Here is a 115,343-nt window from a genome sequence, read left to right as displayed (position 1 = left end):
TGGTGGAAGGTGTCGTGGACAAGGCTGAAACGATGCGCCATGTCGAGTTCGCGGATCGCGTCGACGGCCACCTGCTTGGTACGCAGCGATGAAGTCGGGAACCCCAGCGGCTCGACGAAGCCCTGCAGATCGTAGCGTCCGAGAATGGGGGCCAGGGCCGCCAGCGCGTCCTTGAGTCCGGCACGTTTTTCGGACTCGGATGCGCCGTGATCGGCATCGACCAGCGGGCAGAGCACCAGGCCGCGTCCGCCGCAGGCCTCGACCAGCTGGGCCAGGTTCTCGGCCTGCTCTTTACGCTCGTCATTCCAGATGTTGAACGGATAGAGCGCATTGATGCTGAGGATCTCGATTCCACGCTCGTGCGCCAGATGGCGGGCCTCACGGGCCTGGTCGAGCGTCCGGACGCTGTTGTCGCCGACATCGTTGCGCAACTCGACCGCGCTCAGACCCAATCGGGCGGCGCCGTCGATCAGTTCTCTCACGCTCAGGCGTGGGCAGATCATGTGGTTCAAGGCGAAGCGTGGGGCTTTCTGGGACATGGTCGTTCTCTCTTGATCGTCGAGCGGAGGCGCGGCATCGGCCATGCCGAGGCAGGCCCTTGCGATGAAACGAGGCTAGAACAAGCGTTCTATCAAATCAATATTTGGAAAATTTCGTCGCGATGTGCGCTTTCTACGCTAGCTGGCAGTAAAATCTTTTAATAAACAATCAGGTATATGTCGCTTTCGATGTCATGGACTGGCTACAGATGCGCGGGGAAGCGGTTTTCTGCGACCAAAGACGTAAGAGCGCGGTGGCCATTCCTGCCGAGGGGAAGGCGGCGGAAATGGGGGCACGGTCGCGTTGATGTCGCGCGGGTGCCGTTTCTGTATCATTTAAATTTTTTGTTCTATACTTTGGTATGTGTGGAATTTTTGTTCCATTGCACCTAGGCTGTCACTCATCCAGGCCACATCGGCGCAGCGAACTCGGAGATCAGGCCTCAATGAATCAATTACCGCAGGATTTTGCCGAACTCGAAGCTCGTATCACGGCCGAGTACGCGGCCCTGAGCCGGCGTCTGCAGCAGACGGCGCGCTTTCTGCTCGATCATCCCCAGGAAGTGGCCTTCGCCACCGTCGCCAAGCTGGCCGAACGCGCCGGTGTGACGCCCTCGACATTGATCCGCTTTGCCAACAGCTTCGGCTTCAAGGGCTTCTCGGAAATGCAGCAGCTGTTCCGGACCCGGCTGGTCGACGAGCTGCCCAATTATGCCGAGCGCATTCGGGCGGTGCGCACCGCGACCGGCGAGACCCCCGACAGCACCCAGCTTCTCTGGGAGTTTTCCGAGGCCAACCGCGAAGTGCTCGAGGCGCTGCCGAGTCGTATCGATCCGCACGACCTGGAGCGGGCGCTGGACGTGCTCGAGCGCGCCGAGATCGTCCATGTCTTGGGTGCGCGGCGCAGCTTCGTGGTGGCCAGCTACTTTTCGTATGCCCTGCATCACATCGACAAGCGGGCTTTCCTGGTCGACGGCCTGGGTGGCATGCATGGCGAGCAGACGAAGGCCATCGGTAGCCGGGATGCCATGCTCGTGGTGAGTTACTCGCCCTACGCCCAGGAAACCCAGGATGCCGCGACCGAGGCCAGGGAGCGGGGCATTCCCATGGTGGTGATCACCGACTCCAGCCTGAGCCCGCTGGCACGACTGGCCGATGTCAGCCTGGTGGTGCACGAGGCGGAAGTGAAGAGTTTTCGTGGCCTGACAGCCTCCTTGTGTCTGGCACAGACGCTGGCGATTGCCCTGGGCGTACGCCAGGACAAGGCCAGCGAGTCTGCACAGGATGAGGCGAAGGCCAAGCGGTGAACCCCGACGTTCACGGATCATGCAAATGAACGAACCTGACTGAAGACGAGGAGGGCAGCGCTAATGACTTCGCTTCTGGTACGCCCCCAGCAGCCCGATGAACATGGCAAGGTACTCGAGGTCACGCCTGAAACGGCTGGCTGGAAGCATGTCGGTTTTCGCGTGCACAGGCTCGAGAAAGGGCAACGTTTCGAATCCCACACCGGCTCTCGCGAACACTGTCTGGTCCTGCTCACGGGGCGGGCCAATGTCGCCAGTGGCGAGCAGCACTGGCAAGACATCGGCGAGCGCATGGACGTGTTCGAGAAGATTCCTCCCTATTCGGTCTACCTGCCCGACGGAGTGAGCTACAGCCTCGAAGCATTGACCGACCTGGAAGTGGCGGTCTGCAGCGCCCCGGGGCATGGCAATCACGAGGCGCGGCTGATCGGCCCCGACGACGTCAAGCGGGCGACACGGGGGAGCGGCAGCAACACTCGTCACATCCAGGACATCCTGCCCGAGACCGAGCCTGCCGACAGCCTGCTGGTGGTCGAGGTCTATACGCCGTCCGGCAACTGGTCGAGCTATCCGCCTCACAAGCACGACGTCGATGACCTGCCGTACGAGTCGATTCTCGAAGAGACCTACTATCATCGCCTGAACCCGTCTCAGGGCTTCGCGTTCCAGCGGGTCTACACCGACGACCGCTCTCTGGATGAGGCCATGGCGGTGGAGAACGGCGACTGTGTCATGGTGCCACGCGGCTATCATCCAGCCGGGGTGCCACATGGGTACGAGCTCTACTATCTCAACGTGATGGCCGGGCCGAAGCGAGAATGGAAGTTTCGCAACGATCCCGCTCATGAGTGGATTCTAACTAGTTGATAGTAAGTGTTTTTATAGCAGAGTTCGATAGGCCCGCAGAGTTGGTTGAACGACACATCTTCCCCGCTTCGGCGGGGTTTTTTGTTGGCGAGATCTGGATGCTGTTGGAATGCACGTTCCACATATACCAAAGTATAGAATGATTTTTTTGTAAAAATTTCAAATAGAATCTAAATTCTAAATGCTGCGCCCGAAGTTCCAGGGCGCGTCTTGCAACAGACGGGCCGCAATGGCCACGACGCCTAACAAACAGAACAAGATGTCTAAAGGAGTACCTCACATGAAACGCCTATTGCTGGGAGCCGCCCTGTTCGCCGCCTGCTCGACCTCCGCGCTGGCGGCAAACATCGGCGTCTCCGTCGCCTACTTCGACGACAATTTCCTCACCACGATGCGTAACGCCATGCAGGCCACCGCCGACGAGGAGGGCCAGGATATCCAGTTCCTCGATGCCCAGGGCGATATCGGCCGCCAGCTGAGCCAGGTCCAGAGCCTCGCGGCACAAGGGGTCGACGCGATAATCGTCAATCCGGTCGATACCGCGGCGACGCAGATGATGACGGCGGCGGCCATCACGGCAGAGATCCCGCTGGTCTACGTCAATCGTCAGCCGGAAGGCAAGGATCTCGAAAGAGAGGATGTCGCCTTCGTGGGCTCCGATCAGAAGCTGGCCGGGACGCTGCAGATGGAGGAACTGGCCAGGCAGCTCGATGGCAAGGGCAACGTGGCCATTATGCTGGGCGAGCTAGCCTCAGGCGCCACTCACAAGCGCACCGAAGGGGTCAAGGAAGTCGCGGCCAAGTATCCCGACATCCGGATCATCGAAGAGCAGCCGGCCGACTATCAGCGTACCAAGGCCATCAACCTGATGAACAACTGGATCGTGGGCGGTCAGGACATAGACGCTATTGCCGCCAACAACGACGAGATGGCGCTTGGCGCGCTGATTGCCATGCGGCAATCCGGCATTCCCGACGATTCCATCGTGGTCGGCGGGATCGACGCGACACGCGATGCGCTGGAAGCCATGCAGCGTGGCGAGCTCGACGTCACGGTCTTTCAGGACGCCCAGGGACAGGGCGGCGGAGCGGTCGAGACCGCTATCGACATGATCGAGGGCAAGCCCGTGGAAAAGATCAAGATGGTGCCCTTCAAGCTGGTTACCAGGGACAACCTCGACGATTTCCTCAACTGATGGCATGGGGCTGGCGGGCATCCGCCAGTCCGGAGAGAGCGAATAGAGGACGCCGACCATGGTCGCAACGACTGCATCCGCACCGCATATCCAGGCTTCCACGCCATTCCTGCTCGAAGTCGCCAATGCCCGCAAGACCTTTCCCGGCGTCGTCGCCCTGGACAACGTCCAGCTACGCGTCCGCGCCGGGACGGTGCACGCCCTGATGGGCGAGAACGGGGCCGGCAAGTCGACGCTGATGAAGATCATCGCCGGGGTCTACATGCCCGACGATGGCGAGGTGCGCCTGCACGGGCGGCCTCTGCAACTCACTGGCCCCCTGGACGCACTCGAGGCCGGCATCGCCATGATTCATCAGGAGCTCAACCTGATGCCGTACATGACCATCGCCGAGAATATCTGGATTCGCCGCGAGCCGCTCAACGCGCTGGGGTTCGTCGATCACGCGGCGTTGGCCGACAGGACCCAGGCCCTGTTCGATCGACTGGGGATCGAACTGGATCCCGAGCTGGAAGTGCGCCACCTATCGATCGCCGGCCGGCAGATGGTCGAGATCGCCAAGGCCGTCTCGTACGAGTCGGAAGTGCTGATCATGGACGAGCCGACCTCGGCACTGACCGATCGCGAAGTCGAACACCTGTCCCGGATCATCAACGACCTGCGTGACCAGGGAAAGGGCATCATCTACATCACCCACAAGATGGACGAGGTCTTCGAGATCGCCGACGACATCTCGGTGTTCCGCGATGGCCAGTTCATCCACGAGGCCCCGGCCAGTGAGCTGGATGCCAACGAGATCATCCGCTTGATGGTGGGCCGTGAGGTGACCCAGCTGTTTCCCAAGGAAACGGTGCCGATCGGCGATGTCGTGCTGGCGGTGAAGGACCTGGGGCTGGAGGGAGTCTTCGAGGGGGTCAGCTTTGATGTGCACGCCGGGGAAATCCTGGGGATTGCCGGCCTGGTGGGGTCGGGGCGGACCAACGTGGCCGAGACGCTGTTCGGCGTGACGCCGGCCACGGCCGGCTCGGTCGCCATCGATGGCCAGGAGATCCTGATCAAGTCGCCGCACCAGGCGATGCTGCATGGCCTGGCGCTGCTGACCGAGGACCGCAAGGAAACCGGCCTGTTTCTGAGCCTGTCCGTGCTGGAGAACATGGAGATCGCCGTGCTGCGCGACGGCTACACCCATGGCAGCTTCGTGGCCCAGCACCGGCTTGACCAGCAGTGCGAGCGGATGAAGCAGGTACTGGATGTCAGGACTCCGGATCTGGAAGAGCGCATCGGCAATCTCTCAGGCGGCAATCAGCAGAAGGTGCTGATCGGGCGCTGGCTGATGACCAAGCCCCGCATCCTGATCCTGGACGAACCCACGCGGGGCATCGACGTCGGCGCCAAGGCCGAGATCCATCGCCTGATTTCCGAGCTCGCCGGCGAAGGCGTGGCCGTGATCATGATCTCCTCCGAGTTGCCCGAGGTGCTCGGCATGAGCGATCGCATCATGGTCATGCACCAGGGCCAGGTCACCGGTTTCCTCGACCGTGGCGACGCCAATCAGGTCAGCGTCATGCAACTAGCTTCCGCCCCGGCAACACATGCCTGAGGTCCGCATGGCTAGGACCATGCATAGCGACAAAAGGATAAACAACATGACTACTGCAACCGACAACAGCCAGCAGGCGCCGATCGCCTCCAAGCAACGCCGGAAAAGAAAGGTGCCGACCGAAGTCAGCATCCTCGCCGTGCTCATCGGTATCGGACTGCTTTTCGAAGTGATCGGCTGGGTCGTGCGTGGCGACTCGTTCCTGATGAACCCCCAGCGCTTGCTGATCATGATCCTGCAGATGTCGATCATCGGCATCATCGCCATCGGCGTCACGCAGGTCATCATCACCGGGGGCATAGACCTGTCGTCGGGGTCGGTGCTGGCATTGACCGCCATGGTCACGGCCAGTCTCGCCCAATCCTCCGATTACGCCCGGGCGGTCTATCCCGCGCTCACCGACCTGCCCTGGATCGTACCGCTGGTGGCCGGGCTACTGGTGGGCGCCTTGGCGGGAATCATCAACGGCTCGCTGGTCGCCTTCGCGGTGATACCTCCCTTCATCGCGACACTGGGGATGATGGTGTCCGCTCGCGGGCTCGCGCGTGCCTATACCGATGGCCAGCCAGTCAGCCTGTTGACCGAGGAGTTCACCTGGATCGGCTCCGGCGCCAATCCGGTGATCATCTTCCTCGGTGTCGCCGTCATCTTCCACATTGCCCTGAAGTACACCCGCTACGGCAAGTACACCTATGCCATAGGCGCCAACCCCCAGGCGGCCCGCGTTTCGGGCATCAACGTGCGGCGTCACCTGGTCAAGGTCTACGCCATCGCCGGCCTGCTTGCCGGGCTTGCCGGGGTCGTCGCTTCCGCCCGCGCCGGCACTGGCCAGGCAGGGATGGGCCTGATGTACGAGCTGGATGCCATCGCCGCCGCCGTCATCGGGGGCACCAGCCTGGCCGGCGGGGTCGGGCGGGTCACCGGCACGGTCATCGGTGCCCTGATCCTGGGGGTCATGCTCAGTGGCTTCACGTTCCTCGGTGTGGACGCGTATTACCAGGATATCGTCAAGGGAATGATCATCGTGACCGCCGTCATCGTCGACCAATACCGTCAGCGCAGGCGCAAGTTGTCCTGACGTTCGAACGTTCCTTCGTGGGGCGACGCCGCTTGTTGAACCGGCGAGGCCGAGAGGACCCGGCCTGGTGCCGCCCAAGCAGATGGTGAGCACGGCCAACCGGTGTATCTCCACGTTGCTTGATCGCTATTGAGCCGATCCCGCTTGACTCTCAGTGTCCAAACGAATGGCAGCTCCAGGAATACTCGATATGACCTCGACGCTCAACATTGGGCTGATCGGCAGTGGTTTCATGGGCCAGGCTCATGCCGATGCCTACCATCGTACCCGTATGCTCTACCGCGACCTGCCGTTGAACCCGCGGCTCTACGCCATAGCCGACCAGGGCGAGGAGGCGGCCGAGGTCGCTCGGGATCGCTTCGGTTTTACCAGGGGCTATGGTGACTGGCGCGAACTGGTGGCCGATCCCGAGGTGGATGTGGTGGACATCACCTCACCCAATGCGCTGCACTATGAAATGGCCCTGGCCGCCATCGACGCCGGCAAGCACGTCTACTGTGAGAAGCCGCTCGCCATGAACGACGATCAGGCGCGCGAGATGCAGGAGGCGGCCGAGCGCGCCGGGGTCAAGACCATGGTGGCCTTCAACAATATCAAGACGCCGGCGGCGCTACTGGCCAAGCAGCTCATTGACTCCGGCGAGATCGGCCGACCGATTCGTTTTCGCGGCACCTTCGATCAGGGCTTCTTCAACGATCCGGACCTGGCCTGGTCATGGCGTTGTTCCCGTCAGGGTGCTGGCACCGGCGCCCTGGGCGACCTGGGTGCGCACGTAATCAGCGTCGCCCAGTTCCTGATGGGGGACTTCCGTCAGGTCAACTGCCAGGCGCAGACCCAGATCACCGAGCGCCCGGTGCCCGCCAGCGACGCCGGCTATGCCAGCCGGGTCGAAAAGGGCGCCGAGATGCGCCGTGTCGAGAACGACGACCAGACCCAGGCGTTGGTCCAGTTCGACTCCGGCGCCGCCGGGGTGATAGAGAGTTCGCGGCTCGCCGCCGGGCGGGTCTTCGGCATCTATTGGGAGGTCTCGGGCACCGAGGGCACACTGTACATGGACGGCGAGCGCTTCAACGAGTTGCAGGTCTTTCGCTTCAGTGACGACAAGCGAGATCGTGGTTTCAAGACCCTGCTGGCCGGCTCCCAAGTGCCCCAGTACGGCGCCTTTTTCGGCTTCGATTTCGCCGGAGGCGGTCTGGGCTTCTTCGACGTCAAGGTGATCGAGATCCATGACCTCATCCAAGGTATAGCGGGGCCGCGCGGCTGCTACCCTGACTTCGCCTTCGGCCACGCCAACCAGCGCATCATCACCGCCATGGACGAGTCTGCCAACAGCGGGCGGTGGGTCGAGGTCTGAGCATCCGACAAGAGCACCGGAATCCGCTATGACGAGATCGGCAATGTCAGCATGAAAGATCCGTATCGGTATGGTAGGCGGCGGCCTCGGCGCAGGCACTGGAAAGCAAGGAGCCCGTCAAGATCGTCTATTGAAACAACAGACTCCGAGTGAGCCACTCGGGTATGGGCCATAGAGTGACTCCAGACTTGCCGAGACTGCTGCCAGGCGCCGCTACGCGTCCCGTCCCGGCACGCGGCGGGCGGGCTGCTGCTGGGTGATGCAGTGGATGTTGCCGCCGCCGAGCAGGATCTCGCGAGCGTCGACGCCGACCACCCGGCGGGTTGGAAACAGGCCTTCGAGGATGGCCCGGGCGTCCTCGTCGTGGTCGGGATCGAGCCTGGGCATCACCACCACCGAGTTGCCGATGTAGAAGTTGACGTAGGAACCGGCCATGCGGTCGCCGGGCTGGCGCGGGCGCGAACTGCTCAGCCGGTCGACGCCGCTGGCCTCGGACTCGGCGATGGTCAGCGGTCCGGGCATCGGCAGCTTGTGCACGGTCAGCCGCCGTCCCCTGGTGTCGCGGGCGGCCTCGAGGACCGCCAGGGCCTCGCGGGAGATGGCGTGCTGCGGGTCGCTCGGATCGTCGGTCCAGGTCAGCGCCACCTCGCCGGGGGCGACGAAGCAGCACAGGTTGTCGACGTGGCCATCGGTCTCGTCGAGATGGCAGCCGCGCGGCAGCCAGATCACCCGGGTCACCCCCAGGTAGTCGCCCAGCAGGCGCTCGAGCTCGGCCTTGCTCAGGTCGGGGTTGCGGTTGGGGTTGAGCAGGCACTCCTCGGTGGTGATCAGCGTGCCCTCACCATCGACATGGATCGCCCCGCCCTCCACGACCAGGGGGGTGATGAAGCGCTCGGCGCCGAGCATCTCGGCTATCTTCAGACGAATGCGACGATCCTTGTCCCAGGGAAAGTAGAGCCCACCGTTGAGCCCGCCCCAGGCATTGAATTCCCAGTCGACCATCGCCAGCCGGCCGTCCGGATGGGTCAGGAAGGTCGGCCCGACGTCGCGCATCCAGGCATCGTTGCTCGACAGTTCGACCACGCGGATGTGCGCCGGCAACTGGTTGCGGGCGTTCTCGTACTGGTCGTCGTTGACGCCGACGAACACCGTCTCGCTCTCGGCGATCGCCCGGGCGACGGCGACGAACGCCGCCTGGGCCGGCTTGGCGCCGTAGCGCCAGTTGTCGGGGCGCTGCGGCCAGAGCATCCAGCAGGCATCGTGCGCGGCGAACTCGGCGGGCATCGAAAAGCCCAGCTCGGCGGGGGTGGCGGGCCGGCCGTCGGTGGCGGAGGGGATGGCTTGCCGGGTGCTCATGGAAGTCCTCTAGAAGGGTGGTGGCTCGTCGTCGGTCTGCCTGGCCGAAGCCCCGGGGGCTAGGCTAGGCTGGTGGGATCATGCACAGCGATCCATGGAGGTGATCATGAAGTTAACCGTTGACGGCATCGAGGACCAGCAGCCGATCCCCGAGACCTTTGCCTTCGGCGTACCCGGCGACGGCGAGCCGATGACCCTGGGGCCGAATCGCAACCCGGCGCTGCACTGGACCGAGATCCCGCAGGGCACGCGCAGTTTTGCGGTGATCGTCTGCGACCCCGACGTGCCGGGCGATCCCTCGGACGTCAACCAGCAGGGCAAGAGCCTGCCGGTGAGCATGCCGCGCGTCGATTTCTACCACTGGGTACTGGTCAATGTGCCCGCGGACGTCCACCGCATAGACGAGGGCGCGGCCTCGGATGGCGTGACGCCCAAGGGCAAGCAGCCCGGCCAGGGCGAGCTGGGCCTGGCGGGCATCAACACCTTTACCGGCTTTCTCGCCGGCGATCCCGACATGGGTGGCACCTACGGCGGCTACGACGGCCCCTGCCCGCCGTGGAACGACGAACTGCCGCATCGCTACCGTTTCACCGTCTACGCGCTCGATGTCGAGAAGCTCGACATGCGCGGCGAGTTCACTGGCGACGAGGCGCTGGGTGCCATGCAGGGGCATATCCTGGGCCAGGCCACCGTGACCGGTACCTATACGCTCAACCCCGACCTGCGTTGAGGCTGTCCGGGGCGGCCGAACCGGTCTGGCCGAACCGATCTGGCCGAACCGGTCCGGTCGAACCGGATTGTCGCTGGCGCGGCCGGCTTGTACCATGGATGAATAACCAGTTATCCGTGGTAGCGCATGGCCCGCCAGATCCTCGACGATCCCTTCTACTATCTCGTCAACTTCCAGACCGTGCTCGCCTGGCTGGACGCGCGCTACGGCGACTTGCTGAGCGACGACGAGCGCGCCTTCATCGATGCCTTCGGCGAGTTGCCGCGTCCCTCGCAGGCGCTGCTGGTGCGCATGATCATGCGCAAGGGCGCGCTGTTTCGGCGTTCCAAGTTGCAGTACCCGGAAATCGCCGAGGAGATCCCCGCGGCGCAGCGCTGCGAGGGTGAACCGCTGGCCCCGGCGCTGGCGCCGTTGATCGCCCGGGGCTGGGTCGACCCGGCGCCGACGCTGACCCTCGAGGCGCTCTTCGCACTGCTCACCAAGGTCGAAGTGCAGCGCCTGTTCGGCGAGCGCCTGGCCGCGCTCGGCCTGCGCCAGGCCAGCAAGCGCGCCTGGCTGGCGGCGCTGGACGAGGACGACGAGCCGCCGCGCACCCTCGCCGAGTGGGGCCGCGACGACGAGACCATCCTGGCGCTTGGGGTCGACGCGCTGTGCGAGCGCCTGCGGCTGATGTTCTTCGGCAACCTGCACCAGGGCTGGAGCGAGTTCGTGCTCGCCGACCTGGGCATGGCGCGCTACGAGCGTGTCGCCTTCTCCAGCGGGTCGCGGGCCTTCGCCTCGCGTGACGAGCTGGAAAGTTACCTGCATCTGCACCGCTGCCGTGAACGCCTGGCCGACGACGAGCCGGTGAGCGCGATCGATGCCGACGTGCCCCGCGAGGCCCATGCCAACCCCTGGCTCGAGGCGCGCCGCGCCAAGCTGCTGTACCGGCTGGCCCAGCACAGCGAACGCCAGGGCGAGCTGGGCGCGGCCCACGACCTCTACGCACGCTCCACGCATCCCGGTGCTCGCGGTCGGCGGCTGCGCATGCTCGAACGTCTCGAGCGCTTCGGCGAGGCGCTGGAGCTGGCGCGCGCGGCCGAGCGCGAGCCGGAAAGCGACGCCGAGCGTCAGCAGCTCGTGCGGGTGATGCCGCGCCTGCATCGGCGGCTGGGCCTGCCGCGTCCGGCGGCGGCTGCCTCGCCCGAGACCGAGCGGTTCGATCTCGAGCTGCCGTTCGCCGGCCTGTCGGTGGAGCGCACGGTACAGCATCACCTCGGTGTCCCTGAAGCGCCGGTGCACTATGTCGAGAACACCCTGATCGGCGGCCTGTTCGGGCTGCTCTGCTGGGAGGCGATCTTCGCGCCGCTGCCCGGGGCGTTCTTCAACCCCTTCCAGCGTGGCCCGGCGGATCTCGCCCGGAGCGACTTCCACGCGCGCCGCCGCGAGCTGTTCGACGGCTGCCTGGCGAGCCTGGAGAGCGACGCCTACCAGGAGCTGATCCGCCGCACCTACGTCGAGAAGCAGGGCATCCAGTCGCCCTTCGTCAGTTGGGAATGCCTGCCCGAGTCGCTGCTCGAACAGGCGCTTGCCTGCCTGCCGGCCGCGCATCTGCGGCTGTGTTTCGAGCGGCTGCTGGCGGACATCCCCGCCAACCGCGCCGGACTGCCGGACCTGATCCAGCTGTGGCCGGGCCAGCGCCGCTACCGGATGATCGAGGTCAAGGGCCCGGGCGATCGCCTGCAGGACAACCAGCGCCGCTGGCTTGCGTTCTTCGAGCGCCACGCCATGCCGGTCGGCGTCTGTCATGTGCGCTGGGCGCCGGGCGGGGCGCGCGCTTGAGCTACTGTGTGGCGGTGCGGGCGCTGTGCGAATTCACCTCACGCGGCGGCGATCTCGACCTGCGCTTCACGCCATCGCCGACCGCCCAGGAGGGGATCGCCGGTCACGCGCTGGTCGCCGGGCGGCGCGGCGCCGGCTACGAGCGCGAGATCGCGCTTGCCGGCGAGTACGCCGCACTCGCGGTGCGCGGGCGCGCCGACGGCTATGACGCGGCGCGCAACCGGCTCGAGGAGATCAAGACCTTTCGCGGCGACCTGGCGCTGATGCCCGACAACCACCGGCGTCTGCACTGGGCGCAGGTCAAGGTCTACGGCGCCCTGCTGTGCCGGGCGCGGGAACTCGCCGAGGTGCGCCTGGCGCTGGTCTATCTCGACGTGGTCAGCCAGCGCGAGACGTTGATCGAGGAGACCTTCGACGCCGCGACGCTCGAGGCATTCTTCGTGGAGCAGTGCCGGCACTTCCTGGCCTGGGCCGAGCAGGAGCTGGCCCACCGGCAGCGCCGCGACGAAGCGCTCGAGGCGCTGCGCTTCCCGCATGCCGGGTTCCGTCCCGCCCAGCGCGAACTGGCCGAATCGGTCTACAAGGCGGCAGGTACCGGGCGCTGCCTGATGCTGCAGGCGCCCACCGGCATCGGCAAGACGCTGGGCACGCTGTTCCCGACGTTGAAGGCGATGCCGCGCCAGCGTCTCGACCGGCTGTTCTTCCTGGCCGCCAAGACCCCGGGCCGGCGGCTGGCGCTCGACGCGCTGGCCACGCTGGCGCCCGCGGAGGACGATGCCGCCCGGGGAGACGCCGCGCCGACGCCGCTGCGCATCCTCGAGCTTACCGCCCGCGACAAGGCCTGCGAGCACCCGGACAAGGCCTGTCACGGTGATTCCTGCCCGCTGGCCAGCGGTTTCTACGACCGCCTGGCCGAGGCCCGGGCGGCGGCGGTGCGTCACGGCCGGCTCGAACGTGCGGCGCTGCGCGAGATCGCGCTGGCGCACGGTGTGTGTCCCTATTACCTGGGCCAGGAGCTGGCGCGCTGGTGCGACGTGGTGGTGGGCGACTACAACTACTACTTCGACCTGCACGCCATGCTCTACGCGTTGACGGTCGAGAACCAGTGGCGCGTCGCGCTGCTGGTCGACGAGGCCCACAACCTGGTCGAGCGCGGGCGCGGCATGTACACCGCCGAACTCGATCAGGGCGCGTTGCGGGCACTCAAGCGCAGCGCCCCGGCGGCATTGAAGAAGCCGCTCGAACGCGTCGAACGGCAGTGGCGCGCGCTCAACGGCGAGGCGGGCGATGCCGCCGGCGACGACGATTACCAGGTTCTCGACGGCCCGCCGCAGCGTCTGCTGGGTGCCCTGCAAGGGCTGACCGCGGCGATCGGCGACTACCACAGCGAGCATCCCTTCGCGCTGGACAGCGACCTGCAGCGCTTCTACCTGGATACCCTGCACCTGGCGCGGCTGGCCGAGCTGTTCGACGATCATTCGCTGTTCGACGCGACGCTGAGGGACGGGCGGCGCGGCGCGCGGCTCTCGCGGCTGTGCTGTCGCAACGTGGTCCCGGCGGGCTTTCTCGCCCCGCGCTTCGCCGCCGCGCACAGCGCGGTGCTGTTTTCGGCGACCCTCGGCCCGGCCGACTATTACCGCAACCTGCTGGGCCTGCCGGACGCCACGCCCTGGCTCGAGTCGGCCTCGCCATTCTCGGCCGAGCAGTTGGACGTGCATCGGGTGCGCACGATCTCCACCCGCTACGCCGACCGGCCCGCGTCGCTGATGCCGATCGCCGCCCTGATGGCCGAGCAGTACCGCCGCCACCCGGGCAATTACCTGGCCTTCTTCAGCAGCTACGCCTACCTCGACCAGGTCGCCGAGCGTTTCGCCGCCGAGTTTCCGTCGATTCCGCTGTGGCGGCAGTCGCGGCGCATGGACGAGGCCGAGCGCCAGGCGTTTCTCGAGCGTTTCGCCGCGGATGGACGAGGGATCGGCTTCGCGGTGCTCGGCGGGGCGTTCGGCGAGGGCATCGACCTGGCCGGCGAACGGCTCGTCGGCGCCTTCGTCGCCACGCTGGGACTGCCGCAGGTCAATCCGGTCACCGAGCAGTTTCGCCGGCGCCTCGAGACGCAATTCGGGCGCGGCTACGATTACGCCTACCTGTTTCCCGGCCTGCAGAAGGTGGTTCAGGCCGCCGGCCGGGTGATCCGCTCCCCCGAGGACCGTGGCAGCGTGCATTTGATCGACGACCGCTTCGGCGAGCCGCGGGTGGCGCGGTTGCTGCCCGCCTGGTGGAACCTCGCCGGCGATGGCCGCTGAAACGGCGCTTGACCACGATGACCCGCGGTTATCGCGGTTGTATCTGACGGGGCGCCGGGGACAAGCCGAAAGAGAAGGTCCGATGCCATGGCCGGAAAGCGCTCCTTTCCATTCCGGCATTTCCGCCATCCATGGTGGTCAGATGGCCTCGGTAGCGTACAGGGGCCTATTCACGGCGTCTTCTCGCTTGCTTGTTGCCGGATCAGCCCCTGACGGCGATCGCCTGGCCTCGATGTCGCTTTATCCCGAGGCGGGCCTTCCCTACAATCGTTTCTTCCTACCCTGGTTGGCGGAACCGCATCGTATGCTGGGATTTCTGCAAGGCTTGGCCTACGGGCTGTTCGTCACCTGCCTGCCGTGGTTTCTGATCGGCATGGCCAGCCCGCGACTGGCGTTGGCGGAACGCGACCCCAATCGCCTTCAGGTCATCGTGCGCTACTGGCTGCTGGTGCCGTTCGTCGCCTTCGTGCTCTGGCTGACCTCGTTGTGGGGCGGTTTCGATCCGTCGCTTGGCGGCTGGCTGGCGGGGCTGGTGGCGATCGCCGTCGAGCTGCCGATCGAGCGCCGGGCGCGCAACTGGTGGCAGCGCTGGCAGGACCGGCGTCGGGCCCGGCGCCGGGCGGCCGAGGACTCGCGGCAGCGCGCCGAACACCAGCGCGAGGCGCAGGAGCGCGGCGTGCTGAGCCTCGACCCGGAGCATCCGCCCGCCGACGCCGACGAGGTGGTGCGCGCGCTGTGCGCGGCCAAGGGCGAACTGCTGGCGGTCTCGCGGGAAGACGTGGCGGTGCAGGCCGACCGGCTCTACAGTCGCTATCGCCACGTCGAATCGGTTCTCGCGGCGCGTTTCGACAGCGCCGAGCTGGCCTACCAGCGCGCTCACGGCCTGGTCAACGAGGTGTGCCTGGGCGCGGTGGACAATCTGACCCGGATGGCCGCCCAGGCGCGCAGCGTGGCCGGCGTCGACAGCGACTTCGTCCGGCGCCGGCTGGACCGCGAGCGCGGGACCTTGAGCGTGGCCGAACGCCTGGCGCTGAAGCGTCGTCTCGAGCTGGTCGCCGAAACCGAGCGTCATCTGCGCGACCTGTCGGCGCGCAACGAGGCGGCACTCACGGCGCTCGACGACACCGCCGTGGCGCTGGCGCGGGTCGAGACCCAGCGACCGCAGGCCTCGGTGGCCGCCGAGCAGGCACTGGTCGATCTGCGTCGCTTCGCCGAGGGCGCGGCGCGCTACAGCCGCAGTCAGTAGGCGTCATCGGAGTGTCTCAACCGCGAGGAGTCGAGCGATGAACGACAAGCATGAGAGCCGAAACGGACAGGACGACAAACGGCGCCTGGCGTTGCCGGCGGTGGAGGAGCTGGCCGCGGGACTGACGCCCGAGGACACCCGGGATACCGATGACGAGCTGGAGTCGCTGGCCGACGACTTCGTCGACGGTCTGCTGAGGCCGGGCGAGGGGGGTGCCGAGGCGCCGCGCCAGGCGGTCGACGAGATGGGGCTCGAGCTGCAGCGCCAGGCCGCGCATCAGAGCGAGATGCTGCAGACGCCGCTGCGCCGTCTGGCGCGCCACGGCGACGAGGGCGGGCCGGTCGCCGAGTCGCTCGCCAAGCTGCGTTCGCGGATGCAGGATCTCGACCCGCAGCGGCACGCACTGGGCGGCGGCGGGCTCGACCGCGTGCTGGCGCGTCTGCCGGGGGTGGGCAGCCGTCTGCAGCGCTATTTCCAGAAGTTCGAGAACGCTCAGCAGGCGCTCGATGCGATCATCCACGACCTGGAATCCGGGCGCGAGATGCTGCGCCGCGACAACCTCACCCTGGGCGACGACCAGCAGGCGCTGCGCGACATGGCCGGCCAACTGCAGCGGCAGGTGCAACTGGGCCAGTTGATCGACCGGCGGCTGGTCGCCGCCGCCGGGGCGCGCCCCGACGACGATCCCCAGCGTCCGGCCCTCGACCGGCGTACCTTCATCGAGGAGGAGCTGCTGTTTCCGTTGCGCCAGCGCATCGTCGACCTGCAGCAGCAGCTCGCCGTCAGCCAGCAGGGGGTGCTGGCGCTGGAAGTGGTGATCCGCAACAACCGCGAGCTGATGCGCGGCGTCGACCGGGCGATCAACGTCACCGTCTCGGCACTCACCGTGGCGGTGACGGTGGCCATGGCGCTGGCCAATCAGCGACTGGTACTCGATCGCGTCGAGGCGCTCAATCAGTCGACCTCGTCGATGATCGCCGGCACCGCCCGGGCGCTGCGCGAGCAGGGCGTCGAGATCCAGAGCCGCGCGGCCTCGGCGACGCTGGACCGCGAAACCCTCGAGGAGGCGTTCGGAGAGGTCATGGCGGCGCTGGACGACGTCTCGCGCTATCGTCAGGAGGCATTGCCGCGGCTCGACGAGCAGATCGAGCGACTCGACGCACTCTCGCGTCAGGGCAATGCGGCGATCGAGCGGCTCGAGCGCGGCAATCGCCAGCGCACCGACGACAGCCTGTAAACGGGCCTGCAGCGTGTCGGTCGGAGCAGCCCATGGGAGAAAATCGTTTTCGAACACTGTTCCCGATAAGCTGGGCATTATGCCTGAATGAGCAGCCATAACGCCCAGCCAATACTTGGAAATAATTTCAAACTAGCGCTTAAAAGCCTGCCAAGACAAATACTTGGCTCAAGTTGTTGGGTTGAGGTTTTTTCTATATTCTGGCCGGCACATCTCCCGACCGATCGGACCACGAGCATGACAGACGTCAAGAAGCAGGCCGCCCTGGATTACCATTCGCAGCCCTTTCCGGGGAAACTGTCCGTCGAGATCACCAAGCCGACTTCGTCTGCCAAGCACCTGGCGCTGGCCTACAGCCCGGGCGTGGCCGAACCCTGCCGCGAGATCGCCAGGGACCCCGAGAACGCCTACCTGTATACCGGCAAGGGCAACCTGGTGGCGGTGATCTCCGACGGCAGCGCGATTCTCGGGCTGGGCAATCTCGGCCCGCTGGCCAGCAAGCCGGTCATGGAGGGCAAGGGGGTCCTGTTCAAGCGCTTCGCCGGTATCAACTCGGTGGATATCGAAGTCGACGCCGAGAGCCCGCAGGCCTTCATCGATACCGTCTCGCGCATCGCCAGTACCTGGGGTGGCATCAATCTCGAGGACATCAAGGCACCCGAGTGCTTCGAGATCGAGCGCACGCTGGTCGAGCGGTGCGATATTCCGGTCTTCCACGACGACCAGCACGGCACCGCCATCGTCACCGCCGCCGGCATGCTCAATGCGCTGGAGATCGCCGGAAAGCCGATCGGCGAGGCGCGCATCGTCTGCCTGGGGGCCGGCTCGGCGGCTATCGCCTGCATGCAGCTGCTGGTCTCCTGCGGCGCGCGGACCGAGAACATCTACATGCTCGACCGCAAGGGGGTGATCCACAGCGGGCGCAGCGATCTCAACGAGTACAAGGCGATGTTCGCCACCGAGACCTCGCTGCGGACCCTCGACGAGGCGATCGACGGCGCCGATGTCTTCGTCGGCCTGTCCGGCCCCAATCTGTTGAATGCCGAGCAGCTCGGCAGGATGGCCGCCAGCCCGATCGTGTTCGCCTGTTCCAACCCCGACCCGGAAATTCATCCCGAGCTCGCCCACGAGACCCGCGACGACGTGATCATGGCCACCGGTCGTTCCGATTACCCCAATCAGGTCAACAACGTGCTGGGCTTCCCGTTCATCTTTCGCGGGGCGCTGGACGTGCGCGCCACGCGCATCAACGAGGCGATGAAGCTGGCCGCGGTCCATGCGCTCCGGGATCTGGCCCGCGAGCCCGTTCCGCAGGCGGTGCTCGACGCCTATGAAGTGGATTCACTGGAATATGGTCGCGGCTACATCATCCCCACGCCGATGGATGCACGACTGCTCGATCGGGTGTCCTCGGCGGTGGCGCGGGCGGCGGTCGATTCCGGCGTGGCGCGCCGGCCGTTTCCGGCCCACTACCCGCTGGCCGGTGTCGAGGATGTCTATGGCGGTGTCTGAATCGCCGGGGTCCTGCCTGCCCGATTGAAAGAAGCCGGCCCCGGGGCCGGCTTCTTGCGCTGCGCAGTGCGTTTGCGGCGGGCTACCAGCGGTAGAGCAGCGACGCCGCGGTGGTGCGGTCGGTGTTGGCCTCGGCCCCGTCGGGGGGCTGGGAGTTGTGCTTGATCTCGTGGGACAGGCGCAACGCGAGATGGGCGTTCAACTGCGCGGTTACCGCCGAGAAGGTGCGGGTGGTGACGTTCTGGTGGGTTCCCTCGACCGACAGCTCCTGCTGGAAGTTGGAGCCTTCGCTGAAGTCCCACTGGTAATCCAGCGCGCCGTAACCCACCGCCAGGTCGTTGCCTTCGCCGTTTTCCAGCTCGTCATGGCGATACCCCGGTCCGGCCTCCAGCGACAGCACGTGATCGGGCCCGGCGAGCAGCTGGCGGCCGTAACCGGCGATGGTCGTGAACTGGTAGTCGTAGCCGCTGAAGCGGTCCTTTTCCCAGCGCGTGAAGCCGAACAGATAGTGCGGCCCCTCGAGCTCGTAGCGTTCGCGCCCGCCGAGCAGGTACTGCTCGGCGCTGGTGTTGTCGTTTTCCTCGACCTTGCGCGTCTCGCCGCGCAGGGTGTGGGTCCAGCGTCCGGTCAGCCAGGTCAGGCGCCCCTTGGCGAGCAGCGTCGAGCTATCGGTATTGCCCGACAGGCTGGTGTAGCCGAGCTCGGCCTGGCCGGTGAATTCCGGCGCGTCGTCTTCGGGGGCCGGGGGCGCGTAGAACAGCGAGTCCTGAGCGGGCGACAGGGATGTATACAGCAGGCACAGCACGGCCACTGCGGCGCTCAGGCCCGGCGTCTGGGTTGCTGTGGCGATCAGCCGCGGCATGTTGGGCTCCTGGTTCGTCACGTCGTATCCAAGCCCGCCGGCACGCGGGCGACGGCGGGCACGAGCCGACGACGGAGCGTCGCCGGCAGAGGCGGGCGTGCCTAGAAAATCGCTTCGTAGGTGCCGGTTCCCTGCGAGCCGCTGCTGTCCTCCAGCTCGCTGTCGATGCGTCGCGGCGCGTAGTCGGGGAGATTGCCCTCCCGGAATATCTCCTCGATGCCGCCCGCCTGGTCGTCGTGCAGGCGCCGCCCGGTGTCCGGGTCGATGCGTGCCGTGACGATGCCCTCGGGGCGCTCGGGGGCGACTTCCGGGGTGCCCTCGAGGGCCGGGCGCATGAACAGCTTCCAGATCGGCAGCGCCGCCTGCGAGCCGTATTCACCGGTACTCTCGTTGTTGTCCTTGCCGACCCACACGGTGGCGACCAGCTGGTTGTTGAAGCCCGAGAACCAGGCGTCGCGCTGATCGTTGGTGGTGCCGGTCTTGCCGACGATGTCGCTGCGCTCGAGATCCAGCGCGCCGCGGCCGGTGCCGCGCTCGATGACGTCGCGCATGATGTCGCGCAGGATGTACAGCGCCTGCGGGTCGACCACGCGGGGGGCGACCGGGTAGCGCTTGCCGTCGATACGGGTTTCCTCGACCTCGGTGCTGCAGTCGCGGCAGGCGACCCGGGGCGTGTACTCGAGCAGCGGCTGCTGCTCGCCGGTCTTGTCGATGCGCTGGATGTACCAGGGCGCGACCTTGAAGCCGCCATTGGCGAGGATCGCATAGGCATTGGCCATTTCCAGCGGGCTCAGCGAGGCGCTGCCCAGTGCCAGCGAAAGGCCGTGGGGCAGGCGGCCATCGGCGAAGCCGAAGTTCTCGAGAAAGCGCAGCGCGTTGTCCAGCCCCAGCGTCTGCAGCACGCGGATCGTCACCAGGTTGCGCGACTGGTAGAGCCCCACGCGCAGTCGTGTCGGACCGCGGAACTCGCCTTCGGCGTTCTCGGGGCGCCAGGAGCCGCCCATGTCGCTCATCACCACCGGCGCGTCGTTGACCACCGTGGCGGCGGTCATGTTGCCCTCCTGCAGCGCCGCCAGATAGATGAACGGCTTGAAGATCGAGCCGGCCTGGCGCTGGGCCTGGGTGGCGCGGTTGAAACTGCTGGCCTCGAAGCTGAAGCCGCCCTGTAGCGCGCGGATCGCGCCGGTCTGCGGGTCGAGGGCGACGATCGCGCCCTCGGCGCCGGGCTTCTGCGACAGTCGCCAGCCGTCCTCGGTCTCGAGGATGCGGATCAGCGAGCCGCGCTCGGCGATCGCCGCGGCGTTGGCGGGTACCTCGCCGCGCCATTTGGGGCTCTTGTACTCGCGCGCCCACTTGAGGCCGTCCCAGTCGAGCGTGACCAGTTCGCCATCGTCGGTCAGCACCTGCATCCGGTGCTCGTCGGTGGCGACCACGATGGCCGGCCGCAGCGGGCCGAGATCGGGGGTGCGCTCGAGCACCTTGAGCCAGTTGCTGACGTCGCCGTCGATACCGCTGACCTGGGTCTGGCTGCTCTGGGCGGCCTGGCGCGCGGTCTCGATCACTTCGGGGGATTCGCCGAGTTCCTCCTCAAGACCCGCCTTCTGGGTCTGGTCCTGGGCCTCGACCAGGCTCGGCGGGATGTCGGTCTGTTCGGCGCCGCGCCAGCCGTGGCGCAGGTCGTAGTCGATCAGGCCCTGGATCAGTGCCTGGCGGGCGTCGGTCTGCAGCTGGCTGTCGAGCGTGGTGGTGATCCGGTAGCCGCCGGTATAGGCATCGTCGCCGAAGCGCTCGACGGCGAACTGGCGGGCCATCTCGGAAACGTAGGAGGCCTCGACCTCGACCTGGGTCGTGTGCGGGCGGGCGCTGAGCGGCTGCTTGACGGCCTGGTCGTAGGTGGCCTGGTCGATATAGCCGAGATCGCGCATGCGATAGAGAATCCAGTTGCGGCGGATCAGCGAGCGCTCGGGATTGGCCAGCGGGTTGAGCGCCGAAGGCGCCTTGGGCAGGCCGGCGATCATCGCCTTCTCGGCCAGGGTCAGCTCGGCCAGCGGCTTGTCGTAGTAGGTGGTGGCCGCGGCGGCGATCCCGTAGGCGCGGTTGCCCAGGTAGATCTTGTTGACGTAGAGCTCGAAGATCTCCTGCTTGGAGAGAATCTGCTCCATCTGCAGCGACAGCAGGATCTCGCGGATCTTGCGGGTGAAGGTCCGGTCCAGGGTCAGCAGATAGTTGCGCGCCACCTGCATGGTGATGGTGCTGCCGCCGGACTGGATGTTGCCGCCGCTGGCGATCAGCTCGATCGCGGCCCGCGCCAGGCCCTTGGGGTCGACCCCGGGGTGCTCGAAGAAGCTGGCATCCTCGGCGGCCAGGAAGGCCTGCACCATGTCCTGGGGGATCGTTTCGAAGTCGACCGGCACCCGGCGCTCCTCGCCGAATTCGCCGATCAGCTTGTCGTCCCGGGTATAGATGCGCAACGGGGTCTGCAGTTCGTAGCCCTGGAGTTGACGGACATCGGGCAGGCCGGGGGCGAAATACAGCGCGGCGCCGATGACGGCGAGTACTCCCGCAGCGCTCAGGGATAGCAGCAGCCAAAGGGCCGAAGTCAGCAGGCGTCTAAAAAGCTTCATGAAATGACAGTGTCCGTGGTGTTCGATTGGCGGTCGGGCTGCGAGGAGCGAGGCTATCCATTGAACTGCGCATTATAGGAAGCCGCGATGCCGGTAACCAGCGTTGACGACAAAACGCCGGCTCTCATGTGTAAACGCGGTATACATCAGGTAACCTCACCCCCTCGGGACTGAAGCGTTTGCCGTTTTCGGCCGATACATAACGATAACGCAGTAATGCGAACTGATTGCGCAGGGGTATGCCATTGTTGGGTCTGGGGAAGTCCGGCAAGGGACTGATCGGCATCGATATCACGTCGGCCACCGTCAAGCTGATCGAGCTCAAGCGGGCCGGCCGTGATTATCGGGTCGACAGCTATGCGGTGCGACCGTTGCGCGAAGGGGTGGTCGTCGAACGCCGCATCCGTCGGATGAGCGAAGTCGTCGAGGCCATCCGTCGCGCCGTCGATCAGGCGCGTCCGCACTCCAGACAGGTCGCCGTCGCCGTCCCCGCCAGCGCGGCGATCACCAAGACCCTGACACTGCCCGCCTCGCTGAGCGACGACGAGATCGAGGCACGCATTCAACTCGACTCCGACAAGCACATTCCCTTTCCGTTCAACGAGGTCGCCTTCGATTTTCAGCGCCTGGGGTTGAATGCGCGCTTCGCCGACCAGCAGGACGTCCTGCTGGTGGCATGCCGCCAGCAGGACGTCAGCCAGTTGACCGAGGCGGTGATGCAGGCGGGGCTGGAGCCGGCCGCGGTGGATGTCGAGACCTTCGCCACCGAGCGGGCCTTCGGCGAGCTGCGGCATCAGTTCCCGCACATCGGCGACGATCAGTGCGTGGCACTGGTCGATATCGGCGCCAACATGAACGCCTTCCACGTGCTGCGCGGCGGGCGGATCATCTATAGCCGCGATACGGTGTTCGGCGGCCGTCAGCTGACCGAGGAGATCCGCAGCCGCTACGGGCTGAGCTTCGAGGAGGCCGGTCTGGCCAAGAAGCGCGGCGGCCTGCCGGAGGACTACCAGGACGACGTGCTCGCCCCCTTCCTCGATACGCTGGTCCAGCAGATCGGACGCTCGCTGCAGCTGTATTACACGGCGGGTCGCAATCCCGAGGTCACCCAGTTGATCCTGGCCGGTGGCTCGAGCGTGATTCCCGGGCTCAAGGAGCGCTTGAGCGAGGACAGCGGCCTGGCGATCGAGGTGGCCAATCCCTTCCTGCGCATGGCGATCAACTCGCGCATCGATATCCATACCCTGGCCAGCGACGCCCCGGCGATGCTCACCGCCTGCGGGCTGGCGATGAGGGTGAGCTCATGACCATCGAAATCAACCTGCTGGCCTGGCGCGAGGCGCGCCGCGATCAGCGCAGCAAGCGCTTCCAGCGGGTTCTCGGCCTCTCGGCGCTGGTGGGCATCGGTGCCGGCTGGCTGGTATCGGCCTTCTACCAGCATCAGCTCGACGTCCAGCAGCAGCGCAACCAGTACATCGAGGCGCAGGGCCAGCAACTCGACCGGGACATCAGTACGCTGCGCGAGTTTCGCGAGACCCGCGAGCGGATGCTGACCCAGATCGAGCTGATTCGCGAGCTGCAGTTCAGTCGCCCGCAGACGGTGCGCGTGTTCAACCAGCTGGTGACCAGCCTCGAGGACGGCGTCTACTACACCCGCCTGTCCCGGGAAGGCGAACGACTGCGGCTCGCCGGGCTGGCCGAGACCAACCGTCAGGTCTCCGACCAGATGCGCGCGCTGGCCGCCCGCGAGGCGCTCGGGGTGCCGACGCTGGCGGAAGTCGAGACCACCGACGCCGGACGACGGCGCTTCGACATGACCGTCGATGAGGTGCCTGGCGAGCCGGCCCTGGCCCGGGAGGCGCGGCCATGAGCATGAGCGTCAAGCTGAAGGCCGAGTGGCAGCGCCTGCGCGGCGTCGACTGGCGCGAGCTCGACCTGCGCGAGGCCGGGCGCTGGCCGGTATCGCTGCAGGCGATCTGCTGCGCGCTGGCGCTGACGGTACTCTTCTGGGGTGTTTATCATTTCATCGCCGCGCCCAAGATGGCGCGTTTCGAGCAGGCGCGGGCGCAGGAGCGGACGCTGCTTCAGCAATATGAGAGCAAGGCCTACCAGACCGCCAACCTGCCGGCGATGCGCGGGCAGATGACGACCCTGGAGTCGCGCATGGCCGAGCTGCTGGAGATGCTGCCGACCGGCGCCGAGGTGCCGTCGCTGCTCGACAACATCAGCGATACCGCGCTGCAAAACCAGTTGTCCATCGATTTCATCCGCCTGCGCAGCCCGGTGGTCCAGGCGTTCTACATCGAGCAGCCGTTCGACATTCAGGTGCGCGGCGACTATCACCGCATCGCCGCGTTTCTCTCGGGGGTCGCCGGGTTGCCGCGCATCGTCACCCTGCACGACTTCACCCTGGTGCCGATCGAGGGCCAGGACACCCTGCGGCTGTCGATGCTGGCCAAGACCTACAACCATCGCGAACCGTCGGCCGAGGAGAAGTCGCCATGACGCGCTGGTCGCCACTGCGCTGGGCGCCACCGCGCTGGCCCTGCTGTCTCGCGCTGCTCGCGGTGACGCTGCTGGCCGGTTGCGGCGATGCCCGGCTCGATGCGCTCGACCAGCGCCTGGCGGCGCTGCGCGCCAAGCCCAGCGGCGAGCTCCCGGCGCTGCCCGAGACGCCGGACTATCGGCCGGTCACCTACGATCAGGCGGGTGCGCGCAGCCCGTTCCAGCCGGAGCGGCCGGCCACCGACGATGCCGGCGCCAACGGCAACGACCTTGCGCCGGATAGGAGCCGGCCCCGCGAGGCGCTCGAGCGCTTCGCGCTCGACGCGCTGACGCTGGTCGGCACGCTCGCGGTCGACGGGCGCCATTCGGCGCTGGTTCGCGACCCCGAAGGCAAGGTCCACCGCGTCTACGCGGGGATGCACCTTGGCACCGACTTCGGTCGCATCACCAAGATCACCGATCGCGACATTCATCTGGTGGAGATCGTCTCCAACGGTCAGGGCGGCTGGGTGGAGCGCCGCCGCACGCTTTCGCTCGCTAACAAGGCCGGGACACGGCAGCGGGATTGACCCGCCGGCAAGTCGGTTACAGGGGAACGACATGAGGGGATTGATTGGCACGCTGCTGACGTTGGGGCTGTGTGCGCTGGCCGGGCCGGCGCTGGCCGCGTCGACGCTGACGGCCTTGGATTTCGAGCAGCGCAGCGACGGCGGGCTGGAAGTCATGCTGCGCTTTGCGGATGGGGTACCCGAGGTTCGCGGCTACCGAATCGATTCGCCGCCGCGCCTGGCCATCGATCTGATGGATACCCTCAACGAACTCGACCAGCAGCGCTTCGAGCTGGGCCTCGCCGGGGTTGACAACATCGTGGCCCTGGCGGCGGGCGACCGCACCCGGCTGGTGCTGACGCTCGATCGGGCGCTGCCCTACGCCACCCGAGAGCAGGGCGATACCCTGTTGCTGCGGCTGGGAGAAGGCGTCGACGCTGCGATGCCGAATGCGCAGCGTGCGGGCGAGGCCGACTCCGCGGCATCCCCGGCGCCATCCGCAAGCGTGTCGAACGCGCGGGAGCCGCGGATCACCGATATCGACTTCCGGCGCGGCGACGACGACGCCAGTCGGCTGGTGGTGACCTTCGATCGCGACGGCATCGACGCCCGGGTCAGCGAACGCGGCGGGCGGATCGTCGCGACCCTCGACGATGTCGCACTGCCGGCCGAGTGGAACCAGGTGCTCGACGTCAGCGATTTCGGGACGCCGATGCAGCGTATCGTGCCGCAGGGCGGCGCGGAGGACACCACGCTGGCTATCACCACCCGGGGCGAGTACACGCTGCTGTCGACCCAGAGCGGCCGTCAGCTGGTCGTCGAGGCCAGGCCGGTCAGCCGTGCCGAACAGCGCGAGCGCGAACGCGAGCGTTTCCCCTACACCGGCAAGCGCATCACGCTCAACTTCCAGGACATCCAGGTCCGCGAAGTGCTGTCGATCATCGGCGAGTTCACCGGGCTCAACGTGGTGGCCAGCGACAGCGTGCAGGGCAGCGTGACCCTCAACCTGCAGGACGTGCCCTGGGATCAGGCGCTCGACCTGGTGCTCAAGAGCCATGGCCTGGCCAGCCGCCAGTCGGGCAACGTGCTGGTGGTCGCCCCGGCCGACGAGCTGGCGGCGATGGAGCGCCAGGAACTCGAGGCCCAGGCCCAGCAGCAGGAGCTCGTGCCGCTGACCACCCAGTACATCCAGGTGCGCTACGCCAAGGCCGGCGAGCTGGCCAGCCTGCTGCGTGGCGAGAATGGCCTGGGGCTGCTCTCCGAGCGTGGCCGGGTCAGCGTCGACGCGCGCACCAATACGCTGCTGCTGCAGGAGACCCCCGAGCAGATCGAGGCGATCCGCCGGACGCTGGATCAGCTCGACATCCCGGTGCGCCAGGTGCAGATCGAGGCGCGTATCGTCATCGCCCGCGACAGCGCGACCCAGGAGCTGGGCGTCAACTGGGGGCTGTCGTCGCCGCAGGGCAGCCGTTTCGATCTCGACGGGGCCGCCGACGGCGATGCGTCGACGGTGCCCACCACCGGCAACGACCCGGCCTCCTACGGCGGCGGGCTGGCGGTCGACCTGGGCAACGACGTCAGCCCCGCCTCGGCGTTCAGCTTCGGCTACCTGTCCGGCGACATCCTGCTCGATCTCGAGCTGCGCGCGCTGGAAAGCGAGGGCAAGAGCCAGACCATCTCGCAACCCAAGGTGATCACCGCCAACCAGCAGACCGCGGTCATCAAGCAGGGCCAGGAGATTCCCTACCAGGAGGCCACCTCGAGCGGCGCGACCAACGTCGAGTTCAAGGAGGCGGTGCTGTCGCTGGAGGTCACCCCGCAGATCACTCCCGACGACCGCATCATCATGGACCTGACCATCAACAACGACGACGTGTCCAGCACCCAGTACGAAGGCGCGCCGGCCATCGACACCAACGAGATCCAGACCCAGGTACTGGTCAACAACGGCGAAACGGTGGTGCTGGGCGGTATCCTGACCACCGAACAGCTGCGCAATCTGTTCAAGACGCCCTTCCTCGGCGACCTGCCTTTCCTCGGACATCTATTCCGCTATACCGAGGAGAGCAATGAGAAGGTAGAATTGTTAGTCTTCATTACTCCGAAGATCATCGAGGACAATCTGGCGATCCACTGATGCAGGGTTTTCCCAACATATTCCTGGTCGGCCCCATGGGGGCCGGCAAAAGCACCATCGGCCGCCTCCTGGCGGCCGAGTTGCAGCGCGATTTCCTGGATAGCGATCATGCGATCCAGGCGCGTTGTGGTGCGGATATTCCCTGGATCTTCGACATCGAGGGCGAGGCCGGCTTTCGCGAGCGCGAAGTGGCGATGATCGACGAACTCACCGGGCGCTCCGGCGTGGTGCTGGCGACCGGCGGCGGGGCGGTGATGAACGAGGTCAATCGCCGCGCGTTGCGCGAACGCGGCACGGTGGTCTACCTCTACACCACGGTCGAGCAGCAGTTGCGCCGCACCGCCAAGGACCGCAACCGCCCTTTGCTGCGCAACAAGGATCCCGAGGCGGTATTGCGCGGGCTGTTCGAGTTGCGCGATCCGCTGTACCGCGCCACCGCCGACCTGGTGGTGCGCACCGACCGACGCGGCCCGCGGGCGGTCGTCAACGATATCCTCAAGCGTGTCGAGCGCCTCGTCGACCCGCTGCAAGCCAAGGTGTAGATACCATGTCCGTGCTCGCCGCTCCCGCCATCCGTACCCTGACCGTCGAACTGGGCGAGCGCAGCTACCCGATCCACGTCGGCCCCGGATTGCTCGGCAATCCCGCCCACCTGCGCCCCTACCTGGCCGGCAATCAGGTGATGATCGTCACCAACGAGGCCGTCGCGCCGCTGTATCTCGATGCGCTCGAGCGCGGGCTCGGCGAGGGCCTGACGGTGCGTCAGGTAATCCTGCCCGACGGCGAGCAGACCAAGACGCTGGCCTCGGTGGAGCGTATCTGGGACGCCCTGCTCGAGGCCGGCTTCAATCGTCGCTGCACGCTGATTGCGCTCGGCGGCGGGGTGGTCGGCGACATGACCGGCTACGCCGCGGCCTGTTACCAGCGCGGCGTGGCCTTCATCCAGGTGCCGACCACGCTGCTCGCCCAGGTCGACTCCTCGGTGGGGGGCAAGACCGGCGTCAACCATCCGCGCGGCAAGAACATGATCGGCGCCTTCTGGCAGCCCCGCGCGGTGCTCGTCGACACCGCCACCCTGCACAGCCTGCCGCCGCGCGAACTGTCGGCGGGGCTCGCCGAGGTGATCAAGTACGGGCTGATTCGCGATATCGACTTCCTGGCCTGGCTGGAAGCCCACATGGCCGCGCTGCGCGGACTGGACGACGCCCTGCTCAGCGAGGCGATCCTGCGCAGCTGCGCGACCAAGGCGGCGATCGTCGTCGAGGACGAGACCGAGCAGGGGGTGCGCGCGCTGCTCAACCTGGGGCATACCTTCGGCCATGCCATCGAAACGCACCAGGGCTACGGTGCCTGGCTGCACGGCGAGGCCGTGGCCACTGGCATGGCCATGGCCGCCGCGCTGTCGCGCCGGCTCGGCTGGCTGAGCGCCGCGGATGTCGAGCGCAGCGAGACGCTGCTGCACGCCGCCGGTCTGCCCACCGCCGCGCCGGCGGCGATGAGCGGCGACGACTTCATCGCCCGCATGCGGCTGGACAAGAAGAACCTCGACGAACGGATCCGTCTGGTGCTGTTGAGTGAGCTCGGCGATGCCTGCATCCATGATCGGACCCCGCCGGACGAACTGCGGGCCTTTATCGAGAGTTATCCGCGCGCCTGAAGAATCCACCGACCGGGGCCGGACAGGCCGGCGTCGCAACCCGCCTGGAAAAATCCCGGCGGGTTTTTTGTGTCGGGCTGACGCCGTGAGTCGATTGCCTCTATTCGCATGGCGTATGCAGGATTGGCATGGACCTCATCGTGGTCGATACTGGGGTTGGCCGGCCTTTTTCTGCCGCCGGAGGGTGGTCTGCGCGCTTGCCCGGGGCCATGGATAAGCCATTGAGTGGCTTGGAAATTATCGCTAGATTGGCGGTAAGCGCGCGTTTTTTCGGGGAATTTTCGGGGCCGGTCGGCGAGGGCGGGAATTGCGCCGGAAGGCGAGACTGGCTATTCTGGTCGGCCCTTTGGCACCCGAACACGGCCTGAAAAAGGCCCTAAAAATTATAAAAAACCAATAAATATACCGCTATTTTAATCTGGACACAAGTCCCCCGGATTTCTGTGAGGCACGCCCATGATGAGAGGTCTCCACCAGCCTGGCGAGTTCCGCGATAACTGTGGCTTCGGCCTGATCGCCCATATGCAAGGCCAGGCCAGCCATGACCTGCTGAAAACCGCCATCGAGTCGCTGACCTGCATGACTCACCGTGGCGGGATCGCCGCCGATGGCAAGACCGGCGACGGCTGCGGCCTGCTGTTCACCATGCCCATCGGCTTCATGCGGGCCCTGGCGCGCGACTCGCTGGGTGTCGAACTGGGCGCGCGCTTTGCCGTGGGCTGCATCTTCCTGCCCGACGACGACGCCCGCGAGGCACGTGCCCGCGAGGTGCTCGAAGCCGAACTGACGGCCCGCGGGGTCAGCGTGCGCGGCTGGCGCGACGTGCCGGTCGACCCGAGTGTCTGCGGGCCGATGGCGCTCGAGTGCCTGCCGCGCATCCGGCAGATCTTCGTCGAGCCCAGCGACGATCGCCTCGACCAGGCGTTCAACGTCGATCTGTTCATGGCGCGTCGCCAGGCCGAAGAGAAATTGCGCGACGACGAGGACTTCTATGTCTGCTCGCTGTCGACCAAGGTCGTTTCCTACAAGGGCCTGATGATGCCCGTCGACCTGCCGAACTTCTATCGCGACCTGGGCGACGAGCGTCTCGAGACCTCGATCTGCGTGTTCCACCAGCGCTTCTCGACCAACACCGCGCCGCGCTGGCCGCTCGCCCAGCCGTTCCGCTTTCTCGCCCACAATGGCGAGATCAACACCATCGAGGCCAACCGCGGCTGGGCCAACTCGCGCAAGGAAAACTTCGTCAACGAGCTGCTGCCCGACATCACCGAGCTCGACGAGATCGTCAACACCCACGGCTCCGACTCCTCGAGCATGGACAACATGCTCGAGGTGCTGATGACCGGCGGCATGGATCTGTACAACGCCATCCGCATGATGGTCCCGCCGGCCTGGCAGAACGTCGAGACCATGGACGGCGAGCTGCGTGCCTTCTACGAATACAATTCCATGCACATGGAGCCGTGGGACGGCCCCGCCGGCCTGGTGATGACCGACGGCCGCCACGCGGTGTGCATGCTCGACCGCAACGGCCTGCGCCCGGCGCGCTGGGTGATCACCGACAACGGCTACATCACGCTCTCCTCGGAGATCGGCGTGCACGACTACCAGCCCGAGGAGGTGGTCGCCAAGGGGCGCGTGGGGCCGGGCCAGATCCTGGGTATCGATACCGAGACCGGCGAGGTGCTGCACACCGCCGACGTCGACAATCGCCTCAAGTCGGCCTATCCGTACAAGCGCTGGCTCAAGGATCACGCCCACTACCTGGAGTCGGCGCTCACCGAGCTGGCGCGCTTCCAGCCGTTCGAGCCGGACGCGCTGAGCATCTACCAGAAGATGTTTCAGATCACCAACGAGGAGCGCGAGCAGTTGCTGCGCCCGTTGGCCGAGAGCGGCCAGGAGGCGGTCGGCTCGATGGGCGACGATACGCCGATGGCGGTGCTGTCGCGCCAGGGCCGGCTGCTGACCGACTACTTCCGCCAGAAGTTCGCCCAGGTCACCAACCCGCCGATCGATCCGCTGCGCGAAGCGATCGTGATGTCGCTGGAGACCTGCTGCGGGGCCGAGCTCAACGTCTTCGAGGCGACCCCCGAGCATGCCCACCGGTTGATCCTGACCACCCCGGTGCTCTCGCCGCGCAAGTTCACCGCGCTGGTCACCCAGGACGATCCGGCGTTTCGCAGCCACACCCTGCAGCTTGCCTACGATCCCGAACAGACGGGGCTCAAGCAGGCGCTGCTGGCGCTCTGCGATCGGGCCGAGCAGGCCACCCGCGACGGGGCGGTGATCCTGGTCCTCTCCGACGCCGAACTCGACAAGGGCAAGCTGCCGATCCACGCGGCACTGGCCACCGGTGCGATCCATCATCACCTCGGCCGCCGGGCGCTGCGCCCGCGGATCAACATCGTGGTCGAGACCGGCTATGCCCGCGACGCCCACCAGATGGCGGTGCTGTTCGGTGTCGGCGCGACCGCGGTCTATCCGTACCTGGCCTACCAGGTGATGGCCGACATGCATCGCCGTGGCGAGCTCACCGGCAACCCGGCGGATACCCGCGAGAACTATCGCAAGGGCCTGCAGAAGGGGCTGTTCAAGATCCTCTCGAAGATGGGCATCTCGACACTGGCTTCCTACCGCGGCTCGCAGCTGTTCGAGGCGGTGGGGCTGTCGTCCGAGGTCATGGAGCTGTGCTTCGATGGCATGATGTCGCGCATCGAGGGCACCGGTTTCGCCGAGCTCCAGCTGCAGCAGGAACTGCTGGCCCGCGATGCCTGGATCCCGCGCAAGACCATCCGCCAGGGCGGCCTGATCAAGTACGTGCACCAGCACGAATACCACGCCTACAACCCCGATATCGTCATGTCCCTGCAGGAAGCGGTGCAGCAGGGCGATTACGCCAAGTGGAAGAAGTTCGCCCGCCTGGTCAACGAGCGCCCGGTGGCGACCATCCGCGACCTGCTCGAGCTCAAGCCGGCCCCCGAGCCGCTGCCGCTCGACGAGGTCGAGCCGGTCGAGACGCTGCTGCCGCGCTTCGACAGTGCCGGGATGTCGCTGGGCGCGCTGTCGCCGGAGGCTCACGAAGCGCTCGCCCAGGCCATGAACGAGACCGGCGGGCGCTCCAACTCGGGCGAGGGCGGCGAGGATCCGGCGCGCTACGGCACCATCCGCAGCTCGAAGATCAAGCAGATCGCCTCCGGGCGCTTCGGCGTCACCCCGGCCTACCTGGTCAATGCCGAGGTGCTGCAGATCAAGGTCGCCCAGGGCGCCAAGCCCGGCGAGGGCGGCCAGTTGCCGGGCAGCAAGGTCAACGAGATGATCGGGCGGCTGCGCTACGCGGTGCCCGGGGTGACGCTGATCTCGCCGCCGCCGCACCACGACATCTATTCCATCGAGGATCTGGCCCAGCTGATCTTCGATCTCAAGCAGGTCAATCCGGACGCCCAGGTGTCGGTCAAGCTGGTCTCCGAGCCGGGCATCGGCACCATCGCCACCGGCGTGGCCAAGGCCTACGCCGACCTGATCACCGTGTCGGGCTATGACGGCGGCACCGCGGCCAGCCCGCTGACCTCGATCAAGCACGCCGGCAGCCCCTGGGAGCTGGGCCTGCCCGAGGTCCATCAGGCGCTGCGCATCAACGGCCTGCGCGACAAGATCCGCCTGCAGACCGACGGTGGCCTGAAGACCGGACTCGACGTGGTCAAGGCGGCGATCCTCGGCGCCGAGAGCTTCGGCTTCGGCACCGCGCCGATGGTGGCGCTGGGCTGCAAGTACCTGCGCATCTGCCATCTCAACAACTGCGCCACCGGCGTCGCCACCCAGCATCAGTACCTGCGCGACGAGCATTTCCGCGGCACCGTCGACATGGTCAAGCACTACTTCCGCTTCATCGCCGAGGAGGTGCGCGAGCTGCTGGCACTGCTCGGCGTGCGTCAGCTCACCGAGCTGATCGGGCGTACCGACCTGCTCGCGGTGCTCGAGGGCGAGACGCCCTCCCAGCGCAAGCTCGACCTGAGCCCGCTGCTGACCAACGACTTCGTGCCCGCCGAGGCGCCGCAGTTCTGCCAGGTCAGCCGCAACGTGCCGCACGATCCGGGCGCCAAGAACCAGGAAGTGCTCGACGCGCTGATGCCGGCGATCGAGGCCCGCTCGGGCGGCGAGTTCGCGTTCCGCATCACCAACTGCGACCGCAGCGTGGGCGCGCGGGCTTCGGGCGAGATCGCCAAGCGCTACGGCGAGGAGGGGCTGGAAGAGACCCCGGTGGTGGCCCGCTTCACCGGCGTGGCGGGGCAGAGCTTCGGGGTGTGGAACGCCCGCGGCCTGCACCTCTACCTCGAGGGGGATGCCAACGACTACGTCGGCAAGGGCATGAACGGCGGCAAGGTGGTGATCGTGCCGCCCAGGGCCAGCCGTTTCAAATCCCACCAGACGGCGATCGTCGGCAACACCTGCCTGTACGGCGCCACCGGCGGCAAGCTGTTCGCCGCCGGCACCGCCGGCGAGCGCTTCGCGGTGCGCAACTCCGGCGTCCACGCGGTCGTCGAGGGCGCCGGCGATCACTGCTGCGAATACATGACCGGCGGCCTGGTCGCGGTGCTCGGCGAGACCGGCGTCAACTTCGGCGCGGGCATGACCGGGGGGTTCGCCTTCGTGCTCGACGAGGACCGTACCTTCGTCGACAAGTACAACCATGAACTGGTGGAGATTCATCGCATCAACACCGAGGTCATGGAAGCCTACCGGCGCTACCTGCGGGAGGTGATCGAGGAGTACGTCGCCGAGACCGACTCGTCCCGGGGGCACGAGATTCTCGACGACTTCTCCGAGTTCATCCGTCATTTCTGGCTGGTCAAGCCCAAGGCGGCAAGCCTGGGCGGACTGCTCGCCGAATCCCGCCGGCGGCCCGAGTAAGCAGAGGAGATACGCTCATGGCAAACCGTTTGGACAACGATTTCCAGTTCATAGATGTCGGCCGCCAGGACCCGAGCAAGAAGGACGCGCGCAAGCGGGCCAAGCAGTTCACCGAGATCTACGACCCGTACAAGCCCAGCGAGGCGGCCAGCCAGGCGCACCGCTGCCTGCATTGCGGCAATCCGTACTGCGAATGGAAGTGCCCGGTTCACAACTACATTCCCAACTGGCTGAAGCTGGTCAGCGAGGGCAACATCCTCGAGGCGGCGGAAATGTCGCACCGCACCAACACCCTGCCCGAGGTGTGCGGCCGGGTGTGCCCGCAGGATCGCTTGTGCGAGGGCGACTGCACCCTCAACGACGGCTTCGGCGCGGTGACCATCGGCTCGGTGGAGAAGTACATCACCGATACCGCCTTCGCCATGGGCTGGCGGCCCGACATGTCCAAGGTCGAATGGACCGACAAGCGCGTGGCGGTGATCGGCGCCGGCCCGGCCGGGCTGGGCTGCGCCGACATCCTGGTGCGCAACGGCGTCAAGCCGGTGGTGTTCGACCGCCACCCCGAGATCGGCGGCCTGCTGACCTTCGGCATTCCCGAGTTCAAGCTCGAGAAGAACGTCATGGAGCGGCGTCGCGCGGTGTTCGAGGAGATGGGCATGGAGTTCCGCCTGAACGTCGAGATCGGCCGCGACGTCACCATCGACGAGCTGCTCGACGAGTACGACGCGGTGTTCATGGGCATGGGCACCTACAAGTACATGCAGGGCGGCTTCCCCGGCGAGGACCTGCCCGGGGTGTACAAGGCGCTCGATTACCTGATCGCCAACGTCAACCACTGCCTGGGCTTCGAGAAGGACCCCGCCGACTACGTGTCGATGGAGGGCCGGCGCGTGGTGGTTCTGGGCGGCGGTGACACGGCGATGGACTGCAACCGCACGGCGATCCGCCAGGGCGCGATGGGCGTGACCTGCGCCTACCGGCGCGACGAGGAGAACATGCCCGGTTCCAAGCGCGAGGTGGCCAACGCCCGCGAAGAGGGCGTCGAGTTCCTGTTCAACCGCCAGCCGGTGGCGATCGTCGGCGAGGAGCGGGTCGAAGGCGTCAAGCTGGTGCGCACGCGCCTCGGCGAGCCCGACGAGAAGGGCCGGCGCAGCCCCGAGGTGGTGCCCGGTTCCGAAGAGGTACTGGCGGCGGACGCAGTGGTCATCGCCTTCGGCTTCCAGCCCAGCGAGATCGCCTGGTTCGAGGCGCAGAACATCGCCGTCGACGAGCGCGGCCGGGTGACCGCGCCGGAGCACGGCAGCTTCGCCTTCCAGACCAGCAACGAGAAGATCTTCGCCGGTGGCGACATGGTGCGCGGCTCCGACCTGGTGGTCACCGCGATCCACGAAGGCCGCCAGGCCGGCGAGGGCATCCTCGACTATCTGGGCGTCTGACGACGCCCGCTAGGGGCCACGAGCTGCGGGCCGCGAGCCACGGGCAAGACGCTTTGCGTCAGTCACGGGCTACGAGCCGCGAGCCACGGGCAAGACGCTTCGCGTCAGTCACGAGCTATGAGCCGCGAGCTACGAGCAGGGCGGAGTCATCATCCTGCCGTAGCCCGTAGCCCGTAGCCCGTAGCCCGTAGCCCGTAGCCCGTAGCCCGTAGCCCGTAGCCCGTAGCCCGTAGCCCGTAGCCCGTAGCCCGTAGCCCGTAGCCCAAATTGAGCCGCTGACGGTATTCTGCTACTCTGTCGTCCCATCCGGGCCGCTCCCACCAGGCCTTCTGACCCACGATTCGACAGGTTCTCCATGACACGATATATCTTCGTGACCGGCGGCGTTGTGTCCTCTCTCGGCAAGGGCATCGCGTCGGCCTCGCTGGCGGCAATCCTCGAGGCACGGGGCCTCAAGGTCACCATCCTCAAGCTGGATCCCTACATCAACGTCGATCCGGGCACCATGAGCCCGTTCCAGCACGGCGAGGTGTTCGTCACCGAGGATGGCGCGGAGACCGATCTCGACCTGGGCCACTACGAGCGCTTCATCCGCACCAAGATGACCCAGGACAACAACTTCACCACCGGTCGCGTCTACGAGCAGGTACTGCGCCGCGAGCGCCGCGGCGACTACCTGGGCGGCACCGTGCAGGTGATCCCGCATATCACCGACGAGATCAAGCGCCGCGTCTACGAGGGCGGCAAGGACTGCGACGTCGCGCTGGTGGAGATCGGCGGTACGGTGGGTGACATCGAGTCGCTGCCGTTTCTCGAGTCGATTCGTCAGATCCGCAGCGAGAAGGGCGCCAGCCAGGCGATCTTCATGCACCTGACGCTGGTGCCCTACATCAAGACCGCCGGCGAGACCAAGACCAAGCCGACCCAGCACAGCGTCAAGGAACTGCGCTCGATCGGCATCCAGCCGGACATCCTGATCTGCCGCAGCGAGGTCGAGCTCGAGGAGAGCGAGCGGCGCAAGATCGCGCTGTTCACCAACGTCGAGGAGCGTGCCGTCGTTCCGCTGCAGGACGCCGACACCATCTACCGCATCCCGCTGATGCTCCACGAGCACGGCCTCGACGAGATCGTCTGCGACAAGCTGCGTCTCGAGGCGCCGCCCGCCGACCTGGCCGAGTGGATCCACGTGCTCGACGCCAAGCTCAACCCGCTCAAGTCGATCAACATCGCCATGGTCGGCAAGTACATGGAGCTGCTCGACGCCTACAAGTCGCTCAACGAGGCGCTGATTCACGCCGGCATCCAGACCCGGGTCAAGGTCAACATCGACTACATCGACTCCGAGGACATCGAACGCCACGGCACCGAGCGTCTCGCCGGCAAGGATGCCATTCTGGTGCCGGGCGGCTTCGGCGAGCGCGGCGTGGAGGGCAAGATCGCCACCGCCCGCTACGCCCGCGAGAATAACGTGCCCTATCTGGGTATCTGCCTGGGGATGCAGGTCGCGGTGATCGAGTTCGCCCGCCACATCGCCGGCTGGGACGACGCCAACTCCACCGAGTTCACCCGCGACACCCAGCACCCGGTGGTCGGCCTGATCACCGAATGGCTCAGTCCCGAAGGCCGGATCGAGCTGCGTGACGAGGCCTCCGACCTGGGTGGCACCATGCGTCTGGGCGGCCAGGTGTGTCATCTCAAGGCGGGCTCGAGGGCGCGCGAGGTCTACGGCATGGACGCCATCACCGAGCGCCATCGCCACCGCTTCGAGGTCAACAACCAGTTCGTCGAGGCGCTCGAGGCCGCCGGACTGGTGGTCGCCGGCAAGAGCGTCGACAATTCACTGGTGGAGATGATCGAACTGCCCGACCACCCGTGGTTTCTGGCCTGTCAGTTCCATCCCGAATTCACCTCCACGCCGCGCGACGGTCACCCGCTGTTCACCGGCTTCGTCAATGCCGCGCTGGAGCACAAGGCCGCCCGCCAGCGTACCCAGGTCCCGGGCTGAGGAGTCGTCATGGCCGAGTCACAGAAAACCATAGAGTTTGCCGGCCTGCGGGCCGGCAATTCGTTGCCGCTGATGCTGTTCGGCGGCATGAACGTGCTGGAATCCCGCGAACTGGCCCTAGAGGTGGCCGAGACCTACGTCGAGGTCTGCGCCCGACTGGGCATTCCCTACGTCTTCAAGGCCAGCTTCGACAAGGCCAACCGCAGCTCGATCCACTCGTTTCGCGGCCCGGGCGTCGACAAGGGCATCGAGTGGCTGGCCGAGATCAAGTCGCGCTTCGACGTGCCAGTGATCACCGACGTCCACGAACCCTGGCAGGCTGCGCCGGTGGCCGAGGTCGCCGACATCATCCAGTTGCCGGCTTTTCTGGCGCGTCAGACCGATCTGGTGGTGGCGATGGCCGAAACCGGCGCGGTGATCAACATCAAGAAGCCGCAGTTCCTCGCCCCGCACGAGATGCGCCATATCATCAGCAAGTGCCGGGAGGCCGGCAACGACCGGCTGATCCTCTGCGAGCGCGGCTCGAGCTTCGGCTACAACAACCTGGTGGTCGACATGCTCGGCTTCGGCGACATGAAGCAGACCGGCTACCCGGTGATCTTCGACGTCACCCATTCGCTGCAGCGCCCGGGCGGGCGCGCCGACAGCGCCGACGGGCGCCGCCAGCAGGTCGCCGAGCTGGCCCGCGCCGGGGTCGGCGTGGGCCTGGCCGGGCTGTTCCTCGAGTCTCATCCCGACCCCGACAATGCCAAGTGCGACGGGCCCTGCGCCCTGCCGCTGGACAAGCTGGAACCCTTCCTCGCCCAGCTCAAGGCGCTCGACGAGCTGGTAAAAGGGTTTCCGGCGCTGGAGATTTCCTGATGAGGGTGTTTACAAACTACTGCGCTAGCCCAGGCGGCGTTGAAGTCAGCCTCAAAATGCTCATTTACAGACTCGTAAATTCCGCTTTTTCGGCTGACTTCGCCTTGCCTGACCGTCGCTCGCAACGTTTGTAAACCCCCTCTGAGCGGAGCCGTGAACCTTCACTCAACGCTGACAAAGGACGACTGACGATGAGCAAGATTGTCGAAATCCGCGCCCTCGAGGTGCTCGATTCCCGCGGCAACCCCACCGTACAGGCCGAGGTGACCCTCGACGACGGCGCCAGGGGCGTGGCCTGTGCGCCGAGCGGCGCCTCGACCGGTTCCCGCGAGGCGCTGGAACTGCGCGACGGCGACAAGTCGCGCTATCTGGGCAAGGGCGTGCTCAAGGCGGTCGAGGCGGTCAACGGCCCGATTCGCGATGCGCTCAGGGGCCAGGATGCGCTCGACCAGCGCGCCCTGGACAACGCCATGCTCGAACTCGACGGCACCGACAACAAGGCCAAGCTCGGCGCCAACGCGATCCTCGCCGTGTCGCTGGCGGCGGCCAAGGCGGCGGCGGTCAGCAAGCAGGTGCCGCTGTACGCGCATATCGCCGAACTCTACGGCCAGCCGGACCAATACCTGATGCCGGTGCCGATGATGAACATCCTCAACGGCGGCGAGCATGCCGACAACAACGTCGACATCCAGGAGTTCATGGTCCAGCCGGTAGGCGCGCCGAACTTCCGCGAAGCGCTGCGGGTGGGTGCCGAGATCTTCCATGCCCTGAAGAAGGTGCTCGCCGGGCGCGGGCTGTCCACCTCGGTGGGCGACGAGGGTGGCTTCGCCCCCGATCTCTCCTCCAACGCGGACGCCCTGGCGGCGATCAAGCAGGCGGTCTCCGACGCCGGCTACACGCTCGGCAAGGACGTCACCCTGGCGCTCGACTGCGCCTCCAGCGAGTTCTACCAGGATGGCCAGTACAACCTGGCGGGCGAGGGCAAGTCCTACGATGCCGCCGGCTTCGTCGACTACCTGGCCGAGCTGGTCGATCAGTACCCGATCGTGTCGATCGAGGACGGCATGGACGAGTCCGACTGGGACGGCTGGAAGGCGCTGACCGACAAGCTCGGCGACAAGGTCCAGCTGGTCGGCGACGACCTGTTCGTGACCAACACGCGGATCCTCAAGCGCGGCATCGACGAGCAGATCGGAAACTCGATCCTGATCAAGTTCAACCAGATCGGCTCGCTGTCCGAGACCCTGGACGCGATCAGGATGGCCCAGGACGCCGGCTTCACCGCGGTGATCTCGCACCGCTCGGGCGAGACCGAGGACACCACCATCGCCGACCTGGCCGTGGCTACCTGCGCCGGCCAGATCAAGACCGGCTCGCTGAGCCGCTCGGACCGCGTCGCCAAGTACAACCGCCTGCTGGTGATCGAGCAGGAGCTCGGTGACAAGGCCGCCTACCCGGGGCTCAAGGCCATCAAGGGCCAGCACTGACCGCCCTGGAGTAACGCCTCGAACCAGGCGTCGCCGGGACCGCCCGGCGACGCCTGGACTTTTCATCACCCCCACCTTGCCTGCCTCCCGCCCGGGCCGTCGCTCCGCCGCGTTCGATGTCAGCCAGAGCGACATTTAATGTAGGAAATTGCCTACAAAGCCAGTCCTCGTCGATAGCGCCGTGTTTTTCAATTTATTGTTTTTAAACAATTAAATGGCCAGTGCGCAGGCAGGGCGAGACCCGTTGCCAAGAGAGACCCATTGTCGCTTCGTGGATATCGGGCACAATGACTCCGGGATTTTTGGGAAGCGACTTGTCTAGCTCGACTCCACAGGCAGGATGCCATGGGATGCAGCATCACGGCCCTTCCGGCGGCGCAGGACGCGGTTGCCGGACAAGGAAGTGGCCGAAGGAGAGGGGGCAAGGGACACTGCCCGCAAAACAGGGTATAGAGCGGCGACCTTCGGGTCGCCTTTTTTATGCGCGCCCCTCGGGGCTGCCATTTCGGGGTTCACGGCGGGGCGGCGTGCCAGGCTCGCCTGGCACGTGTCATCGGGTGCGGGTCATCGGCCGCGGGTCGGTCTCAGCGTTCGAGCTGCTCCAGCTTGCCGCTCTTGCCGTCCCACTCCTCGGCGTCCGCCGGCGGGTCCTTCTTCTCCGTGATATTGGGCCAGACCACGGCGAGCTCGGCGTTGAGCTCGAGAAACTGCTTCTGGTCGTCCGGCAGTTCATCCTCGGAATAGATCGCCTCGGCCGGACATTCCGGCTCGCACAGGGCGCAGTCGATGCATTCGTCGGGGTCGATCACCAGAAAGTTCGGCCCTTCATAGAAGCAATCGACGGGGCAGACCTCGACGCAGTCGGTGTATTTGCAACGAATGCAATTTTCGGTGACGACGAATGTCATGGAAACTCCCTCGAGTCATGGTAGCCCGCGGCGCAGTACACTCGATCTCCGGCGGGTGTGTCGGCTGCCGTCACGACAGAAGCGGGCGCACGCTGGCTTTGGCTGGTTATAAACGGCCGGGGTCGTTAGAAGACCCACTTCTAATTGGGCGCTAATTCTAGTGCTGGGCGATAGGCGCCGGCAAGCGGCGCCAAGGAACGTTTGGTCATGGAATCATACCCGCCTGGGCCGCTCGCTGTAGAGGCCGGTCCTCACAGCCGCTCGCGCCAGCGGTACAGCAGATCGAGGGCCTGGCGCGGGCTGAGTTCGTCCAGCGCCAAACCATCGAGTTCCTCGACCAGCGGATGCGGCGTGCTGGCGAACAGATCGGGCTGCGAAGGTGCCGGCTTCGATGCGCCGTCCCCGGCTGCCGACACGCTGCGTTGCCCCTGGTCGATTTCATGCTGCTCGAGACTCGCCAGCTTGTCGCGGGCGCGGGCCACCACCGCCGTGGGCACCCCGGCGAGCTGGGCGACCTGCAGGCCGTAGCTCTGGCTGGCCGGGCCCTCCTCGACCCGGTGCATGAAGACGATACCCTCGCGATGCTCGGTCGCGGTCAGGTGAACGTTGGCGACGCCCTCGAGCTGATCGGCGAGGGCGGTCATCTCGAAGTAGTGCGTGGCGAACAGCGTCAGGGCCCGGGTGGCGGCCAGGTGTTCGGCGCTGGCCCAGGCCAGCGACAGCCCGTCGAAGGTGCTGGTGCCGCGGCCGATCTCGTCCATCAATACCAGGCTCTCGGCGCTGGCGTTGTGCAGGATGTTGGCGGTCTCGGTCATCTCGACCATGAACGTCGAGCGCCCGCCGGCGAGGTCGTCGCTGGAGCCGATGCGCGTGAAGATGCGATCCAGCGGGCCGATCTCGGCGCGGTCGGCGGGCACGAAACTGCCGCTGTGGGCGAGCAGGGCGATCAGCGCCGCCTGGCGCATGTAGGTGGACTTGCCGCCCATGTTGGGGCCGGTGATCACCAGCATGTGGCGGCTCGGGTCGAGTCGCAGGTCGTTGGGCACGAAGGGCGCATCGCTGACGTTTTCCACCACCGGGTGGCGCCCGCCATGGATCGCCAGTCCCGGGCTGTCGGTGAGGTGCGGGCGCACCAGCTCGAGTGCCAGCGCGCGTTCGGCGAAGGCCGTCAGCACGTCGAGCGCGGCGAGCGAGCGGGCGCTGGCCTGCAGTGCGTCGAGCTCGGCGTTGAGGGTGTCGATCAGGCTCTCGTAGAGCAGCTTCTCGCGGGCCAGGGCACGCGACTTGGCGGACAGGGCCTTGTCCTCGAACTCCTTGAGTTCGGGGATGATGAAGCGCTCGGCATTCTTGAGCGTCTGGCGGCGGATGTAGTCGGTGGGCGCCTCGCGGGCCTGGGCGCGGGGAATCTCGATGAAATAGCCATGCACCCGGTTGTAGCCGACCTTGAGCCCGGCCAGCCCGGTGCGCTCGCGCTCGCGCTTCTCGAGATCGACCAGGTAGTCGCCGGCGTTCTCGGCCAGGCCGCGCACCTCGTCGAGCTCGGCATCGAAGCCGTCGGCGATCACCCCGCCGTCGCGGATCACCACCGGCGGGCTTTCGACCAGCGCCCGGGTCAGGGTGTCGGCGAGGTCGGGATAGGGGCGGATATGGCGCTTGAGTGCGTCGAGGGCGGTACCTTCGTCCAGCGGGGCCAGCGTCGCCTGCAGCTCGGGGAGCGCCGCCAGGGCATCGCGCAGGCGCGCCAGGTCGCGGGGGCGGGCGCTGCGCAGGGCGACGCGGGCGAGGATCCGCTCGACGTCGCCGATCGGCTTGAGGATGGCGCGCAGGGCCTCGAAAAGGTCGTCGTGGAGCAGCAGCTGCACCGCGCCCTGGCGCCCGGCGACCTGCTCGCGGTCGCGCAGCGGACGGTTGAGCCAGCGCTTGAGCAGCCGCGAGCCCATCGCCGTGGCGGTGGTGTCGAGCACGCTGGCCAGGGTGTTCTCGCTGCCGCCGCCGAGGTTCACGTCGATCTCCAGGTTGCGGCGGCTGGCGGCGTCGATCACCACCGCGTCGTCGCGATTCTCGACGCCCAGCTGGGTGACGTGGGGCAGCCGCGAGCGCTGGGTGTCGCGGGCGTAGTCGACCAGCACCCCGGCGGCGGTCAGCGCGCACTCCAGATGGGCGCAGCCGAAGCCGCGCAGGTCGGCGACGCCGAACTGGTCGCACAGCAGGCGGTTGGCCGATTCCAGGTCGAACAGCCAGGCGCTCTGGCGCTTGAGTCCGGGGCGCTCGGCGAGCGCCGGCGGCAGGTCCTGGGCGTCGCCGACCAGCAGTTCGGCGGGCTGCAGGCGCTGGATCTCGGCCAGCATGTCCGCTTCGCCATCCACCTCGAGCACGCTGAAGCGGCCGCTGGAAAGCTCCAGCCAGGCCAGCCCCCAGCGCTCGCCCTGGCAGTGCAGGGCGAGCAGCAGGTTGTCGCGCCGGGCGTCGAGCAGCGCCTCGTCGTGCAGCGTCCCGGGGGTGACGATCCGCACTACCTGACGATCCACCGGCCCCTTGCTGGTCGCCGGATCGCCCATCTGCTCGCAGATCGCCACCGACTCGCCGGATCTGACCAGCCGCGCCAGATAGCCTTCGGCGCTGTGGTAGGGCACCCCGGCCATGGGGATCGGCGTGCCGCCCGACTGGCCGCGCGCGGTGAGCGTGATGTCGAGCAGTTGCGCGGCACGCCTGGCGTCGTCGAAGAACAGCTCGTAGAAGTCGCCCATGCGATAGAACAGCAGCACGTCGGGGTGCTCACGCTTGATCTTCAGGTACTGGGCCATCATGGGTGTTTGAGCAGTTGCCTGACTCATGCGAATCCTTTTCGAGCCGAAGGGGCGCCGCAGGCGGGGCTGCAGGCTGATCGCGAGGAGCTATTGTACGCATTTGAGCGGCTAGCGTCAGCGCGTTGTCCCCTACCGAAGTGCCAGGAAAAGCGTGGAAAGAGGACGTTCGAATGGCGCGCGACGCTTAAGAGGGCGTGCGGTGTTCCGCTGAAGGCTGGCCATGCCCGATCGGCGGGCGGGACTGCAAAGCGCCGGACAAGTCACTATCCTAGACTTCCGTACGGGCCGGCGCCCGGCCATCGACTGGAGGATGCCATGACGTTACCCCGCCTTGAGGCACAATCGCTCGAGACGTTGGCCGAGCGGTTGGGGCAGGCATGCCGCCACGCTACGGCGAGCGTCACGGCGGCGGAATCCTGCACCGGCGGCGGCGTGGCCAGCGCCATCACCGATGTCGCCGGCAGTTCGGCGTACTTCGAGACCGGCTACGTGACCTATTCCAACGCCGCCAAGACCCGCCTGCTGGGCGTGCCGGCGGCGCTGATCGAACGTCACGGCGCGGTGAGCCGCGAGACGGTGGAGGCCATGGTCGCCGGCGCCTGCCGGGACAGCGGGGCCACGCTCGGGGTGGCGATCAGCGGCGTCGCCGGGCCGGGGGGCGGAACCCCCGACAAGCCGGTGGGGCTGGTGTGGTTCGCCTGGGGCGACGAGCGCGGCTGCGCCAGCGAGAGTCGGCTGCTCGACGGCGACCGCCGGGCGATTCGCGAACAGGCCGTGCATCTGGCGCTGGCCGGGTTGATCGAACGCCTGGAGGCGGCCGACGGCGACGCCGCGTCGCGCGTCGAGGGATAGGCAGGAGAGGTTTTTTTCGCCATAATACTGTTCAGCCATACAGTAGGCGGCCGGGTATCCAGCCCGGCCGCTACCCGCGTTCACTCAGGAGGCTTCATGGCACAGGACGAGAATCGTTCCAAGGCGCTCAACGCAGCGCTGTCGCAGATCGAGCGTCAATTCGGCAAGGGTACCGTGATGCGCCTGGGCGACACGCCGCGGGTCACCATGCCGTCGGTATCCACCGGCTCGCTGGGGCTGGATATCGCGCTGGGCATCGGCGGTCTGCCGCTGGGGCGGGTGGTCGAGATCTTCGGTCCCGAATCCTCGGGCAAGACCACGCTGACCCTGTCGGTGATCGCCCAGGCGCAGAAGCAGGGCAAGACCTGCGCGTTCGTCGATGCCGAGCACGCGCTCGACCCCAGCTACGCCGAGAAGCTCGGCGTCAACCTCGACGACCTGCTGGTCTCGCAGCCCGACAACGGCGAACAGGCGCTGGAAATCTGCGACATGCTGGTGCGCTCCGGCGGGGTCGACGTGATCGTCATCGACTCGGTTGCGGCGCTGACGCCGCGCGCCGAGATCGAGGGCGAGATGGGCGACTCCCACGTCGGCCTGCAGGCGCGCCTGATGTCCCAGGCGCTGCGCAAGATCACCGGCAACATCAAGAACGCCAACTGCATGGTGGTGTTCATCAACCAGATCCGCATGAAGATCGGCGTGATGTTCGGCAGCCCCGAGACCACCACCGGCGGTAACGCGCTGAAGTTCTACTCCAGCGTTCGCCTGGACATTCGCCGCACCGGCTCGGTCAAGCAGGGCGACGAGGTGACCGGCAACGAGACCCGCGTCAAGGTGGTCAAGAACAAGGTCGCGCCGCCGTTCCGCCAGTCCGAGTTCCAGATCCTCTACGGCAAGGGCATCTACCATGCCGGCGAGGTGGTCGACCTGGGCGTGCAGTGCAAGCTGGTCGACAAGGCCGGTGCCTGGTACAGCTACAAGGGCAACAAGATCGGTCAGGGCAAGGCCAACGCCGCGCAGTATCTCGAGGACAACCCGGCGATCATGGAAGAGATCGAAAGCCAGATTCGCGAACAGCTGCTCCACGTCACCGACGGCAAGGCCAAGGAAGAGCCCGAGGCGCCGCAGGCCGCGGCGGCCGAGGAAGACCAGGACGAACTGCTTTAAAGTGCCGGTGAGCGTGCGACGAGCAGCCGCGTCGGAGCATGTCCGTCATGTCCGGTAGCGAGTCGACCCCCCGAGACGACGCCATTCGCCTGTTGGCGCGCCGCGAATACTCGCGGGCCGAGCTGGCGGGGCGGCTAGCCGCCAGGCATCACGATGCCGAAAGCGTGCAGCAGACGCTGGACGCGCTCGAGGCCGAGGGGCTGCAGTCCGATGCGCGTTTCGCCGAAAGCTTCGTGCGCTCGCGCCTGGCGCGCGGCCAGGGACCGATGAAGGTACGCGCCGGGCTCAACGAGCGGGGAATCGATCGCGAACTGGCCCGCACGGCGCTCGACGAGGCCGGGACGGACTGGCCGGCGCTGGCCTGCGAGGTACTGGCCAAGCGCTTCGACGGGCCGGGCGCCACCCCGCGCGAGCGGGCCCGGCGCGAGCGTTTCCTGGCCGGGCGCGGCTTCGACTTCGAGCAGATGAAATACGCGCTGGCGCATGCCTGGGACGCGCCCGACTGAGACGTCGGCGCCGACCTGCCGGTCCTTTGCCCTTGCTCCCATGGCCTGCCGCGACGCCCTTCCTCCGGGGTTCCTCGCGACCCTCCCTGCCGGAGCCGCCTCGGGCCCCCTCCCTTTAGTCCCACGCTGAACGCGTTATACTAGTGCGCTTGCGACGGCTGCATGTGACGGCTGGATACGTCATTTTTTCGCCATTTTCGACACGCGCCACGACGTTTCGCGAAGACCGCGTCCCTTGAACCAGCCATTCGCAGGGTGGGTCGGTCGTTAGCGCAGCGCTCCAATCACATTGCCACGGGTTTGCCATGAAAAGCGCAGATATCAGACAGGCCTTTCTGACCTTCTTCGAAGAGCAGGGGCATACCATCGTGCCGTCGAGCTCGCTGGTGCCGGACAACGATCCCACCCTGCTGTTCACCAACGCCGGCATGGTCCCGTTCAAGGATGTCTTCCTGGGCCGCGATCCGCGGCCCTACGTGCGTGCGACCTCGGCCCAGCGCTGCGTGCGCGCCGGCGGCAAGCACAACGACCTGGACAACGTCGGCTATACCGCGCGCCATCACACCTTCTTCGAGATGCTCGGCAACTTCAGCTTCGGCGACTACTTCAAGCGCGACGCCATCCGCTTCGCCTGGACGTTTCTGACCGAGCGGCTGGGCCTGCCCGCCGACAAGCTGTGGGTCACCGTCCACGTCAGCGACGACGAAGCCGAAAGGATCTGGAAGGACGAGATCGGCATCGACCCCGAGCGCTTCTCCAGGCTCGACGAGGACAACTTCTGGCAGATGGGCGACACCGGCCCCTGCGGGCCCTCCTCGGAGATCTTCTTCGATCACGGCCCCGAGGTCTGGGGCGGCCCGCCGGGCAGCCCCGAGGAGGACGGCGATCGCTACATCGAGATCTGGAATCTGGTGTTCATGCAGTTCGATCGCGACGCCGGGGGCACGCTTAATCCGCTGCCCAAGCCCTCGATCGACACCGGCATGGGCCTCGAGCGGGTCGCCGCGGTATTGCAGGGCGTTCACTCCAACTACCAGATCGACCTGTTCGAGAACCTGCTCGAGGCCGCCGGCGAGATCATCGGCCACGCCGACCTCGAGGCGCCGTCGCTGCGGGTGATCGCCGATCACATCCGCTCCTGCGCGTTCCTGATCGTCGACGACGTGCTGCCCTCCAACGAAGGCCGCGGCTACGTGCTGCGGCGGATCATCCGCCGGGCGATCCGCCATGGCCACAAGCTGGGCGCCCGCGAAGCGTTCTTCCACAAGCTGGTCGCCGCGCTGGACGCCGAGATGGGCGAGGCCTATCCGGAACTGCGCCAGGCACGTGGGCGGATCGAGAAGGTCCTGCTCAAGGAAGAGGAGCAGTTCGCCCGCACGCTCGACCATGGCATGGGCCTGCTCGAGGACGCCTTGAGCGAACTCGACGGCGAAGTGCTGGCCGGCGAGACGGTATTCAAGCTCTACGACACCTACGGCTTTCCCTTCGACCTCACCGCCGACATCTGCCGCGAGCGCGGCGTGACCCTCGACGAAGCCGGCTTCCAGCGCGAACTCGAGGCGCAGCGCGAGCGCGCCCGGGCGGCCAGCCAGTTCGGCGCCGACTACAGCGCCTCGATCGAGGTCGAGGGCGAGACCGCCTTCACCGGCTACGAGCGGCTCGACGACGAGGCGCGGGTCACTGCGCTGGTCGACGAGGCGGGCAACGCCCTGGCCGCGCTCGAGGCGGGCCAGCGCGGGGTGGTGGTGCTCGATCGCACGCCGTTCTACGGCGAGTCCGGTGGCCAGGTCGGCGACAGCGGCTATCTCGAGGCCGACGGCCTGCGCTTCGAGGTCGACGACACCCAGAAGCAGGCCGGCCACCATCTGCACCACGGTGTGCTGCGCGAAGGTCGCCTGGCGGTGGGCGCGACAGTGGCGCCGCGGGTCGACGCCTCGCTGCGCGCGGCGATCATGCGCAACCACTCGGCGACCCACCTGCTGCACAAGGCGCTCAAGCAGGTGCTCGGCGAGCACGTCCAGCAGAAGGGCTCGCTGGTCACCGCCGAGCGGCTGCGCTTCGACTTCAGCCACTTCGAGGCGATGACCGCCGAGCAGCTCGCCGAGGTCGAGGCGATCGTCAATCGCCAGGTGCTGGCCAACGCCGACACGCGCATCCAGCAGATGACCCTCGACGAGGCCAAGGCCAAGGGCGCGGCGGCGTTGTTCGAGGCCAAGTACAGCGACAGCGTGCGCGTGCTGACCATCGGCGCCGACGACTTCTCCATCGAGCTGTGCGGCGGCACCCACGTGGCCCGCAGCGGCGACATCGGCGCTTTTCACGTGCTGGCCGAAACCGGCATCGCCGCCGGCGTGCGGCGCATCGAGGCGGTGACAGGCGAGGGCGCGCTGGCCTACTTCCGCGAACAGGAAGCCCGGGTCATGCGCCTCGCCGAACGCGTCAAGGCCAAGCCGGAGCAGCTCGAGGAGCGCGTCGAGACGCTGCTCGAGCGCAACCGCACCCTGGAGAAGGAACTCGAGCGGCTCAAGGCCAAGCTGGCCAGCGCGGCGAGCAGCGACATGCTCGCCGAGGCGCGCGAAGTCGCCGGCGTGCGGGTGCTGGCCAAGCAGGTCGAAGGCGTCTCCGGCAAGGAGCTGCGCGGCCTGATGGACCAGCTCAAGAACAAGCTGGGCTCGGGCGTGCTGGTGCTGGGCGCCGCCGATGGCGGCAAGGTCAGCCTGATCGCCGGGGTCACCGACGACCTCACCGGCCGCGTCAGGGCCGGCGAGCTGGTCAACCATGTCGCCGCCCAGGTCGGCGGCAAGGGCGGCGGGCGCGCCGACATGGCCCAGGCCGGCGGCAACGATGCCGCGGCGCTGCCGCAGGCACTGGCCAGCGTTCCGGATTGGCTTGCAGGCCAGCTGGGCTAGAATCGCTCCAGGGCCATGCGGTGCTTCGCCCCGGCCCTTTCGGGCGCCGGCCCTGGAGATGGGAACCTCACATTCACGACACGGATAGACACCATGGCGCTATACGTACAGAAATTCGGCGGTACCTCGGTGGGCTCGGTCGAGCGCATCAAGGCGGTCGCCGATAAAGTCAAACGCTACCGTGACGACGGGCATCAGGTGGTGGTCGTGGTCTCGGCGATGAGTGGCGAAACCAACCGGTTGATCGAGCTTGCCGGCCAGATCAACGACGAGCCGACGCCGCGCGAGATGGACATGCTGGTGTCCACCGGCGAGCAGGTCACCAGCTCGCTGCTGGCCATGGCCCTGCACAAGCTTGGCGTGCCGGCGACGTCCTACACCGGCGGCCAGGTCGGCATCCAGACCGACAGCGCGCATACCAAGGCGCGCATCCAGCGCATCGAGACCGACGAGCTGCGCCAGGACCTCGACGAGGGCCAGGTGGTGGTGGTCGCCGGCTTCCAGGGGATCGACGAAGAGGGCAACATCACCACCCTGGGGCGGGGTGGCTCGGACACCACCGGCGTCGCCCTGGCGGCTGCCCTGGGTGCCGACGAGTGCCAGATCTATACCGACGTCGACGGCGTCTACACCACCGATCCGCGGGTCTGCTCCAAGGCGCGTCGCCTGGAGTCGATCACCGTCGAGGAGATGCTCGAGCTGGCCAGCCTGGGCTCCAAGGTATTGCAGATTCGCGCCGTCGAGTTCGCCGGCAAGTACAACGTGCCGTTGCGCGTGCTCTCGAGTTTCGAGGAGGGCGCCGGCACCCTGATCGTCGCTGATTCAGATCAAGAAGAGGATTCCATGGAAGAGCCGCTGATTTCCGGTATCGCCTTTACCGCCAACGAAGCCAAGCTGACCCTGCTCAACACCCCGGACGTGCCGGGCGTCGCCTCGCGTATCCTGGGGCCGATCGCCGACGCCAACATCGAAGTCGACATGATCGTCCAGAACGTGGCGCCCACCGGCAATTACACCGACTTCACCTTCACCGTGGCCAAGGGCGACTTCAAGCAGACCCAGCGCATTCTCCAGGACGAGGTCATCCCCTCCCTGGGCGAGGGCGAGCTGCGCGCCGACGACAACATCGCCAAGGTCTCGCTGGTCGGGGTCGGCATGCGCTCCCATGCCGGTGTCGCCTCGAAGATGTTCCGCGTGCTGTCCGACGAGAACATCAATATCCGCATGGTCTCCACGTCCGAGATCAAGATCTCCGTGGTGATCGACGAGAAGCACATGGAACTTGCGGTACGCGCCCTGCACAAGGCGTTCGGCCTCGACAAGGACGACATCGAAAGCGAGTGAAGCGACGCGGAACGCGGCTTGCGTTCTACGCTAGTAGGGAGCAAGGAGTCGCAAGCGGGTCCGCACGAGCCTTTCATTCAACGTGGTTATAGGGTTTCATGCTGCGCTGAATTTGGCCTCAGGTGGGCGTATGGCGCATAATCATGCGCCACGCCTTTCCGTTTGGCGTGTGACAGTCGCGCGTATCCCGTTGGAAGAACGTCTGAAAGGAGATCAGTCATGCTCATCCTGACCCGCCGAGTCGGCGAGACCCTCATGATCGGTGACGAGATTACCGTCACCGTTTTGGGTGTCAAAGGTAATCAGGTCCGTATAGGCGTCAATGCGCCCAAGGATGTCGCCGTCCATCGCGAAGAGATTTACCAGCGCATCCAGCGTGAACAGACCGGTAGCGACGACAGCGATTCAGGGACCCGATAGTTGGTCAAGGCATGATCCGGGGAGCATCCTTGGCCCGATTGTCATGACTCGCGTCATTCGTCTGCCAAGCCTGCTCCGGGACGTTTGGGAGCGTTGTTGATCCGGTTCGAGGCAGGCCGTTTGCCGAAAAAACGCCGGCAAGGGTGGACAGGATTCAATAGAAACGGTAACATACGCGCCGTGTTGATGAGGGAGAGGTGGCCGAGTGGCTGAAGGCGCTCCCCTGCTAAGGGAGTATAGGGCTTATACCCCTATCGAGGGTTCGAATCCCTCCCTCTCCGCCATTCGAAGGCACCATCGACACACGCGTGAAGAGGCCGCATAGCCGGTATCGACAAGCGCCCGTAGCTCAGCTGGATAGAGTACCTGACTACGAATCAGGTGGTCGGAGGTTCGAATCCTCCCGGGCGCGCCATCTTTTCGCCGATAGACGTTCTTCGAGCGCGTCTGTCCCGCGTTCGGCATCGAGTCGCCTTGAAGGCGGCGCCGTTCGATGAAGTTGCAAGTTGCACTGACCAGCGCCCGTAGCTCAGCTGGATAGAGTACCTGACTACGAATCAGGTGGTCGGAGGTTCGAATCCTCCCGGGCGCGCCAGATTCCGATCCGCCCTCCCATACATGGTGAGGGCGGATTTTCGTTCGTTGGATGTTCTTTGTCCGGGGTTTCTCGACGAACGATCTCCCCCGCTTTTCGAGGTTTCCTTGACAGCTTCAAGGGTCGCCGCCGACATCGGTGGCGGCCCCGAGCGGTCGTTTCGAGGCGCACTGCCCGGCAGTGCGCCTCTTTTTTTATCCTATAGTCCACCGGTTCATTCCCTTCCCTGGACGGCCGCTCCGGATGGCTGGAGCAGCGTGCCGCCTCGAAGGCTCAGTCGGCGAGCGCCGGGATCGCGGTCGAGGGCGCCAGGCCGCCGGGTTCGGCGTGCAGGCCGGCGAGAAACGGCGTCAGGCGCGTCTCGCGGCGCAGTGCCTGGAAGCGCCGGGCGGCTTCGCCATCGCGGCCGCGCATCTGGTTGAGCCACTGCTTCAGCAGCGCCACCACCACCTTGTCGGGCAGCGTGGCGCGCTGGCGATGGGCATAGGCGTCGAGAATGGCCGCACGGTGGCGCCAGGTCGTCGCCGGCAACTGTTCGCCGCAGCGCTGCCAGTGGCGAATGCGCGCCGGCAGGCCGGGATCGGCAAGCACCGCGCGGCCCAGCATCACGTCCTCGCAGCCCGACAGGCTGCGCGCCTTCCAGTAATCGGCAAGCGTCCAGATATCGCCGTTGGCGATCACCGGGATCGTCAGGTGGTGACGGATGCGCGCGATCCACTCCCAGTGCGCCGGTGGCCGGTAGCCCTCGTTGCGGGTGCGCGCATGGACCACCAGGTGGCGGGCGCCGCCATCCTCGGCGGCCTGGGCGCAGGCCAGCGCAAGGCGCCGGTCGGCGAAGCCCAGGCGAATCTTGGCGGTCACCGGTATCTGATCGCCGACCGCCTCGCTCACCGCCGACACGACACGCTGGACCCGCCGGGGGTCGCGCAGCAGCGAAGCGCCGCCGTCGTGGCGGTTGACGGTCTTGGCCGGGCAGCCGAAATTGAGGTCCAGGCCGATGGCGCCCAGGCGCAGCGCCTGCCGGGCGTTGGCGGCCAGCGCCGCGGGGTCGGAGCCCAGCAACTGCAGGTGCACCGGCACGCCGCTGGGCGTGGTCACCGCGTCCTGAGCCCCTGCCCGACGGGCCTCCGGGTGCAGCTCGAGGCAATGCTTGTAGAACACCCGCGGCGGCAGTCGCGTGTCGACCACCCGCACGAATTCGGTCACCGTCCAGTCGAGGCCCTCTTCCCGGGTCAGCAGGTCGCGGGTGACGGCATCGATGACGCCCTCCATGGGCGCCAGGCCCAGACGTCCTGGATGTAGTAAATTAACCACAAGTAAACCCAACCATGGTGTGATTGCATGGACCTGACGTTCAGGCAGGTTATTGTATCAGTCAGAATGCGGCGCACCGCAGCCGACGCCGCCGGATAAGCGAGAGGATCAACGGATGGACGATCAGCAACTGTTGAACGAGGGTCTCGGCCTGATGGGCTTCGGCATGGGCTTCGTGTTCGTTTTCCTGACGCTGCTGGTGATCGCCACCACGCTGATGTCGCGTGCGGTGACACGCTGGGCGCCGGCGCCGGTGGCCGACGAGGCGCCTTCGCGCCGCCCGCCGGCGGCGGACGACGACGGCGAGCTGATGGCCGTGATCGCCGCCGCCGTGCATCGTCATCGCCGTCGGCATCGGCGCTGAATGCACGGCACGGCCCGCCGCGCCTTTTCCGGACAATGACAAGGGATCGACTCATGACCGACGAACGACGCCCGCTGGGCATTACCGACGTGGTACTGCGCGACGCGCACCAGTCGCTGTTCGCCACCCGCCTGCGCCTGGAGGATATGCTGCCGATCGCCGAGAAGCTCGATCGGGTGGGCTTCTGGTCGCTGGAATCCTGGGGCGGGGCGACCTTCGACGCCTGCATCCGCTATCTCGGCGAGGATCCCTGGGCGCGTATCCGGGCGCTCAAGGAAGCGATGCCCAACACCCCGCAGCAGATGCTGCTGCGTGCCCAGAACCTGCTGGGCTATCGTCACTACGCCGACGACGTGGTGGATCGCTTCGTGGCGCGCGCGCGGGCCAACGGCGTCGACGTGTTCCGGGTGTTCGACGCCATGAACGACCCGCGCAACCTCGAGCGCCCGCTCAAGTCGGTGATCGATCATGGCGGCCACGCCCAGGGCACGCTGTCCTACACGGTCAGCCCGGTGCACACCCTCGAGGGCTGGGTGGAGCTCGCCGAGCGCCTCGCCGAAATGGGCGCTCACTCCATCGCGGTCAAGGACATGGCCGGCCTGTTGACGCCCTATACCGCCTTCGAGCTGGTATCGCGGCTCAAGGCGCAGCTGTCGATTCCCGTCCAGCTGCATTGTCACGCCACCACCGGGCTGTCCACCGCGACCATTCTCAAGGCGGTCGAGGCGGGCATCGACAACGTCGACACGGCGATCTCGTCGATGTCGATGACCTACGGTCACAGCCCCACCGAATCGGTGGTGGCGATCCTCCAGGGAACCGGGCGAGATACCGGGCTCGATCTCGAACTGCTCGAGGATATCGCCGGCTACTTCCGCGAGGTGCGCAAGAAGTACGCCGCCTTCGAGGGCTCGCTGAAGGGCATCGACTCGCGGATCCTGGTCGCCCAGGTGCCGGGGGGCATGCTGACCAACATGGAGGGGCAGCTCAAGGAACAGAACGCCGCCGACAAGCTCGACGAGGTGCTGCTCGAGATCCCCAGGGTGCGCCAGGACCTGGGCTACATCCCGCTGGTCACGCCGACCTCGCAGATCGTCGGCACCCAGGCGGTGATGAACGTGATGATGGGCAGCCGATACAAGTCGATCTCCAAGGAGGTCCAGGCGCTGCTCAAGGGCGAATACGGCAGCGCCCCGGCGGCCTTCGACGAGGCCCTGCAGCGGCGAGTGCTCGATGGCGGCGAGCCGATCACCTGCCGCCCGGCCGATAACCTGGCACCGGAGATGGACCGCTTGACCGACGAGCTGCGCGCCAAGGCCAGGGAGGAGGGCATCCGTCTGGAAGAGGGCGAGCGCGAGATCGACGACGTGCTGACCTACGCGCTGTTCCCGCAGATCGGCCTCAAGTTTCTGCGCAATCGCGACGATCCCGAAGCGTTCGAACCGGCGCCGCAGGCTGCCGACACGCAGCCCTCACCGGCGGACGACGCGCAAGACGCCGACTCCAGGCCCCGCGTGGCGTCGCCGGGCGAGCCCGAAACCTACACCCTCACCGTCAACGGCAAGCAGTACGTGGTCGAGGTCGCCGAGGGCGGCGAGATCGACCGCGTTCAGGCGAGTGACGATGCCACCGGAAGCGCCGCACCGCCTGCCGCGCCGTCCGCCGGCAGCGGGGCCAGCATCGACGCGCCGCTGTCGGGCAACATCTTCAAGGTCAACGTCCAGGCCGGCGATCGCGTCGCCGAGGGCGACGTGGTGATCATCCTCGAGGCGATGAAGATGGAGACCGAGGTGCGCGCCGCCGAGGCCGGCACGGTCTCGGCGGTCAAGGTCAAGGAGGGCGACAGCGTCGCCGCCGGCGACACGCTGATCGAACTCTGAGGACGACCACGCATGGATAGACTACTCAGCCTTTGGCAGGGCTCGGGGCTCTACAACCTGAGCCCGGGCCAGGCGGCGATGATCGGCGTCGGCCTGTTGCTGCTGTTCCTGGCGATCAACAAGAAGTTCGAGCCGCTGCTGCTGGTGCCGATCGGCTTCGGCGGCATCCTCGCCAACATTCCCGAGGCAGGGCTGGCGCTGTCGGCCGCCGAGCAGGCCGTGCACCTGGGCTCGGCGGCGCTGCTGGAGCGTTTCGCCGAGGTCCTGGGCGTCACCCTCGACCCGGCGGCCGGCATCGAGAGCTGGCGCCACGCGCTCGGCGACGCGCTGCACGCCGGCAGCGCACCGCAGGCATTGCGCGCCGCCGACGATCTGGCGGTGGGCGCCGGTTTCAACGATGGCATGCTCTACAGCTTCTACAGCGTGGCGATCGCCTCCGGGGTCGCGCCGCTGGTGATCTTCATGGGCGTCGGCGCGATGACCGACTTCGGCCCGCTGCTGGCCAATCCGCGCACGCTGTTTCTGGGCGCGGCGGCGCAGTTCGGCATCTTCGCCACGCTGCTCGGCGCGGTGGGCATGACGACGCTGGGCTGGATGGATTTCTCGCTCGAGCAGGCCGCGGCGATCGGCATCATCGGCGGCGCCGACGGACCCACCTCGATCTACGTCTCGAGCCTGCTGGCGCCGGAGCTGCTGGGGGCGATCGCCGTGGCGTCGTACTCCTACATGGCGCTGGTGCCGCTGATCCAGCCGCCGATCATGCGCGCCCTGACCACCGCCAGGGAGCGCCGGATCGTCATGACCCAGCTGCGCCCGGTGTCCAGGCTCGAGAAGATCCTCTTTCCGCTGGTGCTGTTGCTGCTGGTGGTGCTGTTCCTGCCCGACGCCGCGCCGCTGCTGGGGATGTTCTGCTTCGGCAACCTGATGCGCGAGAGCGGGGTGGTCGAGCGCCTTTCCGACACCGCGCAGAACGCGCTGATCAACATCACCACCATCTTCCTGGGACTGTCGGTGGGTTCCAAGCTGCAGGCCGACAAGTTCCTGGCGCTGGAGACGCTGGGCATCCTCGGCCTGGGGGTGGTCGCCTTCGGCATCGGTACCGCCTGCGGGGTGCTGATGGCCAAGCTGATGAATGGCGTGAGCAGGATGCCGATCAACCCGTTGATCGGTTCGGCGGGGGTCTCGGCGGTTCCCATGGCGGCGCGGGTGTCGAACAAGGTGGGGCTCGACTACAACCCCCAGAACTTCCTGCTGATGCATGCCATGGGGCCCAACGTCGCCGGGGTGATCGGCTCGGCGGTGGCTGCGGGGGTGATGATCAAGTATCTGGGCTAACGGTCTACTGCGCTCGACGAGGCTGTGTTGAAACGCATCATCAAAATGCTCATTTACACCCCAAGTAAACTGCGCTTTTTCGATGCGTTTCGCCTTGCCTCGTCATCGCTCGTGACGACCGTTCAAGAATCGGTCTTATCAGTCGAGCAGGGCGATGCGGCCCTTGAGTCGGGACTCGAGGGCCGTCAGATCGAGCGGCGCATCGCTCGGCCAGCCGACGTCGAGGGTGACGCCGTCGCCATCGTAGTCGGCGGCCTCGACGGGGATGTCGTGGCTGGTCAGCCAGGCGCGGGCCTCGGCCTCGCCGGCGAAGTCGACCTTGAGGCGTCGGGTGCGGCGTTCGGTGAAGTCGCGCCGTGGCAGGCTCGCAAGCGCCGTCTGCACGGCCTGCGAGTAGGCGCGCACCAGCCCGCCGGTGCCCAGCTTGGTGCCGCCGAAGTAGCGCGTCACCACGCAGCCGATCTGGCCCAGGCCGCTGCCGTCGAGCACCTGGAACATCGGCCGCCCGGCGGTACCGCCGGGCTCGCCGTCGTCGGAGAAGCCGATCGCCGTCTGCTCGCCGGGCGGACCGGCGACGAAGGCGCTGCAGTGGTGGCTGGCATCGGGATGGCGGCTGTGCGCCCGGGCCAGCAGGGCCTCGAACGCGGCGATATCGGGGGCGTGGCAGAGCCAGGCGATGAACCGGCTGCGCTCGATCTCGATCTCGGCCTGGTGGATTTCGCCCTCGCCGAGACGCGGCACCGGGTAGCGCATCAGGCCGCGATACTAGGCTGGCGCATCACGCCCATCACCAGCCCCAGTACCTGCACGTCGTCGTTCTTCAGGTAGATGGGCGGCATGCTGGCGTTGGCCGGTTGCAGGCGTACCCCGGACTTGTCGATGTAGAGCTTCTTCAGGGTGACTTCCTGGTCGTTGATCATCACCACCGCGGTCTCGCCGTTCTCGGCACTCTCCTGACGCTCGATGATGATCACGTCGCCATCGAAGATGTTGCAGTCGATCATCGAATTGCCGCGCACCCGCAGGGCGTAGGTATTGCGGCGCACCATGCGCGAGGGGATCGACACCGTGCTGGTGTCGGGGCAGGCCTCGATCGGCAGGCCGGCGGCGACCTGGCCGAGCAGCGGAATCTCGACCAGGTCGGTCGCGTCGACCGCCTCCCAGGCGCCGTCGTTGAGCGGCAGGTTGGGCTGGCGTTGCAGAAAGTGCGGTGTGGCGTGCTGCATGACCCTCTCCCTCGAGTGCGATGCCGTCGGGGCGAAGGGGGAACCCTCGTCCACGGCAATGCCGCATCATAGCAAGCCCGGCGAGGCGGGCAAATGAACCGCGACCAACGTTGAAGGCGGACGGTCGCGGAGCCCGCCCGAGGCCTGCTGCTGGTCGCGTTTACGCCGAGCGTGTAAAGTCGCCCACGGAGTTGTCAGCCAGGAGACGCCGGTGTCATTTCGCCTCGAGGCTCGCGGTCTGGACTGCGAACGCGACGGCCAGCGCCTGTTCGCAGGCCTCGGGCTGTCCGTCGCGGACGGCGATTGCCTGCTGGTGAGCGGGCCCAACGGCAGCGGCAAGAGCACCCTGCTCAGGATGCTCGCCGGCCAGTTGCCGCCGCAGGCCGGTGAACTCGCCTGGTGCGGGCGGGTACTGCGCCACGGCGCGCGGGCCCTGCGCGCCAACCTGCTCTATATGGGCCATGCGCCGGGCGTTGCGGCGTCGCTGACGCCCCTCGAGACGCTCGCCTGGTACCAGGCCCTTCGCGGCGAACGGGGCGATGATGACGCGCGGCTGGCGGCGCTCGAGGACTGGGGCCTGGGCGAGGGCGCGGGCATCCCGGCGGGGCAGCTGTCGGCCGGCCAGCGGCGACGCGTCGCCCTGGCGCGGCTGACGCTGACGAGTGCCCCGCTGTGGCTGCTCGACGAACCCTTCACGGCCCTCGATCGTGACGCGGCGAACCTGCTCGAGGAGCGCCTGAGCGCGCACGTGCGCGCCGGGGGCGCTGTTGTGCTGGCCAGCCACCATGTCCCGGCGCTGACCGTGGCGATGTCGCGGCTGGCCCTGGGCGAATCGCCGCGGCCGGACGAGGTCGCGGTCTGAATGGGCGCCGGCGATGCCGACACGGGGCTGGCGACCGCCTGGGCCGCGACCCTGGGCCGCGAGCTGCGTCGCGCCGGGCGTCGGCGCGGCGAGACACTGGCCCCGCTGACCTTCTTCGCGCTGGTGATCGCGCTGTTTCCGCTGGGCCTGACGGTGCAGCCCGAGCGGCTGGCGGGACTCGCGCCGGGGCTGTTGTGGGTCACCGCGCTGCTGGCGACGCTGCTGTCGCTGGAGGCGCTGTTTCGCGACGATCATGCCGATGGCAGCCTGGAGCAGATGCTGCTCGCCCCCCAGCCGCTGGCCGCGCTGGTGCTCGCCAAGGTGCTGGCGCACTGGCTGGTCGGCGGCCTGCCGCTGGCGTTGCTGGCGCCCCTGCTGGGCGTGTTGCTGGCCTTGCCGGCGGGCAGTTATCTGCCGCTGGCCGTCTCGCTGGCGCTGGGCAGCGCCAGCCTGAGTCTGATCGGGGCGATCGGCGCGGCGCTCACCGTGGGGCTGGCGCGTGGCGGGCTGCTGCTGTCGGTGCTGGTGCTGCCGCTGTTCGTGCCGGTACTGATCTTCGGCGCCGGCGCGGCCCAGGCGGCGCTGGTCGGCGGCGCGTTCGGGGCTCACCTGGCGCTGCTGGGGGCGCTGCTGGCGCTGGCGCTGTTGCTGGCGCCCTGGGCGATCGCCGCGGCGCTTCGTATCGCGATCAACGGTTGAGGGCAGCGCATGTGGCGCGCGATTCACAGACTCGGTTCCCCCGCTATCTTCTACGCCGTCGCCGGTCGCCTGCAGCCGTGGTGCTGGGCGCTGGCCATCGCCTTGTTGCTGGCCGGCAGCCTGTGGGGGCTGGTCTGGGCCCCCGCCGACTACCAGCAGGGCGACAGCGTGCGCATCCTCTACGTGCACGTGCCGACGGCGCTGCTCGCGCAGTCGGTCTTCGTGCTGCTCGCCGCGGCCGGCGGCGTCTTCCTGGTCTGGCGAATCAAGCTCGCCGACATGCTGGCCGCGGCGATCGCGCCCTTCGGCGCGCTGATGACCCTGCTGGCGCTGGTCTCGGGCGCGCTGTGGGGGCTGCCCACCTGGGGCACCTGGTGGGTGTGGGATGCGCGCCTGACTTCGATGCTGATCCAGCTGTTCCTGTATCTCGGGGTGATCGCCCTGCGCGGTGCCTACACGGCCGCGGAGAGCGGCGCGCGGGCCTCTGCGCTGCTGGCGCTGGTCGGCGTGGTCAACGTGCCGATCATCAAGTTCTCGGTGGACTGGTGGCAGACCCTGCATCAGGCGGCGACGTTCAGCCTGGTCCGGCCGCCGAGCATGCCGGCCAGCATGTGGCTGCCGCTGCTGGTCATGGTGGCGGGCTTCTACGCCTTCTTCGTGGCCCTGGCGCTGACCCGCACCCGCAGCGAGATCCTGCGCCGCGAGTCGCGCACGCGCTGGGTCCGGGAGCGCGTGGCGCGCACGACCGGAAAGGCGGCCCGATGAGCCTCGATGCGCTGCAGGCGTGGCTGGCCATGGGCGGCGATGCGCGCTACGTGTGGCCGGCCTGGGCGCTGGCCCTGGCGGTGCTGGCCGGCTGTGCGCTGCATGCCCGCCGCGAGCGTCGCCGGGTGCTGGACGCGCTGCGTCGCCCCGCGCGGCGCGGCGGCATGGAGGACAAGCGGGATGCGCATGACCCCGCGTAGCCAGCGTCTCGCCCTGGTACTGGCCGGGCTGGTCCTGGCGGCCAGCGCCGTGGGGCTGACCCTCTATGCGTTGCGCAGCAATATCGACCTGTTCTTCACACCCGGCCAGATCGCCGCCGGCGAGGCGCCATCGCAACGCCGCATCCGCGTCGGCGGGCTGGTCGAGGCGGGCAGCGTGGTCCGTGAGCCGCAGGGCCTGGCCGTGGCCTTCAGCGTCACCGATCGGGCGGCGTCGCTGCGCGTGCACTATCGCGGCATCCTGCCGGACCTGTTCCGCGAGGGGCAGGGGGTGGTGGTGATCGGCGAACTGGCCGGCGATGGCGGCTTCGATGCCGCCCGGGTACTTGCCAGGCACGACGAGACCTACATGCCGCCCGAGGTCGCCGCGGCGCTGGCCGAGACGGGCGGGCCGCCGTGAACGCCACCACCCTGCTGGTCCGGCTGATCCCCGAATACGGCCAGTTCGCGCTGATCCTGGCGCTGCTGCTGGCGCTGGTGCAGGCCGGCGTGCCGCTGGCCGGCGCCGCGACAAGCCGGCCGTTGTGGATGGCCTACGCCCGGCCGATGGCCGCCGGCCAGTTCGCGTTCGTGCTGGTCGCCTTCGGCTGCCTGACGGCGAGCTTCCTGTTCGACGACTTCAGCGTCGCCTACGTTGCCGACAACTCCAACACCCGGCTGCCCTGGTACTACAAGGCCACCGCGGCATGGGCCAGCCACGAGGGCTCGATGCTGCTGTGGAGCCTGATCCTGGCCGGCTGGGGCTTCGCCGTCAGCCGCCTGGCGCGGGGCCTGCCGCGTGTCATGCTGGCCCGGGTGCTCGGCGTGATGGGCCTGGTCGGCAGCGGCTTCCTGCTGTTCATCCTGCTGACGTCGAACCCTTTCGAGCGACGGCTGCCGGCGATCCCGGCCGAGGGCGCCGACCTCAACCCGCTGCTCCAGGACGTCGGCCTGATCGTCCATCCGCCGCTGCTCTACATGGGCTATGTGGGCTTTTCGGTGGTCTTCGCCTTCGCCATCGCCGCGCTGCTCGAGGGGCGCCTCGACAGCGCCTGGACGCGCTGGGTGCGGCCCTGGACCCATCTCGCCTGGGCGTTTCTCACCCTGGGCATCGCGCTGGGCAGCTGGTGGGCCTACTACGAACTGGGCTGGGGCGGCTGGTGGTTCTGGGACCCGGTGGAGAACGCCTCGCTGCTGCCGTGGCTGGCCGGCACCGCGCTGATCCACTCGCTGGCGGTGACCGACAAGCGGGGCGGTTTCAAGAGCTGGACGCTGCTGCTGGCGGTCGCCACGTTCTCGCTGTCGCTGCTGGGCACCTTCCTGGTGCGCTCGGGGATACTCGGCTCGGTGCATGCCTTCGCCACCGATCCGGCCCGCGGCGCCTTCATCCTGGCCCTGCTGGGGCTGACGGTGGGCGCCTCGCTGTTGCTGTTCGCGCTGCGCGCGCCACGCGCCGACTTCACCGGTTTCGACTGGCTGTCCCGCGATGCGCTGCTGCTGATCAACAACCTGCTGCTGGTGACGATGACCGTCAGCGTGCTGCTGGGCACGCTCTACCCGCTGATTCTCGAGGCGCTGGGACTGGGCACGGTCAGCGTCGGCGCGCCCTACTTCAACACCGTCTTCGTGCCGCTGGTGGCGCTGCTGTGCCTGTTCATGGGGCTGGGCCCGCTGGCGCGCTGGAAGCGCATGCCGGCACGCGAGCTGTGGCGGCGGCTGGCCGGTGCCGGCCTGCTCGCGCTGGCGCTCGGCGCGATGCTGCCGCTGGTCTATGCCGGTCGCTGGAATCTCGGCGTGTCGCTGGGCCTGACCCTGGCCCTGTGGCTGATGCTGTCGCTGGCCCGCGACCTGCTCGGCAAGCTGCGACGGGGCGCCACCTGGCGGGCCGGGCTGTCGCGGCTGACGCCCGGCTACTGGGGCATGTGGCTGGCACACCTGGGGCTGGCGGTGACCATCGTCGGCGTCACGGTGGTGTCGAATTACAGCGTCGAGCGCAACGTGCGCCTGGCGCTCGGCGAACGTGTCGCGGTGGCTGGCTACGGCTTCACCCTCGAGGCCCTCGACGAGCGCCACGGCGCCAACTACGTCGCCGACCGGGCGACCCTGGCGGTGGCGCGCGACGGCCGTCGGCTCTACACCCTGCACCCCGAGAAGCGCCGCTACACCGCGCGCGCCAGGCCCATGACCGAGGTCGCCCTGCGCCCCGGATTGCTGCGCGATCTCTACGTCGCCCTGGGCGAGCCGCTGGGCCGCGACGCCTGGTCCCTGCGCATCCAGTACAAGCCGATGGTGCGCTGGCTATGGCTGGGGGCGCTGATGATGGCGCTGGGTGCCGCGCTGGCGGTGCTCGATCGGCGCTACCGCCAAGACCGGCACCAGCGACGCCATGGCGTGCCTGCGCCGGGGCGCGAGGACGTGCGGTCATGAACAGGCGGCTGGTACTGCTCATCCCGCTGGGGCTGTTCGCGGCGTTGGCGGTGCTGTTCTGGTCGAGTCTGGCGACGGCGCCCGACGGGCGCGACTCGGCCCGGCTCGGCGAAGCGTTCCCCGCCTTCGAGCTGCCCGCGCTGGCGGACCCGGCGAGATCGCTCGACCGCTCGCTGCTGACCGGACGGGTCACGCTGGTCAACGTCTGGGCCTCGTGGTGCGCGGCCTGCCGGGTGGAGATGCCGCAGCTCGCGGCCCTGGCCGCGCGCGGCGTGCGTCTGGTCGGTGTCAACTACAAGGATGGGCGCGCTGCGGCGAACGCGTTCCTCGGCGAGTTCGGCGATCCCTTCGAGGCCACCATCCACGATCCGTCGGGTAAGCTGGGGTTCGAGCTGGGCGTCTATGGCGCGCCGGAGACGTTCCTGGTCGACGCGCAAGGCGTGATTCGCTACCACCATGTCGGCGCGCTCGACACCGAGGAGGCCTTGCAGGTGATTCTGGCCAGAGTGAAACAGTGGCGAAGCCAACCATGAGCCGGCCGCTCGTCGGGGCGCTGGCGTTGTGCCTGACGCTGCTCGCGACAGCGTCGCCGGCGGCGGTCGAGGTGCGCGCGTTCGACGATCCGGCGCTGGGCGAGCGCTATGTCGCGCTGGCCGAGGAACTGCGCTGCCCGCAATGCCCCAATCAGACGATCGCCGACTCCGATGCGCCGATCGCCGGCGACATGCGCGAGCGGGTCGCCGCCCTGCTGCGCGACGGGCGCAGCGACGCCGAGATACGCGATTTCCTGGTCGCCCGGTTCGGCGAGTACGTGCGCTACGACCCGCGCCCGGCGCCCCGTACCTGGCCGCTGTGGGGCGTCCCGGCGGCGCTGGTGGCGATCGGCGCGCTGGTGCTCGCGATGCTGGTGCGCCGCCGGGCCCGGCGAGTCGTGCCCTTGAGCGCTACCGAGCGCGAGCGACTCGCCGAGCTGGTGTCCCGTGACGAGCCCGGGGCGACCCGCGACCGCCTCGAGGTGCGCCGATGAGCGCGCTGTTGTGGCTGGGGCTGGCGCTGTTGCTGGCGCCGGCACTGTGGCTGCTGGTAGTGCCGCTGCGCCATGCCGGCGCCGAGCGCGATGCGCTCGCGGCCGAGCATGCTGCGGCGCGGCACCGTCACCTGGCGGAGTACCGTCGGCGCCGCGCCGCGCTGGACGGCGTGCGGGCGCGTGGCGAAATCGATGCCGCCGCTCACGCCGCCGGCTGTCTGGAACTCGAACGGGCATTGCTCGATGCCGATCGCGCAGCGCCTCCTGGCTCGCCGGAAACGCCGTTGCGCCCGGCGCGTGCCGGCCGGCGCCTGGTGGTGGCGCTGTTGTGCGGCGTGGCCGCGTTGAGCCTGCTCGGCTATATCCAGTTCGGCGCCGAGCCCGCGCTGGCGCGCCATGTTCAGTTGCTCGAAGCCGCCGCCCGTCTCGACGAGGCGTCCGCCGGCGGGCGTTGAATCACCGCTTGGGCGCGGCCCGGCAGTTCGGTAGACTCACCCGGTTGACCGTTGGCGTCGAGGAAACCCCACACCCGCATGCGTCTCAAATCGATCAAGCTGGCCGGCTTCAAGTCGTTCGTCGACCCCGTGACCGTGCCGTTCGACAGCAGCATGACGGCGATCGTCGGGCCCAACGGCTGCGGCAAGTCGAACGTCATCGACGCGGTGCGCTGGGTGATGGGCGAATCCTCGGCCAAGACCCTGCGCGGCGAGTCGATGACCGACGTGATCTTCAACGGCTCCACCGGGCGCAAGCCGGTGGGCCAGGCCTCCATCGAGCTGCTGTTCGACAATCGCGACGGCAGCATGGGCGGGCCCTATGCCCAGTACGCCGAGATCGGCGTCAAGCGCGTGGTCACCCGCGACAGCCAGTCGAGCTACTTCTTCAACGGCCAGAAGTGCCGGCGTCGCGACATCGCCGATCTGTTCATGGGCACCGGGCTGGGGCCGCGCTCCTACGCGATCATCGGCCAGGGCATGATCTCGCGGCTGATCGAGGCGCGCCCCGAGGAACTGCGCTCGACGCTGGAGGAGGCCGCCGGCATCTCCAAGTACAAGGAGCGTCGCCGCGAGACCGAAAACCGCATGCGCCGCACCCAGGAGAACCTCGAGCGCCTCGACGACATCCGCGAGGAGCTCGACAAGCAGCTCGAGCGCCTCAAGCGCCAGGCCGAGGCGGCGCGGCGTTACCAGACCCTCAAGGAGCAGGAACACCGCCTCAAGGGCGAACTGGCGCTGCTGCGCGCCCGCGCCCTGCGCGCCCAGCAGGGCGAGCAGGAAAATCGCGTGCGCGAACTGGAGATCCAGGTCGAGCGCGAGATCCTCGGCCAGCGCCAGTGCGAGAGCCGGCTCGAGGAGTCGCGCCAGGAACACGACCGCCTGGCCGAACAGCTCGAGGCCCACCAGGCGCGCTTCTACGAGACCGGCGCGGCGATCGCCCGGCTCGAGCAGCGTCTCGAACACGCCCGTCATCAGGAACAGCAGCTGGCCCGTGAGCTCGAGACCTCGCGGCGCGAACTCGGTGAACTCGACGAGCTCGGCGAGGCCGACGCCGAACGCCTGGCGCGGCTCGACGAGCGCCTGGAGACCCTGGGCCCCGAGCAGGAGGAGACCGCCGAGTCGCTGGCCGAGCTCGAGGCGACCCTCGACGAGGCCGAGGCGGCCTATCAGGACGCCCAGCAGCGCTGGGAGACCTTCACCGAGGCGGACCGTCAGGCTTCCCACGACGCCGAGCGCACCCAGGACCGGGTGCGCAATCTGGAGCGCTCCCTGGAAACCCTCGGCGGCGACATCCAGCGCCGTCGCCAGCAGCGCGACGAACTGCCCGATCAGCGGGAGCTGCGCGAACGCCGCGAGACGCTCAACGAGCAGCTCGCCGAGATCGACCTCGAACTCGAGGCGCTGGAGAGCCGTCGCGACACCATTCAGCTCGCTCGCGACAGCGACCGGGACGCGCTGCGCGAGCTGGAGGCCGCCCGCGAGGAGGACCGCCAGCGGCGCAGCCAGCTGCAGGGCGAGCTGGCCTCGCTGGAGGCGCTGATCGCCGCCAGCCTCGACGACCGGGACGCCGCGCTGGATGGCTGGCTCGCCGAACGCGGCCTGGACGATGCCCCGCGGCTGGCCGAAGGGCTGAGCGTCGCGCCCGGCTGGGAGCGCGCGGTGTCCTGGGTGCTGGCATCCTGGCTCAATGCGCGGCTGCTGCCGGAACTGCCGCGCCGGGCACTGGATGGCGCCCCCGATAGCGGCGAGCTGGCGCTGATCGAAGGCACCGCGAGCGGGCCGGCGGCGGCGGGGACCCTGGCGGAGCAGGTCGAGGGCGCCGGCGCCGCCGCCTCGATACTGGCACGTATCCGCTGTGCCGGGGACGCCGGCGAGGCCTGGGCGCTGCGTGACGCGCTGGCGCCCGGCGAGAGCGTGCTCAGCGCCGACGGGCTGTGGCTGGGCGAGGGCTGGGCGCGCTACCTGGGCCTCGCCGACGGCACCGACAGCGTGCTCGCCCAGCAGCGCCGGCGCGATGCGGCGAGCCTCGAGCTGGAGCGGCTGGAAGCGCGGCTCGGCGAGTGCGAACAGCGGCTCGGCGCGCTTCAGGATCGCGACAGCGAGCACGAAAGGAGCCTCGAGGAGGCGCGCGTCGCCGAGCGCGATCTGACCCAGCGGCGTCAGCAGGCGGCGCTCGCCGAAGGCAACCTCGCCTCGCGGCTCGAACACGTCGATGCCCGCGCCCGGGAGCTCGACGACGACATCGCCGGCCTGCAGGAGCAGCGCGAGACCCAGGCGCTCGAGCTCGAAGAGGCCCGCGAGCGCTGGCAGGCGGCGATGGGCGAACTCGAGGACAGCAGCCAGCGCCGCGAGACCCTGGCGCGTCAGCGCAGCGATGCCCAGGAATCGCTCGCCGCCCTGCGCGCCCGGTTGCGGCCGTTGCAGGAGCGCTCGCAGCAGCTGGCGCTGGAACACCAGCGGCTGACCACCGAGCGCGCCGGGCTGGCCGAGCAGCGTACACGCAGCGCCGAGGTGCGCGCCCGGCTCGAGGAAAAGTGCAGCGAACTCGAGGCGAGCCGCGAAACCCTGCGCGAGCCCGAGGCCGAGGAGCGCGAACAGCTCGACGAACTGCTCGACCGCCGTGGGCGCGAGGAGCTGGCGCTCAACGCCTGTCGCGACGAGGCACAGCAGCTCGGCGAGCGGTTGCGCGAGACCGAGGCGACGCGCCAGCAGCACGAGCGCAATCTCGAGGGCATCCGCCACCAGCTGGAAGAGGGGCGCATGCAGGTACAGGCGCTCAAGCTCAAGGCCGACGCCCAGGACGAAACCCTCGCCGAACTGGGACACGCCGCGGACACCCTGGCCGAGACGCTCGACCCCGACGCGACCGAATCGGCCTGGCAGACGCGCCTCGAGGAGGCCGCCGACAAGGTGCGCCGGCTGGGGGCGATCAACCTGGCGGCGATCGAAGAATATGACCAGCAAGCGGAACGCAGGGACTATCTCGAGGGTCAACATGCCGAGTTGAGTGAAGCGCTAGAGACTCTCGACCGGGCGATTCGCAAGATCGATCAGGAAACCCGAACCCGCTTCAAGGAGACTTTCGAGCGGGTCAATGAAGGGCTGGGGCAGCTTTTCCCCCGGGTTTTCGGTGGTGGAACGGCGTGGCTGACGCTGACGGGCGAGGATATGCTGGAGACCGGGGTCGCCATCATGGCGCGCCCGCCGGGCAAGAAGAACAGCACCATTCATCTTCTCTCGGGTGGGGAAAAGGCATTGACCGCCTTGTCGCTGGTGTTCGCCATCTTCCAGCTCAATCCGGCGCCTTTCTGCATGCTCGACGAGGTCGACGCTCCACTCGACGATGCTAATGTGGGGCGCTATGCCAAGCTGGTTAAGGACATGTCGGAATCGGTCCAATTCATCTACATTACCCACAACAAGATCGCCATGGAGGCCGCCGAGCGATTAATGGGGGTGACCATGCAGGAACCGGGTGTCTCGCGTCTGGTTTCGGTGGGCGTCGAGGAGGCCGCAGAGCTTGCCGATGCATGAAAAACTTGCAGTCAATGCCGCAATGCATTAACAACGCAAAAGACCAACGATAAACAGGCTGAATTGAAGGGCGGTTGCACTGGGCTGAGGAAAGAGTTGACTTTCTAAATAAAGTGGCCTTTTTTTTAGCAATCGCGCTATGCTAGTGACGAACTGGACATCAGGCATGGCGCCTTAGCAAACAGGCAAGACGACCCATGGAACTAAGAGAGTGGTTGATCATCCTCGGGCTGGCATTGGTGGCCATCATCGTCGTCGACGGTGTGCGCCGCCTGCAACGCCAGCGTAAAGTCCCTCGCCTCGACGAGGTGCCGAGCGGTGCGAGTGAAACGGATGAGGACAGTGGCGAGGCGCTCGACCCCGAAGAGGCGGCGCGCCGGGCCGAACTGAACTGGGAATTGCCCAACGGAGGGGCAAGGGTCGTCAGGCCGGCTTCGCAGACTTCGGTCGAGCCGAAGCCCAAGCTGCAGCGTCAGGAACACCCGGGGCCGTCCAAGGTCTTCGCGCGGATGAGCCGTGCCGGCGAAGCGGAAGAGCATCCGGTGCGCGACCGCTCCCGCAGCGCGGGTGCCAACGCGCATGCCGATACGGCGGACGCGGGCGCACCGACACGTCGCGAGCCGAGCGCCGAGGCGCGTCGGGCGCGCCACGATGCCGCCGCCGATGACGCGCCGGCCCGCGAAGCGCCGAGTGAAGCACTCCAGGCACGGCGGGAAGCGCCGGCCGACACCGGCAAGGCGCGCGGCAAGTCGGGCATGGCCGCCGCGCTGCGCTCCGGCGGTCAGCGTGTCTCGCAGTCGATGCAGCGCATGACCTCGGCGCTGCAGCGTCACGACGACGCCCCCGCGCTGCACGACGAACATCATGAGCCGACCCTGGGCGGCGAGGGCGCGCATGCGACGAGCGCCTCGCGCGACGGGTCGAGGCCGTCGCAAGCGTCATACGAGGAGTCGCGTGGCGATGCGCCGCGCGAAGAGGCCGATGGCTTCACCTTCCCGCGTTTCGCCGACCAGCGTCTGGAACCGGTGGGCGCGGCGGCCGCGCCGGACGTCGAGGATGACGCCTACGAGACCGAACGCGAGGCCGCCCGCCGCAGCATGCCCCGCGAGGAAGCTCCACGTGAGGATGTGGTGACGGCGCACCCGGTGGTCGAGAAGGCCCAGCGGCATCATGTCAGCGCGCAGCGTGCCCGCGAGACGCTGGCGCACGCCGACGAAATCGTCGTGATCAGCGTCATGGCGCGCAACGAGGAAGGGTTCGCCGGCACCGACCTGCTCAACCTGATGCTCGCCTGCGGCCTGCGCTACAGCGAGATGGGCATCTTCCTGCGCTACGAGACCGAGGATGGCGAGAGCGAGCTGCAGTTCGCGATGGTCGATGTGGTCAAGCCGGGCACCTTCGATCTCGACACCATGGACGACTTCAGCACCCCGGGCGTGACCTTCCTGATGCCCTTGCCGGGCGCGCGGGACTCGGCGGCCGCCTTCGAGGCGATGGTCGAGACCGCGATGGTGATCGTGCGCAACCTGGGCGGCGAGCTGAAGGACGAGAATCGCAGCGTGATGACCGCACAGACGGTCGAGTTCGCCCGTCAGCGGGTCCAGGAGTTCGAGCGCCGCTACCGGCTGCATCGCTCCCACGCCAACTGAAGAGACTGTCTCTCCCTTCTGCGAGCCCCTGACGGGGCTCGTTTTTTTGTGTCGCTGCTGGCGTCGTGGTTTGTCTGGCCGGCTTTGCCGGTAACGCCGCGGGCCACTTACACTCTGATCATTGCCGCATCGAGACCGTGTTTGTCATGAGCCATACCGCCCCCCGGCTGCTCGACGAGATCAATCGCCTGCGCAGCGAACTCGACGACGCCAACTACCGCTATTACGTCCTCGACGACCCGGAACTCACCGATGCCGACTACGACCGGCGCCTGCGCCGTCTGCAGGAGATCGAGCAGGCCCACCCGGAACTGGTGACGCCGGATTCGCCGACCCAGCGGGTCGGCGCCTCGCCGGCCGAGGGCTTCGCCGAGGTCGAGCACGCGGTGCCCATGCTGTCGCTGGACAACGCCTTCGACGAGGGCGAGGTCGAGGCTTTCGTCAAGCGCATCAACGACCGTCTGGAGCGCGGCGACGACGACCTCGCCTTCTGCTGCGAGCCCAAGCTGGACGGCCTGGCGGTATCGCTGGTCTACGAGCGGGGGCGGCTGATCAGCGGTGCCACGCGGGGCGATGGGCGCACCGGCGAGGGCATCACCTCCAACCTCCGGACCCTGAAGTCGATCCCGCTCAAGCTGCGCGGCACGGCCATTCCCGAGTTGCTCGAGGTGCGCGGCGAGGTCTACATGAGCCATTCCGGCTTCGAGGCGCTCAACGCGCGGGCCCGCGAGGAGGGCAGCAAGGTCTTCGCCAACCCGCGCAACGCCGCCGCCGGCAGCCTGCGTCAGCTCGACCCGCGGATCACCGCCCGGCGCCCGCTGGAGTTCTGCGCCTACCAGGCGGCACGTATCGACGAGGGCCAGGCGGCCGGTAGCCACTCGGCGCTGATGGCCCGTCTGCGCGAGCTGGGATTCCGTACCAGCCCGGAGCTGGCGGTCGTCGAAGGCGCCGAGGGAGTGCTCGACTACTGTCATGCGCTGGGCGACAAGCGCGAACGGCTCGATTACGACATCGACGGGGTGGTGCTCAAGGTCGACGACCTGCGAGCGCAGCGCGAACTGGGCTTCGTCGCCCGCGCGCCGCGCTGGGCCATCGCCTACAAGTTTCCCGCCCAGGAGCAGGCCACCCGCCTCAACGACGTCGAGTTCCAGGTCGGGCGCACCGGCGCGATCACCCCGGTGGCGCGGCTCGAGCCGGTCACCGTCGCCGGGGTCACGGTCTCCAACGCCTCGCTGCACAACGCCGACGAGATCGCCCGGCTGGGGGTGATGATCGGCGATCGCGTGGTGATCCGCCGCGCCGGCGACGTGATCCCCCAGGTGGTCCGGGTGCTCGACGACGAGCGCCCCGACGATGCCCGCGAGATCGCCTTTCCCGACCGGTGCCCGGTATGCGGCTCCGAGGTCGAGCGGATCGAGGGCGAAGTGGCGATCCGTTGCCCGGCGGGGCTGTACTGCGCGGCCCAGCGCAAGGAAGCGCTCAAGCATTTCGCCAGCCGCCGGGCGCTGGATATCGACGGTCTCGGCGACAAGCTGATCGACGCGCTGGTCGAACGTGAGTGGGTGAAGACGCCGGCGGATCTGTTCGCACTCCAGGCCGACAGGCTCGGCGAGCTGCCGCGGATGGGCGAGAAATCCGCCGGCAACCTGGTCAGGGCCCTGGAAAAGGCCCGGCATACCACCTTGCCGCGCTTCATCTACGCGCTGGGCATCCGCGAGGTCGGCGAGGCCACCGCCAACAACCTGGCGCGCCATTTCGGCACCCTGCAGGCGCTGATGGAAGCCAGCCAGGAAGCGCTGGAGGCCGTCGCGGATGTCGGGCCGGTCGTCGCCGCGCACATCCACGCCTTCTTCCGCGAGACGCACAACCGCGAGACGGTGGCCCAGCTGCGTGAGGCCGGCGTCATCTGGAACGAAGAAGCAATCGCCGAGCGGGCGCAACCGCTGGCCGGGCAGAGCTGGGTGCTCACCGGCAGCCTGGAGAGCCTGACCCGCGACGAAGGCAAGGCGCGCCTGCAGGCGCTGGGCGCCAAGGTCGTCGGCAGCGTCTCGAAGAAGACCGCCGCGGTGGTCGCCGGCGAGGCCGCCGGCAGCAAGCTGACCCGCGCCGAGGAGCTGGGGGTCGAGATCCTCGACGAGGCAACCTTCCTGGCGCGACTCGAAGAATGGGAGCAAGCCTGATGAATGATCGCTTCATCGACGTTCCGTATCGCATGCTGCCGGGCGAGACCCTGGACGCCCTGCTCGAGACCTACGTCACCCGCCAGGGCTACGACACCACCGACACCGGCGAGGGCATGCGCGGCTGGGTGGCCGAACTCAAGCGCCAGCTCGAACGCGGTGAACTGCTGATCGCCCACGACCTGCAGACCGAGACCACCGAGGTGATGACGCTGGCCCAGTGGCGCGCCTTCGGCCGCGACCTGGCCGACGACGAGGAGGGCTAGACGGGCCTGGCCAGGCGGGGGGAGGCGTCCTTGACGGCGCCCAGGGCGCCGTCAGCCGCGGCCATGCTCACGAATATACTGCTTCAGGGCCTGGTCGATGCGGCGCTGCCAGCCCTCGCCCTCTCCCTTGAAATGCTCGATCACCTCCCGGGAGAGGCGAATCGAGGTCTTCACCTTCCTCGGTGCATGCTGCTTGCCCCGCTGGCCGATCGTACGTTGCAGATCGGCGGGCAAGACTTCCGGCATGGGGCGCATACGCTTCACGTCGGCGTCGGTGAGTTCGCGGACCTCGCCATGCTTATCCGTGAGTCGCGTTTTCATAACGGCGTACCTCTCGTGGGTTGGCCTTCCTCAGACTGATGACTCGAATCCCCTCCGCGATCGGCGTGAAGCACACCACGTGGACGCGTTGGCCGATTTTGCCCAGGGCGATGAAGCGGCGCTCCAGGTAATCGAAACGGTTGTCTTCCGAGAATACTGCCGCTTCCCAATCAAAGCGCTCCACTGCCTTGAAGGGAAGGCCGCGCTCTCGCTCGTTTCGAGCGTTCTTGTCGGGGTCGAACTCGATGATCATTGGTTTTATTGTATGGACAAAAAGACAGCGAAGGAAGTTCCCGTTCACTATTCGATGGTTCAGTGAAGAGCAGCAGGCCAGTCCTTTCCAGCCATGATCGCCTGGTATGGGACTCATGGCATGTTGCGATGCAGCACTCTCTTTCCTAGAGTGAGAGGTCGAGCCGTCGCAATGACGGCACTTATCGCCAAGGGCGGGGTCGATTTCTCATCGTCTCGTCAGGGGGCAACATGCCACGAGCCATGAATATCCTGGTGTTGCAGGGCGGCGGGGCGCTCGGCGCCTATCAGGCCGGTGTCTTCGAAGCGCTGCAGCAGGCGGGCATCGAGCCGGACTGGGTGGTGGGCACCTCGGTGGGCGCGATCAACGCCGCGCTGATCGCCGGCAATCGCCGCGAGGAGAGCCTTGCCCAACTGCGGGCGTTCTGGACGCGCATCGCCCAGCCCGGCTACAGCTCGGGCGTCGCCCTGGCGCATCACGAGGCCCGCGCGGCCAAGCTCATGGCGCTGACGTCCGGCGTGCCGGGGTTCTTCCGGCCGCGCCCGCCGTGGCTGATCCCCTACACCCACAATCTCTGGGACGTGCCGCCGAGCTTCTACGACACCGCACCGCTGCGCGAGACCCTCGAGCAGCTGATCGACTTCGAGCGCCTGGGCACCCGCGACCTGCACGACGGCATGCGCCTGAGCGTGGGCACGGTGAATGTCGCCAAGGGCGCGATGCGTTACTTCGACAGCCAGCACGACACCCTGCGCAGCGAGCACATTCTCGCCAGCGGCGCCCTGCCGCCCGGGTTCCCGCCGGTGTGGATCGACGGCGAGGCCTACTGGGACGGCGGCCTGTGCTCCAACACGCCGATGGACTATGTGGTCGAGAGCGAGCGTCCGGGCAGCGACATGGCGGTCAACTGCTATGTCGTCGACCTGTGGAGCCCCGAAGGGCCGGTGCCCGAGACCATCGCCGAGGCCATGCTCCGCGAGAAGGATATCCAGTATTCGACCCGCGCCGGCCACAACCTGCACTTTCTCAAGCAGCTCAATAGCCAGCGCCAGGCGATCAGGACGCTGGGCCGGCACCTGGACGAGCAGACGCGCCAGCGCCCCGAGATCCAGCAATTGCTGGAGCAGGCGGAGCGTTCGCCGGTCAACATCGTGCGCCTGCTGGCACCGGTTCGCGAAAGTGAAACCGCCCAGAAGGACATCGACTTTTCCTACGCCACGATCATGGAGCGCTGGCGGATGGGCCAACGGGACATGACCCGCGCGCTTCAGGTCTGCCCCTGCCGGCGCGACCCGGTCAGCGACGACATCGGCGCCGAGGTCTGCAGTTACCGCAGCCGGGAGGACGGCGAGTTGGAAGAGATGACCGACGCGGCCGACGTCTGAGCCGGGATCGGCAGTCGTTGCCAAGTCCTTTTGGCTGGCGCTAAGTTACTAGATTCAATGAAGCGATGCCGCTGGCGTCGCCTACCGCTTGCCAGGCCGCAGAAGGCCGCCAGGTGGATCGACCAAGGAGAGAGCGCAATGTCACAGCATCCGGCACAGGGCCGCATCCAGGACCAGGTGGCGCTGATCACCGGCGCCGCCAGCGGTATCGGCAAGGAGATCGCCAGGCTGTTCGTCAATCAGGGTGCCAAGGTGGTGATCCTCGATCTCGACCGTGAGGCGGCCGAGGCCGCGGCTCGCGAGATCACCGAGCAGGGCGGCACGGCACTCGGCGTGGCCGCCGACGTGACCGACGAGGCTCAGGTCGAGGCCGCCTTCAAGCAGACCGTCGACACCTACGGGCGGCTCGACGTGATGATCGCCAACGCCGGTTCGCAGCACGTCGAGCCGATCCACAAGCTCTCCTACGACGCCTGGAAGAAGGTCACCAACATCCAGCTCGACGGCAGCTTCCTGACCACCCGCGCCGCCTTCCGCCAGATGATGCAGCAGGAAAGCGGCGGCTGCCTGCTCTACATGGGCTCGGTGCACTCCCACGAGGCCTCGGCGATGAAGTCGCCCTACGTCACCGCCAAGCACGGCCTGCTGGGGCTGTGCCGGACCATGGCCAAGGAGGGCGCGGCCTACGGCATCCGTGCCAACACCATCTGCCCGGGTTACGTGAAGACCCCGCTGGTCGAGAAGCAGATCCCCGATCAGGCCCGCGAGCACGGCATGAGCGAGGAGGAGGTGGTCGAGAAGGTGTTCCTCAAGGACACCGTCGACAAGCAGTTCACCACCGTCGCCGATGTCGCCGAGACCGCGCTGTATCTCGCCACCTTCCCCTCCAACGCACTGACCGGCCAGTCGATCGTGGTCAGCCACGGCTGGTTCATGCAGTAAGCCGGCACTGCCGCCCCGGTCACGCCCGGGGCGAGGCGTTGCCACGCACCAGGTCGGCGATCAGGCGCCGGCCGGGGTGCAGGTGATCGGCGAGTTCGCGCGCCACGGGCAAGGGCTCGTCGCAGATCCGCGAGGCGATCAGCTCGGCGCACAGCGGTGCGCTGGCCAGCCCCCGCGAGCCATGCGCGGCGCTGATCCACAGCCCCGCATGATGGGCGCCGGGCGCTTGCGGCACGCGCCGGGCATCCTTGGCCAGTGCCGCGTAGTCGGCTTGCCAGCGGGTCGCATCGGGCACCGGCCCGGCGTAGGGCGTCTTGTCCGGACTCGCCGCGCGCACCGCGGCACGCCCGGCGAGCTCGTCCGGATTCAGCCGCGCGCCGGCCTTCTCCAGCGCGTCCACGAAGCCCGGCAAGGTGCGTCTGAGCTCGGCCAGGTTCGTTGCATGGTCGGCCTCGCGCAGCCCGGCGTCGTCATCGTTGGGGACGAAGCTGGCGCCGAAGCTCAGTACGCCGTCACAGGCCGGCGCCACGTAGCCCCCGGCGCAGACCACCCGCTCGAGACCGGGGCTGCCCGACGGCAGCGCGACGCTCGAGAGCTGGCCGCGGATCGGCTGCAGCGGCAGTTCGGCGGTCTGGGGAAAGCGGTTGGCCTGGGTCGCCGTGGCGATCACCACCTGGTCGGCGGTCAGCGTCTCGCCGTTCGCCAGCTGCAATGTCCAGCCCGCCTGATCACCCAGCAGGGCCTCGACCGTGGCGTGCCTGAAGGTCACGCCCGGGGTGGCGGCCAGCGACCGGCACAGCTCGGCGGGGCGCACCCAGCCGGCCTGTGGATACTCCAGCCCGCCGTGAGCGAGCGAGCGTTCGCCGCCCAGCCCGGCACGTTCGCTGGCCTGGAGCGAGGTCAGCCCCTCGACCACCGTCGCCGGCAGGGCGTGATTGGCGAGAAAGCGTCGCTGGCGGCGCGTCTCGCGCTCCCCCGTCGCCAGTTGCAGCACGCCGCAGTCCCGCCACAGTCGGCGCCTCGGATCTATCTCGGCGAGCCAGCGACGGCTGTGGAGCAGCCCGGCCAGATAGACGCGGCTCTGGCGGTTGGTCTCGGCGGCGAGCTTGACGTAGAGCGCCCCCTGGCGATTGCCCGAGGCCCCGGCGCCGGGTGCCTCGCGGTCGAGCAGGGTAACGTCGATGCCGCGCCGCGCCAGGGCCTGGGCGACACAGCCGCCGGCCAGTCCGGCGCCGATCACCGCGACGTGGCGCGCCGGCCGGGGGGGTGGCGGAACGAACCAGGGCGTCTCGCGGCGCCGGTCGTCCTCGGCGGGGGTTTCCAGCGTGGCGCACAGCATCTCGCGCTTGCGCCCGAAGCCCGGCGCCTTGCGCCAGGCGAAACCGGCGGCGGCGAGCCCGCGCTTGACCACCCCGGCGCAGGTAAAGGTGGCCACGCTCGCCGCCGGCCGGCTCGCCTGGGCCATGGCCGCGAACAGTTCCGGCCGCCACATCTCGGGGTTCTTGCTGGGCGCGAAGCCGTCGAGGAACCAGGCATCGACGCGGCCGTCCAGCTGTGCCAGACATTCGGCGCTGTCGCCGAAATGCAGGTCGAGGGTCACGCGCTCGTCGAGCCACAGCCGATGCACGCCGCTGACCGGCTCGGGCCATTGCGCGATCAGCCGGCGCGCCTTGGGCGCGAGGTCCGGCCAGGCGCTCAGGGCGCGCGCCAGGTCATCGCGGGCCAGCGGGAAACGCTCGGTGGAAACCAGGTGCAGACGGGCCCCGGCCGGGGCACGGGACTCGAAGCAGGCCCAGGCGCAGAGCAGGTTGAGCCCGGTGCCGAAGCCGGTCTCGCCGATCACGAACGGGCGCGACTCGATCCAGGCGGCGAAGCGCCGGGGCAGATCGTTGCCTTCGAGGAACACGTGCCGGGCCTCGGCGCGACCGTCGTGGCGCGAGAAGTACACATCGCCGAAGCGGCTGGAGTGCGGCGCCTCGCCGATGTCGTCCGCCTGCCAGGTGAGTTCGGCCGGGGTCAGCGCGGTGAGCGGCGACAGCGGACGGGCAGGGTCATCGGCGCTTCGCGACACGCTCGCACTCCTCCGGCGGATGGGCCTGAAACCAGTTGGTCATTATTTGATCGATCTCGGTGAGGCGGCGTGGTGATTGCCGACGCGCGGTGTGTCCGCCGTCTCTTAACAGGGTTTTCCACAGCGACTGTGCAAAACGCGGCTGTGGATAACGCTGTCGTGGATAACCCGGCCATCGGGCTTTTCCTGCGCAAAAGCAAGGCGTTGGCGGCGGCCCCTTCGGCCATGTCGGCGAACGGGAGGGGCTGCGCCGCGTGCGGCGGGGGCCACCGAGGCGTCTTATCCCCCGACCGGCGACCGTCCGCCCGGATCAGGGCAGGACCTTCTTGAACGGCTTGACGGTGACCCTGGCGTAGACGCCGGCGATGGCGTACGGGTCGGCGTCGGCCCAGGCCTGGGCCTCGTCGAGGCTGTCGAACTCGGCGACCACCAGGCTGCCGCTGAAGCCGGCGTCGCCGGGGGCCTCGGCATCGACCGCGGGATGCGGGCCGGCCAGCACCAGCCGTCCCTGGTCGCGCAGCTTCTCGAGCCGTGCCAGGTGGTCGGGGCGTGCCGACTGGCGCTTGTCCAGGCTGTTCTTCACGTCTTCGCTGAGGATGGCATAAAGCATGGGTGTCTCCTTGTCTTTCATTGCGGGCTGGCCAGGTAGCGGCGCAGATAGAAGCCCTGGGCGACGATGAACGCCAGGGTCAGGCCGAGCATGCCGAACAGCTTGAAATTGACCCAGGTGGCCTCGTCGAAGGTCTTGAAGACGTAGACGTTGAGCAGCGCCATGGCGGCGAAGAACACCACCCAGGCGAGGTTGAGGCGCTTCCAGATCGCCCCCGGCAGGCTCATGGCGTGGCCCATCATGCGCTCGATCAGCGTCTTGCCGCCGAACAGCGGCGCGGTCAGGAAGGCCATCGCGAACAGCGCGTTGACCACGGTCGGTTTCCACTGGATGAACGCCGGATTGTGGAACATCACCGTCGCTCCGCCCAGCACGACCACCAGCGCCAGGGTCACCAGCTGCATCTTCTCGACGCGCTTGTAGCGCCAGCGCACGAAGCCGACCTGGGCCAGCGTGGCGGGGATCAGTACCAGGGTGGCGAGCACGATGTCGCCGGAGAAATGATAGACCGCGAAGAAGATCGCGATGGGCAGAAAGTCGATAAACAGCTTCATTGGCAGGAGTCTCGTGTGGCGCAGGCCGAGTTGGCGTTGACCCGTTGCGAAGGGGCGCGCACCATAACCGGCCTTATTCTGACAAAGACGCCTGCCGGCGTCATGCCCATGATCGCACTCCCCGATTCGCTCGAGGCCGTCACCGGCGTCGATCTGCACATGCACTCCACCGCCTCCGATGGCGCGCTGCCGCCCGCCGAGCTGATGGCGCTGTGCCATGGCCGCGGCCTGAGCCATGTGGCGCTGACCGACCACGATACCGTCGCCGGGATGGCCGAGGCCGCCGCGGCGGCCGATCGGCTGGGACTGCGCCTGCTCGCGGGCACCGAGCTCTCGGTGCAGTGGCGGGGCGTGACCATCCATGTGCTGGGCTATCTGCCCGCCGGCGTGCAGGGCTCGCTCGTCGAGGGGCTGGCGGCCCAGGCCGAGTCCCGCGAGCGGCGCGGCATCGAGATCGCCAAGCGGCTCGAGGCGGTCGGCCTGGACGACGCACTGGCCCGGGCACGCGCCTGCGCCGCGAGTGAGCGCCCACTGGGGCGGCCCGATTTCGCCCGCGCGCTGGTCGAAGCCGGCCTGGTGCCCGACATGGCCGCGGCCTTCAAGCGCTACCTGGGTGCCGGCAAGCGCGGCGACGTCAAGATGCACTGGCCGTACCTCGGCGCGGCGATCGAATGGGTGCGCGACGCCGGCGGAGTGGCGTCGCTCGCCCATCCGCTGCGCTACGGCCTGACCCGGCGCAAGCGCGGCCTGCTGATCGACGACTTCGCCGCGGCCGGCGGCGAATCGGTGGAGCTGATCAGCGGCTTCCAGAACCCCGACCTGTCCCGCGACCTGGCGCGCCAGCTCGTCGAGCGCGAGCTGTACGCCTCGCTGGGCAGCGACTTCCATTTCCCCGGCGGCCCGCTGGCTCCCGGCAGCATGAGCGCCGCGCCGCGCACGCCGGTCGCGCCGCTCTGGCGCCATCCGCGGCTGGCCGCCTTCGCCGCGTGAAGGCGGAGTCGTCCCTCGGCCTGCTAGGCTGACAGTAGCCGGCTGCGCCGTGACCGGCCGTCGCGCTATGTCTTATCCGTCCGTGATCCTTTCCAGGGAGGTGCCATGACCCAATTCTTTCAGATTCACCCGGAAAACCCGCAGAAGCGGCTGATCGACCAGGCCGTCAAGATCATCAAGGATGGCGGAGTGATCGCTTACCCCACCGATTCGGGTTACGCCCTGGGCTGCCACCTGGGCGACAAGAAGGCCATCGAGAAGATCAAGTGGCTGCGCTCGCTGGACGACAAGCACAACTTCACGCTGGTGTGTTCCGACCTGTCGGAGATCGGCACCTACGCCAAGGTCGACAACGCGGTGTTCCGCCTGCTCAAGAACCAGACCCCCGGTCCCTACACCTTCATACTCAACGCCACCAACGAGGTACCGCGCCTGCTGCTGCATCCCAAGCGCCGCTCGATCGGGGTGCGCGTGCCCGACCATCGCATTACCCATGCGCTGCTCGAGGCGCTCGGCGAGCCGCTGATGAGCGTGACGCTGATCCCGGTCGACGAGGAACTGCCGATGACCGACCCGGAAACGATCCGCGAACGCTTCGGCGCGCATCTCGACCTGGTCGTCGATGGCGGCGCCTGCCATCTGGAGCCCACCACGGTGGTCGACCTGCGCGAGCTGCCGCCCACCATCGTCCGCGAAGGGCGCGGCGACACGGCGCCGTTCATCACCTGATCATGATTCCTGCCCGTCGGCACGATCCGCGTCGCGTTCATGGCGCGGATCCTCGGTCTCCTCGTTGAGCCAGGTGCCGCAGCGCCGGCAGTAGCGGGCGTCGTGATCGTGGCGGTCGAGGCCGCAGCCGGGGCAGGCCTCGTTGGAGTAGCGCTGCTCGCGCAGCGAGCGAATCACCTCGGCGGAGAACACCCCGGTGGGCACGGCGATGATCGAATAGCCGATCAGCATGACCATCATCGAGATGAACTGGCCCAGCGGGGTGACCGGCGTGATGTCGCCATAACCCACCGTGGTCAGGGTGACCACGCCCCAGTAGACCGCCGTGGGGATATTGGTGAAGCCCGCTTCGGGGGGCTCGATCAGATAGACCACGCTGCTGAAGATGATCACGATCATCAGCACGCCGAACAGGAACAGCAGGATCTGGTGCCAGCTGTTCTTCAGCGCATCGATCAGCAACTGCCCCTCGCCGACGAACTGCATCAGCCGCAGCACGCGGAAGATGCGCAGCACGCGCAGCAGCCTCACCACCAGCAGCGACTGCCCCCAGGGGAACAGCAGGGCCAGCCAGGTGGGCAGGATCGACAGCAGGTCGATCACGCCATAGAACGAGGTCAGGTACTTCAGGGGCCGCTCCAGGCAGTACAGGCGGGCCGCCAGCTCCAGCGTGAACAGCAGCGTGAAGGCCCATTCCGCTTCGTAGAAGAGCGTGCCGAACGCGCTGTGATAGCTGTCGACGCTATCCAGCATGACCACGGCCACACTGGCCAGGATCATCAGGATCAGGCCGATATCGAAGCCCTTGGCCAGGCGGCTGTCCGACTCGAAGATGACCTGGAATATCTTCGTGCGCAGGCCTACCTTGGCGGGTCGTAAAGAGGACAAGGGCGCTCTCCTGTAAATAAGTGGTCGCTCGTGGGGAAGGCCGCTACTTCTTCCAGAAGGTGGGCGTGAACAGCACGATCACGGTGAGGATCTCCAGGCGGCCCATGAGCATCCCCAGGCACAGCAGCCATTTGGCCGCGTCGGGCAGGGAGGCAAAGTTGCCGGACGGCCCGATCGTCTCGCCGAGCCCGGGGCCGACATTGGCGACCGCCGTGGCCGCCCCCGAAAGCGCGGTCACCATGTCGAGCCCCAGCAGGGCCAGCCCGAGGGCGAGACCGGCGATGGTCAGAAAGAAGAAGAACGAGAACGCGATGACCCCCCGGATCACTTCTTCCGGCAGGCGCCGACCGTTGTAGCGTTGCGGAAACGTGCCGCTGGTATGGACCAGGAAGCGCAACTGGTTCGTCAGCATGACCTGGCCGATCTGGAAGCGGAATATCTTCATGCCGCCGCTGGTCGAGCCGCTGCAGCCGCCGATGAAGGTCAGGTAGAAGAACGCGACGATGCACAGCGCGCCCCAGGTCGTGTAGTCGGCCGAGGCGTAACCCGTGGTACTGACGATGGAGGTCACGTTGAAGGCGACCTGGGTCAGCGCCGTGAAAGGGTCCGTGCCCTGGCTGATCCGGTAGCCGGTGAGAATGGCGATGGCGACCAGCAGCAGGTAGCCGAGGCCCCTGACCTGCTGATCCCGCCACAGGGCGCTGCGGGTCTCGCGAAAGGCCCTGATGTACATGACGAAGGGCAGGGAGGCGCAGAACATGAACAGCGATGCCAGCCAGAGTATTTGCGGCTGGTGGCTGTAGGCGCTGAAGGAATCGTCGGTATTGGCGAAGCCGCCCGTGGCCACCGTGGTCATGGCATGCACGATCGCATCGAGGGGCAGCATGCCGGCCAGCCAGTAGGAGAGCATCACGATACCGGTGAATCCCAGGTAGATGGCGCCCGTGGCCTTGGCGATGCCGCCGGCGCGGGGCAGCACCTTGTCCGACCAGTCGGAGGATTCGGTCTGGAACAGGCGCATCCCGCCGACCTTCAGGAAGGGCAGGATGGCGATCGCCATGACGATGATCCCGACGCCGCCCAGCCATTGCATCATCCCCCGCCAGAGCTTCAACCCGTCCGACAGTCCATCGATGCCGACCAGGATGGTCGAGCCCGTGGTGGTGATGGCGGAAACGGACTCGAACACGGCATTGGTGAAGGACAGGGAGGGCGTGCCGAGGACGAAGGGCAGGCTCGCGAAGCTGGAGATCGTCACCCAGCTCAGGGTGGTGAGGACGAACATCTGGCGGGGGCGCAGCTCGATGGGCACGCCACGCGTCAGGACCAGCACGGGTAGCGCGATCGCCAGGACGACTCCCATCGACAGCGCGAAGGGCCGGGCTTCCAGGGAGCCTTCGAGCGCCAGCAGTACCAGCGGCGCCAGCATGAACAGCGCCAGCACCAGCAACAGCACGGCCAGTATCCTGGCGACGGGAGCGCTGTCGCAAGCCGCCTTCAAGGCGCGCCGTCGGGTCAGGCTGGGCAAAGGGCTCTCCTTGTCGCAAGGCCGGGTGGGTGGTTCATCGGGTCGTCAGAAGTAGGTCGCGCGTACCTGCAGGAGGCGTTCGACCTCTCGCATGCGCTGCTTGTCGATGAGAAAGAGAATGAGGTGGTCACCGGCTTCTATGACGACCTCGCCGTGATCGAGGATGACCTCGTCGCCCCGGACGATGGCGCCGATGATCGTTTCGGCGGGAAGCGGGATTTCGCCGACCGTCCGGCCAACCACTTTCGACGAATCGGCATCGCCATGGGCGACGGCTTCCATGGCCTCGGCCGTGCCCCGGCGCAGGGAGTGGACCTTGGCGACATCGCCGCGGCGGACATGGGTCAATATGCTGCCGATGGTCACTTGCTGCGGGGAGATGGCGATGTCGATCCTGTCGCCCTGGATGAGTTCGACGTAAGCGGGGGCGTTGATCAGGGTCAGCACCTTTTTCGCGCCGAGCCGCTTGGCCAGCAGCGACGACATGATGTTGTCCTCGTCATCGTTGGTCAGCGCGCAATAGATATCGCAATCGTCGACGTTCTCCTCGACGAGCAGGCTCTTGTGCGTCGCGCTGCCATTGAGCACCACCGTCTCGCCAAGACGCTCGGCCAGATCCTGGCAACGCGCCTCGTCGATTTCTATCAGTTTGACCTGATGGTCGTGTTCCAGCCTGGCCGCGAGGCGTTCGCCGATATTGCCCCCGCCGGCGATCATCACGCGGCTGTAGCCCTGCTCCGCCTTGCGGAGTTCCTTCATGACCGCGCGAATGTCCTTGCGCGAGGCGATGAAGAACACCTCGTCATCCGTTTCGATGACGGTATCGCCATGGGGCGCGATCCCTTCGCCGCGTCGATAGATGGCCGCCACCCGGGTGTCCACGTCGGGCAGGTGTTCCCTCAGGGTGGCCAGTCGCTTGCCCACCAGGGGCCCGTCGTGGACGGCCTGCACGGCTACCAGCTGCACCTTGCCCTTGGCGAAGTCGAGTACCTGCAGGGTGCCGGGGAACTCGAAGATCCGATAGATGCTGTCGGTGACGAGCTGCTCGGGGCACAGGGTCAGGTCCACGCCCAGCGCCTGTTCCGAGAACAGTTCCTCATGCGCGAGATAGTCGTTGTCATGGACACGCAGTATCTTGGTCGGCGTGCTGAAAAGCGTGTTGGTGACCTCGCAGGCCAGCATGTTGAACTCGTCGGAATCGGTGACGGCGATCAGCAGATCCGCATCGTCGCAGCCGGCCTTCCTGAGCACGCTCGGATGCGAGACCTTGCCCTCCACGGTGAGGATGTCCAGCCTCGCGGTGAGATCGCTCAACCTTTTCGCCGAGCTGTCGACGACGGTGATCTCGTTGCCTTCGCGCCCCAGGTATTCCGCCAGGTTGCTGCCGATCGGCCCCGCACCGAGAATAATGATCTTCATGAGTTCATCCTAAACCACTCGCTTTGCCATGACGCAGCCCATCCCTGGGCGAGTATGCTCTCACAGGTGCCTTCCCGAGCGCACCGCCACGAGCGGCTCATGCCGCGTCCAGCGCGGCGAGCAGGGCCAGGCTGTGCTGGCCGAACGCGGGTGTCAGCCACCGGCGGTCGTCGAGCGCCGCGGCCAGCCGGTCGGCCGGCCGGCGCACCGACGCGGCCAGCTGAACGTCCTCGGCCAGCGAGCGGAAGGCATCCCGGGCCCGCGCCAGGAACGCCGTCTCGCCACTGTCGTCCAGCGCATCGAGGGCGGCGATCGCCCGGTCGGCACGTTGGCGTGGCGACGCGTCGCGTGGCTCGCCGGCCGGTGTCGGCCAGCGGCCGTCGCGCAGTGCCGCGCCGCGGGCCGCCTTGCTGGCATTGGCCGGGCGTAGCGCGACGGACGCGGCGAGGGTCTCGGCGAAGCGCCACAGGGCCTCCGGCGCGCCCTGCTTGAGCTCGAGTTCCAGCTCGTCGATGGCCACGCGCTGCTGCCCGGCGTGGATCCCGCCCTGGTCGAGGGCGACCTCGATCGTCGTCTCGGCATCCTCGACCAGCCAGCTGGTGCGCGCGAAGTCGGTGGTGAAGCGCGGCTCGAGGGCGAGCAGGACCTCGCGGCCCAGCGCCTGCATCGGTGGCAGTGCCTCGAGCCCGGCGAGGTCGAGGGCATGCCCGGCCACCGGCCACTCCCACTCGCCCCGCGAGGAGAGCCCGCCCGAGCCCTCGCCGGCGGTCTTGAGCGTCTGGACGATATGCCGCGGGGTGCGTCGCAGGCGCAGCGCCACGCGATGGCGCTCGAGATCGCCGTCCGGCGTGTCGTAGTAGGTGTTGGTCAGCGTTTCGTGCCTCGCGTGGCATCCGGCGAGGCGTGGGTGGGCGGCGAGCTCCTGGGCAGCGCCCTGGCCCAGGGCCAGCTTGAGTTCGATTTCCTTAGCCATCCTGACGCTCCCTGGCAAGTGCAAGCGGTTAATTTTTCATGACGTTGCGTGCTGCAATCACTATACTGACGCCGCCATTTCCAACCGACGAATGATGCTCATGGTGACTTCCAACCCCTTCTCGTCGTTGTTCGGGCGATCACCGTTTCAGCCATTGCTGGCTCACATCGTCAAGACCAGTGAGTGCGCCGATCAGCTGTTGCCCTTCTTCGACGCCTCTCAGGCCGGCGACTGGGAAGAGGCCGCCAAGTATCGCGAAGCGGTCACCAATCTCGAGCACGATGCCGATGTGCTCAAGACCCAGTTGCGTCTCAACCTGCCCAATACCCTGTTCCTGCCGGTGTCGCGCTCCGACCTGCTGGAGTTGATCAGCGTACAGGACAAGATCGCCAACAAGGCGCGGGACATCACCGGCATCATGCTCGGTCGTCGCATGAAGATACCCACCGAGATGGCCCAGCCGATGCGCGATTACCTGCGTACCGCCGTGGCTACCGTAGCGCAGGCGCGCAAGGCGCTGGAAGAGCTCGAGGAGCTGCTCGAATCGGGCTTCGGGCGCAACGTCTCCGACGTCATGCACAACCTGATCCGCGAGCTTCACGACCTCGAGCACCAGGCCGACAACCAGGAAGTCGCCATTCGTCGTCAGCTGTTCGAGCTGGAAGCGCAGCTGCCGCCGGTGGACGTGATGTTTCTCTACAACATCATCGACTGGATCGGTGATCTCGCCGACCGCGCCGAGCGCGTCGGCAGCCGTCTGCAGATCCTGACCGCACGCTGAGGCCGCGGCGCTTCCGCGTCATCGGCTTCGCTTCACGCCACTCAAAAAGAACACGTGCCTATGTCCATCATTGCGCAGTACGGCGACGTATTCATCATTCTCGCCTGCATCTTCGGTTTCTTCATGGCCTGGGGGGTCGGCGCCAACGACGTCGCCAACGCCATGGGGACCTCGGTCGGCTCCAAGGCCATCACCATTCGCCAGGCGATCCTGATCGCGGTGATCTTCGAGTTCCTCGGCGCCTGGCTGGCCGGCGGGCAGGTCACCGAAACCATCCGCAAGGGGATCATCGATCCCGCCCTGCTGACCGAGGACCCGCAACTGCTGGTCTACGGCATGCTGGCCTCGCTGCTGGCCGCCGGGCTATGGCTGATGATCGCCTCGGCGCGCGGCTGGCCGGTATCGACCACCCACTCGATCGTCGGCGCGATCGTCGGCTTCGCGATCGCCGGGCTGGGGGTCGACGCGGTGGGCTGGCCCAAGGTCGGGCAGATCGCCGCCAGCTGGGTCGTCTCGCCGCTGCTGGCCGGTACCATCGGCTTCGTGCTGTTCCGTTCGGTGCAGATCCTGATCTTCGAGAACCGTGACCCGTTCGCCGCGGCCAAGCGCTACGTGCCGGGCTATATCTTCCTGGTCGGCTTCATCATCGCCATGGTCACGCTGGTCAAGGGGCTGTCGCATGTCGGCCTCGAGCTGGGCTTCGGCGAGAGCCTGCTGATCTCGATCGCCATCGGCATCGTGATCATGGTGCTGGGGATCTTCCTCGAGAACCGCGTCAATCGCGACAAGAAGCGCCGTGGCGACAGCTTCGGCTTTTCCAGCGTCGAGCGGATCTTCGGCGTGCTGATGATGTTCACCGCCTGCGCCATGGCCTTCGCCCACGGCTCCAACGACGTCGCCAACGCGGTCGGTCCGCTGGCCGCGGTGATCAGCGTGGTCGAGTCCCAGGGCGATGTCGGCGGCGCCGCGGTGCTGCCCTGGTGGGTGCTGGTACTGGGCGGCGGCGGCATCGTCGTCGGCCTGGTCACCTACGGCCACAAGGTGATCGCCACCGTGGGCACCGGCATCACCGAGCTGACGCCGAGCCGGGGTTTCGCCGCGACGCTGGCGGCGGCCACCACCGTGGTACTCGCCTCGGGCACCGGCCTGCCGGTCTCGACCACCCACACGCTGGTCGGCGCGGTGCTCGGCGTGGGCCTGGCGCGCGGCATGGCGGCGCTCAACCTGCGGGTTCTGGGCACCATCATCATGTCGTGGCTGATTACCCTGCCCGCCGGGGCGGGCCTGGCGATCCTGTTCTTCTTCATGTTCAAGGGCATGTTCGGCTGACGAGCTACGAGCTACGAGCTACGAGCTACGAGCTGCGGGCGACGAGCTACGAGCTACGAGCCACGAGCTACGAGCCACGAGCTGCGGGCTGCGGGCGACGAGCTGCGGGCAACGAGCCACGAGCTGCGAGCTGCGAGCCACGAGCAATATTGCTGCTGAAGCCCGCAGCCGCTCTTTACAGCGCCCCGAACCTGGCGCTCGAAGCCCGAACGGCGGCACCCCGAAAGGTGCCGCCGTTTTCGCGCCTCTGATATAGTCGCTGTCTATCCGCCATCCTTGGCTGTTTCTCTTCCTTCCGCCTCCGGGGGCTCGGCTTGAACACGCGCTTTCCCTTCGTCGACTGGTTTCGCAATTCCTCGCCCTATATCAACGCCCATCGTGGCCGAACCTTCGTCATCCTCATCGAGGGCGAAGCGATGGCCAACGGGCGCGGCGAGCAGCTGATCCAGGATCTGGCGCTGCTGCATACGCTGGGCGTGCGGCTGGTGGTGGTCTACGGCATCCGCCCGCAGGTCGGCGAGGCGCTCGATGCGGCGGGCGTCGTTCCCGAGCGCCACGCCGGTCGCTGGGTCGCCGACCACGCCATCATGCGCTGCGTGGAGCGCGTCGCCGCCGAACAGCGGCTGTGGCTCGAGGCCCGGCTGTCGCTGGGCCTGCCCAACACGCCGCTGCACGGCGTCGAGCTGACCGCGGTGTCGGGCAATCTGGTGATGGCCAAGCCGCTCGGCGTGCGCGACGGCATCGACTTCGACCACAGCGGCGAGGTGCGGCGGGTGCGCGCCGCGGCCATCGAGTCGCTGCTGGACCGGGGCACGCTGGTGGTACTGCCGCCGCTGGGGTTCTCCAGCACCGGTGAGGTATTCGACCTCGATGCCGCCGAAGTCGCCCAGCAGGCCGCCGTGGCGCTCAAGGCCGACAAGCTGATCCTGCTCGGCGAGGCCGACGGCCTGCACGACGACAGCGGGGCGCTGCAGCGCCAGCTGACCCCCGGCGATGCCCAGCCGCTCGTGCAGGCGGCGGCCGCCGGCAGCGAGCTGGCCCGCCACCTGGCGGCGGCCTGCGAGGCGGCGCGGCATGGCGTGGCGCGCACCCACCTGATCTCCTGGCACGACCATGATGCGCTGCTCGGCGAGCTGTTCACCCGCGACGGGGTGGGCACGATGATCACCCAGCATCGCTACGAGCAACTGCGCCCGGCGGGACTCAACGACATCGCCGGGCTGCTCGAGCTGCTGCGCCCGCTCGAGGAGCGCGGCATGCTGGTGGCGCGCTCGCGTGAACGCCTCGAGCACGAGATCGACGACTACCTGGTCATCGAGCGCGACGGCATGATCATCGGCTGCGCGGCGCTGCATGCGTTCGACGACGCCGCCATGGCCGAACTGGCCTGTGTCGCCGTGCACGACGACTATCGCGGCGGGGCGCGGGGCGCGTTGCTGCTCGCCGAGATCGAGCGGCGCGCCAAGCGCGACGGGATCGCGGCGCTGTTCGCGCTGACCACCCACACCGCCCACTGGTTCTTCGAGCATGGCTTCCGGCTGACGACTATCGAGTCGCTACCGCCGCTACGCCGCGAGGCCTACAATCACGCCCGCAAGTCGAAGATCCTCGTCAAAAGCCTGAATTGAGCCCGTTTTCGGCGCCAATTCAGCGCTTGGGGCCTGCCTGAATGGCCGCCTTCCGACGGCGCCGTTCGCGTCTGTTGCCAAATCGAGACGCGCCAACTCATTGAATTAAAAGAAAGATGGACGCTGAATCGCCACCGCGTCGCTCGTTGGCGACGTTCATGGCCGGTTGAAGGGGCGCTTTTTCCGGTTCTGGGCGGGTCGAGCCGCTTCCGGTCCGCCGGTTGTTTTTTAAGTCTTTGAAAATAAACGTATATTGCAAACGTTGGCACGCCGTTCGCACTATATAGGGCGAGCAACGGGAAGTGGTTCAACGGCTCGATCCACTCCCCGACCGGGCTCCAGGCGGTCTTCCACGACCCTGTGCCAGGACCGCCAACCGGCTCGGTAGCGTCTGCTCCACGCGATGTGTGACTTAGGTTGCGATGAGACGGGTACGGCTGAACGGCAAGGATATGTACCTGTAGGGCAAGGATGCCCAGGCATGGATGCCACTCCCCCTGACGGGGGACCCAATTGACGACGCGACGCCACGGCGGCGTGTCCAACCGGACGAAGCCAGGCGGTTCGCCGCCAGAAGTGAATAGCCGCCCCTGGCAGGCACAAGGCGATTTCACGGCTTCGGGCTCCCTCGGGGAGCCGACTCCGAGTCCTCATGAGTATCGGGCCAGGCGGATCATCATGAGTGCTCACTTGACCCTTCAGTTCCCTGCGTACCTTGGGCCGGCTCTGCCGGCCCTCTTTTTTTGTATCGCGGGCGTCTCACCGATTACCCGAACGGTAACTCTGTTATGCTGTGCGGAGAGAACGAATGACGCTGACCCTCTTTCTGCATAGAACTATTTCCATGACCTCCCAGGTCTCGCGCCGCTGGCGGCCCCGCTCATTAGTGCAGCTCGTCCTGCTGGCCTTTCTGGTCGTGATGCTGCCCATCGCCGTCCTGATGTTTCAGGCCGGCGAAGCATTATCGGAGCTCTCGAGGCTGGCCGATGTCAGCGCACGCCAGGCCGTCGACCAGACGCGCCGGGCCCGCGCGCTTTCCAACCTGGCCGTGGAGATGGAGCGCAGCGCCCGCCAGTACGCGGTGGTCGAACAGCCCGGCCTGATGGAGATCTTCAACGACAAGGCCGACGAGTTCACCGACCTGCTCGACGAACACCAGCATCTGCTGCCCGGCAACCTCGACCTGATGGCGCTGCGCCACCAGATCCACGTACTCGCCGAGCTGCCCGAGATGCCCCCGGAAGAGGTCCGCGAGCAGCTCGACCAGTTCGCCAGCTTCGCCGAGCACACCAGCGCCGTGCTCGAGGCCACCAACCGCCAGATCGACGATCGCATCGACTCGATCAGCGTCCAGGCCGGCCAGGTCCAGCAACGCCTGTGGCTGCAGACCGCCGGGCTGGTCTCGGCGAGCCTGTTGCTGATGCTGCTGTGCACCTGGCTGATCATCCGCCCGATCCGTCAGCTCGAGCGGCGCATTCTCAGCCTGGGCAGCGGCGCGGAGCCGCCCCGGGCGCACCATATCCAGGGGCCCGCCGAGCTGGTCAGCCTGGGCGAACGGCTCGACTGGCTGTCGGCCCGGCTCAACGAACTCGAGGCCCAGAAGCAGCAGTTCCTGCGCCACATGTCCCATGAGCTCAAGACCCCGCTGGCCAGCGTGCGCGAGGGTACCTCGCTGCTCAGCGACGACGTCGCCGGTGCGTTGACGCCGCGCCAGCGCGAGATCGTCGAGCTGATCGACGCCAGTGGCGAGGAGTTGCAGACCCTGATCGAACAACTGCTCGACTACAACCTGCTCCAGCACAGCCAGGAGGCGGTCTACGAACGTTTCGACATCGCCACGGTGATCAAGGAAGTGCTCGCCAAGCATCAGCTGGCGCTGGAGAAGAAGGGCATGCAGGTGAGCGCCCACCAGCAACCGCTCGAATGGCGCGCCGACCGCAGCCGCACCATGCGCATTCTCGACAACCTGGTATCCAACGCCATCGCCTACGGCGAGGATGGCGGTGACCTGGAGCTGCGCGCCCAGCGCCGCGGCCGCACGCTGGCTATCGAGGTTGCCAACAGCGGCGAGCCGATCGCCGACGAGGATCGCGAGCAGCTGTTCGACGCCTTCTACCAGGGCCGGGCGCGACGCAAGGGGGCGCTCAAGGGCTCGGGTATCGGCCTGTCGGTGGCCGCCGATTGCGCCAAGGCCCAGAACGGGACGCTCACGCTCAGCGACGACGACCCGCTCGATGTGTGTTTTCGGCTGACATTGCCATGGAACGCCGAGGACGCCGACGAGACTAATAATACGCCGCAAGTCATGCTCACAGCGATAAGCGACGACGCAAGGAACTGATCAATGAAGCATTCGATAATCGTGGCCAGCCTGCTGGCCGTTTCTCTGTTGGCCGCCGGTTGCCAGCAGCTCATGCCCCAGGGCGACGCGCCCGCCGACATGGCGGACAACCGGTGCCTGTCCGAGATACCCGGCCTCGAGGTCAGTGACTGCCTGCTCGAGTCGTGGGTCGATTTCGGCCTGGCCGCCCAGCGTGGCGACGCCGAGTGGCGTGAAGGGATTCTGGCCGAGCTCGACGGCGAGAGCGCCGATCAGCGCCTGGCCCGGGCCGTCGTGCTGTCGTGGGGCGACCGGGAGCGCTGGGAAGACGCCTCGGAGCTCTACAAGGCCGATCTGGCCGCCGCGCCCAGCCAGCTGCAGCCGTTGCTGAGGCAGTGGCTCAACGGCCTCGAGGGCCGGCGCGCGCTGCTCGACGAGATCGCCGCCAGCAAGAGCGCGCGCAACAAGGCGGTTCATGAGCGCGACGCGCTGGCCGAGAAACTCGACGCGCTGACGGCGATCGAACAGAGTATCAATTCGCGCCAGCAGTAGTCCGAGCCCCGCAGAGGGCGGGCTGGCGCCATGGCCTTTTAGGAGCGACACCGTGAAGCACGCAGCCCACATCCTGTTGGTTGACGACGATCCCAGCCTGCTCAAGCTGCTGGGCATGCGCCTGGAAAGCCGGGGGTACCGGGTGACCACCGCCGACAACGGCCGCCAGGCGCTGGAAAGCCTGGAGCAGACGCGTCCCGACCTGGTGCTCTCCGACCTGCGCATGGACGAGATGGACGGCATGGCGCTGTTCCAGCAGCTGCAGAAGCGCGTTCCCGGCCTGCCGGTGATCATCCTCACCGCTCACGGTTCGATTCCCGATGCGGTCAGCGCGACCCGCCAGGGGGTGTTCAGCTTCCTGACCAAGCCGGTCGACCGCGACGAGCTGTTCGCGGCGATCGACGACGCCCTGACCCAGACCCCCGGCCCCAGCGTCGAGGCCGACGACGCCTGGCGCTCGGCGATCATCACCCGCAGCCCGCACATGGAGCGCGTGCTCGAGCAGGCGCGGATGGTCGCCGGCTCCGACGTCAGCGTGCTGGTCACCGGCGCCTCCGGCTCGGGCAAGGAGCTGCTCGCCAGCGCCATCCACCAGGCCAGCTCGCGGGCCGGCAAGCCGTTCATCGCCATCAACTGCGGCGCGCTGCCCGAACAGCTGCTGGAAAGCGAACTGTTCGGCCACGCCAAGGGCGCCTTCACCGGCGCGATCAGCCAGCACGAGGGGCTGTTCCAGGCCGCCGACGGCGGCACGCTGTTCCTCGACGAGATCGGCGACATGCCGCTGCCGCTGCAGGTCAAGCTGCTGCGCGTGTTGCAGGATCATCAGGTCCGCCCGCTGGGCTCGACCACCTCGATCCCCATCGACGTGCGCATCATCTCGGCGACCCATCGCGATCTCGACAAGGCGATGGCCGAGGGCGACTTCCGCGAGGATCTCTACTACCGCCTCAACGTCGTCAACCTGCGCCTGCCGCCGCTCAAGGAGCGCGCCGAGGACGTGCCGCTGCTCGCCAAGCACCTGGTCACCCAGGCCGCCGCGCGGCACAAGCCGTTCGTCAAGGGCTTCTCCTCCGAGGCGCTCAACCTGCTCGCCTCCAGCGCCTGGCCGGGCAACGTCCGGCAGCTGGTCAACGTGGTCGAGCAGTGCGTGGCGCTGACCAGCTCGCCGATCATCCCCGAGGCGCTGGTCTCCCAGGCACTGGCCGCCGAGGAGAACGCGCTGCCCTCGTTCAACGACGCGCGGGCCGGCTTCGAGCGCAGCTACCTGATCAAGGTGCTCAAGATCACCGAGGGCAACGTCACCCAGGCGGCGCGCATCGCCGGGCGCAATCGCACCGACTTCTACAAGCTGCTGGGGCGCCACTCGCTGGAACCCGGCAGCTTCAAGCCCGGCGCCGACACCGAGGAGCTCAGCCAGGCCTGATTCCCGGGGCGTCGCCGGGGCGGGTTGGCGCGGATGGGCGTTGAACGTTGCCGCCGTGCGATGGGTCGATTGACAGGCGATTCCTGCCTGGGTATACAAGCAACCCACTTCTCATTGCGAGCTTACATGGTCCTGCTGGCCGCTTTCGTACTGATCTCCATCGGTTTCTCCTTTCTCTGCTCGGTGCTCGAGGCGGCGCTGCTGTCGCTGACACCGAGCTACATCGCACAGTTGAAGGAGACGCGCCCCAAGCTGCACGACGCGCTCTCGCGGCTGAAATCCAACATCGACCGGCCGCTGGCGGCCATCCTGACGCTCAACACCATCGCCCACACCGTGGGCGCGACCGGCGTCGGCGCCCAGGTGTCGATCCTGTTCGGCGAAACCTACATCGCCGTGGCCTCGGCGCTGATGACGCTGTTGATCCTGGTGCTCTCGGAAATCATCCCCAAGACCATCGGCGCCACCTACTGGCGGGGGCTGGCACCGCTGCTGCCGCCGGTGCTGCGTGTCATGATCGTGGTCCTGGCGCCGTTCCTGTGGCTTTCCGAGCTGATCACCAACCGTATCGGCAAGTCCGAACACGATGTCGACATGCGCGGCGAAATCAAGGCGCTGGCCCGCATTGGCCTGGAGGGGAAGGCGCTGGACAGCGACGAGACGCGGACCATCGTCAATATCCTCAACCTGCACGAGATCACCGTGAAGAGCGTGATGACCCCGCGCACCGTGTGCGAGACGGTGACGCCGATGCTGACGGTGGGGGAGTTCGACCAGCGCTACGGCAAGACCCAGTTCACCCGCTTTCCCGTCATGGACGGCGGCGAACAGGCGATGGGCTACGTGCACAAGGCGGATACCTACCATGCCGACGACGCGCAGACCATGAAGGCCCTGATGCACCCCGTCGACGCCATCCAGGAAGCCGACAACGTCGAGCACGTCTTCACCTCGATGCTCAGGGACCACAACCACATGCGGGTCGTCTATGACGACCACGGCACCTGGGTCGGCCTGATCACCCTGGAAGACGTCATCGAGACGATCCTGGGGCAGGACATCGTCGACGAGACCGACAACGTGCAGAACCTGCGCAAGTATGCCAAGCAGCGTTGGCTGAAACGCATCAAGCGCGACGAGTCGGCCCGCTCGCAGAGCTGACCGCTGCCTCGTGACAGGCATGACGACCGCCCGCCGGAAGCCCGGCCGGCGGTTTTTTCATTGGTGCGCCAGGCATGGCGCACGCAAAAGAAGCGCGCCCGGGACGGGCGCAGAAAAGCGAGCACTGGACGATCGGCAGTCGGCGAGGCAAGGCGCCGGGTGCGAAGATCGCTCAGACGCCCTCATGATACGCCACCCGAGAAAAATCGCAATGAGAGTTGTTTACATTTGCGCCGAGGGTGATCGGCGCTACCGTACCGCTCAGATCGCGATATCGATGCTGCCGACCCGGGCCCGCCCGGGCAGCGTGCCGCCGAGTTGCCGGCCCAGCTCCGAGTAGAGCCCGTCGAGAACCGACCGGGCCAGCGTCCGGTCGAGGCCGGCGAGCTGCTTCTCGGCCTGGCGCAGGGCCTTCTTGCCGTCGCGGTTCTCCTCGTCGAGGGCGGCGCGCAACTGGGCGATCGCCTCGCTCAGGGATTTCTTGGCGTCCTTGAGCAGGCCCAGCAGCGCGCCATCGTCCGACCCGGAGGCGGCCGCGGGGGGTGGCCCGCCCGGTAGCGCCGAGGCGCCGGGCGAGACGGCGCTGCCGGAGGGCTTTTCGTCGTCCGTCGCCTCCTGCGAGCCTGCCGAGCCGGGCGTCGTATCGTCCGCCCGTTCGCTCGCCAGGTTGGTTGACGGCGCGGGCGCGGGCGGCGGCTCGCCGGACGCGGTCGCGCCGCCGCCGGGTGTCGACGTGGCCGCAACACCCAGGGCCGACTGCGCGCCCGTCAGCGCTTCGCCGACACCGGGGGTGGCCTGTGCCGCGGCCTGTGCCGCGGCCAGGGTCGGCGAAGGCAGGGCCATCGGGGCCGCCCCGGTGCCGCCGCCCAGGTTCCGGGCGAGGCCGTTCAGCTCGCCGGCGATGCTCTTGAGCTCCTTGGCGATCGCCGCGAGCTTGTTGGGCGAGGCGAACATCATCAGCGCCTTGAGCATCTCCAGGCGCTGCTTGAGAAAGCCAGCCTTGTTCTCGTCGACCTCGCGGGGCATCGCCTGAAGACGCTGCAGCCCATCCTGAAGCTCCCGCAGGCGCTCGGTGACCGGGTTGGGTGGCGTGTCCTCGGCCCGGCCAGGCCGTGACGCCGCCGGGGCGCGCTCGGCGCCATCCGCACGTGACGCGATGGCCGTGCGCTCCAAGGCGGTGGCACGGGGCGCGGGGTAAAGGGGCGAGCCGATCTTCATGGGCATTCCTTGCTTGAGCGCTGGCGCAGCGCTATTCAAGCAGGATATCGGCGGCGCCGGTAAATAGTTGAGCGGCCGTGCGGAGCTGGGCCTGGGGCTCGATCCGCTGGGCAATGAGGTGGAGCAGTATGTGGCGTCCTGCAACACACCCATTAGAGGCGAGGTCACGGTTTCCAACCGGGCCGAAATCCGTACGTGAAGCGCCCAAGAAAGCCCCGTCGGCGTCGGTCGGCGGGGTGTCGTCACGAAGTGGTCGCCAGCGTGGTAGGTAGACCTTCGTCGGTCTTTGCCACGTCATCTTGAGACAAACACCCCGTCAGAGAGGCTGCAGCTCAATGGTGATAATGAAATGAATATTGCTTTATTGCAGAAAACTTATTTTATTTATTTTCCATCATTGGATAGCTTCGAATTACTTCGATGGGCGAGGAGGGGGCAATGAATTTGCCAAGCCTGAACTCCTCGCCACTCTCGGGCCGTCTTGAATACGAGCACCTCCGATGCAGCGGATGGCTGGCGGCCCCTATTCCGAGGAGAAGCGCACGATGGCGACTGATCTTGCAGGAGATATTGGGGATATTGCCGACACCGAGACCGATGCTAGATTGGGGCGTCGTGAAAAGATCGGCTACGGACTTGGCGATGCCGGTGGCACCATTGTTACCGCGTTGATCGGTAATTTCCTGACGTTCTTTTATACGGATATCTTCGGGCTGGCTCCGGCGGTAGTGGGCACTTTGTTCATGGTGCTGCGTATCCTGGATGCCTTTACCGACCCCATGATGGGGATGCTGGCGGACAGAACGCGCACCCGCTGGGGTAAATATCGCCCCTGGCAGCTCTGGATTGCGCTGCCTATGGGGGGCATTCTCTTTCTGGCGTTCTTTTCACCCGACCTGAGCGGAGGCGCGCTGATCGGCTACGCCGTGGTCACCTATTTCCTGCTCTCGTTGTGCTATACCGCGATCAACGTGCCCTACTGCGCGCTGATCAATGTGATTACCAGAAGCACCCGTGAAGTGGTCTCCTGTCAGACATATCGCTTTGCGCTGAGCGGCGTGGCGGCCTTTTGCGTCATGGTGGGCCTGCCGCTGCTGGCCGACTGGCTGGGGCAGGGGGACATGGCCTTCGGCTATCAGTCGGGGGTGGCACTTCTGGCTGCACTGGCGGTCGTCATGTTCCTGATCTGCTTTGCCAGTGTCAGAGAACGCACCGATCTGCGTGATCACAACTACAGCATGAAGACCCTGATTACCAATACGGTCAAGAACGATCAATTGGTATTGATGTTTCTGATCACCTTTACCCTGATGAACGTCTTCAACGTAAAGGGCGGGTCGGCGATCTACTTTATCCAGTATTACCTTGAAGGGTCATCTTCCTTCATTTCGTTCTTTTTCGGTGTGGCGACGCTGTCAGGTATTGCCGGCAGCATTCTGGTCAATTACCTGACTCGCCGCATCGAAACCGTCAAACTCTTTGTTCTGACCAATATTGTACTGGGGGTGGGCTCTTGCCTCGCCTATGTGGTGCCCGGCGAGTACAAGACCGTCTGGGTCGGGCTCAATCTGATCGGTTGTATGATTCTGGGCTTCCTGCTGCCATTAAGCTTTTCCATGATGGCATTCACCGACGAGTACGGCGAGTGGAAAACGGGTAAAAGAACGTCGGGCATGACTTTCGCCTTCAACCTGTTTTTCATCAAGCTGGCCTGGGCGACGGGCGGCGCCATCGTCAGCTTTACGCTCTCTCTCGTCAGCTATCAGCCCGGCCTGGAAAACCAGACCGAGACCTCGCTGAACGGTATCGTGCTGCTGGCTACGATTGTTCCGGGGATCTTTCACTTTCTGCTGGCGCTGATCACCTGCCTTTTCAAGGTCAATGAACCCTTTCTCGAAACGATCAAGCATGACCTGAGGCATCGGGACGCCGAAGCGCACGGGGCGAGCTGACAATACTCGGGCCGCGGCGAGCCATTTTCACAAGGAACCGATATGAGCCAAGATCAAACAGCCGGTCACCGTGGCCGGATCACCGACAGCTTCTGGTCCCGCTATATCGATCTGGTCAGGGATGTGGTGGTGCCCTACCAGTGGGAAGTGCTCAACGACCGAGTGCCGGATGCCGCACCCAGCCACGCGATCGACAATTTTCGTATCGCCGCCGGCGAACTGCAGGGCGACTACTACGGCATGGTGTTTCAGGACAGCGATGTCGCCAAGTGGCTGGAGGCGGTCGCCTGGCTGTTGCGGCGCCAGCGCGACGAGACGCTGGAGCGCCAGGCCGATGACACCATCGAGCTGATCGCCAGGGCCCAGCAGCCCGATGGTTATCTCAACACCTACTTTATCTGCAACGTAGCGGAACAGCGCTGGAGTAATCTCTGCGAGTGTCACGAGCTCTACTGTGCCGGCCATATGATCGAGGCGGCGGTGACCTACTACGAGGCGACCGGCAAGCGGCGACTGCTCGATGTCATGTGCCGCTTCGTCGAGCATATCGATTCGGTCTTCGGCCACGAGCCGGGACAGATCGCCGGTTACGACGGCCATCCGGAGATCGAGCTGGCCCTCATGCGGCTGTATGAAGTCACCGGCAACGAGCGGCATCTGGCGCTGTGCCGCTTTTTCGTCGATGAACGCGGCCGGCAGCCGCACTTTTACGACCGAGAGTGGGAACGACGTGGCGGTAGCCATCATGACTTCGGTGAAGGGGGCGACGGCGTGCAGCCGTTCATGCTGCATGACAAGGGCTACAGCCAGGCGCATCTGCCGGTCTACGAGCAGGACCGCGCCGTCGGTCATGCGGTGCGCTTCGTCTATCTCTGTACCGGCATGGCGCAGTTGGCCCGTCACAGCGGTGATGAAGCACTGCTAGCCACCTGTCGGCAGTTGTGGGACAACATGGCCGCCCGCCAGATCTACGTGACCGGCGGCATCGGTGCCCAGGCACCGCGGGAGTCCTTCACCTCGGATTTCGACCTGCCCAACGACGCCATCTACGGCGAGACCTGCGCTGCCATCGGGGTGATGTTCCTGGCGCGGCAGATGCTGATGATGGATGCCGACCGGCGTTACGCCGATGTTATGGAGCGTGCCCTGTACAATAACGTGCTGGCGGGCATGGCGCTGGACGGTCAGCACTTCTTCTACGTCAATCCACTGGAGGTCGACCCCAAGATACTGGGTGACAATCTCGTCCTGAGCCACGTCAAGCCGGTTCGCCAGCGCTGGTTCACCTGCGCCTGCTGTCCGCCCAATCTGGCGCGTCTGATCGCTTCGCTGGATCGCTACGTGGTGGGCTGCATGAAAAACAGGGCCTTCGTTCATCTCTATGTCGGTGGCGAGTTTGAGCTGCCGCTGGATGGCGGCACCCTGAGGCTACGCCAGGAGAGTGCGCTGCCGTGGCGTGGTGACGTCGAGCTGACGCTGCAGGCCGACAGCCCGGTCAGGGCCAGCCTGGCGCTGCGCATTCCCGCCTGGGCGGCAGGCTTTGCTGTCGAGATCAACGGCGAGCGTTGCGATGTAAGTGCGGCCGACAACGGCTATATCGAACTCGACAGGCAGTGGCACGACGGCGATCGTATCGCGCTGTCGCTGGAAATGCCGATACGTCGCGTCTATTCACATCCCGGCGTGCGCCACAACGCCGGGCGGGTGGCGCTTCAGCGCGGTCCACTGGTCTACTGCCTGGAACAGGCCGACAACGGCGAGCGCCTGCATGACATCGCCCTGTATCGCGATGGCCGACTGACCACCACGGACGGTGCCGATACGCTGGCGGGAATGACGCTGATTCGGGCCGAGGCGGGGCGCGAGGCGTCGGACGATGACAGCCTCTACCGTTTCGACCGCGCCCCCGCGCTGAGCGATTGCACCGCGACCTTCATTCCCTATTTCGCCTGGGCCAACCGGGGCGAGGGGGAAATGCGCGTGTGGGTCAACGAAGTTCGCTGAACACAGGCCGGCGGCAACGGGGGCGCTATTTCTTCAGCCGGCGCTTGACCTCGAGCTTCAGCCGTCCCTCGCCGAGCCGCGCGGTCAGCGTCTGGCCCGGCTGGGTGTCGGCGGCGCTGCGCACCACCTGGCGGTCGTCGTCCTCGAGGATCGCGTAGCCGCGCCCGAGCACCGCCAGCGGGCTGACCGCCTGGAGCTCGCGGGCCAGGGCGCCGAGCCGCTGGCGGCGCTGTTCGAGCTGGCGGGGCATGGCCTGGTACAGCCGCTGCTGCAGGCCGTCGAGCTGGCCGCGGGCGCGGGCCACGCGGCTCGTGGGGTCGTAGCCGGCCAGCCGGCGTTGCAGGTGCTCGACGCACAGCCGCTCGCTGCGCAGGCGCTGGTCCATGGCGCGGCCCAGGCGGCTTTCCAACTGGGCGAGGTGCTGGCGCTGCCGGGCCAGGCGCTCGCCGGGGTGGCGCAGCCGCGCGCGCAGGTGGTCCAGACTCTGTGCCTCGCGCTCCAGGCGTGCTCGCTGGCAGCGCAGCAGGCGGCTCTCGGCGACCTGCAGGCGGCGGCGCAGATCGCGCCGGTCGGGCACCAGCTGTTCGGCGGCGGCGGAGGGCGTGGGGGCGCGCACGTCGGCGGCGAAATCAGCCAGGGTGGTGTCCACCTCGTGGCCCACCGCCGCCATTACCGGCAGCCGCGAATGGAAGATCGCCCGCGCGAGGTGCTCGTCGTTGAATGCCCACAGATCCTCCAGGCTGCCGCCGCCACGGGTCACCAGCAGCGCATCGAAACCCGGGCCGTTCGGCGCCTCGGCCAGCCGGTTGGCGATGGCGATGGCACGAATGATCGCCGGCACCGCCTCCCTGCCCTGGACCGGCACCGGCAGCAGCGTGACCGGCACCAGCGGCCAGCGTGCCGCGAGCACCGCCAGCACGTCGCGGATCGCCGCGCCGCTCGCCGAGCTGATCACCGCCAGGTGGCGCGGCGGGTAGGGCAGCGGGCGCTGGTTGGCGAACACCCCCTGGGCGTCGAGCTGGCGGTTGAGCCGTTCGAAGGCGGCGAGCAGGGCGCCCTGACCGGCGGGCTGCACCGCCTCGACGATCATCTGGTAGTCGCCGCGCGGCTCGAAGATCGATACCTTGCCGCGCAGCCGCACCTGGTCGCCGTTGTTGAGCGGCGCGGTGAAGCGCGCGCGGTTGCGGAACAGCGCGCACTTCAGCTGGGCGCGATCATCCTTGAGGGTGAAATAGACGTGCCCCGAGGCCGGCCGCGCCACGCTCGAGACCTCGCCCTCGACCCAGCAGTCGCCGAAGCCGCGCTCCAGCAGCATTCGCGCCTGGCGGTTGAGCTCGCTGACCGAAAGGGTCGGGGTGCCGGTGTCGTCCATCGCGGGCCTCGCAGGTCGGGCAGGGTCGGGAAGGGGCAGTCTAGCATCTTGGCTACGGGCTACGGGCTACGGGCTACGGGCTACGGGCTACGGGCTACGGGCTACGGGCTACGGGCTACGGGCTACGGGCTACGGCGTCGCTGCCATCGGGAATGCCTTTCTCCCAATACGCCTCTCACAAGAACCCGCTCCCGCCAAGGCCACCTTCAGGTGGGCATCTGGGGGAGCGAATTCATTCGCGATAAATGGGCCACCCGGTCAGCATCGTAGGCGTCAGGGTGGCCTGGTAGGGAGGCTTCAGCGGAACCACAGCGCCGTCATCGGCGTGAAGGTGACGAACAATAGAACGGCGAACATCGCCAGCAGGAACCACTTGCAGTAGCCCATGACCTGCTCGATCTTCATGCCCGTGGTCGAGCAGACGGTAAGCAGCACGCTGGCCACGGGCGGCGTCTGTTGCCCGATACCCAGGTTGAGGCAGACGATGACCCCGAAGTGCACCGGGTCGATCCCCAGGTCGGTCGCCATGGGGAGCAGCAAGGGCACGACCACGATGATCGCCGCGCTGGCATGCAGGAACATGCCCAGCAGCAACACGAAGACGTTGATGATCAGCAGGTTGAGGATGTAACTGTCGGTGATGCCGCCCAGGGCGCTGGCGATCTGCTGGGGCAACTGCTCGTTGGCGAGATACTGGCCCAGGATGGCGGAGCCCGCGACGATCATCATCACCACGGCGGTCTGTCGACCCGAGGTCACCATCAGCGACCAGATGATCCGGTAGTCCAGGTCGCGCGTCACGAAAAGGCCGAACAGCAGGGCGATCATGACCCCGATTCCGGCGGCCTCGGTGGGGGTATAGATGCCGGCGATCAGGCCGCCGACGACGATCACCGGGATGGCCAGGGGGATCAGCGCCCGCTTGAAGGCGGTACCCAGGGCCTTGATCTCGAAGCTGCCCTCGCGGGGGTGTTGTTCGCGGCGGGCGAACAGCCATGAGGTCACCATGAACGCGGCGGCCAGCAGCAGCCCCGGCACGATACCGGCGATGAACAGATCGCGAATCGAGGTGTTGGTGGTCACCCCGTACAGCACCATGGGGATCGACGGCGGAATGATGATGCCCAGCGTCGCCGAGACGGCGGTAATGGACGCGGCGAACCCCTTGGGATAGCCGCGCTTCTCCATCTGGGGCACGAAGATCTTCGACATCACGGCCGCATCGGCCACCGCGGAGCCACTCATCTCTGCCATGAACATCGAGGTCATGACGTTGATATGGCTCAGGCCACCGCGCATCCAGCCCACCAGGGATGCCGCCAGGTCGATCAGGCGCTGGGCGATGCTGGTCGCGCTCATCAGCTCGCCCATGAGGATGAATAGCGGGATCGCCAGCAGCACCAGCGAGTTGGTCCCCGAGAAGATCTGCACGGGAATCATCAGCAGGTTGATGTCCGCGATCCACATCGAGACCGCGGCGGTAATCATCAGGGCAAACCCCACCGGAACCCCCAGCAGGATAATGCCGAACAGTATTGCGACTACGCCCCAGGCCATCAGGCATTCCTCCAACGTTGAATGAGTCGAGCGCCCAGGGCCACCACCATCAGGGCGCTGGCAAGGGGCAGCACGCTCATGAACACGCCCTGCGCGATGGGCAGCGTCTCTATGGAGCGTCCGCCGACACGGTCGATCATCTGCCACGATTTCAGGCCGAGCAGCACGAAGAACCCGATGACCGCCAGCTCGCCGATGACCTGGATGCTCCCTCGAAGCAGCGGCGGAAAGGACTCGACCAGCATGTCGAAGGCGATGTGGCCCTCCTGCCTGGCCGCGAGATAGGCGCCCAGGAAGGCGATCCATACCAGCAGAAAGCCCGGCACTTCATCGGCCCATACCAGGCCCGAGCCGAGTACATAGCGGTAAAAGACGTTCAAGCAGACAGCGATGGTAGTGAGGGCCACCAGGGCCCCCACGATGGTCTCGACCAAACGATCCAGATATCTCAGCATCGTTTCGACTCCAGCGGTTATGTCGATTCAGCGGTCTGGCGCACGAGCTCGAGCCAGTCATCGCCATACTCGTCCACGTAGTTCTCGTAGACGGCTTCGACCTTGTCGCGGAACGGCGCCGGGTCGACATCGTTGACTTCCAGGGAATCGCGCATGGTATCGAGGTACGACTGCTCGATCTCGGCGGCCTGGGCGTAGGCATCGTCGCGCATCTCCTCGGCGACCTCGCTGAAGACGGCCTGCTGCTCGTCGGTGAGCGAGTCCCAGAATCCCGGGGAAGCCAGCAGGAACGACGGCGTGTAGACGTGACGGGTCAGTGACAGGTAGTCCTGTACCTCGTACATCTTCTGGCCATAGAAGCCGTAGGTCGCGGCTTCGGCGCCGTCCACCACGCCCGTCTGCATGGCGGTGAAGGTTTCGCCCCAGGAGATCTTGGCCGGTACGGCCCCCAGCGAGGCGAAGATCTGCTGGCGGAAGTCGCCGCCCGAGATGCGGATCTTCATGCCATCCAGATCGGCGGGCTTCTCGATGGGGTGGCTGGAGTTGATGATGTGGCGAAAGCCGTTCTCGTAGACGCCGACCACCTTGGCGCTCATGTTGTCCTCGACGGTGTCGACCAGGTCTTCCTCCAGCCCGGCGGCCATGGCGCGCTGGACGTTCTCGCGGTCTTCGAACAGCCACGGAAGGTCGAAGAAGCCGAGCTTGTCGTCCACCTTCAATACGCCGGAGGCGACATTGGCCATCTCGATGGTGTCGAGCTGGAGTTGGTCGATGAGCGCCGATTCCTTGCCGAGCTGCCCGTTGGGATAGAACTCGAAGGTGAACTCCCCGGGGAGGCGCTCCTCGATGCGGTCGGCGAACATTTCCACCTGCTTGGCCAGGGGCGATGCGGCCGACACGTGGGTGGCGATGCGGACCTCCTGCGCGGCCTGGGCATGCACGCTCAGGGCGAGCAGCCCCATGCCTGCGAGGCCGGACAGCGAAACGGTCTTGTTGTTGATCATGATGTGGCTCCTTGGGGAGTCGGTTGGGGAGAGGGCGATGACGCCATCGCCTAGCGGATGTCGAAGCTGTAGTGGAACAAGTCGAGTCGGCCGCGGCTCAGCCGCCACTCCAGCGGCTTTTCGTCGTAGCCTCTGGCCAGACGCGTGATCTCGATGACCTGCGTGCCGGGCTCCAGCCCCAGGTGATGGGCCGGGCCCTCCGGGGCGGGGCCGGCGCAGAGGGTGTCGGTGGCGCGAAAGACGACCTCGGCACAGACCCGCTCGTAGAGGGGGTAGAGCAGGTCTCCCCACTCCTCGGTGGGCAGGCTCAGCAGAGGGGAAAAACGTGCACCCGGCAGGTAGATCACCTCGTGCAGCAGCGCCAGCGCGTCGACACGCCGCACCCGCTCGATCTCGATCAGCGGGCTGTGCTCCGCCACTTCGAGGTGACGCGCGATATCGGCCGTCGCCGGCAGCTCGCGAATCCCGAGCAGCTCGCTCTGGGGGTGCAGTTGCACGCCTTCGCGGTCCGTCAGGCGGAAGAACCGGGCGAGCGAGTGGCTGAAATCCGCCCGCCGCACGAAAGTGCCACGGCCATGCTGGCGCTCCACCCAGCCGCGATCGACCAGCATGTCGATCGCCTTGCGGGCCGTGCCCGGCGCAACGCCATGCGATTGCGAGAGGCTCATCTCGGAGGGCAGTAAGTCGCCCGGCTTGAGGCTGCCTTGCTGGATCTCGCTCAGCAGGGCCTGGTAGATCCGGTAATAGCGCGGGCTGCGCATCTCGTCTTGCTGGGAGTCGGCTTGCATTGGCATGTGCTCTAATGTACTTATGGTCTTATATAAGTGTAGATATGTATGACACTCTTGATCCCCGTGCACAACCCGGATTAGACCAATGTCTAGAATCGTCGATACCCATGCCCATGTGTTCACCCACCAGTGCCGGGTGGCAAGGAATCCGCGGCATCGCCCCAGCTACGAGGCGCCACTGGCGCGCTATCTCGGCTTGCTGGACCGCTTCGGGGTCGAAAAGGGCGTGCTGGTCCAGCCCAGCTTCCTCGGTACCCACAACGACTACCTCATGGACTGCCTGCGGCAGCAGCCCGGGCGGCTGAGAGGCGTGGCGGTCCTCGACCCCAGCGTCACGGATGCGACCCTCGAGGCGATGACGTCGCTGGGGATCGGGGGGACGCGCCTCAACTGGATCGGGCGCAGTGTGGATGAGCTTCGCTCGCCGGAATGGAGCGCGCTGTTCTCGCGGCTCGAGTCGCGCGGCTGGCACGTGGAGATCCAGGCGGAGGGCGAAGGCCTGCTGGCGATACTCGATCTACTGGACGCGCGCGAGCTGGCGCTGGTGATCGACCATTTCGGCCGCCCCCAGGCCAACGCCTGGCGGGACCCCGTCATCGATCGCCTGTGCGCCGGGGGCGATGACAAGCGCTACTGGGTCAAGTGCTCCGCGCCTTATCGCAGCCGCAGCGACGGCCTCGTCGAAGTGAGCAAGAGACTGCTTGAAGAACTGGGGCCGCACCGGCTGATGTGGGGCAGCGACTGGCCCTGGACGGAGCACGAGCATCTCTACAGCTTCGAGAAGGCCCTGGACGATGCCGAGCGCTGGATTCCCGCCGCCGACCTGGCCACGGTCATGAGCGAGACGCCACGCCGGTTCTACGGATTCGACGGCTAGCTACGGCTTCATGGCACCGCCCTGAGCCCCTCGATCACCAACAGCACCCCGCCCAGGATCACCACGCCATCCAGAATCCGGGAGTGCGACCGCGCGGGCAGATGTCGCGTCAACCGCTTGGCGAGGAAGGTGCCCGGAATGGCGCATATACCGATCAGCAACGCCATCGCCCAGAGCGAGGGGGCAAGCGCGCCCGACGCCTGAAACAGAGCGACCTTGGCGATACCCAGCACCAGGGAAATCCCGGCATCGGTGGCGATGACGCTGGCCCCGGCCAGCCCGACCGACAGCAGCAGGGATATCAGCACGACACCGGACCCCGAGGTACCGCCCATCAGCAGCCCGTAGCCGGCCGCGCCCAAGGAGAGCCCCGGCCTGCCCAGATAACCCCGCCTGCGGATCAGCAGCGGTCTCAACGGCACGATCAGAATCAGCATCAAACCCAGGACGATACTGACGCTGGGTCCGGAGAGCCGGGTGTAGCCGTAGGCGCCCAGCAGGCAGAAGGGCAGTGCAAAAAGGATGACCAGTACCGCCTTCTCCCTGTCGAACCGGGCACGAAAGGCCCACACCCGGCTGGCATTGGTGAGCAGCGCCGAGAGGCTGACGACGGGGACCACGGCCTCGGCGCCGATCAGCGGGATGAGCACCGGTGGCAGCAGCAGCCCGGTGCCGTAGCCGCTTATACCTCCGAGCACCGACGCCGCGAAGGCGATCGCCGCCACGCCGAGATACTGTGCGATGCCGATATTGCCTGATGTCAGAAAGAGAGGGTGTGCCAAGGTCGATCCGCCGTTCAACGCCGTCGGGCAACTCGGAAAACCGCAACCGACGCGCTCCGAGACTGCCCCGTCCGGCGCTGCAGCGCCAACAAGAAATAGTGTCGATAATGCAAGAATCGCTTGTGGCCGGTCTCGCTCAGGCCGCCGATTGCCTGGCGGCTGCGATGAACTCGGCCGCGATTGGCGACGGTGTTCCACGCTCATGCCGTGCGATATAGAAATCCCTGACGATAGGGAGTTGCTCGATCTGCCTGGAAACCAGCTTGTCCGCCTGAAGTGTCGAACGGGCACAGAGCATGGAGATTACGGCTACGCCAACACCTATTTCGGCCGCTTCCTTGGCCGCTTCGGGGCTGCCGACGACCAGCTCTACCTTCAGCGAGTCCAGAGATAACCCCACGGACGATAGGTGACGTTGGAGTAGGGCGCGGGTCGCGGAGCCTTCCTCACGCATTATCAAGGGCGTTTCCAGAAGATCCTGCATCGTGACCTGTTTTTTTAGCGCCCATGGATGATTCTTCGAGGCGACGAACAGGACCTCGTCCCGGAAAAACGGTGTCGTATGGAAACGCGCCAACCCCGGGGGCCCTTCGCTGGTGATGGCCATGTCCACTGACCCCTTCATGAGCCGCTCCACAGCGTTTGCGCTGTTGCCGACCTCCAGCACCACACGGACGGCGGGATGAAGCGACCGGAAATCGCTGATTGCCCGGGGCAGGGTGTATTTGGCGATGGAGTTGGTGGCCGAGATGCGCAGCGTCGACTGGGCGGTACGCGCGATGTCACCGAGTGACTCGTTGGCCTCCGCGTACAGGGCCAGGATTCTGTCGGCGTGCGCGAAGAGCGCCTGACCGGCGGTCGTCAGCTCGGTAACTCGATGCCCGCGGGTGAACAAGCGCAAGCCGGCGTCCTGCTCCAGCGAGCGGACCTGGGAAGAGACCGCCTGCTGCGTCAAGCAGAGATGCTGCGCCGCCTTGGAAAAGCTCTTGTACGTTGCCACCGCATGGAAGATACGCAGGCGTTGATCTCTGAGGAGCGTCATTCGTGTCACCGGAAATGGCCTGTCGAGAGGATGTCGTTGTCCAGAACAATAGCTCAAGCCCAGTAGTGCTGGCCTGGTTGTGCTCGGGTCATCGCTTTCCTGGCCATAGCTTCCCTGCATCGCAACATTTGGCAAGATTCATTGTTAACTGGCTAATCGTTTCCTAGACTTTGGTCTACCTCAGCGAGCCACGATGGCTCGCTTTCGTTTTGGCCTGACCTCATCGCTAAAAGGAGTTCACGACGTGGCTTCGTTATTCGAACCGTTCGATCTTGCCGGCACCCGCCTGAACAACCGCATCGTCATGGCGCCTATGACCCGCTCCCGCGCTCCGGAGGACATCCCCACGGAACTGGGCGCGCTCTACTATCGCCAGCGCGCCAGTGCCGGGCTGATCATCTCCGAAGGCACGCCGATCTCGCGCCAGGGGCAGGGGTATCTCTACAACCCGGGTATCTTCGGCCCCGACCAGCTTGCCGGCTGGGCCAAGGCGACCCGCGCGGTGCATGAGCGCGGCGGCGTCTTCTTCGCCCAGATCTGGCATGTCGGGCGCGTCTCGCACACTACCGTGCAGGTTGCCGGCGCCTCGCCGGTCGGCCCCAGCGACGAGCCCGGCGGCATGGCCTTTGGCTACAACGAGGACGGCAAGCCGGACATGCTGAAGGCCAGCCGGCCCCGCCGGCTCGAAACCCGGGAAGTCAAGGATATCGTGCGCGATTTCGCCCAGGCGGCGGTCAATTCACGCGAGGTGGGCTTCGACGGCGTCGAGATCCATGGCGCCAACGGCTACCTGTTCGAGCAGTTCTTGAATCCCGGCGTCAACGACCGCGACGACGAATACGGCGGCTCGCGGGAAAACCGCTGCCGGCTGCTGCTGGAAGTGGTCGACGAGGTCAGCAAGATGATCGGCGCGCGCCGGGTCGGGGTGCGTCTCTCGCCGCACGGCACGCTGTTCGACATGCCGGAGTACGACGACAACGGCGAGACCTACCTCCACCTGGCGCGTGAATTCAACAAGCGCGGCTTGGCCTACGTGCACCTGCACGACCAGGGCGGCCAGGGCATGCCGCCGATGCCGCGCGATTACCTGCGCCAGTTCCGCGACGCCTACAACGGCACGCTGCTGCTTGCCGGCAACCTGGACCAGGCCGAGGCGCAAAAGCTGATCGACGAGGGCACCATCGACCTGCCGGTGTTCGGCCGCCCGTTCACGTCCAATCCGGACCTGGTGGAGCGCATGCAAAACGGCTGGCCGCTGGCGGATTTCGATCCGAATACCTTCTACGGCGGCGATGCCCGCGGCTACGTGGACTTCCCCACCTACGCGGAAGAGCAGGCACGGCGCGAGCGCGAGAAGATGCTCGAGGAAAAATCCTGATCGGAGCATTTTTGTGTTGAGCTATCCGGCCTGGTGGTAATGCCAGCTCCACAAGGCCGGCTACCGGCGAGAACCTGTGGGAGCGAACTTGTTCGCGATGAATGGGCCGCCCGGCTGCCGTGCCGCCGCTGCCGGGAATGCCTTCCTCCCGCCGCGCCTACCACGGACACGAGGATGCAATCGCGCACGGCTACGTTGAGTGCGAAACGGACGAGGTTTATAATGGTCGATTAACTCTCCAACGCCCCGTCTCCCACCATCTGCTCATTGGGTGTTTCCGATATGCTACGTATGGCGCAAGAAGCTCTTACGTTCGACGACGTATTACTCGTTCCCGGCTACTCGGATGTCCTGCCCAAGGACGTCAGCCTCAAGTCCCGCCTGACCCGCAACCTCACGCTCAACATCCCGCTCGTCTCCTCCGCCATGGATACCGTGACCGAAGCCCGGCTGGCCATCGCCATGGCCCAGGAGGGCGGCATCGGCATCATCCACAAGAACATGTCGATCACCGCCCAGGCCGCGGAAGTGCGCAAGGTCAAGAAGCACGAGAGCGTGATCGTCAAGGACCCGGTGACCGTCGCCCCGCAGGCCAAGCTGCAGGACCTGCTGACGATGGCCGACGAGTACGGCTATTCCGGCTTCCCGGTGGTCGAGGGCGAGACGCTGGTGGGCATCGTCACCGGCCGCGACATGCGCTTCCAGCCCGACCACAGCGACCACGTCGAGGCGATCATGACGCCTCGCGACAAGCTGGTCACGGTGCCCGAGGGCACGCCGCTGGACGCCATCAAGGCCAAGCTGCAGGAAAACCGCATCGAGAAGATCCTGATCGTCGATGACGCCTTCCGCCTGCGCGGGCTGGTCACGGTGCGCGACATCGAGAAGGCGCGTACCTACCCCAACGCCGCCAAGGACGCCGACGGCCGGCTGCTGGTCGGCGCCGCGGTGGGCACCGGCGCGGAAACCGCCGAGCGCATCGCCGCACTGGCCGAGGCCGGCGTCGACGCCATCGTGGTCGACACCGCCCACGGCCATTCGCGCGGGGTCATCGAGCGGGTGCGCTGGGTCAAGGAGCACTTCCCCGACGTGCAGGTGATCGGCGGCAACATCGCTACTGCCGATGCCGCCCGAGATCTTGCCGAGGCCGGCGCGGACGCCGTCAAGGTCGGCATCGGCCCGGGTTCGATCTGCACCACGCGCATCGTCGCCGGCGTCGGCGTGCCGCAGATCACCGCCGTCTCCAACGTCGCCGAGGCGCTCAAGCCCTACGACATCCCGCTGATCGCCGATGGCGGCGTACGCTTCTCCGGCGACCTGGCCAAGGCCGTCGCCGCCGGCGCCAGCACGGTGATGATCGGCGGCCTGCTGGCCGGCACCGAGGAAGCCCCGGGCGAGGTCGAGCTCTACCAGGGCCGTACCTACAAGGCCTACCGTGGCATGGGCTCGATGGGCGCGATGTCGCAGACCCAGGGCTCCGCCGACCGTTACTTCCAGGACAAGGCCGAAGGCGCCGAGAAGCTGGTGCCGGAAGGCATCGAAGGCCGGGTGCCCTACAAGGGCATGATGAGCGCCATCGTCCACCAGTTGATGGGCGGGCTGCGCGCCTCGATGGGCTACACCGGCTGCCGCACCGTCGACGAGATGCGCACCAAGCCGGAGTTCGTGCAGATCACCGGCGCCGGCTTCGCCGAGTCCCACGTGCATGACGTGCAGATTACGAAAGAAGCCCCGAACTACCGCGCGGGGTAAACCGCGCAAGATGAAAGAGGGAAGGGGGAAGAAGGAAGACGATCTTCCCTCTTCGCGCTTTCCTCTTCATTCTTTTCCGGCAGTGCCTTCGTCCGGGCACTCGAATCCATTACGGCGGTGGCCCCCTTCATGACCGACATTCATGCCCACAAGATCCTGATCCTCGACTTCGGTTCCCAGTACACCCAGCTGATCGCGCGGCGCGTGCGCGAGATCGGCGTGTATTCCGAAGTGCGCGCCTTCGACATCACCGAGGAGGAGATCCGCGAGTACGCGCCCAACGGCATCATCCTCTCCGGCGGGCCGGAATCCACCGTCGCCAATGACTCGCCGCGCGCCCCCGAGTGCGTGTTCGAACTTGGCCTGCCGGTGCTGGGCATCTGCTACGGCATGCAGACCATGGCCATACAGCTGGGCGGCCGGGTCGAGGGCTCCAACAAGCATGAATTCGGTTATGCCCAGGTCAGGGTCGACGGCGATGACGACCTGCTCGGCGGCATCAAGGACCACGTCGACCACGACGGCAGCGCACTGCTCGACGTGTGGATGAGCCACGGCGACAAGGTCGCCCAGGCGCCCGAGGCGTTCAACATTACCGCCAGTACCCCGAGCTGCCCGATCGCCGCCATGACCTGGCCGGAAAAGCGCTTCTACGGCGTGCAGTTCCACCCCGAAGTGACCCATACCCTGCAGGGCCAGCGCCTGCTCGAGCGCTTCGTGCTGGGCATCTGCGGCGCCGAGCAGCTGTGGACCCCGGCGCGGATCATCGAGGATCTTTCCGCCCGGGTGCGCGACCAGGTCGGCGACCGCCACGTGCTGCTCGGCCTCTCCGGCGGGGTGGACTCCTCGGTGGTCGCCGCGCTGCTGCACAAGGCGATCGGCGATCAGCTGACCTGCGTGTTCGTCGACAACGGCCTGCTGCGCAAGGACGAGGGCGAGCAGGTGATGGAAACCTTCGCCCGCCACATGGGCGTGCGGGTGATCCGCGTCGACGCCGAGGACGAGTTCCTCGGCAAGCTCGAGGGCGTGGACGACCCCGAGGCCAAGCGCAAGGCGATCGGCAACACCTTCATCGACGTGTTCGACCGCGAGGCCGCCAAGATCGAGGGTGTGGACTTCCTCGCCCAGGGCACCATCTACCCGGACGTGATCGAATCCGCCGCCAGCAAGACCGGCAAGGCCCATGTGATCAAGTCGCACCACAACGTCGGCGGCCTGCCCGAGACCATGAAGCTCAAGCTGGTCGAACCGCTGCGCGAGCTGTTCAAGGACGAAGTGCGCAAGCTCGGCCTGGAACTCGGCCTGCCCTACGACATGGTCTACCGCCACCCCTTCCCGGGGCCGGGCCTGGGCGTGCGCATCCTCGGCGAAGTGAAGAAGGAATACGCCGACATCCTGCGCGAGGCCGACGCCATCTTCATCGAGGAACTGCACAACGCCGACTGGTACCACAAGACCAGCCAGGCCTTCGCGGTGTTCCTGCCGGTGAGATCGGTCGGTGTGGTCGGCGACGGCCGCCGCTATGAATGGGTCATCGCCCTGCGCGCCGTGGAAACCATTGACTTCATGACCGCAAGATGGGCGCATCTGCCGTATGAGCTGCTGGAAAAAGTTTCCAATAGGATCATCAACGAAATCAGCGGTGTATCGCGGGTGACGTACGACGTCAGCAGCAAGCCGCCCGCGACGATTGAGTGGGAGTGAGTACCGAATAGGGGCAGGCGAGAGCTGTCTAGGCCCGCCTCATACGAAAGCCTGCCTTTACCGGCAGGCTTTTTTGTTGCACAACGTTACCAAGCCAAGGCTAACTTTGGTTAAGGCTCTGAGCACATGGCCGATAGTTAGGCGCAGAAAGAACGATGCGCAGGAGGTCGCAGGGAAAAGATGTCATCCCCGAGCGGTAGCGTGGCTGGATTTATGAAATTAACGACGCTGGGGGAAGTCGAGAGTGAGCAAACGAAAAAAAGATTGAAACTATGAGGTCTGCTTTCGACCCAGAGCGGATGGTCCGAGGAAGGTCGCATGCGCGTTCAAGGGTGTTATGCAGCAGGCACGGTTATTGGTGTTATGTTGCCGAATTATATTTAATGCTTAGGAATTTCAATAGGTTGGGGGTGCGGATGGTGTGCTAGATAACATTGTTGAACGAGCGTGCTCGTTCAAGTCAATAAACGATCGCGCTATCTAATACCTGTTATACGCTATTGGTCTGGTAGTGATTCTGAGGTTTTATCGTTGAATATAGATGAGATAAAAAGCAAGTTTAGTAATAATCAAAAAAAATTACTAAATAGAATTGAAAAGCTTATTGGTCACGATTCTTCGGTGGCTCTTATAAGTTTGCAAGGGGTTGAGAAAACTTCACAAGCGGAGATAGAAGTAATTGCAAATATAATTAGTCAGTTTTCAGATATTAAGATATTTTCTTTTAAGGATAAGCCTAGAGAAATTGCTTTTATTGGTAAGGCTTTTAAAAGACATAAAGTAAAAATACTTCCGCAGTACAAAGTTGCGAAGTATAATAAAAATCATCAGCCGTGGGCAATAGATCTTGTTTTAGAGTTGATGCGACCAATTGGAGATGAGTTTGTAAAAATTGCCTCACTCGGTGTTGAGTATGATGGATATCCAGCACATTATGTAGAGAGTAAAATTAAAAGCACATATAACCGAGATACCAATATCTTGGCTCAGAGTGGAATTTTTTCTATTCGTATATCGCCAGAGTCCTGGAAAAATGATCCAGAAAACATAAAGAAATCCATCAAGAAATATTTTGAGCATAAAATAAAGGAAATTGAAACCATCCAAAGAAAGACTCTTTTGGTGGTGGATAGAAAACCAAGAAAATACGCCGAGTGCCCCATTTGCCTTGGGGAGAGAGTTCTCGCAAATGATTTTTGTCCGGTCTGTAAAGGTCTAGGTTCCGTCTATGCCGACCAATTGGTGAACATAGATGAGTCAGAATATATTCATTTTGATTGCCCAGATTGCAAAGGTAAGAGAGCTACATGTCATCTCTGTCATGGAAATGGGTATATCGACAGAGAGAAAGCGATTGAATGGCAGAAAAGTCGCGTATAACAAGGCGCTGCTGTCGGACAAATTTTACGCTACGCTTCAAATTTTCCGCAGAGCGCGGCGTTATGCATAAAGGAGTAATAAGAAAGTGAAACGACATCCCATAGATCTTCAAATCGAAAAGGCAGACAAAGCTATCGTTGCTGAGGAATTTGATGAACTCATGGATATCTATACTGATGATGCAGTTTTAGTTATAGAGCCGGGCCGAAATGCAGTAGTGGCGATTCAGTAGGGAAAAATGAAATTCGTAAAGCGTTTGAGGCTATAGCGGTTTATTTTAAAAATGGATTGCAAGTTGAACAAAATGGTCTGGAAATCTTAGAGTCAGGAAATACAGCACTTGTTCTAGCAAATACTGTAGTATCTGGCCCAGGTTTTCCTGCCACTGAACGTAAAGCCACATATGTATTCAATAAATCGGTTGGTGGCATCTGGTTATGTTCTGTCGACAATTCATATGGTCATGAGATTATCGGAAAAAATGCGTAATAATAAGCTCCCTTTGGTTTGAGCTGGGGCGTTATGTGATAGGGGGAATATGGAAAATTTAGCTCACGAAATATGGGTGTTCGATGGGAGCTCTGTGAAGTTCTTGGGGCTGCCTTTTTCGACTCGTATGACAGTTGTTCGTTTACTTAATGGCGAACTTTGGGTTCATAGCCCGATACAGCTGTCCGAAACAATCCGTGAAAAAATAGAAAATTTAGGTCAGGTGAAATACTTGATCGCACCGAATCATCTGCACCACTTGTTTTTGCCTGAATGGGTCTCTGCTTATCCTAATGCTGAAACATATGGCACTAGTGAAGTTATTAAGAAACGCAGTGATATTTCATTCACTGACTCTTTGAATAACCAGCAAAGCTGGGCTTGGAGCTCTGAGATTGAACAAGAGTTGTTTTCGGGGTCTCCATTAATGGAAGAGTGCGTTTTTTATCATAAGGTCTCTAACACTCTTGTTGTTGCTGACTTGATTGAAAATTTCTCTGGTCAAAATTTTAACTATTGGCAAAGGGTTGTTGCGAAAGGCGTCGGTATTTTGGCTCCCAACGGAAAAATGCCTTTGGATTGGCGTTTAAGTTTCATTTTTGGCAGAGATGATGCTCGTAGCCACCTTAATCGTTTGTTGGCATGGAAGTCTCAAATATTGGTAATGTCTCACGGTGAAATTGTCAAAGAAAATACAGATGAGTTCTTGGCTCGTTCATTTGAATGGCTAATATGAGCCATTTTGCGAGAAAATCACATAACCGGTCGATGCATGGGAACCGAACAGCGATCCCATGAGCTCGAGCGTAAGGAATATTCTGCATATGGAAAGCATCTTTAAATTCTTTGAAAGTATTTAAAAATATCATATGGGGGCGTTTCTATCTGAGCCACAAGGGAAACGATGTTCTAATTGTCTACAGCATCACTGGGCGAAAAGTCGCTTAAAATGCCGGTGAAATCAGGCGTTAGGCATGTATCTCTATCTCCCAGGTTGTTGATTAGTGTTTGACATCGCAACAATATGGAATTATATTTGCGAGCTCAAACATTAAGCAAGGAATGTCTGTGTCAGAAAATTTGGAACCTGGGTTGGTGCGGAATTTCAGCAACCTGCAAAATAAAATTCAAAAAAAGGTTGGCGCCGCGCTTTCTGCGCATGGTGTTGGTCTATCCGAGTATCTTGTTCTAAACCAGTTGTATGTAGCTAGTAATCAGAACATGCGACGCAGCGACCTTGCTGAGCAAGTCGGCTTAAGCCCGTCCGGCGTTACCCGTCTGCTCAATCCCATGGAAAAATGGGCCTCATTGAAAAGCAGGATAGCCCCCGCGATGCCAGAGTTAGCCTGGTTGCACTTTCAGAGACCGGCAAGAAAATTACTGAAGAGGCAAAAGTTTCGTTTGAGTATTCATCTGTTGCATTGTTTGAATTTCTCGATAAAAACCAGTTAAGCACATTATCAGATCTGATTAAGGTTGTTACAAAATGACTATAAATCCTTATCGGCAAGCTCTGATCAATAAAATTGAGGCGTCTGTTACTGAAAGCCATGTTAGTGCGGGCTCAATCAATACCGCCTACTTGTCGTCAGGCTCCGGGCAACCGCTGATCTTGTTACATGGAGGCGGAGCCGGGGCGGTAAGTTGGTATCCGTCCATTGCCGCTTTATCAAAACACTTTCGTGTCATTGCCCCGGACATAGTCGGTTATGGAGAATCCGATAAGCCTAACGCAGCCTATGACAAAGCGTATTTTTGCAAGTGGCTAAAGGACTTTTTGTCAGCATTAGATATCCCCAAGGCGCATATTGTGGGATTGTCTCAGGGTGGTGCAATCGCCCTTCAGTTTGTGCTGAATGAGCCACAAATGGTTGATAAGCTCGTTTTGGTTGATGCTGGAGGACTCGGTGCTAAGCCGCCGTTCGCCTCGTTATTCAGTATGATTTTGATGAACAGTTTTCCATCGTCTGTCACTGATTGGTTTTTTTCTCGCTATATATTGTTTAACCCTAAAAATAGAGACCCGAATCACGCAAGCTATTCGATTGATGTGTTAAAGCGTGCAGGCGGACAAAATGCTTTTAAGCAAGGCCGGGGTTCGGCGGTTGTAGAAATTCCGCATGCATCTTTGCGCAAGATACAAAACAAAGCATTAGTGATTTGGGGAGAGAATGATCGGCTATTTCCGATTGAATATGGACAGAATTCGGCAGCGCAGATACCTAACGCTGAGTTTTTAAGCATAAAGGATGCTGGCCATCTGCCACTTATGGATCAAACGCATATCTTTAACAAATCTGTTATAGACTTTTTAAGTTAGTATGAGGCTGCATATGCATTTAGTTAAGCCGTTGTTCGGAGCAATACAAAATCTGCTGCGCTTTACTGAGCTGAGAAGCAATACTCTATTCGATGTAACTCTATTCAGCCGGGTGCCATATATACGCCGATATGGGACGTGATGCTTGGAGAGGGTGAGCCTAGTGATGTTGCGTATGCCGCTCTGTATTTGGCTTCTGACGAATCCAAGTATGTCACCGGAATTGAGCTCAATGTTGATGGTGGAGTCCTTGCAGGTAGCACCGCATCACCACCACACAAGTAATTCCTAACAATCGGCTGCACGGCGACCGATTTTCCGCCGCTTCGCGGCTCCAAACCGGCGCGTGAGCCGGGCGTTATATCTACTCTGGCTTATGGAATTCCCCCAAAAAAGTGGACACGCGCCATTAGTGCAAACCCTCAAATTCCAGCGGCGTCCTGTAACCAAGGCTGCTGTGGAGCCGTTGGGTGTTATAAAAGCCGTCAATATAGCGATTTATAT

Annotated in this window: 95 protein-coding genes and 3 tRNA genes (1 of these 98 running past the window's edge); 72 read left to right on the top strand and 26 right to left on the bottom strand. The window is 65.9% G+C overall.

The features are described from left to right. Positions 1 to 539: the 5' portion of a TIM barrel protein gene (locus tag HR9077_RS06105; RefSeq protein ID WP_136066140.1), read on the bottom strand. 289 nt of this gene lie to the left of the window's left edge; the window shows 539 of its 828 coding nt (coding positions 1–539); the start codon lies at positions 537 to 539; the stop codon falls past the left edge of the window. 446 nt (positions 540 to 985) lie between these two features. Between HR9077_RS06105 and HR9077_RS06100 the strand changes: the two genes are divergently transcribed. The 6 genes from HR9077_RS06100 to HR9077_RS06075 all read left to right on the top strand — a co-directional run bounded on the left by HR9077_RS06100 (position 986) and on the right by HR9077_RS06075 (position 7,940). Further along, a complete protein-coding gene (locus HR9077_RS06100; RefSeq protein WP_136066139.1) occupies positions 986 to 1,846 on the top strand; it encodes a MurR/RpiR family transcriptional regulator in 861 nt (286 codons plus the stop codon). A 63-nt stretch (positions 1,847 to 1,909) separates the two neighbouring features. Continuing rightward, positions 1,910 to 2,713, top strand: a complete 804-nt coding sequence (iolB, locus tag HR9077_RS06095; RefSeq protein WP_136066138.1) for a 5-deoxy-glucuronate isomerase — start codon at positions 1,910 to 1,912, stop codon at positions 2,711 to 2,713. 280 nt (positions 2,714 to 2,993) lie between these two features. After that, positions 2,994 to 3,908: a substrate-binding domain-containing protein gene (locus HR9077_RS06090; protein WP_136066137.1), complete on the top strand. Its 915-nt coding sequence runs from the start codon at positions 2,994 to 2,996 to the stop codon at positions 3,906 to 3,908. A 58-nt stretch (positions 3,909 to 3,966) separates the two neighbouring features. After that, complete coding sequence (locus HR9077_RS06085) at positions 3,967 to 5,508, top strand: sugar ABC transporter ATP-binding protein (protein ID WP_136066136.1); 1,542 nt, start codon at positions 3,967 to 3,969, stop codon at positions 5,506 to 5,508. 46 nt (positions 5,509 to 5,554) lie between these two features. Beyond that, entirely contained in the window at positions 5,555 to 6,586 is a 1,032-nt protein-coding gene (locus tag HR9077_RS06080; protein WP_136066135.1) for an ABC transporter permease, read from the top strand. A 190-nt stretch (positions 6,587 to 6,776) separates the two neighbouring features. After that, positions 6,777 to 7,940 (top strand): Gfo/Idh/MocA family protein, encoded by a 1,164-nt coding sequence (locus tag HR9077_RS06075; RefSeq protein WP_136066134.1) that lies wholly within the window; start codon positions 6,777 to 6,779, stop codon positions 7,938 to 7,940. A 213-nt stretch (positions 7,941 to 8,153) separates the two neighbouring features. Here the strand turns inward: HR9077_RS06075 and aguA are convergent, their stop codons facing one another. Continuing rightward, a complete protein-coding gene (gene aguA, locus HR9077_RS06070; RefSeq protein ID WP_136066133.1) occupies positions 8,154 to 9,296 on the bottom strand; it encodes an agmatine deiminase in 1,143 nt (380 codons plus the stop codon). Positions 9,297 to 9,402: 106 nt separating this feature from the next. On the opposite strand from aguA, the gene HR9077_RS06065 reads away from it, so the two are divergent. The 6 genes from HR9077_RS06065 to HR9077_RS06045 all read left to right on the top strand — a co-directional run bounded on the left by HR9077_RS06065 (position 9,403) and on the right by HR9077_RS06045 (position 18,145). Beyond that, on the top strand, positions 9,403 to 10,026 hold the full coding sequence (locus tag HR9077_RS06065) for a YbhB/YbcL family Raf kinase inhibitor-like protein (protein WP_136066132.1): 624 nt from the start codon (positions 9,403 to 9,405) through the stop codon (positions 10,024 to 10,026). Between the two features lie 126 nt (positions 10,027 to 10,152). After that, positions 10,153 to 11,847, top strand: coding sequence for a VRR-NUC domain-containing protein (locus HR9077_RS22005; RefSeq protein ID WP_210725873.1), 1,695 nt, complete (start codon positions 10,153 to 10,155; stop codon positions 11,845 to 11,847). After that, positions 11,844 to 14,150 carry an ATP-dependent DNA helicase gene (locus tag HR9077_RS06060; RefSeq protein WP_210725872.1) on the top strand — a complete coding sequence of 769 codons (2,307 nt, stop codon included), beginning with the start codon at positions 11,844 to 11,846 and terminating at the stop codon, positions 14,148 to 14,150. Before HR9077_RS22005 ends, HR9077_RS06060 begins: the two co-directional genes overlap by 4 nt. A gap of 304 nt (positions 14,151 to 14,454) precedes the next feature. Beyond that, the gene (locus HR9077_RS06055) at positions 14,455 to 15,396 is read left to right on the top strand and encodes a cobyrinic acid a,c-diamide synthase (protein ID WP_136066130.1); all 942 of its coding nucleotides are present in this window, start codon (positions 14,455 to 14,457) and stop codon (positions 15,394 to 15,396) included. A 37-nt stretch (positions 15,397 to 15,433) separates the two neighbouring features. After that, a complete protein-coding gene (locus HR9077_RS06050) occupies positions 15,434 to 16,633 on the top strand; it encodes a toxic anion resistance protein (RefSeq protein WP_136066129.1) in 1,200 nt (399 codons plus the stop codon). Between the two features lie 237 nt (positions 16,634 to 16,870). Then, on the top strand, positions 16,871 to 18,145 hold the full coding sequence (locus HR9077_RS06045) for a malic enzyme-like NAD(P)-binding protein (RefSeq protein WP_136066128.1): 1,275 nt from the start codon (positions 16,871 to 16,873) through the stop codon (positions 18,143 to 18,145). An 82-nt stretch (positions 18,146 to 18,227) separates the two neighbouring features. Here the strand turns inward: HR9077_RS06045 and HR9077_RS06040 are convergent, their stop codons facing one another. Beyond that, positions 18,228 to 19,028, bottom strand: coding sequence for a DUF481 domain-containing protein (locus HR9077_RS06040; protein WP_244613066.1), 801 nt, complete (start codon positions 19,026 to 19,028; stop codon positions 18,228 to 18,230). Between the two features lie 80 nt (positions 19,029 to 19,108). Further along, positions 19,109 to 21,631 (bottom strand): penicillin-binding protein 1A, encoded by a 2,523-nt coding sequence (locus tag HR9077_RS06035; protein WP_136066126.1) that lies wholly within the window; start codon positions 21,629 to 21,631, stop codon positions 19,109 to 19,111. 245 nt (positions 21,632 to 21,876) lie between these two features. Between HR9077_RS06035 and pilM the strand changes: the two genes are divergently transcribed. The 12 genes from pilM (at position 21,877) to eno (ending at position 39,175) form a co-directional block, all read left to right on the top strand. After that, positions 21,877 to 22,938, top strand: a complete 1,062-nt coding sequence (gene pilM / locus HR9077_RS06030) for a type IV pilus assembly protein PilM (protein WP_458692911.1) — start codon at positions 21,877 to 21,879, stop codon at positions 22,936 to 22,938. Continuing rightward, entirely contained in the window at positions 22,935 to 23,501 is a 567-nt protein-coding gene (locus HR9077_RS06025) for a PilN domain-containing protein (RefSeq protein ID WP_136066125.1), read from the top strand. Before pilM ends, HR9077_RS06025 begins: the two co-directional genes overlap by 4 nt. Further along, positions 23,498 to 24,136: a type IV pilus inner membrane component PilO gene (locus HR9077_RS06020; protein WP_136066124.1), complete on the top strand. Its 639-nt coding sequence runs from the start codon at positions 23,498 to 23,500 to the stop codon at positions 24,134 to 24,136. Before HR9077_RS06025 ends, HR9077_RS06020 begins: the two co-directional genes overlap by 4 nt. Beyond that, a complete protein-coding gene (locus HR9077_RS06015; protein ID WP_136066123.1) occupies positions 24,133 to 24,705 on the top strand; it encodes a pilus assembly protein PilP in 573 nt (190 codons plus the stop codon). The genes HR9077_RS06020 and HR9077_RS06015 overlap by 4 nt, the downstream gene beginning before the upstream one ends. A gap of 31 nt (positions 24,706 to 24,736) precedes the next feature. Beyond that, positions 24,737 to 26,821, top strand: a complete 2,085-nt coding sequence (gene pilQ / locus HR9077_RS06010; protein ID WP_136066122.1) for a type IV pilus secretin PilQ — start codon at positions 24,737 to 24,739, stop codon at positions 26,819 to 26,821. Then, positions 26,821 to 27,363, top strand: coding sequence for a shikimate kinase AroK (gene aroK / locus HR9077_RS06005; RefSeq protein ID WP_136066121.1), 543 nt, complete (start codon positions 26,821 to 26,823; stop codon positions 27,361 to 27,363). Before pilQ ends, aroK begins: the two co-directional genes overlap by 1 nt. 5 nt (positions 27,364 to 27,368) lie before the next feature. Beyond that, a complete protein-coding gene (gene aroB, locus HR9077_RS06000; protein WP_136066120.1) occupies positions 27,369 to 28,478 on the top strand; it encodes a 3-dehydroquinate synthase in 1,110 nt (369 codons plus the stop codon). 456 nt (positions 28,479 to 28,934) lie between these two features. Beyond that, a complete protein-coding gene (gene gltB, locus HR9077_RS05995; protein ID WP_136066119.1) occupies positions 28,935 to 33,386 on the top strand; it encodes a glutamate synthase large subunit in 4,452 nt (1,483 codons plus the stop codon). Between the two features lie 17 nt (positions 33,387 to 33,403). Further along, complete coding sequence (locus HR9077_RS05990) at positions 33,404 to 34,822, top strand: FAD-dependent oxidoreductase (RefSeq protein ID WP_136066118.1); 1,419 nt, start codon at positions 33,404 to 33,406, stop codon at positions 34,820 to 34,822. Between the two features lie 355 nt (positions 34,823 to 35,177). Then, the gene (locus HR9077_RS05980) at positions 35,178 to 36,827 is read left to right on the top strand and encodes a CTP synthase (protein WP_136066116.1); all 1,650 of its coding nucleotides are present in this window, start codon (positions 35,178 to 35,180) and stop codon (positions 36,825 to 36,827) included. A 9-nt stretch (positions 36,828 to 36,836) separates the two neighbouring features. Then, positions 36,837 to 37,688 carry a 3-deoxy-8-phosphooctulonate synthase gene (kdsA, locus tag HR9077_RS05975; RefSeq protein ID WP_136066115.1) on the top strand — a complete coding sequence of 284 codons (852 nt, stop codon included), beginning with the start codon at positions 36,837 to 36,839 and terminating at the stop codon, positions 37,686 to 37,688. Positions 37,689 to 37,879: 191 nt separating this feature from the next. Next, positions 37,880 to 39,175 (top strand): phosphopyruvate hydratase, encoded by a 1,296-nt coding sequence (gene eno / locus HR9077_RS05970; RefSeq protein WP_136066114.1) that lies wholly within the window; start codon positions 37,880 to 37,882, stop codon positions 39,173 to 39,175. 584 nt (positions 39,176 to 39,759) lie between these two features. On the opposite strand, the gene fdxA is transcribed toward eno, so the two are convergent. Next, positions 39,760 to 40,083, bottom strand: a complete 324-nt coding sequence (gene fdxA, locus HR9077_RS05965) for a ferredoxin FdxA (RefSeq protein WP_136066113.1) — start codon at positions 40,081 to 40,083, stop codon at positions 39,760 to 39,762. Between the two features lie 251 nt (positions 40,084 to 40,334). Beyond that, entirely contained in the window at positions 40,335 to 42,917 is a 2,583-nt protein-coding gene (mutS, locus tag HR9077_RS05960) for a DNA mismatch repair protein MutS (RefSeq protein WP_136066112.1), read from the bottom strand. Positions 42,918 to 43,205: 288 nt separating this feature from the next. Here mutS and HR9077_RS05955 point away from each other — a divergent pair, with 288 nt between their 5' ends. The 9 genes from HR9077_RS05955 to HR9077_RS05915 all read left to right on the top strand — a co-directional run bounded on the left by HR9077_RS05955 (position 43,206) and on the right by HR9077_RS05915 (position 50,683). Then, a complete protein-coding gene (locus tag HR9077_RS05955) occupies positions 43,206 to 43,742 on the top strand; it encodes a CinA family protein (protein ID WP_136066111.1) in 537 nt (178 codons plus the stop codon). Positions 43,743 to 43,838: 96 nt separating this feature from the next. Next, entirely contained in the window at positions 43,839 to 44,909 is a 1,071-nt protein-coding gene (gene recA / locus HR9077_RS05950; RefSeq protein WP_136066110.1) for a recombinase RecA, read from the top strand. Between the two features lie 47 nt (positions 44,910 to 44,956). Further along, a complete protein-coding gene (locus HR9077_RS05945; protein WP_210725871.1) occupies positions 44,957 to 45,415 on the top strand; it encodes a regulatory protein RecX in 459 nt (152 codons plus the stop codon). 305 nt (positions 45,416 to 45,720) lie between these two features. Continuing rightward, positions 45,721 to 48,324 (top strand): alanine--tRNA ligase, encoded by a 2,604-nt coding sequence (alaS, locus tag HR9077_RS05940; protein WP_136066108.1) that lies wholly within the window; start codon positions 45,721 to 45,723, stop codon positions 48,322 to 48,324. Between the two features lie 93 nt (positions 48,325 to 48,417). Continuing rightward, complete coding sequence (locus tag HR9077_RS05935) at positions 48,418 to 49,668, top strand: aspartate kinase (protein WP_136066107.1); 1,251 nt, start codon at positions 48,418 to 48,420, stop codon at positions 49,666 to 49,668. Positions 49,669 to 49,887: 219 nt separating this feature from the next. Continuing rightward, complete coding sequence (gene csrA / locus HR9077_RS05930; RefSeq protein WP_136066106.1) at positions 49,888 to 50,088, top strand: carbon storage regulator CsrA; 201 nt, start codon at positions 49,888 to 49,890, stop codon at positions 50,086 to 50,088. Positions 50,089 to 50,279: 191 nt separating this feature from the next. Next, positions 50,280 to 50,372, top strand: a tRNA-Ser gene (locus HR9077_RS05925). Positions 50,373 to 50,426: 54 nt separating this feature from the next. After that, positions 50,427 to 50,503 (top strand) — tRNA-Arg (locus tag HR9077_RS05920). A 103-nt stretch (positions 50,504 to 50,606) separates the two neighbouring features. Continuing rightward, a tRNA-Arg gene (locus HR9077_RS05915) sits at positions 50,607 to 50,683 on the top strand. Between the two features lie 273 nt (positions 50,684 to 50,956). Here the strand turns inward: HR9077_RS05915 and HR9077_RS05910 are convergent. After that, positions 50,957 to 51,955, bottom strand: a complete 999-nt coding sequence (locus tag HR9077_RS05910; RefSeq protein WP_136066393.1) for a tRNA dihydrouridine synthase — start codon at positions 51,953 to 51,955, stop codon at positions 50,957 to 50,959. Positions 51,956 to 52,112: 157 nt separating this feature from the next. Here HR9077_RS05910 and HR9077_RS05905 point away from each other — a divergent pair, with 157 nt between their 5' ends. The 3 genes from HR9077_RS05905 to HR9077_RS05895 are packed head-to-tail and all read left to right on the top strand — an operon-like array spanning position 52,113 to position 55,576. Next, complete coding sequence (locus HR9077_RS05905) at positions 52,113 to 52,361, top strand: OadG family protein (RefSeq protein WP_136066105.1); 249 nt, start codon at positions 52,113 to 52,115, stop codon at positions 52,359 to 52,361. Between the two features lie 53 nt (positions 52,362 to 52,414). Further along, positions 52,415 to 54,241 (top strand): sodium-extruding oxaloacetate decarboxylase subunit alpha, encoded by a 1,827-nt coding sequence (oadA, locus tag HR9077_RS05900; protein ID WP_136066104.1) that lies wholly within the window; start codon positions 52,415 to 52,417, stop codon positions 54,239 to 54,241. Positions 54,242 to 54,253: 12 nt separating this feature from the next. Further along, positions 54,254 to 55,576, top strand: coding sequence for a sodium ion-translocating decarboxylase subunit beta (locus HR9077_RS05895; protein WP_136066103.1), 1,323 nt, complete (start codon positions 54,254 to 54,256; stop codon positions 55,574 to 55,576). Positions 55,577 to 55,714: 138 nt separating this feature from the next. Here HR9077_RS05895 and HR9077_RS05890 read toward each other — a convergent pair whose 3' ends face one another. Then, entirely contained in the window at positions 55,715 to 56,329 is a 615-nt protein-coding gene (locus HR9077_RS05890) for an IMPACT family protein (protein ID WP_136066102.1), read from the bottom strand. Continuing rightward, on the bottom strand, positions 56,329 to 56,802 hold the full coding sequence (gene lexA / locus HR9077_RS05885) for a transcriptional repressor LexA (protein ID WP_136066101.1): 474 nt from the start codon (positions 56,800 to 56,802) through the stop codon (positions 56,329 to 56,331). Before lexA ends, HR9077_RS05890 begins: the two co-directional genes overlap by 1 nt. A 211-nt stretch (positions 56,803 to 57,013) precedes the next feature. On the opposite strand from lexA, the gene ccmA reads away from it, so the two are divergent. The 13 genes from ccmA (at position 57,014) to HR9077_RS05820 (ending at position 70,905) form a co-directional block, all read left to right on the top strand. Next, the gene (gene ccmA / locus HR9077_RS05880; RefSeq protein WP_136066099.1) at positions 57,014 to 57,664 is read left to right on the top strand and encodes a cytochrome c biogenesis heme-transporting ATPase CcmA; all 651 of its coding nucleotides are present in this window, start codon (positions 57,014 to 57,016) and stop codon (positions 57,662 to 57,664) included. Beyond that, entirely contained in the window at positions 57,665 to 58,363 is a 699-nt protein-coding gene (gene ccmB / locus HR9077_RS05875; protein WP_136066097.1) for a heme exporter protein CcmB, read from the top strand. It begins immediately after the preceding gene. Between the two features lie 9 nt (positions 58,364 to 58,372). After that, positions 58,373 to 59,128 carry a heme ABC transporter permease gene (locus tag HR9077_RS05870; protein ID WP_136066095.1) on the top strand — a complete coding sequence of 252 codons (756 nt, stop codon included), beginning with the start codon at positions 58,373 to 58,375 and terminating at the stop codon, positions 59,126 to 59,128. Further along, on the top strand, positions 59,125 to 59,328 hold the full coding sequence (ccmD, locus tag HR9077_RS05865) for a heme exporter protein CcmD (protein ID WP_136066093.1): 204 nt from the start codon (positions 59,125 to 59,127) through the stop codon (positions 59,326 to 59,328). The genes HR9077_RS05870 and ccmD overlap by 4 nt, the downstream gene beginning before the upstream one ends. After that, positions 59,315 to 59,746, top strand: coding sequence for a cytochrome c maturation protein CcmE (gene ccmE, locus HR9077_RS05860; protein WP_136066392.1), 432 nt, complete (start codon positions 59,315 to 59,317; stop codon positions 59,744 to 59,746). The genes ccmD and ccmE overlap by 14 nt, the downstream gene beginning before the upstream one ends. 23 nt (positions 59,747 to 59,769) lie before the next feature. Then, positions 59,770 to 61,752, top strand: coding sequence for a heme lyase CcmF/NrfE family subunit (locus HR9077_RS05855; RefSeq protein ID WP_168380912.1), 1,983 nt, complete (start codon positions 59,770 to 59,772; stop codon positions 61,750 to 61,752). Continuing rightward, a complete protein-coding gene (locus HR9077_RS05850; RefSeq protein WP_136066092.1) occupies positions 61,749 to 62,285 on the top strand; it encodes a DsbE family thiol:disulfide interchange protein in 537 nt (178 codons plus the stop codon). The genes HR9077_RS05855 and HR9077_RS05850 overlap by 4 nt, the downstream gene beginning before the upstream one ends. Further along, positions 62,282 to 62,779, top strand: coding sequence for a cytochrome c-type biogenesis protein (locus HR9077_RS05845; RefSeq protein WP_136066090.1), 498 nt, complete (start codon positions 62,282 to 62,284; stop codon positions 62,777 to 62,779). Before HR9077_RS05850 ends, HR9077_RS05845 begins: the two co-directional genes overlap by 4 nt. Next, positions 62,776 to 63,234: a c-type cytochrome biogenesis protein CcmI gene (gene ccmI / locus HR9077_RS05840; protein ID WP_136066088.1), complete on the top strand. Its 459-nt coding sequence runs from the start codon at positions 62,776 to 62,778 to the stop codon at positions 63,232 to 63,234. The genes HR9077_RS05845 and ccmI overlap by 4 nt, the downstream gene beginning before the upstream one ends. 78 nt (positions 63,235 to 63,312) lie before the next feature. Beyond that, entirely contained in the window at positions 63,313 to 66,810 is a 3,498-nt protein-coding gene (smc, locus tag HR9077_RS05835; RefSeq protein WP_136066086.1) for a chromosome segregation protein SMC, read from the top strand. Between the two features lie 197 nt (positions 66,811 to 67,007). Continuing rightward, positions 67,008 to 68,459 (top strand): cell division protein ZipA, encoded by a 1,452-nt coding sequence (gene zipA / locus HR9077_RS05830; protein WP_136066084.1) that lies wholly within the window; start codon positions 67,008 to 67,010, stop codon positions 68,457 to 68,459. A 146-nt stretch (positions 68,460 to 68,605) separates the two neighbouring features. Beyond that, complete coding sequence (ligA, locus tag HR9077_RS05825) at positions 68,606 to 70,639, top strand: NAD-dependent DNA ligase LigA (protein WP_136066082.1); 2,034 nt, start codon at positions 68,606 to 68,608, stop codon at positions 70,637 to 70,639. Continuing rightward, positions 70,639 to 70,905 carry a YheU family protein gene (locus HR9077_RS05820; RefSeq protein ID WP_136066080.1) on the top strand — a complete coding sequence of 89 codons (267 nt, stop codon included), beginning with the start codon at positions 70,639 to 70,641 and terminating at the stop codon, positions 70,903 to 70,905. The genes ligA and HR9077_RS05820 overlap by 1 nt, the downstream gene beginning before the upstream one ends. 51 nt (positions 70,906 to 70,956) lie before the next feature. Here the strand turns inward: HR9077_RS05820 and HR9077_RS05815 are convergent, their stop codons facing one another. Both HR9077_RS05815 and HR9077_RS05810 read right to left on the bottom strand, forming a co-directional pair. Beyond that, complete coding sequence (locus HR9077_RS05815) at positions 70,957 to 71,226, bottom strand: BrnA antitoxin family protein (protein WP_136066078.1); 270 nt, start codon at positions 71,224 to 71,226, stop codon at positions 70,957 to 70,959. Continuing rightward, positions 71,204 to 71,479: a BrnT family toxin gene (locus HR9077_RS05810; RefSeq protein WP_136066076.1), complete on the bottom strand. Its 276-nt coding sequence runs from the start codon at positions 71,477 to 71,479 to the stop codon at positions 71,204 to 71,206. Before HR9077_RS05810 ends, HR9077_RS05815 begins: the two co-directional genes overlap by 23 nt. A 230-nt stretch (positions 71,480 to 71,709) precedes the next feature. On the opposite strand from HR9077_RS05810, the gene HR9077_RS05805 reads away from it, so the two are divergent. Continuing rightward, positions 71,710 to 72,864, top strand: a complete 1,155-nt coding sequence (locus tag HR9077_RS05805; RefSeq protein ID WP_136066074.1) for a patatin-like phospholipase family protein — start codon at positions 71,710 to 71,712, stop codon at positions 72,862 to 72,864. A 138-nt stretch (positions 72,865 to 73,002) separates the two neighbouring features. Beyond that, a complete protein-coding gene (locus HR9077_RS05800; RefSeq protein ID WP_136066072.1) occupies positions 73,003 to 73,806 on the top strand; it encodes a 3-hydroxybutyrate dehydrogenase in 804 nt (267 codons plus the stop codon). Positions 73,807 to 73,825: 19 nt separating this feature from the next. Here HR9077_RS05800 and mnmC read toward each other — a convergent pair whose 3' ends face one another. The 3 genes from mnmC to HR9077_RS05785 form a co-directional block, all read right to left on the bottom strand. Further along, the gene (mnmC, locus tag HR9077_RS05795; protein ID WP_136066069.1) at positions 73,826 to 75,877 is read right to left on the bottom strand and encodes a bifunctional tRNA (5-methylaminomethyl-2-thiouridine)(34)-methyltransferase MnmD/FAD-dependent 5-carboxymethylaminomethyl-2-thiouridine(34) oxidoreductase MnmC; all 2,052 of its coding nucleotides are present in this window, start codon (positions 75,875 to 75,877) and stop codon (positions 73,826 to 73,828) included. 310 nt (positions 75,878 to 76,187) lie between these two features. Beyond that, positions 76,188 to 76,487 carry a YciI family protein gene (locus HR9077_RS05790; protein WP_136066067.1) on the bottom strand — a complete coding sequence of 100 codons (300 nt, stop codon included), beginning with the start codon at positions 76,485 to 76,487 and terminating at the stop codon, positions 76,188 to 76,190. Positions 76,488 to 76,504: 17 nt separating this feature from the next. Further along, positions 76,505 to 77,041, bottom strand: a complete 537-nt coding sequence (locus HR9077_RS05785) for a septation protein A (protein ID WP_136066065.1) — start codon at positions 77,039 to 77,041, stop codon at positions 76,505 to 76,507. A gap of 102 nt (positions 77,042 to 77,143) precedes the next feature. On the opposite strand from HR9077_RS05785, the gene HR9077_RS05780 reads away from it, so the two are divergent. After that, positions 77,144 to 78,031, top strand: a complete 888-nt coding sequence (locus HR9077_RS05780; RefSeq protein WP_458692910.1) for a PHP domain-containing protein — start codon at positions 77,144 to 77,146, stop codon at positions 78,029 to 78,031. Positions 78,032 to 78,136: 105 nt separating this feature from the next. Next, positions 78,137 to 78,760 (top strand): L-threonylcarbamoyladenylate synthase, encoded by a 624-nt coding sequence (locus HR9077_RS05775; protein WP_136066061.1) that lies wholly within the window; start codon positions 78,137 to 78,139, stop codon positions 78,758 to 78,760. Here the strand turns inward: HR9077_RS05775 and HR9077_RS05770 are convergent, their stop codons facing one another. The 4 genes from HR9077_RS05770 to HR9077_RS05755 form a co-directional block, all read right to left on the bottom strand. Continuing rightward, on the bottom strand, positions 78,761 to 79,648 hold the full coding sequence (locus HR9077_RS05770) for an ion transporter (RefSeq protein WP_136066059.1): 888 nt from the start codon (positions 79,646 to 79,648) through the stop codon (positions 78,761 to 78,763). Positions 79,649 to 79,691: 43 nt separating this feature from the next. Then, positions 79,692 to 81,176, bottom strand: coding sequence for a TrkH family potassium uptake protein (locus tag HR9077_RS05765; RefSeq protein ID WP_280178413.1), 1,485 nt, complete (start codon positions 81,174 to 81,176; stop codon positions 79,692 to 79,694). Positions 81,177 to 81,221: 45 nt separating this feature from the next. After that, complete coding sequence (trkA, locus tag HR9077_RS05760) at positions 81,222 to 82,595, bottom strand: Trk system potassium transporter TrkA (RefSeq protein WP_136066057.1); 1,374 nt, start codon at positions 82,593 to 82,595, stop codon at positions 81,222 to 81,224. 97 nt (positions 82,596 to 82,692) lie between these two features. After that, complete coding sequence (locus HR9077_RS05755; RefSeq protein ID WP_136066055.1) at positions 82,693 to 83,568, bottom strand: CYTH domain-containing protein; 876 nt, start codon at positions 83,566 to 83,568, stop codon at positions 82,693 to 82,695. A 100-nt stretch (positions 83,569 to 83,668) separates the two neighbouring features. Here HR9077_RS05755 and HR9077_RS05750 point away from each other — a divergent pair, with 100 nt between their 5' ends. The 7 genes from HR9077_RS05750 to HR9077_RS05720 all read left to right on the top strand — a co-directional run bounded on the left by HR9077_RS05750 (position 83,669) and on the right by HR9077_RS05720 (position 92,762). Beyond that, positions 83,669 to 84,349, top strand: coding sequence for a TIGR00153 family protein (locus tag HR9077_RS05750; RefSeq protein WP_136066053.1), 681 nt, complete (start codon positions 83,669 to 83,671; stop codon positions 84,347 to 84,349). 60 nt (positions 84,350 to 84,409) lie between these two features. Next, on the top strand, positions 84,410 to 85,678 hold the full coding sequence (locus HR9077_RS05745) for an inorganic phosphate transporter (RefSeq protein ID WP_136066051.1): 1,269 nt from the start codon (positions 84,410 to 84,412) through the stop codon (positions 85,676 to 85,678). A 314-nt stretch (positions 85,679 to 85,992) separates the two neighbouring features. Beyond that, the gene (argA, locus tag HR9077_RS05740; RefSeq protein WP_136066049.1) at positions 85,993 to 87,306 is read left to right on the top strand and encodes an amino-acid N-acetyltransferase; all 1,314 of its coding nucleotides are present in this window, start codon (positions 85,993 to 85,995) and stop codon (positions 87,304 to 87,306) included. Between the two features lie 808 nt (positions 87,307 to 88,114). Then, on the top strand, positions 88,115 to 89,647 hold the full coding sequence (locus HR9077_RS05735) for a sensor histidine kinase (RefSeq protein WP_244613064.1): 1,533 nt from the start codon (positions 88,115 to 88,117) through the stop codon (positions 89,645 to 89,647). 3 nt (positions 89,648 to 89,650) lie between these two features. Further along, positions 89,651 to 90,178, top strand: a complete 528-nt coding sequence (locus tag HR9077_RS05730; RefSeq protein WP_136066047.1) for a hypothetical protein — start codon at positions 89,651 to 89,653, stop codon at positions 90,176 to 90,178. A gap of 52 nt (positions 90,179 to 90,230) precedes the next feature. Next, on the top strand, positions 90,231 to 91,601 hold the full coding sequence (gene glrR / locus HR9077_RS05725; RefSeq protein WP_136066045.1) for a two-component system response regulator GlrR: 1,371 nt from the start codon (positions 90,231 to 90,233) through the stop codon (positions 91,599 to 91,601). Between the two features lie 126 nt (positions 91,602 to 91,727). Beyond that, entirely contained in the window at positions 91,728 to 92,762 is a 1,035-nt protein-coding gene (locus HR9077_RS05720) for a CNNM domain-containing protein (protein WP_136066043.1), read from the top strand. A 261-nt stretch (positions 92,763 to 93,023) separates the two neighbouring features. On the opposite strand, the gene HR9077_RS05715 is transcribed toward HR9077_RS05720, so the two are convergent. After that, entirely contained in the window at positions 93,024 to 93,986 is a 963-nt protein-coding gene (locus HR9077_RS05715; protein ID WP_136066041.1) for a hypothetical protein, read from the bottom strand. A 539-nt stretch (positions 93,987 to 94,525) separates the two neighbouring features. Between HR9077_RS05715 and HR9077_RS05710 the strand changes: the two genes are divergently transcribed. After that, positions 94,526 to 95,932, top strand: a complete 1,407-nt coding sequence (locus HR9077_RS05710) for an MFS transporter (RefSeq protein WP_136066039.1) — start codon at positions 94,526 to 94,528, stop codon at positions 95,930 to 95,932. A gap of 42 nt (positions 95,933 to 95,974) precedes the next feature. Next, positions 95,975 to 97,936, top strand: coding sequence for a glycoside hydrolase family 127 protein (locus HR9077_RS05705; protein WP_136066037.1), 1,962 nt, complete (start codon positions 95,975 to 95,977; stop codon positions 97,934 to 97,936). Positions 97,937 to 97,961: 25 nt separating this feature from the next. On the opposite strand, the gene xseA is transcribed toward HR9077_RS05705, so the two are convergent. The 5 genes from xseA to HR9077_RS05675 form a co-directional block, all read right to left on the bottom strand. Further along, on the bottom strand, positions 97,962 to 99,308 hold the full coding sequence (gene xseA / locus HR9077_RS05700; protein WP_136066035.1) for an exodeoxyribonuclease VII large subunit: 1,347 nt from the start codon (positions 99,306 to 99,308) through the stop codon (positions 97,962 to 97,964). A 297-nt stretch (positions 99,309 to 99,605) separates the two neighbouring features. Then, positions 99,606 to 100,865 carry a TRAP transporter large permease gene (locus tag HR9077_RS05690; protein WP_136066030.1) on the bottom strand — a complete coding sequence of 420 codons (1,260 nt, stop codon included), beginning with the start codon at positions 100,863 to 100,865 and terminating at the stop codon, positions 99,606 to 99,608. Beyond that, positions 100,865 to 101,320, bottom strand: coding sequence for a TRAP transporter small permease (locus HR9077_RS05685; protein ID WP_136066028.1), 456 nt, complete (start codon positions 101,318 to 101,320; stop codon positions 100,865 to 100,867). Before HR9077_RS05685 ends, HR9077_RS05690 begins: the two co-directional genes overlap by 1 nt. A gap of 17 nt (positions 101,321 to 101,337) precedes the next feature. Next, the gene (locus HR9077_RS05680) at positions 101,338 to 102,324 is read right to left on the bottom strand and encodes a TRAP transporter substrate-binding protein (RefSeq protein ID WP_136066026.1); all 987 of its coding nucleotides are present in this window, start codon (positions 102,322 to 102,324) and stop codon (positions 101,338 to 101,340) included. 50 nt (positions 102,325 to 102,374) lie between these two features. Continuing rightward, positions 102,375 to 103,112 carry a GntR family transcriptional regulator gene (locus HR9077_RS05675; protein ID WP_168380899.1) on the bottom strand — a complete coding sequence of 246 codons (738 nt, stop codon included), beginning with the start codon at positions 103,110 to 103,112 and terminating at the stop codon, positions 102,375 to 102,377. Between the two features lie 88 nt (positions 103,113 to 103,200). Between HR9077_RS05675 and HR9077_RS05670 the strand changes: the two genes are divergently transcribed. Continuing rightward, positions 103,201 to 103,992: an amidohydrolase family protein gene (locus tag HR9077_RS05670; protein WP_136066022.1), complete on the top strand. Its 792-nt coding sequence runs from the start codon at positions 103,201 to 103,203 to the stop codon at positions 103,990 to 103,992. 8 nt (positions 103,993 to 104,000) lie between these two features. Here the strand turns inward: HR9077_RS05670 and HR9077_RS05665 are convergent, their stop codons facing one another. Both HR9077_RS05665 and HR9077_RS05660 read right to left on the bottom strand, forming a co-directional pair. After that, positions 104,001 to 104,774 carry a sulfite exporter TauE/SafE family protein gene (locus tag HR9077_RS05665; RefSeq protein WP_210725870.1) on the bottom strand — a complete coding sequence of 258 codons (774 nt, stop codon included), beginning with the start codon at positions 104,772 to 104,774 and terminating at the stop codon, positions 104,001 to 104,003. A 136-nt stretch (positions 104,775 to 104,910) separates the two neighbouring features. Continuing rightward, positions 104,911 to 105,816, bottom strand: coding sequence for a LysR substrate-binding domain-containing protein (locus HR9077_RS05660; RefSeq protein WP_168380898.1), 906 nt, complete (start codon positions 105,814 to 105,816; stop codon positions 104,911 to 104,913). Positions 105,817 to 106,060: 244 nt separating this feature from the next. Here HR9077_RS05660 and HR9077_RS05655 point away from each other — a divergent pair, with 244 nt between their 5' ends. From HR9077_RS05655 to HR9077_RS22450, 9 genes are all read left to right on the top strand, one after another. Further along, entirely contained in the window at positions 106,061 to 107,194 is a 1,134-nt protein-coding gene (locus HR9077_RS05655; RefSeq protein ID WP_136066016.1) for an alkene reductase, read from the top strand. A gap of 282 nt (positions 107,195 to 107,476) precedes the next feature. Further along, positions 107,477 to 108,946, top strand: a complete 1,470-nt coding sequence (guaB, locus tag HR9077_RS05650; RefSeq protein ID WP_136066014.1) for an IMP dehydrogenase — start codon at positions 107,477 to 107,479, stop codon at positions 108,944 to 108,946. Positions 108,947 to 109,075: 129 nt separating this feature from the next. After that, positions 109,076 to 110,650, top strand: coding sequence for a glutamine-hydrolyzing GMP synthase (gene guaA, locus HR9077_RS05645; RefSeq protein ID WP_136066011.1), 1,575 nt, complete (start codon positions 109,076 to 109,078; stop codon positions 110,648 to 110,650). 447 nt (positions 110,651 to 111,097) lie between these two features. After that, positions 111,098 to 112,030, top strand: a complete 933-nt coding sequence (locus HR9077_RS05640) for a hypothetical protein (protein ID WP_210725869.1) — start codon at positions 111,098 to 111,100, stop codon at positions 112,028 to 112,030. A gap of 85 nt (positions 112,031 to 112,115) precedes the next feature. Then, complete coding sequence (locus HR9077_RS22000) at positions 112,116 to 112,262, top strand: hypothetical protein (RefSeq protein ID WP_210725868.1); 147 nt, start codon at positions 112,116 to 112,118, stop codon at positions 112,260 to 112,262. Positions 112,263 to 112,568: 306 nt separating this feature from the next. After that, the gene (locus tag HR9077_RS05630; RefSeq protein ID WP_136066009.1) at positions 112,569 to 113,255 is read left to right on the top strand and encodes a DUF4336 domain-containing protein; all 687 of its coding nucleotides are present in this window, start codon (positions 112,569 to 112,571) and stop codon (positions 113,253 to 113,255) included. Between the two features lie 332 nt (positions 113,256 to 113,587). Next, complete coding sequence (locus HR9077_RS05625) at positions 113,588 to 113,971, top strand: MarR family winged helix-turn-helix transcriptional regulator (RefSeq protein WP_244613062.1); 384 nt, start codon at positions 113,588 to 113,590, stop codon at positions 113,969 to 113,971. A 34-nt stretch (positions 113,972 to 114,005) separates the two neighbouring features. Continuing rightward, positions 114,006 to 114,839 carry an alpha/beta fold hydrolase gene (locus HR9077_RS05620; protein ID WP_136066007.1) on the top strand — a complete coding sequence of 278 codons (834 nt, stop codon included), beginning with the start codon at positions 114,006 to 114,008 and terminating at the stop codon, positions 114,837 to 114,839. 141 nt (positions 114,840 to 114,980) lie between these two features. Continuing rightward, positions 114,981 to 115,124, top strand: a complete 144-nt coding sequence (locus HR9077_RS22450; RefSeq protein ID WP_458692914.1) for an SDR family oxidoreductase — start codon at positions 114,981 to 114,983, stop codon at positions 115,122 to 115,124. The last annotated feature ends 219 nt before the right edge of the window (positions 115,125 to 115,343 follow it).

The sequence above is a fragment of the Modicisalibacter radicis genome, assembly GCF_900961225.1.
In the GTDB taxonomy this organism is placed as follows: domain Bacteria; phylum Pseudomonadota; class Gammaproteobacteria; order Pseudomonadales; family Halomonadaceae; genus Modicisalibacter.
The sequence above is the reverse complement of the archived record's forward strand: the minus strand, read 5'-3'. Positions and strand labels throughout refer to the sequence as shown.

Bases quoted from the DNA above. Each gene is read 5' to 3' on its own strand.
- HR9077_RS06100 (WP_136066139.1), top strand. From the start codon at position 986: ATGAATCAATTACCGCAGGATTTTGCCGAACTCGAAGCTCGTATCACG.
- iolB (WP_136066138.1), top strand. From the start codon at position 1,910: ATGACTTCGCTTCTGGTACGCCCCCAGCAGCCCGATGAACATGGCAAG.
- HR9077_RS06090 (WP_136066137.1), top strand. From the start codon at position 2,994: ATGAAACGCCTATTGCTGGGAGCCGCCCTGTTCGCCGCCTGCTCGACC.
- HR9077_RS06085 (WP_136066136.1), top strand. From the start codon at position 3,967: ATGGTCGCAACGACTGCATCCGCACCGCATATCCAGGCTTCCACGCCA.
- HR9077_RS06080 (WP_136066135.1), top strand. From the start codon at position 5,555: ATGACTACTGCAACCGACAACAGCCAGCAGGCGCCGATCGCCTCCAAG.
- HR9077_RS06075 (WP_136066134.1), top strand. From the start codon at position 6,777: ATGACCTCGACGCTCAACATTGGGCTGATCGGCAGTGGTTTCATGGGC.
- aguA (WP_136066133.1), bottom strand. From the start codon at position 9,296: ATGAGCACCCGGCAAGCCATCCCCTCCGCCACCGACGGCCGGCCCGCC.
- HR9077_RS06065 (WP_136066132.1), top strand. From the start codon at position 9,403: ATGAAGTTAACCGTTGACGGCATCGAGGACCAGCAGCCGATCCCCGAG.
- HR9077_RS22005 (WP_210725873.1), top strand. From the start codon at position 10,153: ATGGCCCGCCAGATCCTCGACGATCCCTTCTACTATCTCGTCAACTTC.
- HR9077_RS06055 (WP_136066130.1), top strand. From the start codon at position 14,455: ATGCTGGGATTTCTGCAAGGCTTGGCCTACGGGCTGTTCGTCACCTGC.
- HR9077_RS06050 (WP_136066129.1), top strand. From the start codon at position 15,434: ATGAACGACAAGCATGAGAGCCGAAACGGACAGGACGACAAACGGCGC.
- HR9077_RS06045 (WP_136066128.1), top strand. From the start codon at position 16,871: ATGACAGACGTCAAGAAGCAGGCCGCCCTGGATTACCATTCGCAGCCC.
- HR9077_RS06035 (WP_136066126.1), bottom strand. From the start codon at position 21,631: ATGAAGCTTTTTAGACGCCTGCTGACTTCGGCCCTTTGGCTGCTGCTA.
- HR9077_RS06025 (WP_136066125.1), top strand. From the start codon at position 22,935: ATGACCATCGAAATCAACCTGCTGGCCTGGCGCGAGGCGCGCCGCGAT.
- HR9077_RS06020 (WP_136066124.1), top strand. From the start codon at position 23,498: ATGAGCATGAGCGTCAAGCTGAAGGCCGAGTGGCAGCGCCTGCGCGGC.
- HR9077_RS06015 (WP_136066123.1), top strand. From the start codon at position 24,133: ATGACGCGCTGGTCGCCACTGCGCTGGGCGCCACCGCGCTGGCCCTGC.
- pilQ (WP_136066122.1), top strand. From the start codon at position 24,737: ATGAGGGGATTGATTGGCACGCTGCTGACGTTGGGGCTGTGTGCGCTG.
- aroK (WP_136066121.1), top strand. From the start codon at position 26,821: ATGCAGGGTTTTCCCAACATATTCCTGGTCGGCCCCATGGGGGCCGGC.
- aroB (WP_136066120.1), top strand. From the start codon at position 27,369: ATGTCCGTGCTCGCCGCTCCCGCCATCCGTACCCTGACCGTCGAACTG.
- gltB (WP_136066119.1), top strand. From the start codon at position 28,935: ATGATGAGAGGTCTCCACCAGCCTGGCGAGTTCCGCGATAACTGTGGC.
- HR9077_RS05990 (WP_136066118.1), top strand. From the start codon at position 33,404: ATGGCAAACCGTTTGGACAACGATTTCCAGTTCATAGATGTCGGCCGC.
- HR9077_RS05980 (WP_136066116.1), top strand. From the start codon at position 35,178: ATGACACGATATATCTTCGTGACCGGCGGCGTTGTGTCCTCTCTCGGC.
- kdsA (WP_136066115.1), top strand. From the start codon at position 36,837: ATGGCCGAGTCACAGAAAACCATAGAGTTTGCCGGCCTGCGGGCCGGC.
- eno (WP_136066114.1), top strand. From the start codon at position 37,880: ATGAGCAAGATTGTCGAAATCCGCGCCCTCGAGGTGCTCGATTCCCGC.
- fdxA (WP_136066113.1), bottom strand. From the start codon at position 40,083: ATGACATTCGTCGTCACCGAAAATTGCATTCGTTGCAAATACACCGAC.
- mutS (WP_136066112.1), bottom strand. From the start codon at position 42,917: ATGAGTCAGGCAACTGCTCAAACACCCATGATGGCCCAGTACCTGAAG.
- HR9077_RS05955 (WP_136066111.1), top strand. From the start codon at position 43,206: ATGACGTTACCCCGCCTTGAGGCACAATCGCTCGAGACGTTGGCCGAG.
- recA (WP_136066110.1), top strand. From the start codon at position 43,839: ATGGCACAGGACGAGAATCGTTCCAAGGCGCTCAACGCAGCGCTGTCG.
- HR9077_RS05945 (WP_210725871.1), top strand. From the start codon at position 44,957: ATGTCCGGTAGCGAGTCGACCCCCCGAGACGACGCCATTCGCCTGTTG.
- alaS (WP_136066108.1), top strand. From the start codon at position 45,721: ATGAAAAGCGCAGATATCAGACAGGCCTTTCTGACCTTCTTCGAAGAG.
- HR9077_RS05935 (WP_136066107.1), top strand. From the start codon at position 48,418: ATGGCGCTATACGTACAGAAATTCGGCGGTACCTCGGTGGGCTCGGTC.
- csrA (WP_136066106.1), top strand. From the start codon at position 49,888: ATGCTCATCCTGACCCGCCGAGTCGGCGAGACCCTCATGATCGGTGAC.
- HR9077_RS05910 (WP_136066393.1), bottom strand. From the start codon at position 51,955: ATGGAGGGCGTCATCGATGCCGTCACCCGCGACCTGCTGACCCGGGAA.
- HR9077_RS05905 (WP_136066105.1), top strand. From the start codon at position 52,113: ATGGACGATCAGCAACTGTTGAACGAGGGTCTCGGCCTGATGGGCTTC.
- oadA (WP_136066104.1), top strand. From the start codon at position 52,415: ATGACCGACGAACGACGCCCGCTGGGCATTACCGACGTGGTACTGCGC.
- HR9077_RS05895 (WP_136066103.1), top strand. From the start codon at position 54,254: ATGGATAGACTACTCAGCCTTTGGCAGGGCTCGGGGCTCTACAACCTG.
- HR9077_RS05890 (WP_136066102.1), bottom strand. From the start codon at position 56,329: ATGCGCTACCCGGTGCCGCGTCTCGGCGAGGGCGAAATCCACCAGGCC.
- lexA (WP_136066101.1), bottom strand. From the start codon at position 56,802: ATGCAGCACGCCACACCGCACTTTCTGCAACGCCAGCCCAACCTGCCG.
- ccmB (WP_136066097.1), top strand. From the start codon at position 57,665: ATGGGCGCCGGCGATGCCGACACGGGGCTGGCGACCGCCTGGGCCGCG.
- HR9077_RS05870 (WP_136066095.1), top strand. From the start codon at position 58,373: ATGTGGCGCGCGATTCACAGACTCGGTTCCCCCGCTATCTTCTACGCC.
- ccmD (WP_136066093.1), top strand. From the start codon at position 59,125: ATGAGCCTCGATGCGCTGCAGGCGTGGCTGGCCATGGGCGGCGATGCG.
- ccmE (WP_136066392.1), top strand. From the start codon at position 59,315: ATGACCCCGCGTAGCCAGCGTCTCGCCCTGGTACTGGCCGGGCTGGTC.
- HR9077_RS05850 (WP_136066092.1), top strand. From the start codon at position 61,749: ATGAACAGGCGGCTGGTACTGCTCATCCCGCTGGGGCTGTTCGCGGCG.
- HR9077_RS05845 (WP_136066090.1), top strand. From the start codon at position 62,282: ATGAGCCGGCCGCTCGTCGGGGCGCTGGCGTTGTGCCTGACGCTGCTC.
- ccmI (WP_136066088.1), top strand. From the start codon at position 62,776: ATGAGCGCGCTGTTGTGGCTGGGGCTGGCGCTGTTGCTGGCGCCGGCA.
- smc (WP_136066086.1), top strand. From the start codon at position 63,313: ATGCGTCTCAAATCGATCAAGCTGGCCGGCTTCAAGTCGTTCGTCGAC.
- zipA (WP_136066084.1), top strand. From the start codon at position 67,008: ATGGAACTAAGAGAGTGGTTGATCATCCTCGGGCTGGCATTGGTGGCC.
- ligA (WP_136066082.1), top strand. From the start codon at position 68,606: ATGAGCCATACCGCCCCCCGGCTGCTCGACGAGATCAATCGCCTGCGC.
- HR9077_RS05820 (WP_136066080.1), top strand. From the start codon at position 70,639: ATGAATGATCGCTTCATCGACGTTCCGTATCGCATGCTGCCGGGCGAG.
- HR9077_RS05815 (WP_136066078.1), bottom strand. From the start codon at position 71,226: ATGAAAACGCGACTCACGGATAAGCATGGCGAGGTCCGCGAACTCACC.
- HR9077_RS05810 (WP_136066076.1), bottom strand. From the start codon at position 71,479: ATGATCATCGAGTTCGACCCCGACAAGAACGCTCGAAACGAGCGAGAG.
- HR9077_RS05805 (WP_136066074.1), top strand. From the start codon at position 71,710: ATGCCACGAGCCATGAATATCCTGGTGTTGCAGGGCGGCGGGGCGCTC.
- HR9077_RS05800 (WP_136066072.1), top strand. From the start codon at position 73,003: ATGTCACAGCATCCGGCACAGGGCCGCATCCAGGACCAGGTGGCGCTG.
- HR9077_RS05790 (WP_136066067.1), bottom strand. From the start codon at position 76,487: ATGCTTTATGCCATCCTCAGCGAAGACGTGAAGAACAGCCTGGACAAG.
- HR9077_RS05785 (WP_136066065.1), bottom strand. From the start codon at position 77,041: ATGAAGCTGTTTATCGACTTTCTGCCCATCGCGATCTTCTTCGCGGTC.
- HR9077_RS05780 (WP_458692910.1), top strand. From the start codon at position 77,144: ATGCCCATGATCGCACTCCCCGATTCGCTCGAGGCCGTCACCGGCGTC.
- HR9077_RS05775 (WP_136066061.1), top strand. From the start codon at position 78,137: ATGACCCAATTCTTTCAGATTCACCCGGAAAACCCGCAGAAGCGGCTG.
- trkA (WP_136066057.1), bottom strand. From the start codon at position 82,595: ATGAAGATCATTATTCTCGGTGCGGGGCCGATCGGCAGCAACCTGGCG.
- HR9077_RS05755 (WP_136066055.1), bottom strand. From the start codon at position 83,568: ATGGCTAAGGAAATCGAACTCAAGCTGGCCCTGGGCCAGGGCGCTGCC.
- HR9077_RS05750 (WP_136066053.1), top strand. From the start codon at position 83,669: ATGGTGACTTCCAACCCCTTCTCGTCGTTGTTCGGGCGATCACCGTTT.
- HR9077_RS05745 (WP_136066051.1), top strand. From the start codon at position 84,410: ATGTCCATCATTGCGCAGTACGGCGACGTATTCATCATTCTCGCCTGC.
- HR9077_RS05735 (WP_244613064.1), top strand. From the start codon at position 88,115: ATGACGCTGACCCTCTTTCTGCATAGAACTATTTCCATGACCTCCCAG.
- HR9077_RS05730 (WP_136066047.1), top strand. From the start codon at position 89,651: ATGAAGCATTCGATAATCGTGGCCAGCCTGCTGGCCGTTTCTCTGTTG.
- HR9077_RS05720 (WP_136066043.1), top strand. From the start codon at position 91,728: ATGGTCCTGCTGGCCGCTTTCGTACTGATCTCCATCGGTTTCTCCTTT.
- HR9077_RS05715 (WP_136066041.1), bottom strand. From the start codon at position 93,986: ATGCCCATGAAGATCGGCTCGCCCCTTTACCCCGCGCCCCGTGCCACC.
- HR9077_RS05710 (WP_136066039.1), top strand. From the start codon at position 94,526: ATGGCGACTGATCTTGCAGGAGATATTGGGGATATTGCCGACACCGAG.
- HR9077_RS05705 (WP_136066037.1), top strand. From the start codon at position 95,975: ATGAGCCAAGATCAAACAGCCGGTCACCGTGGCCGGATCACCGACAGC.
- xseA (WP_136066035.1), bottom strand. From the start codon at position 99,308: ATGGACGACACCGGCACCCCGACCCTTTCGGTCAGCGAGCTCAACCGC.
- HR9077_RS05690 (WP_136066030.1), bottom strand. From the start codon at position 100,865: ATGGCCTGGGGCGTAGTCGCAATACTGTTCGGCATTATCCTGCTGGGG.
- HR9077_RS05685 (WP_136066028.1), bottom strand. From the start codon at position 101,320: ATGCTGAGATATCTGGATCGTTTGGTCGAGACCATCGTGGGGGCCCTG.
- HR9077_RS05680 (WP_136066026.1), bottom strand. From the start codon at position 102,324: ATGATCAACAACAAGACCGTTTCGCTGTCCGGCCTCGCAGGCATGGGG.
- HR9077_RS05675 (WP_168380899.1), bottom strand. From the start codon at position 103,112: ATGCAAGCCGACTCCCAGCAAGACGAGATGCGCAGCCCGCGCTATTAC.
- HR9077_RS05670 (WP_136066022.1), top strand. From the start codon at position 103,201: ATGTCTAGAATCGTCGATACCCATGCCCATGTGTTCACCCACCAGTGC.
- HR9077_RS05660 (WP_168380898.1), bottom strand. From the start codon at position 105,816: ATGACGCTCCTCAGAGATCAACGCCTGCGTATCTTCCATGCGGTGGCA.
- guaB (WP_136066014.1), top strand. From the start codon at position 107,477: ATGCTACGTATGGCGCAAGAAGCTCTTACGTTCGACGACGTATTACTC.
- guaA (WP_136066011.1), top strand. From the start codon at position 109,076: ATGACCGACATTCATGCCCACAAGATCCTGATCCTCGACTTCGGTTCC.
- HR9077_RS05630 (WP_136066009.1), top strand. From the start codon at position 112,569: ATGGAAAATTTAGCTCACGAAATATGGGTGTTCGATGGGAGCTCTGTG.
- HR9077_RS05620 (WP_136066007.1), top strand. From the start codon at position 114,006: ATGACTATAAATCCTTATCGGCAAGCTCTGATCAATAAAATTGAGGCG.
- HR9077_RS22450 (WP_458692914.1), top strand. From the start codon at position 114,981: ATGCTTGGAGAGGGTGAGCCTAGTGATGTTGCGTATGCCGCTCTGTAT.